Here is a 112,902-nt window from a genome sequence, read left to right on the forward strand (position 1 = left end):
CGCCCGGCAAACCCCCCCCCACCCCCCGCCGGGCCCCCCACCAACCGCCCCCCCCCCGCCCCGGCGCGTGTCCTTTTGGCCGCCCCCGCCGACTTCCTGCTCCGGCGCTCTGGCACTTCAGCGTCCGGGGATCCCGCGCTCCGACCTCCGGGCCGTCGGAGCGCCGACCGCGCCGACCGCGCCGACCGCGCCGTCGCTCTGCCGGCCCGGCCGCCGAGCGCTCAGTCGACCTCGGCCACCGCGTCGGAGAACTGGGCCTGGTAGAGCCGGGCGTACGCGCCGTCGGCGGCGATCAGGTCGTCGTGCGAGCCCTGCTCCACGATGGAGCCGTTCTCCATCACCAGGATCACGTCCGCGTCGCGGATGGTGGAGAGCCGGTGGGCGATCACGAAGCTGGTCCGGCCGGTGCGCAGTCGGGCCATCGCGCGCTGGATGAGCACCTCGGTACGGGTGTCGACCGAGCTGGTGGCCTCGTCCAGGACCAGGATGCTCGGCTGCGCGAGGAAGGCCCGGGCGATGGTGATCAGCTGCTTCTCGCCCGCGCTGACGCCGGTGCCCTCGTCGTCGATGACGGTGTCGTAGCCGTCCGGCAGGGTCCGTACGAACCGGTCGACGTGCGCGGCCTTGGCCGCGTCGATGACCTGCTCGCGGGTGGCACCCCGGGCCCCGTACGCGATGTTGTCGGCGATCGAGCCGCCGAACAGCCAGGTGTCCTGGAGCACCATGCCGATCCCGGCCCGCAGCTCCTCGCGGGACATCGCGGCGATGTCCACCCCGTCCAGCGTGATGGTGCCGGAGCTGACCTCGTAGAACCGCATCAGCAGGTTGACCAGCGTGGTCTTGCCGGCGCCGGTCGGGCCGACGATGGCGACGGTGTGGCCGGGCTCGACCTTGAGCGAGAGATCCTCGATGAGCGGCCGCTCCGGGTCGTAGCGGAAGGCCACGTCCTCGAAGGCGACCCGCCCGCGCAGCTCGGCCGGGCGCTCGGGCATGGCCGGCTCGGCGCTCTGCTCCGGGGCGTCCAGCAGCTCGAAGACCCGTTCGGCCGAGGCGACGCCGGACTGCACCAGGTTGGCCATGCTGGCGACCTGGGTCAGCGGCTGGCTGAACTGGCGCGAGTACTGGATGAAGGCCTGCACGTCGCCGATGGTCAGGGCGCCACTGGCCACCCGCAGGCCGCCGACCACGGCGACCAGGACGTAGTTCAGGTTGCCGATCAGCATCATCGCGGGCTGGATGATCCCGGAGATGAACTGGGCCCGGAAGCTGGACTCGTACAGGGCCTCGTTCTGCTCCCGGAACGCCTCGGCGGACTCCTTCTGGCGGCCGAACACCTTCACCAGCGCATGGCCGGTGTACATCTCCTCGATGTGGGCGTTGAGCTGCCCGGTGGTCTTCCACTGCCGGACGAACTCGGGCTGGGCCCGCTTGCCGACCTTGGTCGCCACCACCACCGAGGCCGGCACCGAGATCAGCGCGATCATGGCCAGCAGCGGCGAGATCCAGAACATCATGCCCAGCACGCCGAAGACGGTGAGCACCGAGTTCACCACCTGGCCCATGGTCTGCTGCATGGACTGGCCGACGTTGTCGATGTCGTTGGTGACCCGGCTGAGCACCTCGCCGCGCGGCTGCTTGTCGAAGTAGCTCAGCGGCAGCCGGGCGAGCTTGGCCTCGACGTCCTGGCGCAGCCGGTAGCCGGCGCGCTGGACGGCGCGGGCCGTGAGCCGGCCCTGCAGGACGCCGAAGACGGCGGAGGCGATGTAGATCGCCAGCACCCAGAGCAGCACCGTGCCGATGGCGCCGAAGTCCATGACCTGACCGGGGGTGAAGTCGACCGTGGCGAGCACGTCGGCGATGCCGCCCTTGTCCTGCGCGCGCAGGCCTTCGAGCACCTGGGCCTTGCTCATCCCGGCCGGGCTCTGCCCTCCGACCACCCCGGCGAAGATCAGGTCGGTGGCCTCGCCGAGCACCTTGGGCCCGACCACCGCGCAGCCGATGCTCAGCACGCCGAGGGCGAGAACGCCGCTGAGGGCGGCCCGCTCGGGACGCAGCAGTTTCAGCAGCCGCTTGCCGGAGCCCTTGAAGTCCATCGACTTCTCGGTGCCCTGGCCGCCCATGAACCGGCCGGGGCCGGCCGGGCCGCGCCGGGCGGCGGCGGCCTGTGAGTCGCTGACCCCGGGCTGCGCCTCGGGTGCGGCCGGGCTCTTGTTCTCCGCGGTGGTCACGCCGCCTCCTGCTCGGTGAGCTGGGAGAGCACGATCTCCCGGTACGTCGGGTTGTCGGCCATCAGCTCGTGGTGCGTGCCGCTGCCGACCACGGCGCCCTCGTCGAGCACGATGATCCGGTCGGCGTCCCGGATGGTGCTGACCCGCTGGGCGACGATCAGCACCGTCGAGTCGGCGGTCTCCCGGGCGAGGGCCTTGCGGAGCCTGGCGTCGGTGGCGTAGTCGAGCGCCGAGAACGAGTCGTCGAAGAGGTAGACGCCGGGCTTGCGGACCAGTGCCCGGGCGATCGCCAGGCGCTGGCGCTGGCCGCCGGAGACGTTGCCGCCGCCCTGGGCGATCGGGGCGTCCAGCCCGCCGTCGAGGCGTTCGACGAAGTCCTTGGCCTGCGCCACCTCCAGTGCGTGCCAGAGCTCCTCGTCGGTGGCGTCGGGCCGGCCGTAGCGCAGGTTGCTGGCGACGGTGCCGGTGAAGAGGTACGGCTTCTGCGGGACGAGGCCGACGGTCTCGGCGATCAGCTCGGGTGCCAGGTCCCGCACGTCGGTGCCGTCCAGCAGCACCCGGCCGCCGGTGGCGTCGATCAGCCGGGGGACGAGGCCCAGCAGGGTGGACTTGCCGGCGCCGGTGGAGCCGATCACGGCGGTGGTCTCGCCGGGGCGGGCCACCACGTCGATGCCGCGCAGGACCGGCACCTCGGCGCCGGGGTAGCGGAACTCCACGTCGCGCAGCTCCAGGTGGCCCCGGCGCAGCAGCTCGGTGACGGGGGCGGACGGCGGGACGACGCTGGAGTCGGTGGCCAGCACCTCCTGGATCCGCTCGGCGCAGACCTCGGCGCGCGGCACCATCATGAACATGAAGGTGGCCATCATGACGCTCATCAGGATCTGCATCAGGTAGGTCAGGAAGGCCGTCAGCGCGCCGATCTGCATCCCGCCGCTGTCGATCCGATGGGCTCCGAACCACATCACCGCGACGCTGGAGACGTTGACCACCAGCATCACGCTGGGGAACATCAGGGCCATCATCCGGCCGACCCGCAGCGAGACGTCCGTCAGCTGCCGGTTGGCGTCGGCGAAGCGCTCCTGCTCGTGGCCGTCCTTGACGAAGGCGCGGATCACCCGGATGCCGGTGATCTGCTCGCGCAGCACCCGGTTGACGGTGTCGATCCGCTTCTGCATGGTCCGGAACTGCGGCCGGAGCCGGCGGACCATCAGGACCACCACGGTGCCCAGCACCGGCACCACGGCCAGCAGCAGGGCGGAGAGCGGCACGTCCTGGTTGAGCGCCATGGCGATGCCGCCGACGCACATGATGGGCGCCGCGACCATCAGGGTGAAGCCCATCAGCGCGAGCATCTGGACCTGCTGGACGTCATTGGTGGTGCGGGTGATCAGCGACGGCGCGCCGAACTGGCCGAGTTCACGGGCGGAGAAGCTCTGCACCCGGTCGAAGACGGCCGCCCGGACGTCCCGGCCCATCGCCATCGCGGTGCGCGCACCGTAGTAGACCGCGGCGATCGAGCACAGCGCCTGGACCACGGTGACCGCGATCATCACCCCGCCGAGTTGCAGGATGTAGCCCGTGTCGCCCTTCACCACGCCGTCGTCGATGATGTCGGCATTGAGGGTGGGCAGGTACAGCGCCGCGATGGTAGACACCAGCTGGAGCAGGACCAGCAGAGAGATCGGTCGGGAGTAGGGCCGTAGGTAGGCCCTGAGGAGTCTGATCAGCACGGGCAACACTCTCATGCTCGACAGCGGGGTTGGCACCCCAATATTCAGGCCTGCCGAGCCTCCTGTCCGGGTTTAACCGCGCTCGATGCCGAGAGTTGTTCCGCCTTTTGCACTTGCGGCTCACCGGCGTGCCAGCTGCCGCCACCCTCTTACGGAACGGCTGGTTTGCGCCTAGGCTGCTGATTGCGCCCTTGTTACTCGTCGGTTAACAAGGGGCTCGGCGGCCGCCCCCACGGCCACCGCCTCCCCCGCCCAGGCCACCCGCCCCCGGAGGTCTCGTTGAGTTCCGCGCAGTCCCTGATCGACTCCTCCGCCGGCGTCGCCCTCGTCGAAGGGCGTCCTGCCTCGGTGGCACACCTGTTCCTGGACCGCGTCGCGGCCACCCCCGACGGCGAGGCGTACCGCTTCCCGGCGCCGGTGGACGAGCACGCGGCGGACGGCGCGCCGGGCGCCGAGCAGTGGCGTTCGCTCACCTGGGCGCAGACGGCCGTCCGGGTCAAGGCGGTCGCCGCCGGTCTGCTGTCACTCGGCATCCGGGCCGAGGACCCAGTCGCCCTGTCCGCGTCCACCCGGCTGGAGTGGATCATCGCGGACCTCGGCAACATGTGCGCCGGCGCGGCCACCACCACCGTCTACCCGAGCACCAACGCGGACGAGACGGCGTTCATCCTCTCGAACTCCGCCTCCAAGGCGCTGTTCGCCGAGAACGCCGGCCAGCTCGCCAAGGCCGTCTCCCAGCTGGACAAGCTGCCCGAGCTGAAGACCGTCATCCTCTTCGACGCCCCCGCCGAGCAGCCCGAGGCGAAGGGCCTGAACGTGCTCACCCTCGCCGAGCTGGAGCAGCGCGGCACCGAGTACCTGGCGCAGCACCCGGACGCGATCGAGAAGGCCGTCGCGGCCATCGACCGCGAGCAGCTCGCCACCCTGATCTACACCTCCGGCACCACCGGCCGCCCCAAGGGTGTGCGCCTGGTGCACGACTGCTGGGCGTACGAGGGCCGCGCGCAGGAGGCCAGCGGGCTGCTGCGCGCCGAGGACATCCAGTTCATGTGGCTGCCGCTGTCGCACGTGTTCGGCAAGACGCTGATCTCCGGCCAGATCGCCACCGGCCACGTGATGGCCGTCGACGGCCGGGTCGACCGGATCATCCACAACCTGCCGGCCATCCGCCCGACCCTGATGGCCTCCGCGCCGCGGATCTTCGAGAAGGTCTACAACGGCATCGCCGGCAAGGCGAGGGCCGAGGGCGGCGCCAAGTACAAGATCTTCCTCTGGGCCGCCAAGGTCGCCCGCGACTATGCCCGGATCACCCAGGCCAACCGGATCGCCACCGGCCGCGACAGCGCGCCGCTGGCCCTGAGCCTCCAGCACGCGCTGGCCGACAAGCTGGTGTACGCCAAGATCCGCGCCGCGTTCGGCGGCCGGCTGCGCGGCTCGGTCTCCGGCAGCGCCGCCCTGGCGCCCGAGATCGGCTACTTCTTCGCCGGCGCCGGTGTGCCGATCCTGGAAGGCTACGGCCTCACCGAGACCAGCGCCGGCTCCACCGTCAACCGCGCCGAGGACTACCGGATCGGTACCGTCGGCCTGCCACTGCCCGGCACCGAGGTCCGGATCGCCGAGGACGGCGAGATCCTGCTGCGCGGCCCGGGCATCATGCGCGGCTACCACAACCTGCCGGAGCAGACCGCCGAGGTGCTGGAGGCGGACGGCTGGTTCCACACCGGCGACATCGGCGAGCTCGCCGAGGGCGGCTACCTGCGGATCACCGACCGCAAGAAGGACATGTTCAAGACCTCCGGCGGCAAGTACGTCGCGCCGAGCGAGGTCGAGGGCAAGTTCAAGGCGGTCTGCCCGTTCGTCAGCAACATCCTGGTGATCGGCAACGGCCGTAACTTCTGCACCGCGCTGATCGGCCTGGACGAGGCGGCGATCATGCCCTGGGCGGCCTCACACGACCTGGCCGGCAAGAGTTACGCCGAGGTGGTCGCCTCGCCGCAGGTGCGCGAGCTGATCGAGGGCTTCGTGCAGCGGCTCAACGGCGATCTGCAGCGCTGGCAGACGATCAAGAAGTTCACCCTGCTCCCACGCGACCTGGACATCGAGCACGGCGAGCTGACCCCGAGCCTGAAGATCAAGCGCCCGGTCGTCGAGCGGACGTACGCGGACGCCGTCGCCGAGATGTACGCGGGCACCGTCGAGGCCTGAGGCCCCGGTCCGGTACGGCCCACCCGGGCCGTACCGGACAATGGACGTATGCCCTCCGCACTTCCCGACGGCGAACCCGTGCCGTCCGACGGTTCCCTGCCCGCCCACGCCCTCGCCGGGCTGGGCGAGCGGCCCTTCGGGTTCTACGTCCACGTGCCGTACTGCGCGACCCGCTGCGGTTACTGCGACTTCAACACCTACACCGCCACCGAGCTGCGCTCCTCCGGTGTGGTCGCCTCGCAGGAGACGTACGCCGACAACCTCGTCGCGGAGATCCGCCACGCCCGCGGCGTGCTGGGCACGGCCGAGCTGCCCGTGCAGACGGTCTTCCTCGGCGGCGGCACGCCGACCCTGCTGCCGGCCCGCGACCTGGTCAAGATGCTCGCGGCGATCCGCGAGGAGTTCGGCCTCGCGCCCGGCGCCGAGGTCACCACCGAGGCCAACCCCGAGTCGGTCGACCCGGCGTACCTCGCCGAGCTGCGCGAGGGGGGCTTCAACCGGATCTCCTTCGGCATGCAGAGCGCCCGCCCGCACGTGCTGCAGCTGCTCGACCGCCACCACACCCCCGGCCGCCCGGAGGCCTGCGTCGCCGAGGCCCGCGCGGCCGGCTTCGAGCACGTCAACCTGGACCTGATCTACGGCACCCCCGGCGAGTCCGACGACGACTGGCGGGCCTCACTGGACGCCGCCATCGGCGCCGGGCCCGACCACGTCTCCGCGTACTCGCTGATCGTCGAGGACGGCACCAAGCTCGCCGCCCGGGTCAAGCGCGGCGAACTGCCGATGATCGACGACGACGTGCACGCCGACCGCTACCTGATAGCCGAGGAGGCGCTCAGCAAGGCCGGCTTCACCTGGTACGAGGTCTCCAACTGGGCGACGGACGAGGCCGGGCGCTGCCGCCACAACGAGCTGTACTGGACCGGCGCCGACTGGTGGGGGGCCGGCCCCGGCGCCCACAGCCACGTCGGCGGCGTCCGCTGGTGGAACGCCAAGCACCCCGCCGCCTACGCCCAGGCCCTCGCCGAGGGCCGCACCCCCGCCCAGGGCCGCGAGATCCTCCCCGAGGAGGACCGCAGGGTGGAGCGCATCCTGCTGGAGCTGCGCCTGGTCGACGGCTGCCCGCTCGACCTGCTCGCCCCCGCCGGCCGCCGCGCCGCCGACCGCGCCCTGGCCGACGGCCTGCTCGACCCGGCCGCGTACGCCGCCGGCCGCGCCGTCCTCACGCTCCAGGGGCGGCTGCTGGCGGACGCCGTGGTGCGTGACCTGGTGGACTGATCTTCCTGAGGGAGCGTGTGATGACCGCCGTGGATGACCGGGTGATAGGGATCCGGTGGATGTGCTCGGGCTGACCCTGGACACCGCGGAGTTCCAGACCTACGCCTGAGCGGACCTCAGTCGGTGACCGTCACGAAGTCGATCAGTTCCTCGACCCGGCCGAGCAGGGCCGGGTCGAGGTCGCGGTAGGAGTTCACCGAGGCGAGGATGCGCCGCCAGGCGGCGGGGGTGTCCACCGGCCAGCCCAGGCGGCGGCAGACGCCCTCCTTCCAGGACTCGCCGCGCGGCACCTGCGGCCAGGCCGCGATGCCCACGGCGGTCGGCTTCACGGCCTCCCAGACGTCGATGTACGGGTGCCCGACGACCAGGACGCTCTCGCCCGTCACCCGCGCGGCGATCCGGTGCTCCTTGGTGCCGGGCAGCAGGTGGTCCACCAGGACGCCCAGGCGCCGGCCCGGGCCGGGCGCGAACTCGGCGACGATCGCGGGCAGGTCGTCGATGCCCTCCAGGTACTCCACCACCACGCCCTCGATCCGCAGGTCCTCGCCCCAGACCCGCTCGACCAGCTCCGCGTCGTGCCGCCCCTCCACGTAGATCCGCGACTCCCGGGCCACCCGCGCGCGGGCGCCGGGCACGGCCACCGAGCCGGAGGCCGTCCGCCCCGGAGCCCGGTCGGGCGCGGGCGCGGCGGGCCGCACCAGGGTGACCACCCGGCCCTCCAGCAGGAAGCCGCGCGGGGTCAGCGGGAAGACCCGGTGCTTGCCGAAGCGGTCCTCCAAGGTGACGGTGAAGCCCTCCGCCGTCCGCTCGCAGCGCACCACCGCTCCGCAGAAGCCGGTCACGGCCTCCTCCACCACCAGGTCCCGCTCGGCGGATACCTCGGGCGCGGGCTGCTGCCGCTTCCACGGCGGGGTCAGGTCGGGTCCGTACTGCCTGCTGTGCATGGACAAGCACTATAGGCAGTCACCCGGCTGAGCCCGCGTCACCGGCCCGGGTGCGGGCCTGCGCCGGGGCCCGGCCCGCTTCACGGCGCTGTTCCCGCGCTCACAGCCCCGGCGCGCCCCAGACCGGGAACCAGCGGGAGAGGTCCGACTCCAGCCGCAGGTCGTTGCCGAGCAGCGCGTTCACCTGGAGCTCCAGGGGGCTGTTGCGCCGCTCCCCGCCGCCCGGCATCGGGGCGAACGGGTAGAAGGTGCCGCGCTTGTACAGGTAGACCAGCGCCAGCGACTGCCCACCGTCGTTGCGGAAGGCGATCAGGGAGCACAGCAGCTGCGGCCCGAAGCCGTTGGCCTCCAGCTCGCTGTTGACCGCGTGCAGGTCGTTGACCAGGTCCGGCAGCTCCTCGGGGGTGTGCCGGGCCAGCAGCCAGGAGTAGCCGTAGTCGTCCCGGCTGGCCTCCACCGGGGTGCCGCCGCGCTCGGTGTCGGCGTCCAGCAGCGCCCGGACCTGCCGCTCCACCTCGCCGAACGCACCGCCCTCGACGGCCGCGAAGCACACCGACCCCAGCCCGGTGGGGCGGAAGCCGGCGGCGGCCTCCAGGGTGAGCGCGGCGGAGGGGACGCCGAAGAGCTGGTCCAGGTCCGGTCGCACGGGCTTGGTACGGCCGAACAGGGCGTCCAGGAATCCCACGGTGATCCTCCATCGGTCGCTGTGTCGCTGTGCAGGTGTGCGGGTGTGCAGCTGAGTTGCCGCGGCGCGCCGGCGTGGTGTCGCCGGTCGCGGACGGACGGGCCCGCCCCGGACGAGGGCGCAGCGGCCGAGCTCAGCGGTTGAGCTCGGCGGAGATCTTGGCCAGCTGGTCCAGCCGCGTCTGCAGCGACGGGTGCGTGGAGAGCAGCTGGGAGGCGACGTCCCGGGGGCTGAGCGCCGGGGCGAAGTAGAACGCGTTATAGGCCTGCGCCTGGCGCAGGTCCTTCGTCGGAATGGCGGCGATCTGGCCGCTGACCTTGGTCAGCGCGGAGGCCAGGGCGCTGGGCCGGCCGGTGAGCTGGGCGGCCGCCCGGTCGGCGGCCAGCTCGCGGTAGCGCGAGAGCAGCCGGGTGAGCAGGAAGCTGATCGCGTAGACCACCATCGAGACCAGGGGGATGATCAGCATCGCGATCGCCGCGTTGGAGTCGTTGCTGCTGCGGTTGCCGCCCATCATCCCGCCGTACAGCGCGATCCGGGTCATCGCGCCGGCGAGTACGCCGAGGAACCCGGCCACCGTCATCACCGCGACGTCGCGGTGGGCGACGTGCGAGAGCTCGTGGGCGAGGACGCCCTCCAGCTCCTCCGGCTCCAGCCGGCGCAGCAGCCCGGTGGTGACGCAGACCACGGCCTTCTCCGGCTTGCGGCCGGTGGCGAAGGCGTTGGGCATGTCGTTGTTCGCCACCGCGACCCGGGGCTTGGGCATGTCGGCCAACGCGCAGATCCGGTCGATGGTGCCGTGCAGCTGCGGGTACTGCTCGGGGGTCACCTCGTGGGCGCCCATCGCCCGCTCGGTGATCTTGTCGCTGAACCAGAACTGCGCGATGAACAGCCCGCCGGAGATCAGCACGATCAGCGGCCAGGCGCCGCGCAGCAGGGCGATCAGCAGCCCGGTGAAGCCCACGTAGAGCAGGCCGATCACGAACATGGTCACGACCATCCGGCTGGTCAGTCCGCGGTCGGGTGCGAAGCGGGTGTGCTGGCCTGAGGTGGACATCGCTGCTCCTCCGAATCGCCGTTCGCTTTCGATGCTGCCACCCGGACGGGCTGCGGGCATCACCCCGCACGCGCCGGGCCCCGTGGGTGTCGGGTGGGCGCCATGCGTGCAGGATCACCACGGCGGGCCGTTCCTGCGGTCGGACCCGGGCCTTACACTGGCAGGTACGGTTCTGGCACTCGACCGTCAAGAGTGCCAAGGTCCGGGCCATAAGAGTCATATCGGACAACGTGCGAAGACGGAGGTGCGTGCCATGTCTGACGACCGCAAGTCCGACGCTCGCCAGATCGACACCCGGCACCTCGACGTCCGTCCGCTCGACGACCGCAAGCTCGCGGTGCTGCGCGCCATCGTGCAGGACTACGTGGGCACCGAGGAGCCGGTCGGTTCCAAGGCGCTGGTCGAGCGGCACAGTCTGGGTGTCTCCCCGGCCACCGTGCGCAACGACATGGCGGCGCTGGAGGAGGACGGCTACATCCACCAGCCGCACACCAGCGCGGGGCGCATCCCCACCGACAAGGGCTACCGGCTGTTCGTCGACCGGCTGGCCGAGGTGAAGCCGATGAGCGCGCCCGAGCGGCGCGCGATCCGGCACTTCCTCGACGGCGCGGTGGACCTGGACGACGTGGTCGCGCGTACCGTACGGCTGCTCGCGCAGCTCACCCGGCAGGTCGCCGTCGTCCAGTATCCCTCGCTCTCCCGTTCGACCGTCCGGCACATCGAGCTGGTGGCGCTCGCCCCGGCGAAGGTGATGCTGGTGCTGATCACCAACACCGGCCGGGTCGAGCAGCGGATGGTCGACTGCCCGGGTGCGGTCGGCGAGACGGTCCTCGCGGACCTGCGCGCCAAGGTCAACGTCCGGGCCGGCGGCCAGCGCCTGCCGGATGTCCCCGACCTGCTGGAGGACCTGCCCGCGGCGTTCGAGCCGGCCGACCGGCCGACCGTCACCACCGTGCTGGTGACCCTCTTCGAGGCCCTCGCCGAGCAGAACGAGGAGCGGATCATGCTGGCCGGCACGGCCAACCTGACCCGCTTCGGCCACGACTTCCCGTTCACCATCCAGCCGGTGCTGGAGGCGCTGGAGGAGCAGGTCATCCTGCTCCGCCTCCTGGGTGAGACCGCCGACGCCGGGATGACGGTCCGGATCGGCCGGGAGAACGCGTACGAAGGGCTCAATTCCACCTCGGTCGTCTCGGTCGGCTACGGTTCGGGCGACGAGAGTGTGGCGAAGCTGGGTGTGATCGGTCCTACCCGGATGGACTACCCGGGCACAATGGGGGCGGTGCGGGCGGTGGCACGGTACGTGGGCCAGATCCTGGCCGAGTCATAGCAGCAGCACCATCGGGACTCCGATGGTGACAACCAGTCGCAGCACTTCTAGAGGCGGAACAAGCGGAGCATTTGGTGGCCACGGACTACTACGCGGTACTCGGCGTCCGACGGGATGCGGGGCAGGACGAGATCAAGAAGGCGTTCCGGCGCCTCGCACGCGAACTGCACCCGGACGTCAACCCGGACCCGAAGACGCAGGAGCGGTTCAAGGAGATCAACGCCGCCTACGAGGTGCTCTCCGACCCCTCCAAGCGGCAGGTCTACGACCTCGGAGGTGACCCGCTCTCCCCGAACGGCGGTGGCGGCGGCGCCGGCGGCTTCGGCGCGGGCGCGGCCGGCTTCGGCTTCTCCGACATCATGGACGCCTTCTTCGGCGCGGCCTCCGGCCAGCGCGGGCCGCGCTCGCGCACCCGCCGCGGCCAGGACGCCATGATCCGTCTGGAGATCACCCTGGAGGAGGCCGCCTTCGGCACCACCAAGGAACTCCAGGTCGACACCGCCGTCACCTGCACCACCTGCTCGGGTGAGGGCGCCGCTCCCGGCACCTCCGCGCAGACCTGTGACATGTGCCGCGGCAAGGGCGAGGTCTCCCAGGTCACCAGGTCCTTCCTGGGCCAGGTCATGACCTCCCGCCCCTGCCCGCAGTGCCAGGGCTTCGGCACCGTCGTGCCGACCCCGTGCCCCGAGTGCGCCGGCGACGGCCGGGTCCGCGCCCGCCGCACCCTCACGGTCAAGATCCCGGCCGGTGTGGACAACGGCACCCGGATCCAGCTGGCCGGCGAGGGCGAGGTCGGCCCCGGCGGCGGCCCGGCCGGCGACCTGTACGTCGAGATCGCCGAGACGGCGCACCCGACGTTCCAGCGCCGCGGGGACGACCTGCACTGCACCGTCACCATCCCGATGACCGCGGCCTCGCTCGGCACCCAGGTGCCGCTGCAGACGCTGGACGGGCTGGAGGAGGTCGACATCCGGCCCGGCACCCAGTCCGGCCAGTCCATCCCGCTGCACGGCCGGGGCATCACCCACCTGCGCGGCGGCGGCCGAGGCGACTTGATAGTGCACGTCGAGGTGCAGACGCCGACCAAGCTCGACCCGGAGCAGGAGGACCTGCTGCGCCGCCTCGCGGTGCTGCGCGGCGAGGAGCGGCCCTCGGGCCAGTTCGCGCCGGGCCAGCAGGGGCTGTTCTCCCGGCTGAAGGACGCCTTCAACGGCCGCTGATACCGGCGGCCGGGTGCTGGGGTCGCTGATGCCGGCGGCCGCCGAGCGGCCGGGCGGCTCGTGATCGTGCAGACGATCACGAGCCGCACCCGTCCCACCACCCGCCGCTCCCGCCCGCACCTGCGCCCGTTCGCTCCTGCGCCACCCGCCGTGCCCGTCCGGCCCGCTGTGCCCGTGCCACCCGCTCCACCACCGCCTGGGGAACCCGCCATGACCGCACCCGTGTTCGTCGTCGAGACCGCGCAGCTGGCCGGCGCCGCCCCGGGCTCGGTGCTGCGGCTGGACGGCCCCGAGGGCAGGCACGCCGCCGCCGTGAAGCGGCTGGAGCCCGGCGAGGCGGTCACCCTCGCGGACGGCCTCGGTCTCGGCGTGGACGGCTCGGTGGCCGCCGTGCACGGCAAGGACGCGATCGACGTCACGGTGGCCGCCGTACGTCACGAGCCCGAACCCGCCCCCCGGATCGTCGTCGTCCAGGCGCTGCCCAAGGGCGACCGGGGTGAGCTCGCGGTCGAGACCATGACCGAGGTCGGCGTGGACGTCATCGTCCCCTGGGCCGCCTCCCGCTGCATCACCCAGTGGAAGGGCGAACGCGGCGCCAAGGCGCTCGCCAAGTGGCGCTCCACCGCCCGCGAGGCGGGCAAGCAGTCCCGTCGGCTGCGCTTCCCCGAGGTCCGCGACCCGATGACGACCAGGCAGCTGGCCCCGCTGCTGGCCGCCGCCGCCTTCGCCGCCGTGCTGCACGAGGAGGGCGCCGAGCCGCTCGCCACCGCCGAGCTGCCGGGGCAGGGCGACATCGTGCTGATCGTCGGCCCCGAGGGCGGGGTCTCCCCGGAGGAGCTGGCCGCCTTCGCCGAGGCCGGCGCCCGGCCGCACCGCCTCGGCTCCTCGGTACTGCGCACCTCGACGGCGGGGGTGGCCGCCGGCGCGCTGCTGCTGGGCCGTACCGGCCGCTGGGCCTGAGCCGGGCAGGCAGCCCGCCCGTAGCCCGCGAGGATGCGCTGTGCCCGGAATTGCCTTCGCACGGTGTGTGCGCGTGCATAGTCTGGCCGGGTGACCGAACTCCAGAACACCGCAGCCGACGCCTACCTGCGCCATCCCCACCTGCACGGCGAGCTGATCACCTTCGCCGCCGAGAACGACATCTGGCTGGCTCCGCTGGACGGCGGACGCGCCTGGCGGCTGACCGCCGATCAAGTACCGGTCGCCCACCCGCGGTTCTCCCCGGACGGGCGGTCCATCGCGTTCACCTCGACCCGGGACGGCGCACCCGAGGTCCATGTGGCGCCCGCAGACGGGGGCCCGCCCCGGCGGCTGACGTACTGGGGGAGCGCGTACACCAGGCTGCGCGGCTGGACGGCCGACGGCCGCCCGATCGCCACCACCGCCGCCGGCCAGGCCACCCTGCGCCGCACCTGGGCCTTCGCCGTGCCGCTCGACGGCGGCGAGCCCACCCGGCTGCCGTACGGCCCGATCGGGGGCCTCGCCCTGGAGCCGGGCGCCGATGGCGAGGGGCCGGGCCGCACGCTGCTGCTCTCCGCCTTCAGCCGGGAGCCCGCGCACTGGAAGCGTTACCGGGGCGGCACGGCCGGCCGGCTGTGGATCGGCGCGCAGGAGTTCACCCGGCTGCACAGCGAGCTGGACGGCCGCGGCAACATCGAATCCCCGCTCTGGGTGGGCGACAGGATCGCCTTCCTCTCCGACCACGAGGGCGTCGGCCGACTGTACTCCAGCCTCCCCGACGGCACCGACCTGCGCGGGCACGGCACCGGTGACGGCGGCTTCTACGCCCGCAACGCCGGCACCGACGGCACCCGGGTGGTCTGGCACAGCGGCGGCGACCTGTGGATCCTGGACGACCTGGACGGCGCCGAACCGCGCCGCCTGGACATCAGGCTGGCCGGCCCGGGCGCCGGCCGCCGCCCGCGCCCGGTCAGCGCCGCGCACTGGCTGGAGACGGCCTCCCCCGACCGCACCGGCCGCGCCAGCGCCGTGGTCGTGCGCGGCTCCGTGCACTGGCTGACGCACCGCGAGGGCCCGGCCCGGGTGCTGGACGAGACCCCGGGCGTGCGGGCCAGGCTGGCCCGGATCGTGCCCGGCGAGGACGGCGCCCAGGGCGTGCTCTGGGCCACCGACGCCGAGGGCGACGACGCCCTGGAGTACGCCCCCGCGGTGCTCGGCGCCGAGCGCCGCAGGCTGGCCGCCGGTCAGCTCGGCCGGGTGCTTGACCTCGTGGTCTCGCCGGACGGCAAGCACGCCGCCGCCGCCTCGCACGACGGCCGGGTGCTGCTGGTGACCCTCGCCGACGGCGCCGTCCACGAGCTCACCCGCAGCGTCGACGGCGACGTCAGCGGTCTGGTCTTCAGCCCCGACTCCACCTGGCTGGCGTGGTCCCAGCCGGCGCTGGGGCCCTTCCCGCTGCGCCAGATCATGCTGGCCAACCTCGCCACCCGTACCGTGGGCGAGGCCACCCCGCAGCGCTTCATCGACACCTCGCCCGCCTTCACCTCGGACGGCAGGCATCTGGTCTTCCTCTCGGTGCGCAACTTCGACCCGGTCTACGACGCCCACGTCTTCGACCTGTCGTTCCCCAACGGCTGCCGCCCGTACCTGATCACGCTGGCCGCCGACACCCCCTCGCCGTTCGGCCCGCAGCGGGCCGGGCGCCCCTACGGCGAGGAGGACGACGAGACCAGGGGCCGGAAGGCGGACGCCGAGGAGAGCGCCGACACCCCGCCCGTCACCCGGGTCGACCTGGACGGCATCGCCGACCGGATCATCCCCTTCCCGGTGGAGGGCGGGCGCTTCGGCAGCCTGCGCGCCGCCAAGGACGGTGTGCTCTGGACGAGGCTGCCGCTGCTGGGCGAGCTCGGCGACGACGCGGCCTCGCTGGAGGACGAGCGCCCGCGCCCGACGCTGGAGCGCTTCGACTTCAAGAAGCTGCGCGCCGAGGAGCTGGTCTCGGGCCTGGACGCCTACAAGGTCAGCGGCGACGGCACCCGGCTGGCCGTCCTGGACGAGGGGCAGCTGCGGATCCTGCCCGCCGACCACAAGGCCGCCGGTGAGGACGACGAGACGGACGTCGACCTGGCCAGGCTGCGGGTCACCGTCGACCCGGCGGCCGAGTGGCGCCAGATGTTCGACGAGAACGGCCGTCTGGCCAGGGACAACTTCTGGCGCGCCGACCTGGGCGGCCTGGACTGGACGGCCACCCTGGCCCGGTACCGCCCGCTGGTGGAGCGCCTCGGCTCGCACGACGACCTGGTGGACCTGCTCTGGGAGATCCAGGGCGAGCTGGGCACCTCGCACGCGTACGTCATGGCGCACGGCCCGGGCGGCGAGCCGGCCCGCCGGCAGGGCCTGCTCGGTGCCGATCTGGTCAAGGACGGGGAGCACTGGCGGATCGGGCGGATCCTGCCCGGCGAGTCCTCCGACCCCAGGGCGCGCTCCCCGCTGGCCGCGCCCGGCGCCGCCGTCCGCCCGGGCGACGCGATCATCGCCGTCAACGGCCGCCCGGTGGATCCGGTCACCGGCCCGGCGCCGCTGCTGGCCGGCACCGCGGGCCAGCCGGTCGAGCTGACGGTGGCCGGCAAGGACGGCACCGGCCAGCGTCACCCGGTGATCGTCCCGCTGGCCGACGAGGAGCCGCTGCGCTACCACGACTGGGTGAGCGGCCGCCGGGCCGCCGTCCGCGAGCTGTCCGGCGGGCGGCTGGGCTACCTGCACGTCCCCGACATGGTCAGCGCGGGCTGGGCGCAGCTGCACCGCGACCTGCGGGTGGAGATGGCCAGGGAGGGCGTGATCGTCGACCTGCGGGAGAACCGCGGCGGCCACACCTCGCAGCTGGTGATCGAGAAGCTCAACCGCAGGCTGATCGGCTGGGACATCATGCGGGACGGGGTCACCCCGGTGCCGTACCCGATGGACGCGCCGCGGGGGCCGGTGGTGGCGCTGGCCGACGAGTTCTCCGGCTCGGACGGCGACATCGTCAACGCCGCGATCCAGGCGCTGGGGATCGGCCCGGTGGTCGGCGCCCGTACCTGGGGCGGGGTGATCGGCATCGACAGCCGGTACAGCCTGGTCGACGGCACGGGTGTCACCCAGCCCAAGTACGCCTCCTGGCTGGAGGGCTACGGCTGGGGCCTGGAGAACCACGGCGTCGACCCGGACGTCGAGGTGCTGATCGCCCCGCACGACTGGGCGGCCGGCCGGGACACCCAGCTGGCGGAGGGCGTGCGGCTCGCCCTGGAGGCGCTGGAGCGGAACCCGGCGAAGACCCCGCCGGCGCTGCCCGGCCGGTAGCGCGCGGAGCCCCGGACGGGGCCGGCCAAAGCGGGAAGCCGGAGTGGGGAGTCGGGCGGGCCGACTTCCCACTCCGGGGCCTGGGTAGGATGCGGGGCTGCTCATGATCAACCGCGCACGGGGGAAGTACATGTCACAGGGTCACCCGCAGGGTTCCTACGGCCAGGCGCCGCCCGGCTACGGGCAGCAGCAGCCGAACCCGTACGGGCAGCAGCCGTACGGCGGCCCGCAGTACGCGCAGCCGTACCCGCCGCAGGCACAGCAGCCGTACCCGCACCCGTACCCGCCGCAGCCGTACCCGGCGCAGGCGCAGCCGTACGCAGCGCAGCCGCACCCGCGTCAGCCCTACCCGCAGACCGGCTCCCCGCTGCCGCCGCGCAAGCCGCAGGAGGCGGGTGACCTGCGGCGGATGACCGGCGCGGTGGTGGACTCCGCGATCGCGGTGGTGGCCGCCTTCGCCGCCGCGAAGCACTCGCCGCAGGCGTACTTCACGACGCTCTTCGGCGTGCTGGTCGGCGTCTCCTTCCTGAACCACGTGGTGCTGGCCCGCATCGCGGGCTGCAGCCTGGGCAAGTTCCTGATGGCCACCCGGGTGATCCGGTTCAAGGACGTCACCCGCCCGCACACCTGGCGGCTGACCAAGCGCTGGCTGCTCGGCTGGGTGATCCTGCCGGTCGGCCTGCTGCTCGACGACGACGTCGAGCCGGAGGAGGCCTGCGGCGTGCGGATCGTGCGGCGCAAGGACCTGAACGACTGGAAGCAGCTGACCGGGCGGCTCGGCTAGCATGCGGCCGTAGTCCCCACCGATTTCGCGAGGAGACCCCGATGGCCGGCGAGCCGCAGCCCGACTGCCTGTTCTGCAAGATCGTGGCAGGTGAGATCCCGGCGACCGTGGTCCGGGAGAACGACCGCACCATCGCCTTCCGCGACATCAACCCGCAGGCGCCCACGCACATCCTGGTGATCCCCAGGGCGCACTACCCGAACGCCGCCGCGCTGGCCGCCGCCGATCCGGAGCTGACCGCCGAACTGCTGGTGGAGGCCGGGGAGGTGGCCGCCGACGAGAAGATCGCGGAGTCCGGTTACCGGCTGATCTTCAACACCGGCGCGGGCGCCGGCCAGACCGTCTTCCACGCCCACGTCCACGTGCTCGGCGGCACGCCGCTGCGCGAGGGCCTGGTCTGACCTCGTGTCACAGCGCGAACTCGTCGTCCTCGGCACCGCCAGCCAGGTTCCCACCCGGCACCGCAACCACAACGGGTACCTGCTCAGGTGGGACGGCGAGGGCCTGCTCTTCGACCCCGGCGAGGGCACCCAGCGGCAGATGCTGCACGCCGGGGTCTCCGCCACCCAGATCACCCGGATCGGCATCACCCACTTCCACGGCGACCACTGCCTCGGGCTCGCGGGCGTGATCCAGCGGATCAACCTGGACCGCGTCCCGCACCCGGTGGACGTCTACTTCCCGGCCTCCGGCGAGGTCTTCTTCCAGCGGCTGCGGCACGCCACGGCCTTCCACGAGACGGCCGTGCTGCGCCCGCACCCGATCGAGGAGCCGGGCCCGCTGCCCGGCGCCGCCGGCCGCTTCACGCTGGAGGCGCTGCGCCTGTCGCACCCGGTGGAGTCGTTCGGCTACCGGCTCACCGAGCCGGACGGCCGCCGGCTGGTGCCCGAGCGCCTCGCGGCGCTCGGCATCGCGGGCCCGGCGGTCGGCCGCCTCCAGCACCAGGGCGTCATCGAGGTGGACGGCCGCAGCATCACCCTGGAGGAGGTCAGCGAACCCCGCCCGGGCCAGCGGTTCGCCTTCGTGATGGACACCCGGCTCTGCGAGGGCGTCGGGCGCCTCGCCGAGGGCGCGGACATGCTGGTCATCGAGGCGACCTTCGTGGACGCGGACGCCCACCTGGCGCAGGAGCACGGCCACCTCACCGCGGGCCAGGCCGCCCGGGTCGCCGCGGAGGCGGGTGTGCGGACCCTCGTCCTGACCCACTTCTCGCAGCGCTACCCGGATCTCGGCCAGCACCTGGCGGAGGCCCGTAAGCACTTCGACGGCGAGGTCGTCGTCGCCGAGGACCTGGTACGGGTGCCCGTGCCGCCCCGCCGTTGAGCGGGCGGCCGGGCGGGCGCGGTGGAAAACCGGTCGCGCCGGCCCGCGTTCTGGCCCAGCATCGGTCTGGTGCGCGACCCGACCGGTTTGCGGCCGGGCCGCACCGCCACGGCGATCACGTGCGCGGCGTACCCTGGTGACCCCGGAAGGACCCGAGCGGCACCACGAGACCACGGATGGGATGAGGCAGGCCCAGCGCCGACCTATGAGCGACACATCGCATACCCGTACCAATGGACAGTCGCGTCGTGAGACGCCCGGCAGCGACCGGACGGCCAGCGCCCGGATCGTCATCCCCGAGAAGCACCCGATGGTCACCCTGCTCGGCACCGCGGACTCGCTGCTGCGGGTGATCGAGGACGGCTTCCCCGCCGCGGACATCCACGTCCGCGGCAACGAGGTGACAGCCACCGGCGAGCGCACCGAGGTCGCCCTCGTCCAGCAGCTGTTCAACGAGATGATGCTGGTGCTGCGCACCGGCCAACCCCTGACGGAGGACGCCGTGGAGCGCTCCATCGCCATGCTCAGGAGCGCCGCGGACAACCCGGACGCCCCCGCGCCGTCCGAGGTCTTCACCGCGAACATCCTCTCCAACCGGGGCCGCACCATCCGCCCCAAGACCCTCAACCAGCAGCGCTACGTCGAGGCGATCGACAAGCACACCGTCGTCTTCGGCCTCGGCCCCGCCGGCACCGGCAAGACCTACCTCGCGATGGCCAAGGCCGTCCAGGCCCTCCAGGCCAAGGAGGTCAACCGGATCATCCTCACCCGTCCGGCCGTCGAGGCCGGCGAGCGGCTGGGCTTCCTGCCCGGCACGCTCTACGAGAAGATCGACCCGTACCTGCGCCCGCTCTACGACGCGCTGCACGACATGATGGACCCGGACTCCATCCCCAGGCTGATGGCCGCCGGCACCATCGAGGTCGCGCCGCTCGCCTACATGCGCGGACGCACCCTCAACGACGCCTTCATCATCCTGGACGAGGCCCAGAACACCTCGCCCGAGCAGATGAAGATGTTCCTCACCCGGCTGGGCTTCAACTCCCGGGTCGTCGTCACCGGCGACACCAGCCAGATCGACCTCCCGGGCGGCACCCGCAGCGGCCTCAAGGTCGTCCAGGAGATCCTGATGGACGTGCCCGACATCCACTTCTCCGTGCTCACCAGCACCGACGTGGTCCGCCACAAGCTGGTCGGCCGGATCGTGGACGCGTACGAGCGCTGGGACGCCCAGCAGGAGGCCGCGGAGAACACCCCGCCGGCCCGCAAGCCCGCGCAGCGCCGTACGGTCAAGTCGCCGTCCGCCCGCGCACCCCGCCAGTCCCATCGCACCGAAAGCTGAGTACCAAGCCCTCCATGTCGATCGACATCGCCAACGAGTCCGGTTGGGACGCCGACGAGGAGTCCATCCTCGACATCGCCCGCTACGCCCTCGACAAGATGCGGATCCACCCGCAGTCCGAGCTGTCCGTGATCCTGGTGGACAGCGCGGCCATGGAGGAGCTGCACATCCAGTGGATGGACCTCCCGGGTCCCACGGACGTGATGTCCTTCCCGATGGACGAGCTGCGCCCCGGCAAGGAGGGCGAGGAGCTGCCGCAGGGCCTGCTCGGTGACATCGTGCTCTGCCCCGAGGTCGCCCAGCAGCAGGGCCTGGCGGCGCCGTCGAAGCACTCCATGGACGAGGAGCTCCAGCTGCTCACCGTCCACGGGGTGCTGCACGTGCTCGGCTACGACCACGAGGAGCCGGAGGAGGAGCGGGCCATGTTCGCCCTCCAGAAGCGGATCCTGGACGACTGGCGGGCCGGCCGCGGTCTGGGCGGGATCTCCCCGGCCCCCACCACCCACTGAGCGCGGGGCCCGATCCGCTGTGAGTGGTGAAAGTACGAGCTTCATCCTCGGAGCCGTCCTGCTGGTCGTTCTCGGCTGGCTGGCGGCGTGCGCCGAGGCGGGCATCTCGCGGGTCTCCCGGTTCCGCGCGGAGGAGGCCGTGCGGGCCGGGCGGCGCGGCGCCGACCGGCTGCTGACGCTGGCCTCCGACCCGATCCGCTACCTCAACCTGGCGACCCTGATCAGGGTCGCCAGCGAGATGGCGGCGGCCGTCCTGATCACCGTGGTCTGCGTACGCAACGTCGAGCCGACCTGGCAGGCGGTGCTGCTGGCGTTCGGTGTGATGGTGCTGGTCTCCTACGTCGCCGTCGGCGTCTCGCCGCGCACGATCGGCCGCCAGCACCCGCTGACCACCGTCACCACGGCCTCGTTCGTGCTGCTGCCGCTGGCCCGCATCCTGGGCCCGATCCCGCGGCTGCTGATCCTGCTCGGCAACGCGCTGACCCCGGGCAAGGGCTACCGGGAGGGCCCGTTCGCCTCCGAGGCGGAGCTGCGGGCGCTGGTCGACCTGGCCGAGAAGGACGACCTGATCGAGGACGAGGAGCGCCGGATGGTGCACTCGGTCTTCGAGCTGGGCGACACCATCGTGCGCGAGGTGATGGTGCCGCGCACCGACCTGGTGATGATCGAGCGGCACAAGACCGTCCGCCAGGCGCTCACCCTGGCGCTGCGCTCCGGCTTCTCGCGCATCCCGGTGGTCGGCGACAACGAGGACGACGTGGTCGGCATCGTCTACCTCAAGGACCTCGTCCGCCGTACCCACATCAACCGGGACTCCGAGTCCGAGCAGGTCGGCTCGGTGATGCGCCCGGCGGTGTTCGTGCCGGACAGCAAGCCCGCCGGCGACCTGCTGCGCGAGATGCAGCAGATGCGCTCGCACGTGGCGATCGTGATCGACGAGTACGGCGGCACGGCCGGGCTGGTCACCATCGAGGACATCCTGGAGGAGATCGTCGGTGAGATCACCGACGAGTACGACCGGGAGATCGCCCCGGTCGAGGACCTCGGGAACGGCTCCTACCGGATCACCGCCCGGCTGCTGGTGGAGGACCTCGGCGAGCTCTTCGGCATCAAGCTGGAGGACGAGGACGTCGAGACCGTCGGCGGCCTGCTCGCCAAACACCTGGGCCGGGTGCCGATCCCCGGCTCCGCCTGCGAGATCCCGGTGCCGGACGACGGCTCCAGCGACCTGAGCGCGATCCTGCTGACCGCCGAGAGCTCGGCGGGGCGGCGCAACCGGATCGGCAGCGTGGTCGCCGCCCCCGTCCGCGCGGCCGAGCCGCAGGACGGCGAGCAGGGCGACTGAAGGCGGCCGCGGCCCCCGGAGTGGACCCGCCGAGCGGGCCCGCGGCGGGGGCCGCGGGGATGCCCCGGAAGGCCTAGCAGGAATTGCCCGGCCGTCGCGGGCGTCACCACGATGACGTCATGACACATCAGTTGCGCGCGGAGTACGGCCCCCGGGGTCGCGCCGGCGGGGTCAAGACCTGGCACATCACACGGACCGAAGGCGCACCGGAGGCCATGTGCGGCCGCGCGATCGATCCGGACGCGCAGGCCCGGCCGGAGGAGGACTGGGGCAAGACCGAGCGGCCCGCCTGCCAGCAGTGCGGCTCGCTCTACCTGCACGAGGCGCCCTTCCTGCCGGGCAACCACAGCTAGCCGGGCCCCGGGGCCGCGCCCTGCGCGCCGCCCGCCCGCCGTGCACGCGTCGGTAGGAGTCAGTAGCGTTGATGACGGCACGGGCGGTCCGTCCGTGCGGGGGTTCCGTTGCCTTGACCTGCGTGGTGGAGGTCGCCATGAAGCTCCAAGACGAACTGCCCGTCGACCACCGGCTCGCCACGGTGTACCGGATCGGCGCGGGGCTGGGCGGTGTGTTCCTGCTGGTCTTCGGGATTCTCGGGCTGGCGGGCCACTCCGGGTTCCTGTCCACCTCCGGGGACCACGTCGTCGGGCTGTCCACCAACGGCGCGCTGAGCGTGCTGTCGGTGGTGATGGGCGTGGTCCTGATGGGCGGGGCCGTGATCGGCGGCAACTTCGCCTCGAATCTCAACATGATCGTGGGCGTGCTGTTCGTGCTGTCCGGGTTCTACGGCCTGGCGGTGCTCGGCCGCCCGGACGCCAACATCCTCAACTTCCGGATGTCCAACATCCTGTTCGCCTTCATCTTCGGGTTCGTGGTGCTCACCTTCGGCATGTACGGCCGGGTGAGCAGTCATCTGCCACTGGACAACCCGTACTGGCAGAAGCGCCACCGTGAGCAGCCCGAGATGCCCTCCGGCCCGCCGGTCTTCGTCAAGGTGCTGAAGCCCGGGCCGCCCAACCCGATCGGGCACTGAGCCCGTGGCCCGAGGCCGGCCCCGGGGAGCCTGGGGACCGGCCTCGACGAGGTGTCGGCCCGGCCGGCCGCCGCGCGGGACGAACGCGGCGGCCGGCCCGGCCGTGCACGTCCGGGGCGTCCCCGTCCGATGGGTGGGCGGCGTCCGTCCCGCTGCCGGACACGCCGACCTCCGGCGATCACTGCCGCCTATGCTCAGCGGCATGAGTGACCTCACCGAGCTTGACGCCGAAGACAAGAAGATCATCACCCTGGCCCGCTCCGCCCGCGCCCGCAACGGCGTGGCGGAGGGCGCGGCGGTGCGCGACGAGACCGGCCGCACCTACGTCGCCGGGACGGTGGCGCTGGAGTCGCTGAAGCTCAGCGCGCTCCAGACGGCCGTGGCGATGGCCGTGGCCAGCGGGGCCCGCAGCCTGGAGGCGGCGGCCGTCGTCACCGAGGCCGAGCGGCCCGCCGAGGCGGATCTCGCGGCCGTACGGGACCTGGGCGGCGCCGGGACGCCGGTGCTGCTGGCCGGTCCGGACGGGGCGCTGCGGGTGGCGGCCGAGGCGCGCTGAGGCCTTCGGTGCCGACCGCGGCCACGCTGGGCCGGGCCCGGGGCGATGGGGCGCCCATGCCCATCTGACTGGCGGATAATCTCACTGGGAGAGCTCGGGAGAGCTCATGACCGGGGGGAGCCGGGACACATGGGGCCGTGGGCGTTCTTCGCAGGGCTGCTGCTGACCGTGATGGGCATGGGCAAGTGGCAGGAGAGCGGATCGCCGTTCTGGCTGGCCGGCTCGATCGCCCTGTTCCTGGTCGTGATGATCAGTGGTCTGGCCTCGCTCGGCGGCGCCAAGAAGGGGTGACCGGGCGACCATGTCCGTGGGCGCTCGGGTGATCAGGGAGAATGGTCCCCATGAGCGTTACTTCCCCCTCCCAGGCCGAGACCTTCCGATCCGGCTTCGCGTGCTTCGTCGGCCGCCCCAACGCGGGCAAGTCGACCCTGACCAACGCCCTGGTGGGGACGAAGGTCGCGATCACCTCCGACCGCCCCCAGACCACCCGGCACACCGTCCGCGGCATCGTGCACCGCCCGGACGCCCAGCTCGTGCTGGTGGACACCCCGGGCCTGCACAAGCCCCGCACGCTGCTGGGCGAGCGGCTCAACGACCTGGTCCGCAGCACCTGGGCCGAGGTCGACGTGATCGGCTTCTGCCTCCCGGCGGACCAGAAGCTCGGCCCCGGCGACAAGTTCATCGCCAAGGAACTCGCCGAGATCAAGAAGACGCCGAAGGTGGCCATCGTCACCAAGACCGACCTGGTCGACTCCAAGGCGCTCGCGGCCCAGCTGATCGCCATCCACCAGCTCGGCCAGGAGCTCGGCATCGAGTGGGCCGAGATCGTCCCGGTCTCCGCGGTCGGCGACAAGCAGGTCGACCTGCTGGCCGACCTGCTCGCCCCGCTGCTCCCGGCCGGTCCGCCGCTGTACCCGGACGGCGACCTCACCGACGAGCCCGAGCAGATCATGGTCGCCGAGCTGATCCGCGAGGCCGCCCTGGAGGGCGTCCGGGACGAGCTGCCGCACTCGCTGGCCGTCGTGGTCGAGGAGATGATCCCGCGCGAGGGGCGCCCGGCGGACCGCCCGCTGCTGGACATCCACGCCAACGTGTACATCGAGCGGCAGAGCCAGAAGGCCATCGTGATCGGGGCCAAGGGCGCCCGGCTGAAGCACGTCGGCACCACGGCCCGCAAGCACATCGAGGCGCTGCTCGGCACCCCGGTCTTCCTTGACCTGCACGTCAAGGTCGCCAAGGACTGGCAGCGTGACCCCAAGCAGCTGCGCAAGCTCGGCTTCTGACGGCGCGTCATCGGACTGGCGTGAGAGCGGCCCCGCCCGGCACCGCCGGGCGGGGCCGCTCTCACGCTCCGCCGAGGGTCCGCCCGTCCCCCGGAGGGCGGGGCGGGGAGTCAGGCGCCTTCGCGCAGGACCAGCGAGACCAGTTCGCGCTGGGATTCCGTCAGCTTGGGATCGGCGCAGTACACCGTCCGGCCGTCGACGGTGATCTCGTAGTGGTAGCCGTCGGGCACGCCGTAGGAGGGCGCGCGCAGGGCGCCCGCGACCGCCTCGCGGGCCAGGGCGTGGACGTGCGGGGCGTCCGTACGGTCGGCGGTGTCCAGCTCCGCGCGGTGCATGAGGCCCGCGAGGCCGCCGGTCCGGATCACCTGGATGCGCATGGTGCCCATCGTGCTACGCAGGGGTGGGATTTGCCCACGTTTTCCAAGACCTTGACCTTCGGCGCGTCGCCGGGCACCGGCCGGCGGGTCCGCCCCGGCCGGTGCCCGGCCCGGCTCAGCCGACGCTGACACCGACGGTGGCCCAGGAGGCCGTCACGGTGTTCGCCACCGTCTCGTCCGGGAAGCGGGAGCGCGCCGCGGCCACCGTGGCGCGGGCGAAAGTGGTGAAGTCGGCGGTCGCGGGCAACCGCCCATGGGTCAGGGTGTCGTACCAGATCTGGCCGGCCCGCTCCCAGGCGTGGCCGCCGAGGGCGGTGGCCAGCAGGTAGAAGGCGTGGTTGGGGATGCCCGAGTTGATGTGCACCCCGCCCGCGTCCTGCTCGGTCCGCACGTAGTCGCGCAGGTGCGCGGGCTGCGGGTCCTTGCCCAGCCGCGGGTCGTCGTACGCGGTGCCCGGGGCCCGCATCGAGCGCAGGGCCACGCCGTGCACGCCGGGGGCGAGCAGGCCGGCGCCGATCAGCCAGTCCGCCTGCTCGCAGTCCTGGCGCAGCGCGTACTGCTTGACGAGTGAGCCGAAGACGTCGGACAGCGACTCGTTGAGGGCGCCGGACTGCCCGTGGTACTCCAGGCCGGCGGTGAACTGGGTGACGCCGTGGGAGAGTTCGTGGCCTATGACGTCCAGGCAGCCGGTGAAGTCGCCGAAGATCACGCCGTCCCCGTCGCCGAAGACCATCCGGGAGCCGTCCCAGAAGGCGTTGTCGTAGCTGTGTCCGTAGTGGACGGTGGCGTCCAGTCGGAGCCCGGCGTCGTCGATCGAGCGGCGGCCGTAGGCCTCGGCGAACAGGGCGAAGGTCGAGCCGAGGCCGTCGTAGGCCTGGTTGACGGATCGGTCGGACACCGGGACGGCGCCCTCGCGGCGGACGGTACGGCCGGGGAGTGTCTCGGTGTGCCGGGCGTCGCGGATGACCCGTTCCAGCGGGGCGGCCCCGAGAACGGCCGGGGCGGCCGGGTCGGCGGGGCCGGCCGTCGCGGTGCTGCGGCGGGCGTCACGGTGTGCGGCGTCGAGGGCGAGGGAGCGGACGGCGGGCTCGTGTCCGTCGTCCGCGAGCTTGTCGAGGATGAACGGGGGGATGATCGCGCAGTGTGGGGCAGCGACAGTCATGTCGCCAAGAGTGACGCATCAATGACAAATTGTCACCGGGTGGTGTTGTCTCAATGGGTGGAATGCTGGCCCGGCTCACTTCGGGGTCGCGCGGAGCTGGGTTACTGTTGAGCCCATCATGCGTTATGGACTGCTTCTTCTTAGCTGCCGCGGCGAGGGCCTGTAGACCACACAGAGGCCGGCTCCCTTGCCGCGGGGATCTGTGCTGTGCGCGTATGAACGCCAGTCGCGGCAGTAGTCGGCCGTCGGGTGTCCACTCACCCCGACCAGCCCGCACCTCACACGGAAGCCGAGAGTCATCACCATGACCGAGCAGAGCTCCATCGCGCGCGCGTTCGTCGACCGCCCGACCCCGATCACCGCAGCCGGCGTGCGCCAGCAGCCGTCCGGGATGCCGTTCCAGCGGTACGTGCCGTTCGGCACCGTCGACCTGCCGGACCGCACCTGGCCGAACAAGGTGATCACGCAGGCTCCGCGCTGGCTCTCCACCGACCTGCGGGACGGCAACCAGGCGCTGATCGACCCGATGTCGCCGGCCCGCAAGCGCAAGATGTTCGACCTGCTGGTGCGGATGGGCTACAAGGAGATCGAGGTCGGCTTCCCGTCCTCCGGAGCCACCGACTTCGAGTTCGTCCGCTCGCTGATCAACGAGGGCGCGATCCCCGAGGACGTCACCATCTCGGTGCTGACCCAGGCCCGCGAGGACCTGATCGAGCGCACCGTGGAGTCCCTGAAGGGCGCGCCGCGCGCCACCGTCCACCTGTACAACGCGACCTCGCCGCTGTTCCGCCGGGTGGTCTTCAAGGGCAGCAAGGACGACATCAAGGGCATCGCCGTGGACGGCACCCGCCTGGTGATGGAGTACGCCGAGAAGATCCTGGGCGAGGAGACGGTCTTCGGCTACGAGTACTCGCCGGAGATCTTCATCGACACCGAGCTGGACTTCGCACTGGAGGTCTGCGAGGCGGTGATGGACGTCTGGCAGCCCGGTGAGGGCCGCGAGATCATCCTGAACCTCCCGACCACGGTGGAGCGTTCCACCCCCAACGTCTACGCCGACAAGATCGAGTGGATGTCGCGGAACCTGTCGCGCCGCGAGTTCGTCGCGCTGTCCACCCACCCGCACAACGACCGCGGCACCGGCGTCGCATCCGCCGAGCTGGCCATCATGGCCGGCGCGGACCGCGTCGAGGGCTGCCTGTTCGGCCAGGGTGAGCGCACCGGCAACCTGGACCTGGTCAACGTCGGGATGAACCTGTTCTCGCAGGGCGTCGACCCGATGATCGACTTCTCCGACATCGACGAGATCCGCCGCACCGCCGAGTACTGCAACCAGATGGCCGTCCCCGAGCGCCACCCCTACGCCGGCGACCTGGTCTACACCTCCTTCTCCGGCTCGCACCAGGACGCCATCAAGAAGGGCTTCGACGCCCTGGAGGCCGACGCGCGGGCCGCCGGCGTGCCGGTCGGCGAGCACACCTGGGGCGTCCCCTACCTGCCGATCGACCCCAAGGACGTCGGCCGCAGCTACGAGGCGGTCATCCGGGTCAACAGCCAGTCCGGCAAGGGCGGCATCGCGTACGTCCTGAAGAACGACCACAAGCTGGACCTGCCGCGCCGGATGCAGATCGAGTTCTCCAGGATCATCCAGGCCAAGACCGACACCGAGGGCGGCGAGGTCACCCCCGCCGACATCTGGGCGGTCTTCCGGGACGAGTACCTGCCGACCCCGGCCAACCCGTGGGGCCGGATCTCGCTGCGCGGCTCGCAGAGCCTGACCACCGAGGACGGCCGGGACGTGCTGACCACCGCCGCCGTGGTGGACGGCGTCGAGGCCGACCTGACCGGCACCGGCAACGGCCCGGTCTCCGCCTTCGGCAACGCGCTGGCCGGCATCGGCGTGGACATCCGGGTGCTGGACTACGCCGAGCACGCGCTGAGCGAGGGTGGCGACGCACTGGCCGCCGCGTACGTGGAGTGCGCGGTGGACGGCAAGGTGCTGTGGGGTGTCGGCATCGACGGCAACACCGTGCTGGCCTCGCTGAAGGCGATGATCAGCGCCGTCAACCGGTCGCAGCGCGGGTAGTTCGTACGGGTGCTCTTTGCGTGACCGCCGGCGGGCCGTCCTTCGGGGCGGCCCGCCGCTGCCGGTCCGGGGCGGCCGCGGCGGACCGGCCCCACCGGTGTGTCCTGCGCCACACTTTTTAGCGCCGGAACGCGTTCGGGGTGCTGACACGTGCCGGTAACCGTGGCAACATCGACCCACCGGAAATCCGGGGTCGGTGGGACGGCCTGCGGAGTCCGGCCGCGTGACCTGCCCATTGCCGTGCAGGCCGCCTGCCATGTCTGGGGAGTGGCGCCGTGACAGGGTTGTGGGGTGTCCGCCCGCGCTGGCGGACCGATGTTCTCGGTGAGTTCTTCTGCCCCGGCTGCGGCGGGGACCGCAACTACCGCCGGCAGCACGGCCGGCGGTGGCTGCGGCTGCTCGGTACCCCGGTGCTGCCGCTCGGACCGGTGATCGGCAGCGTGCAGTGCACCTCCTGCCACGGCCGGTGCGGCGTGCAGAGCCTGGAACAGCCCACCTGCGTCCGCCTCACCGGCATGCTGCGCGACGCCCAGTACACCGTGGCGCTCGCCCTGCTGGCGGCGGGCGGCACCGGCAGCCGCGCGGCCCGCGAGGCAGCCTGCACCGTCGTCCGGGAGGCCGGCTTCGAGGACTGCGGCGAGGCCCAGGTGCTCGCCGCACTGGCCGCGCTCTCCGGGCTCGGCAGCGAACTCCACGACGCCCACGGCATGGCCGGCGGCCTGGCCATCGAACTGCACGCCGCACTGGAGCCGCTGGCCCCGCACCTGGCGCTCCAGGGCCGCGAGCGACTGCTGCTCCAGGGCGCCTGGATCGCGCTCGCCGACGGGCGCTACCTCCCGCACGAGCGCGAGGCGCTGGCCGCGGTCGGCCGCTGCCTGGGCCTGGCCGACGCCCAGGTCGGCGCGCTGCTGGAAGCAGCCACCCGCAGCACCCCGCGCTGAAGGTACCGGACGTACCGGATGTTCCGAAGGCGCGGAAGGTACTGAAGGCGCCCCGGCGCCGGCGCACCACCCCGACAGCCCCCACAGGTCGGGCCCGACTCCCCCCACGGGCCCGCCGTGCCCCGCACCGAGGGTGATCCCCCCACGGACCCCGGTGCGGGCCGCACGGCTGTCCGCGCGCTGCGCGACAATGGTGGGATGTCCACACCTCTGCACTCTCCTGCCGCCTCCGGGCGCTCCGGTCCGGTGTCGACGCTCCTCCCTCCGGCGCTCCTGCGTCGCTTGTCGTTCGTCACTTTCGACACCGGCGCGCCCTACGGCGGGGGTGCCGCCTTCGGGTGTGGGGCTGCCGCCTGCGGGCGTTGCGAGTGGGCGGTCGCGGCATGAGCCTGTTCCGGGATGACGGGGTGGTCCTGCGGGCGCAGAAGCTCGGTGAGGCGGACCGGATCATCACCCTGCTCACCCGCCAGCACGGCAAGGTGCGTGCGGTGGCCCGCGGGGTGCGCAAGACCAAGTCGAAGTTCGGCGCCCGGCTGGAGCCGTTCTCGCACGTGGACGTGCAGTTCTTCAGCCGCAACAGCGAGCTGATCGGCCGCGGGCTGCCGCTCTGCACCCAGGTGGAGACCATCGCGCCGTACGGCGGTTCGATCGTCACCGACTACGGCCGCTACACCGCAGGCACGGCCATGCTGGAGACGGCGGAACGATTCGCCGAGAACGAGGGCGAACCCGCGGTGCAGCAGTACCTGCTGCTGGTCGGCGGCCTGCGCACGCTCGCCGCCGGGACGCACGAGTCGCACCTGGTGCTGGACGCCTTCCTGCTGCGCTCGCTCGCGGTCAACGGGTACGGCGCGAGCTTCACCGACTGCGCCAAGTGCGGACTGGAGGGCCCCAACCGGTTCTTCTCCCTCCAGGCCGGCGGCGTGCTGTGCGCGGACTGCCGGGTGCCCGGATGTGCCGTACCCTCCCCTGAGACACTGGTACTGCTCGGCGCGCTGCTGTCAGGGGACTGGCAGACGGCGGACGCCTGCGAACCGCGGTACTGGCGGGAGGGCAGCGGTCTGGTCGCGGCCTATCTGCAGTGGCACCTGGAGCGGGGAATCCGCTCGATGAGATACGTGGAGAAGTGAGCATGGCAGCGCGACGGCTCTTCGGCGGCGGCGACAGCAGCTGGGGGTCCCCCCGGCCGAAGGCTGGGGGCGAGTACCTCCCCCCGACCCCGCACCCCAGTGGTGCCCGGCCGCCGAAGATCCCCGGCGAGCTGGTACCGAACCACGTCGCCATCGTCATGGACGGCAACGGCCGCTGGGCCAAGGAGCGCGGGCTGCCGCGCACCGAGGGCCACAAGGTCGGCGAGAGCGTGGTGCTGGACGTCCTGCGGGGCGCCATCGAGCTGGGCGTGAAGAACATCTCGCTCTACGCCTTCTCCACCGAGAACTGGAAGCGCTCCCCGGACGAGGTGAAGTTCCTGATGAACTTCAACCGGGACGTCATCCACCGCCGCCGCGACGAGATGGACGCGATGGGCGTGCGGGTGCGCTGGGCGGGCCGGATGCCCAAGCTCTGGAAGAGCGTCGTCCAGGAGCTCCAGGTCGCCGAGGAGCAGACCAAGGACAACGACGCCGTCACGCTCTACATGTGCGTCAACTACGGCGGCCGGGCCGAGATCGCGGACGCGGCCGCGGCGATCGCCGCCGATGTCGCGGCGGGCCGGCTGGACCCGAAGAAGGTCAACGAGAAGACCCTCGCCAAGTACATGTACCACCCGGACATGCCGGACGTGGACCTCTTCCTGCGCCCCAGCGGCGAGCAGCGCACCTCCAACTTCCTGCTCTGGCAGTCCGCCTACGCCGAGTTCGTGTTCCAGGACGTGCTGTGGCCCGACTTCGACCGCCGCGACCTGTGGCGCGCCTGCGAGCAGTACGCGCGGCGCGACCGCCGCTTCGGCGGGGCGATCCCCAACGAGGTGGCCGCCCCCGACCTCGCCACCGAGGTACCGCCGCAGCGCTGAGCCCGGTGAGAAGCGCGAAGGGCCCGTGGGAGTACTCCCACGGGCCCTTCGCGCTTGTCTGCGTCAGAGCTTCTTGGCGCACTCGGCGCAGGTGCCGAAGATCTCCAGGGTGTGCGCGATGTCGCTGAAGCCGTGCTCGGCGGCGACGGCGTTGGCCCAGCGTTCGACGGCGGGGCCCTCGACCTCCACGGTGGCGCCGCAGTGCCGGCAGACCAGGTGGTGGTGGTGGCCGCTGCTGCAACGGCGGTAGACGGCTTCGCCGTCGGCGGTGCGCAGGACGTCGACCTCGCCGGCGTCCGCGAGGGACTGCAGGGTGCGGTAGACGGTGGTCAGGCCGACCGAGTCACCTCGGTGCTTGAGCATGTCGTGCAGCTCCTGCGCGCTGCGGAAGTCCTCGATCTCGTCCAGGGCCGCCGATACGGCGGCTCGCTGGCGGGTGGAGCGGGCGCGCGGCGACGGGCCTGCGGTGGTCACCGTGGGTCCTCCTGGGGTGGTGGGCGTCTCGCACCTCATTGTGCCAGCCCCGCCCTCCCCGCCGGGCCGCTCTCGGCAGGGGCGCTCTGCGCGGGCAGTTGGACGTCGCAGACCTTGGGGCCGGCGTCCGCCCCGGCCCGGTGGCGGCGCCTGGCCAGCGGCGCGGCGATGGCACTGAACAGTGCGAAGACGGCGATGGCGAGCAGCACGATGGCCGGGCCCGAGGGCACGTCCACCTGGTACGAGCCGGTGACGCCGGCCAGCGAGACGACCACGCCGAGCGCGATGGCGCCGGCCTGGGTGGCGGCGAAGGAGCGGGTGAGCTGCTGGGCGGCCACCACCGGGACCACCATCAGGGCGCTGACCAGCAGCAGTCCGACCACCCGCATCGCGACCGTCACGGTGACGGCGGCCATCACCGCGAGCAGCAGGTTGAGCACGCGTACCGGCAGGCCGGTGACCTTGGCGAACTCCTCGTCCTGGCAGATCGCGAAGAGCTGGCGTCGAAGGCCCACGGTGACGGCGATGACGACGGCGCCGAGGATCGCGATGGTGGCCAGGTCGCCGGGGGAGACGGTGAGGATGGAGCCCCAGAGGTAGCTCTCCAGGCTGCCGGAGCCGGCCTGGGCGGACTTCGAGACCAGCAGCTTGCCGCAGGCCATGCCGCCGTAGAAGAGCATCGCCAGCGCGATGTCACCGCGCTGGTTGCCGCGCGAGCGGACCAGCTCCATCACGACGGCGCCCAGCACGCAGACCAGCACGGCCATCCAGACCGGGCTGGTCTGGAACAGGAAGCCGAGGCCGACGCCGGTCATCGCGACGTGGCCCATGCCGTCGCCCATCAGCGCCTGGCGCCGCTGCACCAGGTAGATGCCGACGGCGGGCGCGGTGATGCCGACCAGTACGGCGGCGAGCAGGGCCCGCTGCATGAAGTCGTAGGAGAGCATCTCGGTCATGCCAGCAGTCCAGGGGTCGTCAGGTGGGGGTCCGCGTGCGGGTGGACGTGGTCGTGGCCGGGCAGCGCGTGCAGACCGGTGTTGGGCACCGGCGGGCCGTCGTGGGCGACGCAGCCGTCGCGCAGCACCACGGCCCGGTCGATCAGCGGCTCCAGCGGGCCGAGTTCGTGGAGCACCAGCAGGACGGCGGTGCCGCGCTCGACCTCGGCGCGCAGGGTGTCGGCGAGCACCTGCTGGCTGTCGGCGTCCACACCGGCCATCGGCTCGTCCATGATCAGCAGGTCGGGGGCGCCGACCAGGGCGCGGGCGATCAGCACCCGCTGCTGCTGGCCGCCGGAGAGGTCGGCCACGCCGTCGCCCGCCCGGTCGAGCATGCCGACGGCCGCCAGCGCCCGGTCCACGGCCTCGCGGTCGCGGCGGCGGAAGGGCAGCAGGCGGTGCTGCGGCAGCCGGCCGGTGGAGACCACCTCGCGGACGGTCGCGGGCACGCCGCCCGCGGCGGTGGTGCGCTGCGGGACGTAGCCGATCCGGTGCCAGGCCCGGAACCTGGCGAACGGGGTGCCGAACAGCTCCAGGGTGCCGCGCTCCAGCGGGACGGCGCCGACCACGGTCTTGACGGTGGTGGACTTGCCGGAGCCGTTGGCCCCGAGCAGGGCGACCACCTCGCCGGGGCGCACCAGGAGGTCGACGCCGCGCAGGACGGGCCGCCCGCCGAGCGAGGCGACGGCCGCGCGCAGCCGGACGGCGGCGGGCTCGGACGCCGACGCCGGCTCGGGCGTGGGTGAGCTCGCGGGCGCGATCGCGGCCCCGGCGGCGGGTGTCGATGCGGGAGCGGAGTCCGTGAGGGCGGCGGCCCCGGGGGAGGTGGAGGTCATGAGGGTGGCGTCCTGTCAGCTGGTGGTGCCGAGTGCGGCCCGCAGGTTGGCGAGGTTCTGCCTCATGACGCTGAGGTAGTCGTCCTTGGCGGTGTCCTTGACGCCCTCCAGCGGGTCGAGGACGGCCGTCCTGAGGCCGAGGTCCTTGGCCACCGTCTCGGCGAGCTTGGGGCTGACCAGGGTCTCGAAGAAGATCGTGGTGGCGCCGTTCTCCTTCGCCGCCCGCTGCACCTCGGCGAGCCGGGCCGGGGTGGGCTCGGCCTCGGGGTCGACGCCGTTGATCGCGACCTGCTTGAGGCCGTAGTGGTCGGCGAGGTAGCCGAAGGCGGCGTGGCTGGTGACGAAGGTCTTGCTGCGGGTGTCCTTCAGGCCGGCCTGGAACTCCTGGTCCAGCTCGGCGAGCCGCTGGACCAGCGCGTCCGTGTTGCGCCGGTAGTCCGAGGCGTGCGCGGGGTCGGCCTCGGCGAACTCGGCGCCGACGCTCTTGGCGACCGCCGCGTAGCGGGTCGGGTCGAGCCAGATGTGCGGGTCGCCGCCCTGGTGCTCCTCGCCGGCGTGGCCCTCGGCGCCCTCGGTGCCCTCGTCGAGGTGGTGGTCCACCAGCGGGGTCACCGCGGCGGCGTCGACCAGGTGCGCGGTGTCCCCGACGGCCTTGTCGACGGTGGGCTGGAGGCCCTTGAGGTAGATCGCCACATCGGCCTGCTTGACCCTGGCGACCTGCTTGGCCTTGAGCTCCAGGTCGTGCGGCTCGACGCCGGGCGCGGTGAGGTCGGTGACCTTGACGTGCTCCCCGCCGATCTGCGTGGCGAGGAACTCCATGGGATAGAACGAGGCGACGACGTCCAGCTTGCCGTCCGTGCCCTTGGCGCTGCTGCTGCCACCGCAGGCGGACAGGGCGAGCGCGGCGGTGAGGGCGGTGGCGGTCAGGGCTATGGAGGTGTGCAGGGATCGTCGGATCATCATGACAACCATTCTCATCTTAAGTGGAAATGATTGTCAACTCACCCGATTGGATCAACGACGCCCGAGCAACCCGGGACGGATACCGATTTGAACCGGGTACCCGTTTGGCCGGTAACCTGAGGTATTCGGGTACGCGCAACCAGCCGTGCCCTGACCGTGCCGTCGTACTGAAGAGAGCACTGTGGCCGCCGACAAGATCGACACGATCGTCAGCCTGAGCAAGCGCCGTGGCTTCGTCTACCCCTGCAGCGAGATCTACGGTGGCACGCGTGCCGCCTGGGACTACGGGCCGCTGGGTGTCGAGCTCAAGGAGAACATCAAGCGCCAGTGGTGGCGTGCGATGGTCACAGCGCGGGAGGACGTTGTCGGTCTCGACTCGTCGGTCATCCTGGCCCGCGAGGTCTGGGAGGCCTCCGGCCACGTCGCCACCTTCAACGACCCGCTGACCGAGTGCACCCACTGCCACAAGCGGCACCGGGCCGACCACCTGGAGGAGAAGTACGAGGCCAAGCACGGCCACCTTCCCCCCAACGGCCTGGCCGACATCAACTGCCCCGACTGCGGCACCAAGGGCTCCTTCACCGAGCCCAAGGAGTTCTCGGGCATGCTGAAGACCCACCTCGGTGTCACCGAGGAGGCCGGCGGCCTGGCGTACCTGCGCCCCGAGACCGCCCAGGGCATCTTCACCAACTTCAAGGCCGTCCAGCAGACCTCGCGCAAGAAGCCGCCGTTCGGCATCGCCCAGACCGGCAAGAGCTTCCGCAACGAGATCACGCCCGGCAACTTCATCTTCCGCACCCGCGAGTTCGAGCAGATGGAGATGGAGTTCTTCGTCAAGCCGGACGAGGACGAGAAGTGGCACGAGTACTGGCTCGAGCAGCGCTGGAACTGGTACGTGGACCTCGGCCTGCGCACCGAGAACATGCGCTTCTTCGAGCACCCGAAGGAGAAGCTCTCCCACTACGCCAAGCGCACGGTGGACATCGAGTACCGCTTCAACTTCGGCGGCACCGAGTTCTCGGAGCTGGAGGGCATCGCCAACCGCACCGACTACGACCTCAAGGTGCACAGCGAGCACTCCGGCCAGGACCTGAAGTACTTCGACCAGGAGTCCGGCGAGCGGTACTTCCCGTACGTCATCGAGCCGGCAGCGGGCCTCAACCGCGCCATGCTGGCCTTCCTGCTCGACGCGTACTTCGAGGACGAGGCGCCCAACGCCAAGGGCGTCATGGAGAAGCGCGTCGGCATGCGCCTCGACCCGCGCCTGGCGCCGGTCAAGGTCGCGGTGCTGCCGCTGTCGCGCAACGCCGACCTCTCGCCCAAGGCCCGCGGCCTCGCCGCCGACCTGCGCACCGCGTGGAACGTCGAGTTCGACGACGCCGGCGCGATCGGCAAGCGCTACCGCCGCCAGGACGAGATCGGTACGCCGTTCTGCGTCACCGTCGACTTCGACACCCTTGAGGACAACGCCGTCACGATCCGCGACCGCGACACCATGGCGCAGGAGCGGGTCTCGCTCGACCAGGTGAAGTCCTACCTGGCCGCCCGCCTGATCGGCTGCTGACCCGGCAGACACCCCGAAGGCCCCCGGACACCGCAGCGGCGGAGTCCGGGGGCCTTCGCGTGCGTGCGGGGCGGGCGGCTCAGCGCCGGGCGCGGCGGGCGCGCGGCGCGTCGACGGCGGTGGGCAGGCCGGCCGAGCGCAGCGCGGCGGTGGCGCTGCGGCAGCGGCCCGGGTCGCCCGCGGCCAGGGCGGCCAGCAGGGCCGCGTACCGGTCCGGACGGGTGGTGAGCGCGCCCGCGAGGGCGGCCAGGTCGGCGGGCGCCCGCATGCCCACCAGCTCCCGCAGGAACACCGGCGCGAGCTGCTCCTCCAGCGCGAGCGCGAGCGCCGCCAGGTCCGGCACGGCCCGGGCCGCGGCCTGGCGCAGCAGGGTGCGGGCGTCCGCCGCGCGGCCGGCGGTGACCAGCAGCGCGGCGAGGGCGGCCAGGTCGGCGGGCGGGGCGGAGCCCCACTCCCAGAGCAGGGTGACGCCGTCGGCGCTCTGGCCGGAGGCGTCCAGGGCGGCCAGCAGGGCGGGCAGGCCGGCGGCGGGGTAGCCCCAGAGCGCGTGGAAGAGGCCCGCGGCCTCCTCGGCCAGGCCGCTCCGGCGCAGCTCCGCGAGGGTCGCCGCGGCCTGGGCGGGGGCGCCGTGCGCGGTGGCGCGGGCCAGGTAGCCGCCGGCGCCGGCCGGGCCGACGGTGCGCAGCAGGGCGGCGAGGCGGGCCACATCGGGCGGGGCGAGGGTGACGGCGGCCTGGGCGGTGACGGCGGCGGACTCCTGGGTGGAGCCGCGCGCGTGCAGGAGGGTGATCCGCTCGGCCAGGCCGACGAGTTCGGCCTGGGCGCGGGGCGGCGGTGGGGGCGGGGCGACCGGGCGTTCCGCCTGCGGTGGCGGGGCGGGTGCCGGCGCCGGGGTGGGTGGGGCCGCCGCGGGTGCGGCGTGCTGGGCCGGTGCGGAGGCGGGCCGGACGCCGCCGAAGCGGGCACCCCGGGCGGGTGGCACGGGCGCCGCGGCCGGCGGGGGAGCGGGCGGGGCGGGGGCCGCCGGGGCCTGCTGGTACGCGCCGCCGAACCGGGCTCCGGTCGGCCGTGCGGGGGTGGCGGCCGGCGGCGGCGCGGGTGCGCTCTCGCGCAGCCGGTCCTCCACGGTGAGCAGGTGCTCGCTCAGCTCCAGGCAGCGGGCGCCCAGCCGGGCGCGCAGCATCCTGGCCTGCTCCAGCTGCCGCAGCAGCTCCCGGTCGGGTGGGTCGGTGGCCTGGACGGCCCCGGTCAGCCGCCGCTCGCGCGCCGTCGCGTACTGGCGGGCGCGCAGCAGCTCGTCGAGTTCCGTCCGCAGGGCCCGGGCATCCTGCTCCGCCATCGTCCGACCGGATTCCTCGTGCACCGACATCCGTCGCCCGACCCCTCCGCCGTGCCCCTGGTCCCTGCCCCCCGATCCCGGCCGCCGATCCCTGGCCACCGGCCATCCTGCCGGGGCCGTACGGCAGTGGTGTTACGGACGTGCGTCCGGCGGTTTTCCGGCTCTGCCGCCCGGGGCGCGTCGGGAGCGCACGGGTGCGCGGCGTACGCCGGGCGCACGGAGCGCGCTGCTCACGCCGGTTCGGGCGTCGGCCGGCGTACCGTATCGAGCTCGGGAGCGGGCTCGGCCGCCGGTTCGGCCACCGGGGCGATCGAGCAGCGCAGGCCGCGGAAGGTGGACGAGCCCATCTCGGCGTTCTCGTCCTCGTTGCTGGTCAGCACGTTCACGTTGCTCTCCCGCCACCCGCCGTCGGGCCCGCGCTCGGGATACCACCAGGCGGCCGGCGCGACCACCACGTCCGGCGCGACCTTGTCGGTGATGCGCACCCGCAGCCGGATCCGCCCCACCGAGGTCGAGACGGCGGCCCAGTCCCCATCGGCCAGCCCCTCCCGGGCGGCGGCCTGCGGGTGCATCTCCAGCCGGGGTTCGGGCTCCTTGGCGCGCAGCGAGGGCAGGTCGCGGAACTCGGAGTTGAAGAAGAACGGCGAGTGCGCGGAGGTCAGCAGGTACGGGCCGTCCGCCGGGCTGCCCACCGGCGGGCCGGGCACGGGCAGCGGCGGGTAGCCGAAGGCCCGCAGCGCGTCGCAGCGCAGGCCCAGCTTGCCGCTGCGGGTGCCGAAGCCCCGCTCGCGGTACTTGTGGTAGCGCAGCTCGGTGGCCCGGTAGTGCACCTCGGCGAGCTGCTTCCAGCTCATGCCGATGGGGGAGAGCCGTTCGTCCAGCGAGTCCTCGGGGCTCGCCGAGAAGTCGGCGGCCAGGCCCAGCCGGCGGGCGAGTTCGGTGAGGATCCACTCGTCCGAGCGGCTGTCGCCGACCTGGGCGAAGGCCCGGCGGGCGGCGATGTAGTGGGCGTGCTCGACGATCTGGTCGCGTTCCAGCCAGCCGCCCACCGGTAGCACCACGTCGGCCATGGCGGCCGTCGGGGTGAGCTTGAGGTCGACCACGGCGAGGAAGTCCAGGCGCTGGAGGGCGCGGTGGATGCGGTCCGAGTCGGCGTAGTTGAGCAGCAGGTTGCTGCCGTGCACCAGCATCGTGGTGACGGGGTGCGGGGCGGCGGGGTCGAGCACGGCGTCCCAGACCGAGCCCGGGTGGGCCCAGCCGGACATCGACAGGATCCGGTGCCGATCGCCGCCCAGGCGCTTGGCGGCCTGCTCGGGTGCCAGCAGCTCGGCCCGGGGGAAGGCACGCCGGCCCTCGATGCCGGGCGGGTCCCAGAGCACGTCGCCGCCGGGGCGGTCGATGTTGCCGCAGATCGCGGAGAGCAGGATCACCGCCCGGCAGGTGTGGAAGGAGTCCCGGTGCTGCTGCGGCCCGGTGCCCAGCTCGATCGCGGCGCTCGGCGCGGCGGCGTACGCCAGCGCGGCGGCCCTGACCTGCGCGGCGGGCACGCCGGTGAGGTGCTCGACGGCCTCCGGGGTGTACTCGGAGACATGGGCGGCCAGATCCTCGAAGCCGACGGTGTACTGCTCGACGAACTCCTTGTCCCAGGCGCCGGCCTCGATCACCACCTGGATCATCGCGAGCGCCAGGGCCGCGTCCCCGCCTGGCCTGACCTGGAGGAAGTGCTCGGCGCGGCCCGCCAGTTGGGTGCGCCGGGGGTCGACCACGATCATCCGGGTGCCGCCGCGGACGGCGGAGAGCAGCCGGGTGCCGATCACCCCGTCCCCGTGCGTCATCGACTTGTTGGAGCCCCAGAGCAGCACCACGTCGGGGCGGCCCTCGTAGTCGCAGAAGGTGAAGCCGCCCTGGGTCAGGATGCCCGCCATCACCCGCGGGTAGAAGCAGACGTGCGCCGGCCCCAGGACGTTCGGGGTGCCGAAGCTGTTGGCGAAGCGGAACAGCCACTCCTGGTAGTTGTGGTCGGTGCCCTGGGCGACCACCAGCGCCTCGGGGCCGTACTCGATCCGGGCCCGGTCCAGCGCGGCGGCGATCCGGTCGAGGGCCTCCTCCCAGCCGATCGGGGTGAACTCGCCGCTGCCGCGCGGGCCGGTGCGCAGCAACGGCGTGGTCAGCCGGTCGGGGTGGTTGAGCTGCTCGGTGGAGGCCCGGCCCTTGGCGCAGAGGAAGCCGTAGTTGTTGGGGTTGTCCGGGTCGCCCTCGACGGAGGTGATCCGGCCCTGGTCGACGGTGACGATGGCGCCGCAGCCGCCGTGGCACATCCGGCAGACGGTCCGGTGGCGGCCGTCCTCGGCGAGGACCCGGACGAGCGGGAGCCGGCTGCGGTGCGGACTGGGGGTGCTCATCTGGGAAGCCTCCGGGGCTGCGCGGTCAAGGCGGCGGGCCGTGCGGGCGGTCGGGCGGGTCAGGTACGGCTGCGCGGGCGGCGGCCGTTCAGCTCGGCGTGTGCCTGGACGAGCTCGCGGTGGGTCTCCTCGGGGACGTTGCGGATCGCCTCCCGCAGGGTCAGCCCGGAGACCCTGGGCAGCCGGGGCCGCAGCCAGTCGCAGATCTCCTCGGGGTGGTGCTTGGTGCCCTCGCGCAGGGCCCAGCCGATGGCCTTGCGGACGAAGAACCGGGAGTCGGTCAGCAGCGGGTCCGCCAGGTCGCAGAAGTCCTTGAAGTAGTAGGGGAACTCCTCGACCTGGCGCAGCGCCAGCAGGTAGGAGAGGATGCCGCCGCGGCGTACCCACTGGTCCTCCTGCCGGCTCCAGCGCAGGAAGTCCTCGGCGGTCTGCGGGTGGCGCAGCAGCATGCCGCCGGCCACCTTGGGGGCGATCAGGTCGACGTGGGCCCAGGTGGCGCACTCCCGCAGCAGCTGTTCCAGCAGGGCGGTGTCCTCGGGCAGCAGCTGGTCGACGTAGCCCTCCAGGACCAGGGCAGCGCAGGAGCGGGACTCGTGCACGGGCGGGTCCCACAGCTCCTCGGCGAGTTCGAGCAGGGTGTCGCGGTCCAGCCCGGGGTAGCGGCGGACGAAGGTCTTCACCACCGCCCGCATCCCGGGCAGCGGGACCCCGATGTGCTCCAGCGGGCTCTTGAGGTACGCCTTCTCGCCCTCGGCCCGGCCGGGTACCGCGCTGTCCTCCAGCGACGACCTGAGCTGGTCGGCGAGTACGGGGGCGGGCGGGGTCGCCTCGGCGGACGGGCGGCGGGGGGTGCGGGTCACGTCGGGGAACTCCGGTCGGTACGGGCCCGGGGGGGGGGGGGGGGGGCCGGGCGGCCGGGCGCGGGCGGGGCGGCGGGGGGGGGGGGGGGGGGGGGGGGGGGGGGGGGGGGGGGGGGGGGGGGGGGGGGCGCCGGGGGGGGGGGGCGGGGGGGGCGGGGCCGGGCGGGGGGGGGGGGCGCGCGCGCCCCCGGCCGGCCGGGCGGATCTGGTGCGGTGGAACGGTGGAATGTGTAGCGGGTGGGACGGTGGGACGAGCCAGGATGGGCTGACTGTACGTCAGCTCTGCTGGTGGTAGGGGAACTCCAGCTCCGCGGCCCACAGGTACTCGGAGGCCGGGCGGCCGCTGCGGCCCTCGGTGTAGCGGAACACGTCCTGCCAGATCGCGCTCACCTTGTCGTTGCGGTAGGCGACGCTCGGGCCCAGCTGGTCGTACCAGCGGACGATCTCCAGGAAGAACGGCCCGGTGGAGTCCTCGCCGAAGTAGACGACGGCGCGGTCGCCGGTGGTCAGCTTCTCGTCCCGCAGGGTCGGCCAGTCCCGGCTCATCAGGTCGTGGAACTGCTCCACGGCGTCCGGGCGGACCAGGTAGTGGGCGATCCCGGTGAAGGCGTCCTCCTCCGGCAGGTCGGGCTCGTCCTTGAAGTAGCCCATCCGGTGGACGATCGGGTAGTCGACCGGCGGGCGGCCCTCCCGGGCCTCGGTCAGCGCGGCCATCTCCTGCCAGATCGCGTTCACCTCGGGGGTGTTGAACGCCCGGCTGACGGCGTTCTCGTCGACCCAGGTGACGATCTCGAAGAAGACCGGGCCGTGCTCGCTCTCGCTGTGGTAGACCGTCGCGGGCTCCTCGGTGACCAGGCCGTGGGCCCGCAGGGTGGGCCAGTGCCGGGCGATGACGTCACGGGCCTGCTCGGCGCAGCCGGGCTTGACCATGTAGGTCGCCATCATGTGTGTGGACAGCACGAGGGGGGACGGGGACATGTGTGGCTCCTTGGTGCTCGGTGGACAACGGGTGTTCAGCGGGTCCGTCAGGCGGTCTCGACGGAGGGCTCCGTGACGGAGGACTTGCGGCCGGGGGGCCGGGTGGGTGTGCGGGGCCCGGGGGCGGCCGCGGCCGGCGCGCTCTCGCGGACCAGCACGAACGCCGCCACCCAGCCGAGGGCCAGCAGCCCGACCGGCAGCAGCAGGCCGGTGTGCATGGCCTTGACGAAGGCGTCCGCGAAGGCCTGCTGCACCTGGGCGGCCTGGCCCGGGTCGGCGCCGGCGCCGGCCGGCGGACCACCGCTGCCGATCTTCAGCGCGCCCTCGGTGAAGGGCGCGAAGGCCTCCCGGAAGCCCGCCCTGGCCTGCTCGGGCAGTGCCAGCGCCTGCTGGTCCACCCAGTGCCGCAGCCCGGCGGAGAGCCGGAACGAGAGCACCGCGCCGACCGCCGCGCTGGCCAGCAGCCCGCCGACCTCCTGGGCGGTGTTCACCAGCCCGGAGGCGACCCCGGCCTGCGGTGGCGGCACCTGGCGCATCCCGATGCTGAACAGCGGGGAGAAGACCAGACCCATGCCGAGGCCCGCCAGCGCGAACGGCCCGATCAGCTGCCAGGTGCCGGTGTCCGTCCCGGTGATCAGGACGAACAGGCCCAGGCCCGCGGTGAAGCAGGCCAGTCCGGTCAGGATCACGGCCCGTCCGGAGCCGCCGTCGGCGAGCTTGCCGCCGACCCCGGCGACCAGGGCGGAGACCAGCGGCATCGCGGCGATGGTGAAGCCTGCCCGCAGCGGGGTCATCCCCAGCACGGTCTGCAGGTAGAGCGAGATCGGCAGGAAGGCGCCGAGCATCGCGAAGCCCATGATCGCGGCGATGGTGTTGGCGGCGGCGAAGTTGCGCAGCCGCAGCAGGTCGAAGGGGAGCAGCGGGCCCGAACGCTGGTGCCTGCGCTGGTCGAAGGTGAAGTAGGCGAGCAGCGCCACCCCGAGGGTCACCGAGCCCCAGGCCCAGCCGTTCCAGTCCAGCCGCTCGCCCTCGATCAGCCCGAAGGCGAGCGCGGTGAGGCCGAGGATCAGCAGGGCGGTCGGGGCCAGTGCGAGCGGCTGGCGTTTGCCGGGCCGGTAGTCGTGCACGTGACGGATCACCAGGTAGGCGGTGGCGATGCCGATCGGCACGTTGAGGTAGAAGATCCAGCGCCAGTCCAGGTAGCTGACCAGGACGCCGCCCAGGGTCGGGCCGGTGAGCACGGCCAGGCCCGAGAGCGCGCCGGTGAAGCCGAAGGCCGCGCCCCACTTGGAGGGCGGGAAGACCATGGTGACGATCGGCAGCAGCTGGGGGGCCAGCATCGCGCCGCTGACACCCTGGACGGCGCGGGCCGCGATCAGCACGCCCGCGTTCGGCGCGATGCCGCAGACGCAGGAGGCGAGGACGAAGCCCGCGAGGCCGAAGAGGTAGACGCGGCGGGGGCCGAAGAGGTCTCCCAGGCGGCCGGCGACGATCAGCAGGGTGGCGTAGCCGAGGATGTAGGCGCTGAAGACCCACAGGCCCTCGTCCAGCGAGGCGTGCACGCCGGACATCACATGAGGCAGCGCGATATTGACGATCGTCATGTCGAGCAGCGTCATGAAGAAGCCCAGACTGAGGACTCCCAGAATCAGCCAGGGACTTTTGTCCTGGCCCTTCGAGGCAGGCATGGAGGCTCTTTTCTTGAATGGCCGGAAGCGGGTGTTTCGGCGGTTCGGGCCGGTCTTCTTCTTTTGCGGCTTCCGCGGCCGGCGGGGGCGCTCACGGGGTGCGCCGAAGCAGTACGGCGTTGGCGTCGAGTTTCAGCACGTCGGTGTGCAGCTGGAACGGCAGCAGCGGCCCGGCGGTGAACTCGCCCGCCGGGAAGTGCCGGGCGATCGCGGGTTCGTCGACCGCCTTGAAGGGGAAGCTCTCCTGCCTGCTGCCGCGCAGGTAGAGCAGGCCGCCGGGGCGCAGCAGCCGGGTGGCCTCGGCCACGTAGCGGTCGCGGTCCTCGGGGCCCAGGTGGTGGAAGCAGCCCCGGTCGACCAGCAGGTCGAACTCCTCGTCGGGCAGTTCGAGCCGGCGGACGTCGCCGGTCAGCAGCGTGATCTCCAGGCCCTCGGCCTCGGCCCGGGCCTTGGCCAGCTGGATGGCCTCGGGGCTGATGTCCACGCCGGTGGCGCGGTAGCCGGCCCGGGCCAGCGCGACGGTGTCCCAGCCGCTGCCGCAACCGAGGTCCAGTGCGGCGGCGCCCTCGGCCACCGGCGCGGAGGCGAGGAAGCCGACGAGGTCGGGGGAGGGGGCGCTGAGCTCCCAGTACTGGTGGTGGTCGCCGACCCGGTAGGCGCGGTCCCAGTCGAAGGTGGTGGTGATGGCGGTCATGGCCGCTGGATCCTTCCGGTGGTTGGCCGGTTGACGTCGTGCGGGTGGTGCCGCCCGCCCGGGGGCGTACGCCGGGCCAGGTGGCGGCCGGGCGTCAGCTGGTCGGCCGTCGCGTACCAGCCGAGTACCTCCGGGTGTCCGGGGGTCAGCACGGGGGAGCCCCGGTACAGCTCGTACCTGGGCCAGTTGGCGCGCGGCGAGGCCCCGGCGGCGGGCTGCACCCGGCGGTGGCGCACGCCGTACGGGCGCGCGCAGGCGCCGTCCGGGCGCTGCGCCGCGCCGGGCCTGGGCAGGCAGTCGCGCCAGAGCAGCGGCCGCTCGCCCATCAGCGAGATGACCCGGATCCCCAGGCTGTCCCTGCGCGCGTCGAGCAGGGACAGCCCGGCGAGCCGCTCCGGGGGGACGGAGAGGCAGGCGTCGAACCGGCGCCGGTTGGGCGCGGTCGACTCCGGGTCGTCATAGTGGATTTCCACGCCGGTGGTCCGCTCGTCGGAAATCCCACGGTTGAACAGGAATGCGGTGAGTCGCAGCCAGGTGCTCTCCCGCGGAGTTCCGTTGCAGGGGTGCCGGAGGCTGATGACCAGAAGCGGTTCGGTGAGCACCAGGGCCCATTCGGATGATTCTTGGGAAGGCGCATACTTAGTGTGCGGCTGCTTCACGCCTGTGACGTTATCAACGGGCCACCTGGCGCGTTTGACTGTCCTGGACATGTTCGCGCCGGAGTTGGCCGGCGGCCCGGGCGACGCTGCGGGCGAGCTCGTCCACCCGGGTGCCCAGCTCCGGGTCCTTGGGGACACCGTCCAGCAGGGCGGTGCGGGCACCGGGGACGGCCACCTGCTCCGGGACCATCCAGGCCCGGTACCAGCGGGCCACCAGCCGCAGGTGGTTGAGCGCGTTGCTGTTGCTGCGCCCGCCGAGCGCGACGATCGCGCCGAACACCCGGCCCTCGGTGTGCTCGAAGTCCAGCAGGTCGAGGGCGTTCTTCAGGGCGCCGCCGATGGTGCCGTGGTACTCCGGGCCGGCCAGGATGATGCCGTCGGCGGCCCGGAACTCCTCGCGCAGCATCCGGACGTCCGGGAAGTGCGGCCAGGGCTCGCTCTTGTCCCCGTTGCAGAAGGGCAGTTGGAGCTCGCGCAGGTCCAGCAGGGAGGTCCGGTGGCCGTCCTCGTCGAGCACCGCCAGGGCTCGGCGCAGCAGTGTCTGGCTGGTGGAGCCGGGCCGCATGCTGCCGCCCAGGCCCAGGATCCGGGGCCGGGCGGTGCTCAACTCTCCTCGCAGATGGCGTCGGCGGGGCAGCAGTCCATGGCCTCGTACACGGCGTCCTCGTCCGCGTCGCTCTCGGGCTGCTGAGCGACGTAGGTGTAGCCCGCCTCGTCGTTGCGGGTGAAGAACTCGGGGGCGATGCACCGGCAGGTGTCGCAGTCGGTGCACTCGGCGTTGACGAAGAAGCGGCCGGGCGCGTTCTCCGGCAGCCGTGCCGGGACGGGGAAGCCGGAGGTCACGGCGTCTCCCCGGGAGCGGGCCGGCCGGCGTGCACGAGTTCGAGCACCCGCTCGGTGTCGGTGCGCAGCAGATGGCCGTAGGTGTGCCCGAGTTCGTCCTCGGGCGCGTACGCGAGCAGCTCGATCGCGTCGAAGCCGGCCAGGTAGTCCAGCAGCCGGCCGACCTGGTCGGGGGTGTCGACGCTGAGCCCGAGGTGGGACATCAGCGAGCACTTGCGCTCCGGCTCCAGCTCCGCCCACCGGCCGTAGCTGCGGCAGGTGAAGAACTCGACCTCGGTGCCCCGCTCGGTGTGCAGGTTGATCCAGTGCCCGGGGGTGCCGTGCACCCGGGGCGCGATGTGCGACGGGCCGGTGCTGACCCGGCTGACGCCCGGGCTCTCGCGCACCGCCTCCAGCCAGGCCTCGAACTCCTCCTCGGCGCGGTAGTCGCCGAGGTAGGCGGCGACGTGGTGCAGGCCGGTCAGCCGCAGGGTGCGCGGGTCCAGCGGCTGGCCGAAGAAGGCGGTCAGTGCCTGCTCGACCGAGATGGCGGCCAACTCATCGGCCCAGTCGACGAGTTCCTTGAGGTAGGGGGCCCGCTGGGCGCCGGTGGGCAGCACTTCGGCGGCGGGGAACAGCAGCGTGGACGGCATGGCGGCTCAACTCCTGCTGGTGAGGTAGTCGGTGATCAGGCTCTCCAGGTCCTGGTGGCCCGTGTAGGGCTTCAGCAGCTCCTGGTAGAGCTCGGGGCGGCGGCCGTGCAGGCAGAAGTAGAGGCTGTTGCGGAAGGAGAGGTCGACCTCCCGCAGTTCGCGGATCCGCTCCAGGTCGAGCTGGGCGAGCAGGACGCCCTCCTCCTCGTCCAGCGAGCCGAGCAGCTGCTCGGGCGCGGCGACGGTGCTGTGCCCGGCGACCGCGATGGAGACCTGGCGGCCGGCCCGCTCGCCGGAGACCTCGCCGACCGCGCTGGCCAGCAGGGTGTAGCAGACGTTGAAGGAGGAGTTGGCCTGCAGGCAGGGCCGGGTGATCTGGATGTTGCCGCGCAGCGCCGCACCGGGGACGGCGATGATCTCGGCGCCGCGCATGGCCAGTGTCCGCGGCACCTCGGGGATCCAGAAGTCGGAGCAGACGCAGATCCCCAGCCGGCCGAACGGCGTGTCCAGCACGACGAGTTCGTCGCTGGGCGAGACGGTGACCATCTCGGCGGCGAAGCGGTGGGTCTTGCGGGCCTTGGCGGCGATCCGGCCCTGGTCGTCCAGCAGGACCGAGGTGTTGTAGTAGCGGTCCTCCTCGCGCTCGATCACCGTGCCGCACAGGATGTAGCAGCCCTTGGCGCGGGCCACCTCGGCCAGCTGGTCGATCACCGGGCCCGGCACCGGCTGGTCGATGACGCCCTTGAGATGGGCGCGGCCGGGGAAGTAGAACGGCGGGCCGAGGAAGAACTCCGGCAGGATGATCAGTTCCACGTCCTGGACGGTGTCGAGCAGCGCCAGGGTGCGGGCCAGGTTCACCGCGGGGTCGAGGTCCCACAGGGTCTGCAGCAGCGCTACCCGGGGGGTGTTGGTGGGTTTCATGCGGGGGCTCCGTCCGGGGTCGGGGCGTCCGTCCAGTCGGGCAGCGGACGGCCGGGCCGGGTGGCCGCGGTCAGCGCCAGGCCCAGCGGGGAACGGCGGAAGTCGGCGGGGAACGGCGCGGCGGCGCGCATCCGGCGCAGCTCGTACAGGTCCAGGTCGGCGGTGATCAGGCACTCCTCGCGCTCGGCCTCGGCCAGCACCGGTTGCTGCTTGCGGAAGTCGCGGGAGTAGGCGCCGATCGCGAGCGGGCTGCGCAGGACGGCGCTACGGCCCATGTAGGTGAGTCCGGCGAGGGTGTTCTCGCCGGTGGCGCTGGCGAACAGCACGTAGGCGCAGTTCTCGGCGGCCCGGGCGAGCAGCATCTGGCGCACCGGCTCGGCGAACGGGCGCAGCAGCAGCGACGGCGCGATGATCACTTCGACCCCGTCGGCGAAGAGTCCGCGCAGCACCTCGGGGAACTGCACGTCGTAGCCGACCGCGAAGCCGAGCCGGCCGAGCGGGGTGGGGAAGACCCGGGCGTCGGTGACGCCGGTCAGGAAGTGCGCCTCCAGGTCGTAGACCATGGTGCGCCGGGCGGTGCCGGTCAGCCGGCCGGTGTCGTCCAGCAGCACGGCGGCGCTGTGCACCTCGTCCCCGGCGCGCTCCAGCACCCCGGCGGCGATCCAGATGCCCAGTTCGCGGGCCAGGTCCGCGAGCCACTCGGTGAGCGGGCCGGGGACGGGTTCGGCGATCTCGTGGCTCTTGGGCAGGTTGAGCGCGGTGGCGAACACCTCGGGCAGGACGACGAGCCGGCACCCCTCGTCGGCCGCGGCCCGGACCAGCTTCTCGGCGCGGGCCAGGTTCTCCGGCCGGCGGTTGGTCGCCACCGACAGCTGGACGAGGCCGACCCGGTACCTGCGGAGGTCAGCGTTGGGCATGGCGCGGTCCTTCCGGTGAGGGGCGTGGGGGGGGGGGCCCCCCCCCCCCCCCCCCCCGCGCGGCCGGGGGGGGGGGGCGGCCGCGGGGCGGGGGGGGCGGGGGGGGGGGGGGGGCCCCCCCCCCCCGGGGCGCGGGCGCCCCCGGGGGGGGGGGGGGGGGGGGGGGGGGGGGGGGGGGGGTGGGGGGGGGGGGGGGGGGGGGCCCCCCCCCCCCCCCCCCCCACGCCCGTTCGATCGGGTTCGGGCAGCCGTCAGTCGAAGATCCGGTCGTAGATGCCGGGCTCGCCCACGGAGTAGCCGGTGTCGCGGTCCCGGGAGGAGATCACCAGGTTGATGCCCTCCTTGGAGACGCTCCAGTGGTTCAGGCCGAGCTCGTCCAGCAGCGCCCGCATCTCGTCGCTGCTGTAGGAGGCGCGCAGCGAGCGCATGAAGGCGTTGGAGTCGCCGCCCGCGTACTGGAGCACGAAGGAGACCATGCCCTCGTCGGCGTCCCGGGCCAGGTCGTACAGCAGCACGTTGCCGCCCGGCCGGCAGATCCGGGCCAGCTCGGGCAGGATGCGCTCCGGCTTGTCCCAGCGGTTGATCGCGCAGAAGCTGAACACCACGTCGAAGCTGTCGTCCTCGTAGGGCAGCCGGGTGTAGCGCGCCCAGTCGCAGGAGAAGTCGCCGCCGTAGGAGACCAGGTTGGCGAAGATGGTGTTCTCCCGGGCCACCTCCAGGAAGGCGTCGTTGGTGTCCAGCCCGGTGAAGACGGAGTCGGGGTGCTGGGCGGCCAGGCGCAGCGAGAGCAGCCCGCTGGCGCAGCCGATCTCCAGCACATCCTTCTCGGGCCCGCAGTCCGGCCCGATCAGCTTCATCATGTGCTGCATCGGGATGATCATGGAGGTGCGGACGCTGCGGTCGTAGGCCCGGCACTCGTCGGTGTCCTCGAACGGGTCACCCTGCGGGACCCGCTCGGCGAGGTCGAAGATCCGGCCCCGGCGGGCGCGGCGGGGCGTGGTGGGCCCGGTGGTCGTGGTCTCAGAACTGGACAAGGGGGAGCCCCTTCCGGCCGTCGGTGCGGTCGATCTGCCACTTGAGGATCTCGGTGCTCGCCGAGGTCGGCTGCGGGAGCCGGTGGTTGGCGTCCGAGTAGAACGTCTTGGAGATGTTGTCGATGTAGTACCAGCCCTTCGGGTACGTCACCTGGATCGCGTCGGCGTCGATCTCCAGCAGCCCCTTGGCGACCAGGTCGTCCATCTTGTCCTTGAAGTACTCGTACGGGTCGACGCCGTGGCGCAGCTTGTACTCGGCGCGCTTGACCCGCAGCAGCTTCAGCCCCAGCACCAGGCTGCGGCAGCGCTGCTCGTGCTCGTCGGTGTAGGCACCCATGACCACCGGCAGCCGGCCCGAGTCGCAGGTGGCGATGTAGTTCTCGATGTCCGGCTCGTTGAGGTACATGTGGTTGTTCAGGTACCCGTACGCCCCGGAGCCGATCGCCACCATGTCGCCGCAGCGGCCCCAGATCTGGGACAGGTGGTCGGTCAGGTAGAAGGTGTCCGTCTCCAGCCCGAGGTACGGCTTGCTGCCGTCCTTGAGCACCGGGTACGTCTTGACGCCGGCCGCCGCCCACTCGGGGCGCATCGGCTCGATGAAGTCGTTGTAGGTCAGCGCCAGGTAGCCCGCGTCCATCAGCGTGGTGTGCAGGTACTGGTACATCTCGTCGGCCTCGCGGGTGCTGGGGCACGGCGGGGTCGCGCCGCTCTGCAGCGCGAAGAACACCTCCGAGCCCGGCATCACGGCGTAGTTGTAGACCGAGAAGGACGTCACCGGCAGGTCCATCAGGGTGCGGATGTCCTGCTCCCACAGGTCGTGGGTCTGCCCGGGGATGCCGATCATGTAGTCGATGCAGAGGTTCTCCATGCCGCTGCGGTCGATCAGCTCGATGGTCTTGGTGGCGGACTCGCCGGTGTGCGCGCGGGCCCGGCCCAGGTAGCGCAGCAGCGGGTCGTGGAAGGTCTGCACGCCCAGGCTCATCCGGTTGACGCCGTGCTTGAGCAGCGCGTCCAGCTTGTACTGGTCGACGTCGACCGGGGTGCTCTCGATGGTCATCGAGCAGTCCGGGCTGAAGTTGAGCCGCTGCTTCATGAAGCCGAGCAGGTCGTCGAGTTCCTCGGCGCGCAGCGTGGTCGGGGTGCCGCCGCCGAAGTAGCCGGAGGTGAAGACGGTGTCCTTCACGTGCGGCAGCTTGGAGTAGAGGTCGATCTCCGCCTTGAGCGCGTGGATGTAGCGCTGCACCAGGGTGTTGCGGGTGCTGAACTTGTTGTACGGGCAGCTGGTGCAGACCTGGTTGCAGAACGGGATGTGCACGTAGAACGAGCTGGTCTTGGGGAACTTCTCACGCTTGGCGTAGATCTGCTCCGCCGTCAGCGGCTGGACGTCGCAGGGGTACCAGCGGACGAACTCGATGTCCCGCTCGGGGTACTCCCGCCAGTAGCTGGGGGTGTCGAGGAAGTTCCTGGTGATCGACTCCTGGGTCATGGTGCCTCTCCGGTCGCCGTTCGATGGGGGGTGGTGCCGGTCGGTTCGGATGCCGCTTCGGACTCCCGCCGGTGCTCGACGGTCAGTGCCATCGGGCCCTCGGCGGTGACCGGCCAGTGGGCCAGGCCGCCCGCGTCGAGCCGCTCCCGCAGCTCGGCGCTGGTCCATGCGCCGTTCAGCGAGTGCAGGTAGGTGCGCAGCCGGTAGCCGCCCTCGGGTGAGTCGTCGGCGGCCATCTCGCGCAGGGTGTATTCGAGGATGAACGGGTCCGGGTCCCGGCGCAGGTCGTTGACCAGCAGCCGGCCCCCGGGCGCCAGTGCGCGGGCCGACTCGCGCAGCAGTGGCAGCGGGTCGCCGTCGCCGCCGAGCAGGTGCACGCCGTAGACCAGCGCGTACCGCCCCAGCAGGGCGGCCGGCAGCGGCTGCCCGGGCGCCCAGTACTCCACCTCGGCCGCAGTGCCCAGGCGGCCGCGGGCCAGCTCCACCGCGCCCGGGTCGGTGCACAGCAGCCGCAGCTCCAGCGGCCGGCGGGCCAGCAGCCCGGTGGCGAAGCCGCCGTAGCCGGGCCCGACCTCCAGCACCGGGCCCTCGCCGCACTCCTCGGCCAGCCGGTCGAGGAACTCCTCCTTGTACTGGTTGCGGGCGGCCAGGTACCCGTCGTACGCCAGGCGCTGCGCCGCGGTGTCGAGCGGGTGCGCGGCGGGCACCCGGGTGGCCGGCAGCAGCCCGGTGGTCACCGGATCACACCTCCCTCAGCACGGCGAACAGCTCCCGCTCGGTCTCGGCGATCCCGCGCAGGGTGGCCCGAAGCTCGCCGCCGAGCCGCTCGCGCAGCGGGTCCAGCCCGGTCGCGGCCGCCGCCCTCAGCTTGGGCAGCCGGCTGCCGAGAACTCCGGCCCGGGCGAGCGCCGGGCCGCTGCCGTCCAGCAGCTGCTGCTCGCGCTCGCGGTAGGTGTCGGCGAGTTCGGTGAACGCCGGGGTCCAGGCCGGCAGCAGCAGCGCGACCAGCTGCTCCCAGCGTTCGGCGCTGTCGGCGCACAGCAGGGCCGCGTCGGCCAGCCGGTGGTCGCCGGTGAGCTCGGCGGCCTCGGACAGGAAGGCCTGGAAGAGGTTGCGGAAGGCGTTGCCGCCCGTCCCCGCGAGCTCGAAGTCGACGAAGGAGCCGGCCAGTTCGTCGACGGCCTCGGTGGCCTTGGCGTGCTGGAGCAGGTGGTCCAGGCCCGCGCCGTAGGACTCCAGACCGCGCAGCCCGAAGGTGGGCACCGGCGGTTGCAGCATCGCCCGGCAGGAGTACCGCACGCCCTGGCGGATGTCCTCCTCGCCGGGGTGGCGGGCCTTGGTCCAGTCGGCCTTGAGCAGCGCGTGCCGGGGCGGGAACGGCTGGTGGGCGGAGGCCCGGGCGGTGGCCAGCTCGGCGGTGGTGATGGTCTGGGGCCGGGCGGGGCGGTCGGAGATCGTCACCGTGCCGGCCTCGGCGTCGTGCTCCAGCACCACGATGGCGTGTGCGCCGAAGTGCCGGGTGGCCTGGAAGTACGGCAGGTGGAAGAGGTCCGCGTAGATCACGGCCGGCCGTCCGGCGGCCAGTTCCGCCAGCAGCTCCTGCCAGGCGTGGTCCGGGTCGTCCGTCACCGCGACGTCCAGGTCCAGCCCGACGCCGGCCGCCATCCGGCGGGTGAACTCCGGGAACGGGCCGTTGCGCCCGCCGGTGAAGCCGCGCCCGCCGGGCGTCGGCGGCAGGTGCATGAAGCTGATCCCGCCGGCCAGGCCGAACAGCATCGCCTCGCTGACGGGGGTGCCGTGCGCCGCGAGCTGCTTGCGCAGCGAGGCGGTCTCGCAGTGCTCGCCGCCGAACCGCCCGTCCGGGCGGGGCTGCGGCGGGGTGCTCCCGGCCGGGCCGGTGGGGCTGCTCGTCATGCGGGTCCTCCCGGGGTGGCGGGGCGGTTGGCCCAGGCGGCCCAGCCGAGGGCCTCACCCGCCTCCCGCTGCGCCTGGTCACTCTCGGCGGCGAGCTCGGCGAGCACCGAGCTGGTGTAGGGGTTGTCGTCGGCGGGCGGGTAGTCCAGCGCGGTGCCGACCAGCACGTTGCTGATCGCCGCGTGCACCAGGTCCGGCGGGAGCCCGCGGCCGGCGAGTTCGGCGGCCAGCGAGGCGCAGGCGCGCAGCGCGGCCTTGGTCGCCGCCCGGTTGGCCGGGCCGACCACCTCCTCCTTGCCGAGCACCACCTCGCCGAGGTCGGCGGCCAGCGTGCGCAGCAGCCCGATCCGCCGGGCCGAGGCGGTCACCAGGACGGTGCGCAGGCCCAGCGCCACCGCGGTGAACTGGCAGACCGGCTTCAGCCCGACCACCTCGGCGGGCACCGGCGGCAGGTCCGAGGTCGGCACGCTGGTGGCCAGGTTCACGAACAGCGGCTGCCGGCCCAGGTGCTGCGCCGTGGTGGCCAGCGTGGTCAGCGCCTTGCCGGTCTCCTGCGGCGGTACGCAGAGCAGTACGGTGTCGGCGGCGATCAGCAGCTCCTCGCTGCTCACCTCGGGCAGCACCAGTTCGCTGGCGATCCGGCGCGCCACCCCGGGGTCGCTGTCGTGCAGCACCACCGGGAAGCGCGCGCCGATCCGGTCGGCGAGCACCGCGCCGAGCCGGCCCAGACCCACCACGGCGACCGTGCCGGGGTCGGGGTTGCCGGGTATCGCGGGGCCGCCGCCCCCGCCGAGCCCGGTGCCGTCGGCCGTCATGAGACCGCCTCCAGGTCCTCGATGGTCAGGCTGCCGGGCTTGAGCATCCGGTCCATCGCGCGGCGGACCTGGGCCCGGTCGATCGGCGCGACCGAGGCCGGTACGCCGAACTCGGCCTCGACCCGCGCGGTGACGGCGGCGCAGAGCACGGCCGGGTCGGCGCCGTCGGCCTCCACCCGGATCTCCAGGCCCGGCCCGGACACCCCGGCGGCCCAGTACAGCCCGGCGCCCGGGGTGGCCAGCACCGTCTGCTCCAGCGCCAGCTTGTTGATCCGCCGCCCGCCGACGGTCAGCTGCTCGCTGACCCGCCCGTGGTGGCGGACCGTACGGCGGGGGCTGCCGCACGAGCAGCTCTCCGTGCCGATGGTGACGAAGTCCCCGCTGCGGTAGCGCAGCAGCGGCGTCGCCCGGCCGCTGAGGGCGGTGATGACCAGCTCGCCCGCGGTGCCGTCCGGCACCGGCTCGGTGGTCGCGGGATCGATCACCTCGAACAGGTGCCGGTCCTCGGTCAGGTGCAGGCCGCCGTGCGCGCAGACCAGGGCGAGCGAGTTGGTCTCGGTCGAGCCGTACGCGTTGGACAGCCGGACGCCCCACAGGTTCGCGATCTTCTCCAGCTTGGCCTGGGAGCAGGTCTCGCCGACGTACAGGAAGGTCTTGAGGCCGATCTCGGCGGGGTCGCGGCCGGTCTCCTTGAGCATGTCGTACAGCCGCAGGGCCCGGCTGGGGGTGCAGACCAGTCCGGTGGGCCGGACCGTCCACATCATCTCGACCATGCGCTCGAACGGGCAGACCAGGCTGAGCGTGCCGACCGGCACGACCGCGGCCCCGCCCTGCTCCAGCGCCCGGTCCAGGTCGTAGGAGGCGAAGGCCAGTTCGTACGGGATGGCGATGAAGACCAGGTCGCCGGGGCCGAAGAGGTGGCCCACCGACTGCTCGACCGCGACGTTGCCGCGGATCCAGTCCTCGTAGGTGATCATCGAGGAGGTCGGGCTGCCGGTCGTCCCGGTGGACTCCCCGTAGCGGATCAGCTCCTCGCGGCCGACGGCGAGCAGTCCGAAGGGGTACGCGGCGCGCAGGTCCCGCTTGGTGGTGAAGGGCAGTTCGCGCAGCTCCTCGGCACTGGCCGGCCGCAGGTCCCCGTACTCCTTGGCCCAGTTCTCCCGGTAGTACGGCGAGTTGGCGAACGCGTGTGCCAGCTGGCGTCCCAGTAGCTCGAACTGGAATCCGGGGACCTCGGCGCGGCTCAGCCGTTCGAAGGCGGCCAGGTCGGCGAGGGCGGCGGCGCGGATCTCGGCGTACCGCCGGTGCGGGGGGTGGTCGTCGGTGCTCGTCACCGGGCATCCTCTCCAAAGGTGAGCTGGGTCTTGATCCGGGTGCGGTCGTCGGACTCGAAGGCGGCGGCGGCCTCCTCGGCCGGCCAGGTGTGGGTGACCAGCAGGCCGGCCTGCTCGCGGTGGCCGCTCAGGAAGGCCTGGGCCTGGGCGAAGCTGCCCGTGCCGCCGATCGAGCCGGTCAGGGTGAGGCCCTTGGCCACCAGCAGGTCGGTGCGCACCGAGGCCGTCTGGCGCAGCCCGAAGCAGAGCACCCGGCCCAGTGGCAGGGCCACAGTCAGTGCGGTGTCCAGCCCGGCGGCGCCGCTGGAGCAGTCGACCACCAGGGCGTACCGGGCGGCGGCGGTGAGCGCCGCGTAGCCGCCGGCCGCACGCGCCGCGGCGGGCGGCTGCGGCAGTTCGGTGTACACCCGGGCGCTGGGGAACAGCTTGCCGACGGCCGCCGCCTTGGCCGGGTCCGGCTCCAGCAGGTCGAGCTCGGTGGCCTGGTACGAGCCGGTGAGCAGCAGGTACGAGGCCAGGCCCAGGGCGCCGGCGCCGACCACCAGGGTGCGGTCCCCGGCGGCGGGGCGGACCCGGCGCAGGCCGTGCTCGGCGACGGCGAAGAACTCCGAGAGCGCCAGCAGCCCCGGGCCGAGGTCGTGGGTGTCGGGGTACAGGTAGCGCCGGTCCACCACCCGCAGCCGGGTGGAGAAGCCGTCGACGGTGAGGCCGAACTTCTCGATCCGGCCGCAGACGTTGCGGTCCTGGTCGCAGCGCGGGCAGTCGCCGCACCAGCGGGAGCAGTCGCCGGTGACCCAGCGGCCGAGCAGCGCCGTACCGCGCCGGCCGGTGTCCACCACCCGCCCGGCCCACTCGTGGCCGAAGCGCAGCGGGTAGCTGCTCGGGCCGCCGTAACTGCCCTGATAGAGGGCCTGGTCGCTGCCGCACAGGGTGACCCGGTCGACCTCGACCAGCACCTCGTCCGGGCCCAGGGCCGCGCCCGGCCGCTCGGCGGGCGTGATCCGCAGGGCGCCGGGGCCGTCCAGGCGCAGGTCCACCCCGAGGTCGCTCATCGGGCCTCCCCGGCGGTGCGCGGGCGCGGCATGGTCAGCGAGAGGGGTACGGGCGCGGGCCTGGGAGGTGGCAGGTGGGCCATCAGCTCGGCCTCGATCCGCTCGGCCTCGGAGCGGGCCATCTTGATCCGCTCGCGCAGGCTGATCGAGGTCAGGCCCCACCACAGGTACCAGTTGTCGTTGGCGAGCACCCGCTCCTGGATCTCGTCCAGCATCGAGTCGTCGTCGATGACGGCGCGTGAGACGTAGTACTTGGGCACGATGAAGCGCTCCGCTCCGGTGATCATTCCCTCGGCGAGGGCGGTGGCGTGCAGCGAGGTGCCCCGGCAGACCCGCAGGCCCAGCGTCCAGAAGGCGTGCACCTCGGGGTGGTCGCCGGGGGGGACGAGCTCGGACATCACGTCGAAGGTCTCCCGCACGGAGTCCCGGTCGTCGCCCGGGCTGCCGATGAACAGGCAGTGCTCGACCCGGATGCCGGCCTGCTCGAACATCTTGTGCGACTCGATGATCTGCCGCTGGCGGAAGTTCTTCTTCAGCCCGCGCAGGATCCGGTCGCAGGCCGAGTCGGTGCCGAACTCCACGTAGTAGCAGCCGGTGCGCACCATCAGGTCGACCAGCTCGGGCGTGACGTTGCCCGGGTTGACCATGCAGGACCAGGGCATCTCGATGCCCCGCCGGACGAACTCCCGCAGGACCTCCAGCGAGTAGTTCAGCGGCAGGTTGAACACCCCGTCGACGATCTCCAGGACCTCCAGGCCCTCGTCCCGCAGCCGTTCCACCTCGTCGGCGACCCGGGAAACCTCGTCGAACTTCACCCCGGTGCCGTCCACCAGGAAGTTGCTGCAGAAGACGCACTCCAGGACGCAGCCCTTCTTGGTCTGGATGGTCGCCGGGACCTTGAGGCTGCGGTCGTGCGTCTCGTAGGAGTAGCTGAAGTACCGCTGGTCGTAGAGCGCCGGGTCGGGGCGGGCGGCCTTGCGGTAGTCGATCTTGAAGACCGGGTCCCTGCGATGGAAGGTGCCGTCCCCCCGCAGGTAGATGACCCCGGGCACGCCCTCCGGCTCCTCGCCCCTGGCCAGGTGCTCCAGCAGCGGGTTCATCGACTCCTCGGCGAAGCCGGTGATCCCGTAGTCCGCCTGGACGAAGTCCATCAGGTCGTCCGGCACGGTGGAGAAGCCGGGGCCGCCCAGCAGGACCGTCACGCCCGGCAGTTCGGAGCGCGACCAGTCCGCGACCTCGCGGGCCAGCGGGGTGTAGATGACCGGCTCCAGCATGCTCTGCGAGTCCACGTTGCGGATCGAGATGCCGACCACCTGCGGGCGGAAGTCCGCCACCGCGGCGCGGACCACGTCCTCGTCCTCCTCCTCCCACATCAGGTCCAGCGTCCGCACGTCGTGGCCGGCCGCCCGGGCCTGGGTGGCGATGGTGACCATGCCGATCGGCAGCACCGGCCGGAAGGACTTCAGCTTGTTGACGGAGATGAACAGCACCTTCACGGCCGCCCCCCGTCCAGCTTCGCCATCAGCGCGACCAGCTGCCGCAGCTGCTCCTCGCTCTGGTGCCAGTGCACGACCAGCCGCAGCAGGCCCAGCCGGCGGGCCACCGAGGCGATCAGCCCGTGCCGCTCCAGGCCGTCCACCAGCCCGGCGGGATCGGGATGGCGGACCGTCACCACGGTGAGCTCCGGCTGCGGGGCCACCGTGAAGCCGGCCTCGGTCAGCAGCCGCACCAGCAGGGCCCGCCGCTCCCACAGGCCGGCCACCGTCGCCAGGTAGCCGTCCCGGCCCTGGGCGCGCAGCGCGGCCCAGGTGGCGAGCAGCGCGCCGCCGGGGCGGGTGCCGAGCAGCCCGTGGTGGTCATGGGTGCCGCGGTAGTGCGAGGCGACCCGCAGCGCGTCCAGGTCGGAGCCGTCGCGGAACAGCACCTGCCCGGAGGGGATCGGCGCGCCGCCGTACTTGTGCGGGTCCAGCGTCACCGAGGTGACCCCGGGGACGTCCAGGCCGATCGGCGGCAGCCGATCGCCGAGCCGGCGGGCGAACGGCACCAGGAAGCCGCCGGTCGCGGCGTCCACGTGCACCGGTACGCCCAGTGCGGCGGCGTGCGCGGCGATCACCGGGACGTCGTCCACGGCGCCGGACTCCGAGCTGCCGGCGGTGGCCACCACCAGGGCCGTCCGCTCGTCCACCAGCGGCAGCAGCCGGTCCACGTCGGCCCGCAGCCGGTCGTCGGCGGGGGTGCGGACGATCTCCACCGGCAGGATCGAGGCGATCTTGTCGAAGGAGAAGTGCGCGCTGTCGCCGAGCACCACCCTGGCCGGTACGTCCGCCCCGAAGCGCCGCCGGTGGCGGCCGAGGGCGGCCAGCACGGCCAGCAGGTTGGCCTCGGTGCCGCCGGAGGTGGCGACCCCCGCCGTCCGGGCCGGGTCGGCGGCGCCCATCAGGTCGGCCAGCATGCCCGTCACGGCGGCCTCGGCCCGCGCCAGGGACGGGAAGATCCGGTTGTCGCCGAGGTTGCTCTCCTGGTACGCGGCGAAGACCTGCCGGGCGACGGGCAGCGGCGTCGAGCAGATCGAGTTGAAGACGGTGCCGTCCCGGTAGCCGTGGTCCTCGGCGCAGAGCTCGGCCAGCTCGGCCAGCACCCGCTCCTCGCCCGCGCCGTGGGCGGGGAGCAGCGGTCCGCGCTCAGGCCCCGGTGGGGACGCGGTGCGGGATGTCGAAGAACTGGGCAGCGTTGCCATGTGCGAGAGTCCTCACGATCTGCTCGGGGACACCGTGGAGTCGGAGCCGGTGCACCGTCCTGGACAGACCCAGCGGGTCCGCCGAACCGAAGTGCAGGCCGGTGTTGAGCATCAGCCGGTCGGGCCCGAAGCGGTCCAGTACCCGCAGCACCTCGCGGTGCGTCAGCTTCTCCCTGACCTGGAACAGCGCGTCCTGGCGGGGTGCCACCGCCAGCCCCAGGCCGCCGAGGTCGCGCAGCGGGCCGTGGCCGGCCAGCAGCTCGATCCGCTGCTCGTCCAGGTCCATCAGGGCGATCGAGGCCGGGTCGATGCCGGCCCGCTCGACCGCTCCGGCCAGCGGTGCCAGCATCGCCCGGAAGCCCTCGAACGCGGGCGGCGACTCGACCATCACCGGCAGCTCCCGGGCCGCCGCCAGCTTCAACTGGCGTTCCAGCACCTCGATCTCGTCCGGGCCGCCGCCGCGCAGCGAGAGCTCGCCGAGCGCCCGGACCGCGGGGTGCGAGAGGTGCTCCTCCAGCGCCTCGATCCCGGCGAGCGCCCCCGGCAGCCCGGCCAGGTCGGCGGCGTGCACGGACAGCGCCACGAACAGCTCCACCCCGTACGCCGCCGCGCGGGCGGTCTCCACCACGGCGAGCCGCTCGAAGCGGGCCGCGAAGGAGGCACCGCTGGCGCGCGGTTCGAGCGAGGCGGAGCAGGGTGCGAGGGCGGTGAGCACCCCGCTGACGGCCATCAGTTCGTAGTCGTCGGCGTTGCGCAGATCGCTGTGGACGTGGTGGTCGAAGAGCGGGACCAGCCCGGGGCCGTGCAGCGCGCGCGGCGCGACCGGCGGTGGCGGCGGAGGCGGGCCGGGGGCCGGCCGTGCGGCTGCCATGGCGCTCAGCCCCGCGGGCCGGTGCCGGCCTCGATGGCCGCGGTGAGCACCTCGTGGCTGCGGCGCAGCGCGTAGCGGTGGTTGTCCGAGTGGTTGTAGAGCTCCACGCTGACGTACCCGTCGTAGCCGCCGCGCTCCAGCACCGTGAAGAAGCCCGCGAAGTCGATGTCGCCGTCGCCCGGGATCTCGTGGTGGTGCACCCGGCCCTTGATGTCCTCGACCTGGATGATCCTGGTGTGCGGCAGGTTGCGCTCCACCGAGGCGAGGTAGTCCTCCTCCACCACCCGGCAGTGGCCGAGATCCTGGGCCAGCGCGAAGCGGTCGCTGGCGAGGGCGTCGGCGAGCCGGGCGACCCCGTCGTTGGTCTCCAGGAAGAACTCCGGCTCCGGCTCCATCGCCAGTACGGCGCTGCCGGGGCCGGCCAGCACCTGCTCGATCCCCTCGGTCAGCCACTGCTCGGCCTGCCCGGCGGGGACCTCGGCCTTGCGCTTGCCGGTCGCGAAGTTGACCAGCGGCACGCCCAGCTCGTCGGCGATCCGCACGGCGCGCAGCACCAGGTCCACGCGCCGGGCCCGGCCCTCCGCGCTCGGGTGGATCAGCGAGGGCTCGAAGCGCTCCTCGCCCAGCAGGTTGTCGGCGCCGGCGGCCAGGCAGCAGGCCTCGATGCCGGCCCGCTCCAGCGCCTTGCGGATCGGCGCGGCCTCGGCCGGGCCGAACTCGAACGGGTCGAGGTGGGAGGGGTGCAGGGAGAGCTCGATCGCCTGGTAGCCGGCGTCCGCGACCTCCGCGATCGCCCGTTCGAGCGGGATGTTGCGCAGGCCGTTGGCGTTGTAGCTGAGCGGGAACACGGGCGAGTCCTTCCGTCGGGGGGTTCGGGCGGGCGTCACTTGCTCGCGATCGCGTGCACGTGGAAGTCGTGCCAGGTGCGCAGTTCGATCTGCTGGAAGCCGGCGGCGCGGAGCATCTCCTCCATGTCCCCGAGGGTGAAGCGCAGATGCACCTCCTCCGGCCCGGCCCCGTCGGGCTGCCGGGCGTACCAGGCCTCGATCTCGCGGTTGCGCGCCCGGTCGGCGGTCTTGCGGTAGTCGGCCAGCGCGACCTTGCCGCCGGGGCGCAGCACCCGGTGCATCTCCGCGATCGCGGCGCCGGCGTCCTGGGCCAGTTCGTGCAGCACGTAGGTGGAGAGCACCAGGTCGACGGAGGAGTCGGCGACGGGCAGCGGCACCACCGGGCCGACGGTGTGGCTGAGCCGGTCCGCGACGCCTTCCTTGGCGGCGCGGGCGGTCAGGACGTCCAGCAGTTCGGCGCTGCCGTCCACGCAGTGCACCGAGCCCTGCGGCCCGACGGCGCGGGCGGCGGGTACGGCCGCGTAGCCGGTGCCGGCGCCCACGTCCAGCACCTGCTGGCCGGGGGCGGCGCCGGCGTCGCGCAGCAGCTCCTGGACCTCGCCGAGCGCCCAGCGCAGCGGTCCGTCGAGCCGGTAGATGGTCTCGGCGATCTCGGGGGATTGTGCGGTGGTCATGGGAGAACTCCCGTGTTCGGCGAAGGGATCAAGGTCACTGGGGGCCGGCCGCGGGCTCTCGGCCGCCGGTGTCGAGCCGTGCGCTCCTGGCCGCGGGCTCTCGGCCGCCGGGGCCGTCGCGGGCGTCCGGCGGCGCCGGCTCAGGACTCGGCGAGGGCGCTCTTGAGCAGCGGCTCGGGCACGGGGGTCTCGTAGTCGCCGTCCACCAGGTGGACCCGGCCGACTTCGGGCACCAGTACGAACCGCACCGCGCTGCCCGCCCGGCGCTTGTTGTCGCTGAGGATCACCTCGATGATCCGCTCGGGCGAGAACTCCTCCGGCACGGCGACCGGCGCGCCCATCAGTCTTCCGAGCACGTGCTCCTGACGCTCCAGCACCTCCGGCGCGGTGACGCCGAGCCGGATGCCGACCTTGGCCGCCGCGCACATCCCGATGCCGACGGCCTCGCCGTGCAGCAGCGACCCTTGGGCGAGGAACTCCACCGCGTGGCCCACGGTGTGGCCGTACTCCAGGATGATCCCGGCCTTGCGCTCGCTCGGGTCCAGCGCGAGGATGCGCAGCTTGCTGCGGATCATCTCGTGGCAGACCCCGAGCAGGTCGTCCTGGACGGCGCCGACCCCGTCGGCCAGCAGCTGCTCCATCCGGTCGAACCAGGCGACGTCGTTGACCAGGCCGTTCTTCAGCGCCTCCACCAGCGCGCTGCGGTGCTGGCGCTCCGGCTCGCGCCGCAGCATCGCGACGTCCGCCCAGACGAACAGTGGCGCGTGGTAGACGCCGAACTGGTTCTTGCCCAGCGCGCCGTTGATGGCCTGCTTGTTGCTGAGCGCGCCGTCGGTGAGGTTGAGCATGGTGGTGGGTATCTCGACGAAGCGCAGGCCCCGGTAGACCAGCCCCGCGGCCAGCCCGGCCAGGTTGCTGATCATGCCGCCGCCGAGCGCGCCGACGATCGAGTCCTTGGTGGCGCCCGCCGCCACCAGCCGCTCGCACAGGGCGGTCAGCTGGGGCCAGCTCTTGACGCTCTCGCCCTCGGCCACCGTGATCAGGTTGACCGAGATGCCGGCCCTGGTGAGCTGCGAGACCAGCTTGCGGCCGAACAGCTCGTGCAGGGATTCACTGGTGACGAGGTAGAACTCGTCGAAGTCGTGCCGGCCCAGGTACTCGGGCAGCCGGCCGCCGATGTTCTCGCCCAGGTGGAAGGGGCAGCCGGCGGCGGTGCCGTTGGTCAGTTCGATGATGCTTCCGTCGGACACGTCGGTCCTTTCGCACGAGGGTGTCGGGGGCTGCGCGCGGTCCGGTTCAGCGGTGGGCGAGGTAGCCGTCGAGGTCGAGCACGCCGTTGCCGCTGACGCAGGCGACGATGACCTCCTCGCGGCCGCTCTCCCTGGCCTGCACCGCGCGCTGCACCGCGGCGCGCAGGGCGTGGCAGGACTCGGGGGCGATCAGCATCCCCTCGGTGCTCAGCACCAGCCGGCCGGTCTCGAAGGCGTCCGCCTCCTGGTACGCCACGGCGTCCAGCAGCCCCTCGCCGCGCAGTACGCCGATGATCGGCGATCCGCTGTGCTGGCGCAGCCCGCCGACGTGGGTCTCCGGCAGTTCGTAGTCCCGGCCCAGGGTGTACGACTTGGTGAGCGGGGTGATGCCCTCCGGGTCGGCGTGGTCGTAGCGCAGGGTGCCCTCGGTGAGCCGGGGCGCGCTGGCGGACTCCGCGCCGAGCAGCAGCAGTTCCTCGCCGCGCTCGGCCTTCTCCGCCAGGTACGGGCCCATGAAGCCGCCCAGGTTGCTGCCGCCGCCGACGCAGGCCACCAGGGTGTCCGGGCGCTCGCCGAGGGCGGCCAGCTGGGCCTTGGTCTCCTGCCCGATGACGGTCTGCTGGATCAGGACGTGCGGCAGGTTGCTGCCGGAGATGTAGCGGGTGTCCGGGTGCTGCGCGGCGTGGCAGATCGCCTCGCCGATCGCGGTGCCGAGCGAGCCCAGCAGGTGCCTGCCGTCGCGCAGCAGCGCCTTGCCGACCGGCGTACGGTCGCTCGGCGAGGAGTACACCTCGCCGCCGAGCATCTCGATCAGCGCCTTGCGCCCGGGCTTCTGACGGGCCGACACGCCGGCCCAGTAGATGACGGCCTTCAGGCCGAACCGCCGGGCCGCCCAGGCCACCGCGTGGCCCCACTGGCCGGCGCCGGTCTCGGTGACCAGGGTGTCCACACCCTGCTCGGCCGCGAAGTAGGCCTGCGCGACGGCCGAGTTGAGCTTGAAGCTGCCGGTGGGCAGCACATCCTCGCGCTTGAGGTAGATCCGGGCCGGGGTCTCCAGGTAGCGCTCCAGGGCCCTGGCCCGCAGCAGCGGGGTGGGGCGCCCGATCGCGGCGAGCTCCTCGCGGACCCGCTCGGGGATCGCCAGGAACGGCTCGCTCGCGCTGTCCTGGGCGCGGACGGCGTCCAGTCGGATGCGCTGCTGGAGCGCGATCCGCGGGCCCCAGGCGTCCTGGTCGCCGGTGTCCTCGGGCTCGACGGGCGCCGGGACGGGTGCCGGGAGGCTGGGGACGAGGTTGAACCAGTGCGAGGGCACGGTGTGGGGGTCCGTCCCGGCCGGTACCGGCACGGGAGTCCACTGCGCGGAACGGGTCAACGTGCTTCCCTCTCGTCAGCCGGATGGGGAGCTGCGCCGGGCTCTCCCCGGCCGGTGGGCCGCGGTGCGGCGCCGCGTGCACAAGCATTGGCGGGCGTATGGTCGGGTGAGAAGCGCGCAGAGCGTTGTTGACCGGACCGGTCAAGCTCTCGGCCGATCGGCTCGTCATCTCTTGACCGAAACGGTCGGGAAGTGGCCGGGTCGTTCTCGCCCGCGGTCGGCAGCTCCTCGGGGGTGACCGCCGGATCGCTCAGTCGTTCCCCCTGGGGGTGTGGGTGAGGCCCCGTACACAGCACCGCAGGAGATCCCAGCACCATGAGCACCACCGGCAAGGCCCAGAAGACCGACCACCGCACGCTCGACGCCCCGCTCTACAGCGCGAAGGCCGTCCCGCAGGAGGTGGTGGTCCCCGAGTTGGAATTCCTGGCCGTGGACGGGGTCGGCGACCCCCGGCAGAGCCCCGAGTTCGGACCGGCCATCGCGGCGCTGTACGCCGCGTCGTACGCCCTGAAGTTCGCGGTCCGCGCCGACACCGGGCTCGACTACTCGGTGATGCCGCTGGAGGGGCTCTGGCGCAGCAACGACCCGGCCTTCGACGCCTTCTCGGCGGACTCCTACGGCCCCGGCGCCCGGGCCGGCTGGGAGTGGACCCTGCTGATCCGCCAGCCGGTGCCGTACTCGCCGGAGCAGCTCGCCGCCGCGGTGGACAAGGCGGCGGCCAAGGCCGGCCCCGAGGCGGCCGGCCGGCTGCGCGAGGAGCGCTTCGCCGAGGGGCGCAGCGTCCAGGTGCTGCACAAGGGCCCGTACGAGACCGAGCCGCACACCGTGAAGCTGCTGCACGACTACCTGGTCACCGAGCGGCTGGCCGAGAGCGGCCGCCACCACGAGGTGTACCTCTCCGACCCGACCCGGACGGCCCCTGAGCGGCGGCGCACCATCCTGCGCCAGCCGGTGGTGTGACGGCGCACTGATCCACCACCGTGCGACGGACCGGTGATCGCGCTGCGCCGGCGCGTTACCGGCTCGTCGTCCTCGCCGGGTGGCGCTCTGGACAGGGCTCTGTGACGTTCCTACCATCGACGGGTGGGCAGGGGGCCCACTACGAGGCATTCCCGAAGTCACCCGCAGGCGGTGGCACCGGAGTTCACGGTCTGGCGGCGTACCGTGGGGAGCAGCTGCGCCGGGTCCGTGGAGGTGCGTCGATCCGAGGGCACCAGGGTTCCCGGTCCATCGGGGTGGGTGCCCGATCGCTGTTGGACCCAAGGGATCGGAGGGCTTCGGCCTGCCATGAAGATCGACACCCTCAGCAGCCACGACGAGCGCCTTCGCCGCGCGATCCCGCACATCGTCGCGCAGGTCAGGGACGGGGAGGCCGCGGTCTCGCTGGAGGACCTCGCGATGGCGACCAACACCTCGCCCGACTACCTGCGCCGGGTCTTCCGCCACCAGGTCGGGGAGCCGATCCACCGCTACGTCCGCCGGCTGCGGCTCTCGCTGGCCGCCTACCGGCTGGTCTACGGCGACCGCCCGATCATCGACATCGCGGTCAACGCCGGCTACAACTCGCACGCCGCCTTCACCCGGGCGTTCCGGTCGGCTTACGGGGTCTGCCCGACCGACCTGCGCACCAGCCCGCAGACCGCCTGCTGGCCGACGGCGGGGCCGGCCGGGACGGACATCAGACCGGCGGCCATCCCGCAGCGAAGAGTGGCGTTCTACCAGCACCTGGGGCCGATCGACAGCGCCAACACCGCCTGGGACCGGCTGCGCGGCTGGCTCACCACCCAGGGGCACTGTCCGGCCCGCTCCAAGGCCCTCGGCGTCTCCTACGACGACCCGGACTTCTTCATGGGCGCCCGGACCAGGCACGACATCTGCGTCCCGGTACCGGACCGCTTCGACCCGGCCGAGAAGGCCGGTATGGGCGTCCAGGTGGTGCCCGCCTCCAGCGGTCTGGCGATGCGGCACACCGGACCGCCCGAGCTGATCCCGTTCACCTACATGCATCTGGCGGTGAGCGCCGCGGCCAAGGGGATGCAGCGCACCGAGCGGCCGCCGCTGCCGTACTACCTGGAATTCGCCTCCTTCCCCTCGGCGCACCCCGAGCGGCAGGTCGCGATCGACGTCTACCTGATGCCGCACCGCCCGGCGTGACGTCAGGCCCGGTGCGACGTCACACCGGGCGTGACCTCAGGCCCGAGGGTACGGCGAGCGGGTGTCCGGGCGCCGCGGTGGTCCGGAGGCCGTCCCGGTGTTACGGCCGTCCCGGCCTCACCCGGACGGCCGTACCCGCCCCGGAATCCCGGCGGTTCACCCGGACAGCCGCGCCCGCGCCTCCATCAGCGCGAAGCCCAAGAGGTTGAGCCCCCGCCAGCGCCCGGGCAGCAGCGCGTCCGTACTGTCCGCCGCCAGCCCGATGCCCCAGACCCGGTCCAGCGGACTGGCCTCCACCAGCACCCGGTGCGCGGTGCCCAGCAGGTACGACAGCAGCGCCGGGTCCTGCCCGAACTTGGCCACGTTGCCCTCCACCACCAGCTCGAAGCACTCCGCCTCCCACTGCTCGGTGTCGAAGCCCTGCACCTCGCGCCCGAGTGCCTTGGCCTCGGCGGGCGTACGGGCGTGCAGGATCCTCGGCAGGATCTGCTCGTCCCCGAACATCCGGGCCTTGCCGGCCATCATCCAGTGCTCGGCGGAGGCGTACTCCTGCCCGTCGACGGTGAACCGGGCCGGCCACCACTGGCTCAGTGCCCCGGCCCCGATCCGCCCGTCGTGCTCAGGCCGGTGACCCCAGAACATCAGGTACTTGGGCCGGGCGCCGCCGGCCACCAGCGCGGTGAGTTCCGCCCGGCTGCGCGTCTCTGCGGGGGTCATGGGCTGGGTCGTCGTCATGGGCCCATCCTGGCACCCGACGCCTGCCGCCCGCCGCCGGATTTCACCCCGGGGCCCGTTTCCGCCGGCGCCGCAGGCTCCGGGCGCCGCGGTGACCGGGGGCAGGAGCACCCGAGCGCCCGCCACCCGGACCGCGAACGGGGGGACCGCAGGCCTGCTGCGCCTCGCCTGCCCGTGCCGGGCGGTGGACACCGGTTGTCGCCGCGACCGTCGTCCACTCCCGGGCCCGCCTCAGCCGACCGTGCGCGGCAGCCGGGTGCTCAGGGCGAGGATGGTGAAGGAGCCCAGCAGCTGGAGGCCGAGGGTCACGGCGAGGGCGTGCGCCATGCCGAGGGTGGGGGAGAGCGACAGGTAGAGGGTGCCGAGCGTGGCCACACCCAACGCCAGGCTGGACTGCTGACCCGTCGCCAGCACACCGCTGCCGACGCCCGCCCGCTCCGGCGGCACCTGGGAGAGCACCACGCGGAACAGCGGGGTGCCGATCAGGCCCTGCCCGATTCCGGCCAGCGCGACCCCCGGGGCCATCCGCAGCGGCGAGAAGTGCGCCCAGTCGGCCAGCACGGTGGCGATCAGCGTGGCCAGGCCCAGGGCCTGGACGACGGCGCCGGCGCTGAGCACCCGGCTCCCGAACCTCCCGATTAGGCGCGGCCCGGAGAGCGAGGCGAAGAAGTAGCCGACGGCCATCGGCACCAGCGCCCACCCGGCCGCCACCGGCCCCAGTCGCAGCCCCTGCTGGAGGGCCACCGCGATCACGAACATGAACCCGCCGAAGCCGGCGAAGTACGGCAGCGCGATGCCGAGCCCGCGCCGCATCTCGGGAATCCGCAGCAGCGACGGCGGCACCAGCGGCGCCCCGCCGGAGCGCTCCGCCCGGCGCTCGGCCCGGACGAAGGCGACGGCGAGGAAGGGGAAGGCGGCGAGCAGCAGCCACGTCCAGAGCGGCCAGCCGACGGCCCGGCCCTCCATCAGCGGGACGAGCAGTGCCAGCAGGGTGGCGGTCAGCAGTACGGTGCCGAGGATGTCCACCCGGGCCGGCTGCGGTGAGCGGCTCTCCGGTACGTACCGGAGCGCCAGGACGAGGGTGAGCAGGGCGAACGGGACGTTCAGCAGGAAGACCGAGCGCCAGCCGGTGCCGAACAGGTCGGCGGCGACCAGCATGCCGCCCAGCACCTGGCCGACCACCACCGAGATCCCGCCGACCGCGCCGTAGACGCTCAGCGCCCTGGCCCGGCGGGCGCCGGTGGTCGCGGCGGTGATGGTGCCGAGCACCTGGGGGATCAGCAGCGCGGCCGAGGCGCCCTGCGCGGCCCGGGCGGCGACCAGGCTCCAGGCGCCGGGGGCCAGCCCGCAGGCGAGAGAGGTGAGAGCGAAGGCCACCGCGCCGGCGACGAACAGCCGGCGGCGCCCGAAGATGTCCCCCAGCCGGCCGCCGAGCACCAGCAGGACGGCGAAGGCGATGCCGTAGCCGGCGGCGACCAGCTCCAGCACGGCGGGGCCGGCGGCGAGGTCGTGATCGATCGTCGGCAGCGCGACGTTGACGATGAAGAAGTCCAGCATCGGCAGGAACGCACCGAGCAGCACGGTGACGAGGCCGGCCGTCCCGAGGACGGTGTCGGCCGCTCTGGCGGTGGCTGGGGTGGTGGTCGGTGCGGCGGCGGTCCTGGGCGGTAGGGGAGCGGCGGTGGCCTTGACGGCTTCGAGATGCTGGGTCACGGACTCTACGATGGTCCGCCGCTCACCCTGGTACCAGAGTGTCGTTATCCAGGTATAAGAACTACCTGGCAGCCTCATCGGCCAGCCTGTTCAACCAGGACTCCTCGGCCCGTTCGGCCAGCCGACCCAGGCGCTGGTACCGGCAAGGCCCGCGCGTGCCCTTGTGCGTGAGCTGTTCCACCGGGGTGGCGCGGAGTTCGTCAGAGGTGGTCATTGCTCTCCTCCGGGTGGGTGCGGCCGGGACGTTCCGCCCGCCGTTGTTGGGTTGCCGGCCCCCGCTTTGTCGCAGGTGGGAGTCTGAGGAGGCCGGGTGAGTTCGTCCTCGGTGCGTCGGCCGGGCCGGCGCAAGAGGCGGACGAGCGCCGGGCCGGTGGCGGTCACGCAGCTGCAGAAGACCAGGAGGAACACCAGGCTCAGCACTGAGGGCTGGCCGCCGCGCAGTGGGTAGACGGCTGCCGCCGCCAACCCCACGCTGAACCCGAAGGCGAGGACGGCGCCGCCGAGTGCGGACGCCGTTGCCCGCCGCCCACGACGGCTCACCGGGCCGAGCCTCGGCGGATGACCGCCGCGAGCGCCTCGATGGCGTCGGGGCGAGCAGCACCGAGGTCGACGAGGACGACGCCGGTCGTGTTCGCCGACCGCCAGTCCACGGCGACGGAGGGCAGGCGGACCTGCGCCCGGTCGAGTGCGTCCGTCAGGTCGTCCAAAGCCGCAGCGGCTCGGCTGCGGTCCTCCGCCGTGAGGCGCCGAAGTGGCGAGACCATGTGGTTCACGCACCTTCCCAGGGCAGCAGCCGGGACACCAGGACGCGGCACCGCCGGGTGCCGATCTCGACCACGGCAGTACCGTCCGCACTGGACACCAGCCGCGCGCGCAGCCGCGCCTCCCGCCCGTCGCCGTTGACCGCGGGTGGCCACATACCGACGCCGACGACAGTCCCCGCCAGATAGGAAGCGGGAGCGCCCGGCCCTCGTGGTTCGGGTTCCAGCCTTGCTGCTTCGTGCATGGTGTCGCTGTACCTCCGTCAGGCAGGTCGGTGGCGCCGCCCGTTGAGCCGACTTTGCATGTTGTGTGGAAAGCGTGGCGGTGAGTGCGCACCTGTCCATCAGGGGCGGTGGTTGGGCAGAAGAATCGGTGTCCGCTTTGCTCCACCTGGCAGTCGTGCCACCAGACGGCTCACCACCGATCTGTCGTCCGGCGGACAACCTGATCGTGCCCTGTCGCACGGGGGTTCCGCGACGCTGAGAAGGTGTCGCTCCGACGTCTCCACAAGACGTCATTTCGGTGTCGTAGCAAGGGGATTCGGCCTATATTGTCTCCATGGCGACGCCCAACGAGACTTTCAAGGCCGTACGAATCAGCCTTCGCCTGAGCCAGGACGAGTTCGCGAAGAGGCTGCGACAGGTCGGTACGGAGCGGGGCGAGCCGAACGATGCCAGCAAGCGCCTTGTGCAGCGCTGGGAGTCCGGAGAAGTGCGCTCTCCTCGTCCGGTGTACGTTCGAGCCCTTGAGGCTGTCACGCGCCTATCTGCTGACCGCCTTGGCTTTGAGTCATCCCACCTGCCAACAGGAGTCAGCATGGACGGCACAGGAGGTCATGACCTGACCAGGGACGCTTTGGGCGTACTGGTGAAGGGCACACCCGCGCCGACAGGTGAGGACTTCTCGGGGGTATGGCTCAGCCACTACGAGTTCTACAGCAGCAGTCGAGAGGGCACGTTCACCGGCCTGCACCACGTCGTGCTGACCCAGCACGGCAACCGGATCACCGGCAGGTCCCTCCCCGGGGCGTCGTCCAACCCCGACTCTCCCCTGTCGTTCGACCTCACGGCCGACCGGAATGTCGTGACCGGTTCATGGGTGGAGCAGACAGCGTCGGACGGCTACTACCAGGGCGCTCGCTATCACGGTGCGATTCAGCTACTGGTCGACCCCACGGGCCGCCGGATGGCGGGAAAGTGGGTGGGGTTCGGCAAGGAGTTCGACGTGAACACCGGCCCCTGGGAGCTGCGGCTCCTGGACCGGTCCACTGCGGCGGACGTGCTGACCAGGTTCAGTGAGCCACCCCAGGGTCAGTACCCCGAGTGACCTGAGATCCAGCTAGGCCGCGAGCGAGCTCGTGGGAGGCGCCGTAACCGGACACGCCGTCTTTCATGGACCCGACCGCCGTGCCCGCGCACCCTGGTGCTGGAGTGCCCGGATCCAGGTATCAGTGGTACCTGGCAACTGCCTGCCGCCTGCCGCATGCTGGGCCCATGAGCATGAGCAGTATCGCCTCCGCCGACGTCCGCCGCCGTGACCTCGCCGCGTTCCTGCGCAGCCGGCGTGAGCGGATCTCGCCCGAGCAGGTCGGGCTACCGGTCACCGGGCGGCGGCGGACACCGGGGCTCCGCCGCGAGGAGGTCGCGCAGCTCGCCGCCGTCGGGGTCACCTGGTACACGTGGCTGGAGCAGAGCCGCGACATCCAGGTCTCCACCCAGGTGTTGGACGCGGTGGCGCGGGCCCTGCTGCTCGACCCGAGTGAGCGGGCCCATCTCTTCGTCCTCGCCGGGGCCGAGGATCCGTCACCCGTACTGGAGTGCCCCACCGTGACGCCGGGCGTGCGGGTGATGCTGGACCAGATGTCCCCGATGCCCGCCGCGGCGATCAACAGCCGGTACGACATCCTGGCCCACAACCGCGCGTACACCCACCTGGTCGGCGACCTGGACGCGCTGGCGCCGGAGAACCGCAACCTGATGTGGCTGGCGTTCACGCCCTCGCGCTTTCGCGACACGCTGGTGGACGTCGAGGTGGCACGCGAGGGGATGGTGGCCAGGTTCCGCGCGGCGATGGCCGACCGGGGTGCCGAACCGGCCTGGAAGTCGCTGCTGACGAGGCTCCGCCAGGCCTCGCCGGACTTCGAGGCGGCCTGGGAGCGGCACGAGGTGTCGCGGATCGCCAACGGCGTCAAGCACTTCCTCGTCCCCGAGGCCGGTCTGCTGCACTTCGACTACACCAGCTTCTGGCTCGGGCCCGGGGCCGGTGGCCGCGTCGTCGTGTACACCCCGCGGGACGAGGAGACGCGCGAGCGGCTGGCGTTCCTGGACAGGTTCGCCGGTCGGCCGGCCGACCGGCCCTGACCGGGCCGCGAGGGTCAGGCAGAGCGCCGCCAGCGGCAGTTCGGCGCAGAACGCCATCACCAGCGCGGCGGCCAGCTCGGGCCCCGGCTCGGACATCCGTACGTCCAGCACCGCATCCGCGCAGAGCAGCAGCGCGGCGGCGCCCGCCGCCCAGCGGGTGAGCCCGGGCCGGCGGCGCAGCAGCACGTCGGTGCCGGCCAGCGCCGCGAACTCCAGCGAGTCCAGCAGCACCCAGCCGGTCGCGTGGCAGGCGATCAGTACGGCCAGCCACGGCAGCAGCGCCAGCGCGGCGAGGCCGGGCAGCCGTTCGACGCTCAGCAGGCGGTCGGGCAGGACCACGGCGACGGCGCTCACGCCGAACCGCCGTTCACCGACGCCCGCGCCCGGTGCAGCCGCATCCGCTCGCACGGGCCGCCGTCGTACCGGGCCCGTACGGCGGCGAACTCGCCCTCCGCCCAGGCCAGCCAGAACGCCCCCTGGACGGTGACCACCGGCGCGCTCCGGCGCCCCCGGCGCAGCCCGCCACGGGCGAACTCCACCGTCGGCAGCGTGCCGTCGAGCGGCAGCCGGCCCCAGGCCAGCCCGAGCGGGCGGCCGCCGCCGGTGCCCCGCCGGGCGCCGCAGAGCAGTGCGGGGGAGAGCCGGGAGAGGACCACGACGTCCAGCAACTCGCCGTCCTCGTACACCTCCAGCGCCGGCCTGACCTGGCGCCGGCCGGTGCCGCGCACGGACCACGGGCCTGTGGGGGCGGCCGGAGTGAGGTCGTCCACGTCGATTCCCGTGCCGGTGTCAGCACCGGTCTCAGCGCTGGTGGGGGCTGCCTTCGTCATGTCCTCAAGCCTCCCGGCCCGGGCGGCGGATGTCGGTAACGCGACCCTCCGAACCGGGGGTGTAGCCAGCTACACCCCCGCCCGGCAGCCTCCTTCATGGCCCGGTGTGATCATCGGGCCGTAGGCTGCTGCGCATGCCCTCCACCATGCTGCGCCGCGCGCTCGCCAGGAGCGCCGAGCGACCCCCGTGGTCGAGGCAGGTCTGGCGCGACACCCTGTTCCTCTCCTCGGCGGTGCCACTGGCAGCTCCCGTCTGGCTGGCCGTCACCATCCCCACACTGCTGGGGCCGGTGGTACTCCTGGCACTGCTGCTCACGCTCGCGCTGACGGCGGCCCAGCGCGGCCGATTCCGTGCCCTGCGCGGGGTGGAGATACCCCAGGCGCCCCGGGGCGGCGGCCCGCGCGGGCAGCTGCGCTCCCCCTCGCTCTGGCGCCAGCTCGGCTACCACCTGCTGGTCACGCCGCTGCTGGCGTTCGGGTCGCTCGCTCTCCTCTACTGCTGGGGCGGCGCCCTGGTGGCCTCGACGGTGTACGGCTGGGCCTGGCTGATGCCGCGTACCAGCCCGGTCCGCGGCGGTGTCGGCTGGAGCGTGACGGACGGCTGGGTCACCGTGGCAGGTGTCCTGCTGCTGCTCGCCCTGCCCTGGGCGGGCGCCTGGCTGGCCCGGCTGGACGAGCGGCTGGCCCGTACCCTGCTCGGCCCCACCCGGGCGGAGGCGTTGGCGCGCCGGGTGGAGGACCTCGCGGAGAGCCGCGCCGAGGTAGTGGACGCCGCCGACGCCGAGCGGCGCCGGATCGAGCGCGACCTGCACGACGGCGCCCAGCAGCGGCTGACCTCGCTGGCGATGAACCTGGGCCTGGCCCGGCGCACCCTGAAGGACGTCCCGCCCGAGGCGATGAAGGTGATCGTCGAGGCGCACGAGGAGGCGCAGGCCGCCATCACCGAGCTGCGGGACCTCGTCCGCGGCCTGCACCCGGTGGTGCTGGCCGACCGCGGCCTGGACGCCGCGCTCTCCGGGATCGCCGCCCGCGCCCCGGTGCCGGTCCGGCTGGAGGTGGAGCTGCCCCGCCGGCTCTCCCCGACCATCGAGGCCGTCGCCTACTTCACCGTCTCCGAGGCGCTCACCAACGTCGCCAAGCACGCCCGCGCCTCCCGGGTCGACCTGCGGGTACGGGCGCTGGACGGCCGGCTGCGCATCGTGATCACCGACGACGGCGTCGGCGGCGCCGACCCCGCCGGTGGCACCGGACTGACGGGGCTGCGCAAGCGCGCCGCCTCGGTGGACGGCACCCTCGCCGTCCACAGCCCCCTCGGGGGCCCCACCACCATCACCGTGGAGTTGCCGTGCGAGCTGTGATCGCCGAGGACTCGGTCCTGCTGAGGGTCGGGCTGGTCAAGGTCCTGGAGGCGGTGGGCTTCGAGGTGGCCGCCGCCGTGGGCGACGCCGAGGAGCTGCTCGCCGCCGTCGAGGAACACCGCCCGCAGGTGGTGGTGGCGGACGTGCGGATGCCGCCCGGCTACACCGACGAGGGCGTCCGGGCCGCGTTGATGATCCGCCACCAGTGGCCCGAGGTCGCCGTGCTGCTGCTCTCCCAGTTCGTCGAGGAGCGGTACGCCGCCGACCTGCTGGCCAGCAACACCAGCGGCGTCGGCTACCTGCTCAAGCAGCGGGTGGCCAATGTGGACGACTTCCTGGACGCGCTCCAGCGGGTCGCCGAGGGCGGTACCGCGCTGGATCCCGAGGTGGTCGCCCAGCTCCTGGTGCGCCGCCACCGCGATCCGCTGGAGAAGCTGACACCGCGCGAGCGCGACGTGCTCGGGCTGATGGCCGAGGGCCGTTCCAACGCCGCGATCGCCGCCGCCCTGGTGGTCAGCGACAGCGCGGTCGCCAAGCACATCAACTCGATCTTCACCAAGCTCGACCTGCCGCCGGCCGACGACAGTCACCGCCGGGTGCTCGCGGTGCTGCGCTTCCTGGAGGTGGGCTAGCCCGTGGCAGACAGGGTCTGGCGGCTGCTCGGCGTGGTGGTCCTGCTCTCGGGGATGCTGAGCGGCGCGGCGGGTGCCTGGGCGAAGATCGCGCACCAGCGCACGGTCAGGGAGCACACCTACCCCGAGCGGATCGGCTACCTCGCGGTGGACGGCGGCAGCGCCGACGTGCGGATCAAGGCCGGCGCACCGGACCGCGTGGTGGTGCGGACGACCGTGGACTGGGCGGTGAGGATGCCCGTGGTGGACCAGACCCTGGCCGACGGCGCGCTCAAGGTCACCGTCCGCTGCTCCGCGCTGCTCGGTGTCAACGTGCTCGGGTGCGGGGTCCAGCTGGAGATCGAGGTCCCGGCGGACGTCTCGGTCGGCGCCAGGGTCACCAGCGGGAGTCTCCAGGTGCGCAGCCTCTCCGGCGCCGTACGGGTGGAGAGCACCAGCGGTGAGCTGAAGCTGGACGGTGTCAGCGGCTCGGTGGCCGCCACCACCGCCTCCGGGCCGGTGGTGGCGGTGAACCTCGGCTCCGCCCTGGTGCAGACCCAGGCGGAATCCGGCCCCGTGCGGATCAGCTTCATCCGGCCGCCCCAGTCGGTGACGGTGTCCACCAGCTCCGGGCCGGTGGACATCACCGTTCCCACCGGCTCGCACTACCGGGTGACGGGGCGCTCGGACACCGACACGCGTACGGTCGCGCCGGGGCTGCCGGACAACAACTCGACGAACGGCATCGACGTCACCACCACCTCGGGCCCGGTGCGCATCGGCACACCGTCGGGGAGGTAGGCCGTCGGGGAGGCACACCGTCGCGGAGGCAGGCCATCGGGCCCGTAGCCCGTCGCGGAGGCAGGCCGTCGGGGAAGTAGGCCGAGTGGGGGAGAATGAAGAGTCCCGCCCCCCTCACCCCGAGGACCCGCCCGCATGACCGCCACGCCCGACACCGCCGCGCCCGACACCGCCGCGCCCGGTACCGCCCCGGCCACCTCCGAGTTCGCGCCGCTGACCATCGGCCCGATGCAGGTGTGGCCGCCCGTCGTGCTGGCGCCGATGGCGGGCATCACCAACGCCCCGTTCCGCACCCTGTGCCGGGAGCAGAGCGGCGGCAAGGGCCTGTACGTCTCCGAGATGATCACCACCCGGGCCCTGGTCGAGCGCAACGCCAAGACCATGCAGCTGATCCACTTCGACCCGAGCGAGAAGCCCCGCTCGATCCAGCTCTACGGGGTGGACCCGGCCACCGTCGGCAAGGCCGCCCGCATGATCGCGGACGAGAACCTCGCCGACCACATCGACCTCAACTTCGGCTGCCCCGTCCCCAAGGTCACCCGCAAGGGCGGCGGCTCGGCGCTGCCGTACAAGCGCAACCTGCTGCGCGAGATCCTGCGTGAGGCGGTCGCGGGCGCCGGCGCGCTGCCGGTCACCATGAAGATGCGCAAGGGCATCAACGACGACCACCTCACCTACCTGGACGCCGGCCGGATCGGCGCGGAGGAGGGCGTGGCCGCGATCGCCCTGCACGGGCGCACCGCCGCCCAGCACTACGGCGGCACCGCCGACTGGTCGGCGATCGCGCGGCTGCGCGAGTCCGTCCCGGCGCACATCCCGGTGCTGGGCAACGGGGACATCTGGTCGGCGGACGACGCGCTGCGGATGATGCGCGAGACCGGCTGCGACGGCGTGGTGGTCGGGCGCGGCTGCCTGGGCCGGCCCTGGCTGTTCAAGGACCTGGTCTCGGTCTTCGAGGGCGTGAGCGACTACGCCCGGCCGTCCTTCGCGGACGTGGCCCGCGCGATGCTGCGCCACGCCGAGCTGTTGGGCGAGTGGATGGGCGACGAGCAGCGCGGCGTGGTGGACTTCCGCAAGCACGTCGCCTGGTACACCAAGGGCTTCTCGGTCGGCTCCGAGCTGCGGGTACGGCTGGCGAACTCCAGCTCGCTGGCCGAGCTGGGCGAGACGCTGGCGCTGGTGGAGCCGACCCAGCTGTGGCCGGCCGGCGCCGACGGACCGCGCGGGCGGACCAGTGGCAACAACCGGGTGGTCCTCCCCGAGGGGTGGTTGGACGATCCGTACGACTGCGTCCTGCCGAGCGCGGACGCCGAACTGGACACCTCTGGCGGATGATCTGGACGATCCGGCGAAGTGGCCCCGCGAGGGGCTGATGCCGGACCGGCTGAGCCCTCTTGGACAACCTGGCCAAGAGGGCTCCTTCTTGGCCCAATCCGGTGACACAGCGCACGTCTGCATGGACACAGTGCGACTATCGGCCGACCGTGGCTACGTACGACTGGTGAGATGGGTCCGTGACTCTTGCCACACGCGGTTGCCGCTGACGCCAGGTCAGGTGCGGTTTTGGCCACCTTGTACGGGCGACGCTTCCCGAAGGGGGTGTGTGGAGGATGGGGCGGTCGGGGTGCAGGAAATCAAGCCGGGGCAACACGATGGGGTGCTCGTCGCTACCCTCTGTCCGCTTAGTGTGATCTTCGTGTTTCCATGCATTCAAGAGTCGAACGCTCGCTAGCGTCATCCGGACGATTTCACCAACAGAGGTGAACGCCCTGACGGGCATTAGATCTGTTGGGTTACCGCAGGGTACGAGCCCCGTACGGCCTATTGGCGGCGCAAAAGTGCCTTCGAAATGGGTATGTTCTCCGGCGTCAGGGCCACCGTGTGCGAGGAGACCGACCCGTGCCGTCCCAGCAGAAGTTTGTTTACTCCTTCACCGAAGGAAACAAGGACCTCAAGGATCTTCTTGGCGGCAAGGGCGCCAACCTCGCCGAGATGACCAACCTTGGCCTCCCGGTCCCCCCGGGGTTCACCCTCACCACGGAGGCCTGCAAGGTCTTCCTGGAGACCGGCAGCGAGCCCGCCTCGCTCCACGAGGAGGTCAGCGCCCACCTCGACGCCCTTGAGCGCGAGATGGGCAAGAAGCTCGGCCAGGCCGACAACCCGCTCCTGGTGTCCGTACGTTCCGGCGCCAAGTTCTCCATGCCCGGCATGATGGACACCGTCCTGAACATCGGCCTCTCCGACGAGTCGGTACTCGGCCTGGTGGCCCAGTCCGGCAACGAGCGGTTCGCCTGGGACTCCTACCGCCGCCTGGTCCAGATGTTCGGCAAGACCGTGCTGGGCGTCGACGGCGAGCTGTTCGAGGAGGCCCTGGACGAGGCCAAGCAGGCCAAGGGCACCACCAACGACCTGGACCTGGATGCTTCCGACCTCCAGGAACTGGTCGAGGTGTTCAAGGCCATCGTGCTGCGCGAGACCGGCCGGGCGTTCCCGCAGGAGCCGCGCGAGCAGATGGACCTCGCCATCCACGCCGTCTTCCACTCCTGGAACGGCGACCGCGCCCGGCTGTACCGCCGCCAGGAGCGCATCCCGAACGACCTGGGCACGGCGGTCAACGTCTGCTCCATGGTCTTCGGCAACCTCGGCGAGGACTCCGGCACCGGCGTCGCCTTCACCCGTGACCCCTCCACGGGCGCCGTCGGCGTGTACGGCGACTACCTCTCCAACGCCCAGGGCGAGGACGTGGTCGCGGGCATCCGCAACACCCTGCCGCTCAGCGAGCTGGAGAAGCTCGACAAGAAGTCGTACGACGAGCTCATGGCGATCATGCACAAGCTCGAACTGCACTACCGCGACCTGTGCGACATCGAGTTCACCATCGAGCGCGGCAAGCTCTGGATGCTCCAGACCCGGATCGGCAAGCGCACCGCCGCCGCCGCCTTCCGGATCGCCGTCCAGCTGGTCGACCAGGGCCTGATCGACCTCGACGAGGCGCTGTACCGCGTCAACGGCGCTCAGCTCGCCCAGCTGATGTTCCCGCGCTTCGCCCCCGACGCCACCTCCAAGCGCGTCGCCTGGGGCCTCGCCGCCTCGCCCGGCGCGGCGGTCGGGAAGGTGGTCTTCGACTCCTACACCGCCGTCAAGTGGTCGCGCTCCGGTGAGAAGGTCATCCTGGTCCGCCGGGAGACCAACCCGGACGACCTGGACGGCATGATCGCCGCCGAGGGCATCCTCACCTCGCGCGGCGGCAAGACCTCGCACGCGGCCGTGGTCGCCCGCGGCATGGGCAAGACCTGTGTCTGCGGCGCGGAGGAGCTGGAGGTCGACACCAAGCGCCGCCGCTTCACCACCGCCGACGGGCAGGTCGTGGAGGAGGGCGACGTCGTCTCCATCGACGGCGCGACCGGCAAGGTGTACCTCGGCGAGGTACCCGTGCTGCCCTCCCCGGTGGTCGAGTACTTCGAGGGCACCCTGCACGCCGGCGCCGACGTCCAGGGCGGCCTGGTCCAGGCCGTCCACCGGCTGATGTCGCACGCCGACGTGCGCCGCCGCCTCGCCGTCCGCGCCAACGCCGACAACGCCGAGGACGGCGGGCGCGCCCGCCGCTACGGCGCCCAGGGCATCGGCCTGTGCCGCACCGAGCACATGTTCCTCGGTGAGGAGCGCCGCAAGGAGGTCGAGCACCTGATCCTGGCGGACAACGACAAGGACCGTGAGTCCGCGCTCGGCACCCTGCTGCCGCTACAGAAGGGCGACTTCCTGGAGCTCTTCCAGGCGATGGACGGGCTGCCCGTCACCGTCCGGCTGCTCGACCCGCCGCTGCACGAGTTCCTGCCCGACATCACCGAGCTGTCGGTGCGCGTCGCCCTCGCCGAGGCCCGCAAGGACCCGAACGAGAACGACCTGCGGCTGCTCCAGGCCGTGCACAAGCTGCACGAGCAGAACCCGATGCTGGGCCTGCGCGGTGTGCGTCTCGGCCTGGTCATCCCCGGCCTGTTCGGCATGCAGGTCCGGGCGATCGCCGAGGCGGCCGCCGAGCGCAAGCTGGCCGGCGGCGACCCGCGCCCGGAGGTGATGATCCCGCTCGTGGGCACCGTCCAGGAGCTGGAGATCGTCCGGGACGAGTGCGAGCGGGTGCTCGCCGAGGTCTCCTCCTCCACCGGTGTCCAGCTGGACATCAAGCTCGGCACCATGATCGAGCTGCCGCGCGCCGCCATCACGGCCGGCCAGATCGCCGAGGCCGCCGAGTTCTTCTCCTTCGGGACGAACGACCTCACCCAGACGGTCTGGGGCTTCTCCCGCGACGACGTGGAGGCCTCGTTCTTCACCGCGTACCTGGAGAAGGGCATCTTCGGTGTCTCCCCGTTCGAGACCATCGACCGGGACGGCGTCGGCGCGCTGGTCAAGCAGGCCGTCGTAGCCGGCCGGGCCACCCGCCCGGACCTCAAGCTCGGCGTCTGCGGCGAGCACGGCGGCGACCCGGACTCGGTGCACTTCTTCCACGAGGCGGGGCTGGACTACGTCTCCTGCTCCCCCTTCCGGATCCCGGTGGCGCGCCTGGAGGCAGGCCGCGCCGCCCTTGAGACGGCGGGCAGCGACTCGCGCTGACCGCGGCCCCTCCCGGCCAGGCATCGGCCGGGAGGGCCCGCACCCGGCGCGGTCCCCATCGCTGACCGCACACCCCCTCCCCAGGGGAGGGGCGTACACCGGAGCTCGGCGCAGGAGAACCGGCGTACGTAACGCGGCCGGGGCACGACGGACAACGGCGTCCGTCCGCCCCGGCCGCGTGCTGTTGCGCCAAGCGGGTGATCCCGCGCGCCCCGGGCAGCCGCGGCCGGCACCCGGCGGGGCAAGCTGGAGCGCATGACCGGCCGAAACCGCCTGATCACCACGGCGATCCTGCTCTTCGTCGCCATCGTCGCCGCGGCCGTCTACGCCCTCAACGGCAAGGACCGTGCGCCCACCGACCACCCGCCCACCGGCGGCGCGCCCACCACCGCGGCGCCCACCGCAGGCGCGACCGGTGCCCGCGCGCCCTCCGCAGGCGCGTCCTCCGCAGGCTCGACCTCCGCCCGCGCGTCCTCGGCCCGCCCGTGGGTCCCCACCGACTCCGTGCTGGCCGACGTCTGCCAGAGCCGGCTCCCCGGCCAGGCCCGCGACACTCTCACCCTGATCGCGGCCGGCGGTCCCTTCCCGTACCGCTCGGACGGCGTCGTCTTCGGGAACCGCGAGGGCCGCCTGCCAGGCCGCCGCACCGGCTACTACCACGAGTACACCGTCCTCACCCCGGGCTCCGCCGACCGCGGCACCCGTCGGATCGTCACGGGCGCCGTCGGCGAGGAGTACTGGACGGGCGACCACTACGCGACCTTCCAGGAGATCGACCCCCGCTGCTGACCCTGCCGCCGCCCAGCAGCCACGCCCTCCGCCCGCGCGTCCCCCACCCCGCTCGCCGGCCGTTCACGCCCCGGAGTGGGAAGTCGGCCGGGCCGGCTTCTCACTCTGAGAAGATGGTCGCGATGACGACACCCACCACACCCACAGCCGGTGATCCCGCGCTCGACTCCCTGCACGGCCTCTCCGTCGGGGACGCGCTCGGCGCCCAGTTCTTCGTCCCCGGGGCCTTCGCCCACCTCGCCAACGGCACCACTCCACCCGGCCCCTGGCCGTGGACGGACGACACCGAGATGGCCTGCTCGGTGTACGCGGCCCACACCGAGCGCGGCCGCATCGACTCCTTCGACCTGACCCACGCCTTCGCCCGGCGGCACGACTTCGACCGCGGCTACGGCCCGGCCGCCAACCGGATGCTGCGGCTCGTCCGGGAGGGCGGGGACGCCGCGCGGCTCGCCGCCGAACTGTTCGACGGCCAGGGCTCGTACGGGAACGGCGCCGCGATGCGGGTCGCCCCGCTCGGCGCGGCGTTCGCCGCCGACCCGGAGGCGGTGATCGAGCCGGCCGCCGCCACCGCGGTGATCACCCACACCCACCCGCAGGCCGTCGACGGCGCGATCGCGGTGGCGGCGGCCGCCGCCTACGCGGTCCGGGCCAGGACCGAACCCACCACACCTGAGCGGCTTCTGAAGGAGGTTCACCGGCTGACCCCGCTCGGCGCCGTCCGCGACGGCATCGCCGAGGCCATGGCGCTGCTGGGCGAGCGGGACCTCCGGGTGGCCGCCCGGGTGCTCGGCAATGGCAGCCGGGTCAGCGCCGCCGACACCGTGCCGTACGCGCTCTGGTGTGCCGCCCGGCGGCTGGCCGACTACCCGGCCGCGATCTGGGAGGCGATCGGCGCGGGCGGCGACGTCGACACCGTGGCGGCGATCGCCGGCGGCGTCGTCGCGGCGCACACCGGCGCGGCTGGCATCCCGGCGCCCTGGCTGGCCGCCCGTGAACCGCTGCCCTCCTGGGCGACCCCGGAGCCAGCGAGCGTCGCCGACGGCTCTCCCGCCCACCTGCCGATCCGGCTGCCGCGCCCGCATCCCGTGCCGGACGTGGTCTGGACGGACGAGCAGTGGCAGCGCCTCCGCCGCGGGCTGGGGCCGGCGGACCACGACGACCGCTGGGCCTCCTACACCCGCGAAGGCGTCCTCCACCTGCACCGGGCCGGGACGGGCCACGGGATCTGGGAGATCACGGTGGCGCCCGTGCGCGGGGGAGGCTGGCGCCCCGTCTCCGTGCGCGTCGAGGCGGACCCGGTCCGCTACCGGGCGGCCTCCGACCTCCAGCAGCTCACCGTGCTGCTGGCGCTGGGCCACGACGGCCAGCGGCGCGCCGGCCGCTGAGCCACCGCTCCCGCCTGCCCGCCCGGCCTGCCTGCCCGCCGGTCCGGCGCGCTCCTGCCGGGCCGGGCGCTCGATCCGCTGCCGTGAACACCGGTCCCGCGGTGTTCACGGCAGCCGTCAGGCGTGGATCAGCTGCCCGTTGCCGCCGCCGTGTCTAAGGCACTCCTGGTTGATCGCCCGGTCCGGGGCGCTGGGCGAGGTGGCGGCGGCGATCCGCAGCTCGATGATGTCCCGGACGGCGGGCCACTCCTCGTCCAGGATCGAGTAGAACGCGGTGCTGCGCACGACCCCGTCCAGACCGCGCGAGTGGGCCCGGCGCACGCCCTCGCAGGTCGCGCCGAGCCGCTCGATCGCGGTGCACGAGCGCAGGTTGCGGGCGTCGGCGCGCAGCGAGATCCGCTGGACGCCCCAGTGCTCGAAGGCGTACCGCAGCATCAGCAGCTTGGCCTCGGTGTTGATGCCGGTGCCCTGGGCGCGCGGGGAGAGCCAGGTGTTGCCGATCTCGGCGGCGTCCGGCACGGCGGTGGCCGGGTCACCGAACGGCACGCCGGGGGCCGGCGGCCAGACCAGCGGGCCCTGCCAGTAGTCCAGCTCCAGGAAGCGGGTGGACCCCACCACCCGCCCGTCGGCGAGGTTCACCGTCGCGAACGGCAGCGAGCGGCCCGCCGCCTGGTCGGCGAGGGCGCGGGCGACGTACTCGCGGGCCGCTTCCAGGCCGTGCGGGACGGGGGTGAAGGCGTAGGTCGTACGGTCCTCGGCGCCGGCCTCGGCCAGGGCCTGGGCGTGGTGCGCGGCGAGGGGCTCCAGCCGCACGGCGCGGCCGGTGAGGATGACAGGTACGGGCACGGAACCTTCGGTCCTTCGGCAGTCGTAGGGGCCCGTACGCCGGGGTACGGCGGGCGGGACGGCGGGACGTTCGCCCCGGCTCCGGGGGCACCGCCGGTCTGCGCGTACGCCGGAGGTCCGGTCGGTACGGCGGGGGCGGCGGCCCGGAGGCGGGCAGCGCGGTGCCGGAACCGGCGCGGGTCTACGTGCCGGTCAGGCGGGATGAGCGAGGGGACAGTGTGCGTCCGCGATATGGCCGAGGAGGAAACGAGAGCGCGAAGGGAAGCAGGCGGCCAGGTGAAGGCAAGATGCGTCGTGGGTGGCTGGCCGAGCAGCGGTCCGGGTCGTGATCGACGGCGTTACGGACGACGTGACGACGACGCGACGATGCGAGGCAGCGAGAGGACGATACCCGCAAGAAGGCGGTGCGTCACTTCGCGGCACGCGAATGGGGGCGAGCGTGTCCCGGGCCGAGGTCCGGCCGGGCGCCGGGCGGGCCGGAAGTCTGCCCGGCGCGCGGCCTCCCGGGGCGAATGAGGGGCCGTGACCAGGGGCTTTGCCGCGGGGTGCGATGATTCTCGGGCGGAGCGGCCGGCCGGGCGGGGCGGGGCGGGCTTCCCGGGGGGAAGAACACCCGCAGCGGGAATGTCAGCGGCGCCCGACACGCTGGACTGAGCGAGAGGCCCGTGCGCGGAGCAGTCCGCGGGTGGGCCTGCCGGTCCGGGAGCGGTGAACGCCCTCGGACGGGGCCGGACGAGGCAGACGACGACGAGTAACGAACGGGGTTGGGTTCGCGGTGCGTGATCCCCAGGCGCTGTACGAGCTGGATCAGCAGGGCGTGGCCGCCGTGGCCGCCGCGAACGCGGCCTTGGGCGACACCGGCGCCGGTCTCGTGCTGCTCCACCACTTCGAGGGCTTCATGGACGCGGGCGAGGCCGGCGGCCAGGTGGTGACGCACCTGCTGGAGCAGGGGTCGCCGCAGGTCGTGGCCCGCTTCGACCACGACCGCCTGGTGGACTACCGGGCCCGCCGGCCCGCGATGGTCTTCGACCGCGAGCGCTGGACGTCCTACGCCCCGCCGGAGATCCTGCTCCAGCTGGCGCACGACGCGGCCGGCTCGCCGTTCCTGCTGCTCAGCGGGCCCGAGCCGGACGTGGAGTGGGAGCGTTTCGCGGCCGCCGTACGTGAGCTGTGCGAGCGCTTCGAGGTGCGGCTGGCGCTCGACTTCCACGGCATCCCGATGGGGGTGCCGCACACCCGCCCGGTCGGCCTGACACCGCACGGCAACCGGCTGGACCTGGCCGCCGGGTACCCGCAGTGGTTCGAGCAGGCGCAGGTGCCCGGCAGCGCGCAGGCGCTGCTGGAGTACCGGCTCGCCGAGGCCGGCCACGACGTCCTGGGCTTCGCCGTCCATGTGCCGCACTACGTGGCGCGGGCGACGTACCCGGCCGCGGCCGTGCTGATCCTGGAGGCCGTCCAGTCGGCGACGGGGCTGCTGCTGCCGGGCAAGGCCCTGCGCGAGCGGGTCGGCGAGGTGTACGCGGACATCGAGGAGCAGCTGGCCCAGGGGGACGGCGAGCTACGCTCGGCGATCCGGGGGATGGAGGGCCAGTACGACGCGATGGCCGGGGCGGAGAGCCGCGAGAGCCTGCTCGCCGAGGCGGTCGACCTGCCCTCGGCGGACGAGCTGGGGCGGCGCTTCGAGCAGTTCCTGGCGGAGCACGAGCGCGGCCCGGAGTAGTCCGGGCGTACCTGCGGCCCCGGGCGCGGCGTAGGCGCACAGCAGGCGGGCAGCGCCCGGCGGACGGCGGCGGCTGCCCTGGGCGCGGGCACCGGACGCCCTGAGGCCGGCGGATCGGGAGTGATCGGTGCGGTCCGTTCGTTGGGGATCCCGAGGTGCCCGGGGGAGCGGGCGTCGCGTCGAGTACGGGCTGACTCCATCCCGGGGGGAACTGTGCAGGTCAAGAGGGGTTCGACGGTGGGTGCCACGGCCGCGGTGGCGCTGGCTCTCGCACTGGCGGGCTGTTCGGGCGGGGCGGCCTCGCCCGGGCCCGGGCCGGTCACGTCGTCCGCGACGCCGCCCCCGCCCAGCGGCCCGTACGCGGCGCTCGGCGACTCGTACACCGCGGGGCTGAAGATCGCGCCCCAGGTCGGGGAGCCGCGGGGCTGTGCGCGCTCGGGGGCGAACTACCCCTCGCTGGTGGCGAAGGAGCTGGGCCTGGCGGAGGCCGACTTCCGGGACGTCAGTTGCAGTGCGGCCCGGACGGTCGATCTGACGGGCGCCCAGAAGACGGACGGCGGGCAGAACCCGCCGCAGCTGGACGCGCTGTCCGAGGCGACCCGGCTGGTGACGCTCGGGATCGGCGGCAACGACGCGGGCTTCATGGAGGTCATCGGCGAGTGCGCCCGGGACAACCTGGTGAAGGCCGTGGTCGGCGCGGTGACCGAGCGGGCACCGGGGGGCGCGCCGTGCCGGGACCACTACATGTCGGGCGGCTCCGACCAGTTGCGGGGCCGGATGGACGCGGCGGGCGAGCGGCTGGGCGGGCTGCTCCGGGAGATCCGGCGGCGCGCCCCGCAGGCCCGGGTCTACCTGGTCGGGTACCCGTCCCTGCTTCCGGCCGACCCGGCGGCGTGCGCCCCGGTGCTGGGCAAGGTCGTCACGGCGGGCGATCTGGGCTTCCTGACCGAGAAGGAGCGCGAGCTCAACGCGATGCTCAAGCGTCAGGCGGAGGCGGCCGGCGCGGGGTTCGTGGACACCGCCGCACCGTCCGCCGGCCATGACATGTGCGCGGACGAGGCGTCCCGCTGGATCGAGCCGCCGTTCCCGGCTCCGGGGCTGGCTCCGGTACACCCGAACGCCAGGGGCCAGCAGGGTGTCGCGGCGGCCGTGCTGAAGGCCGTCCGGGGGTAGGTCCCGGCTTCGGCCCGCCGACCCACCCGCCGACCCACCCGCCGCCGAGCCCGGGCGCGGCGGTCCATCCGTCGGCGCAGCGCCCGCGCACCCGGCGCGCACCATGCGATCCGCGCCTGTTCACGCGCCCGCCACGCGCGGCAGCCCCCCGCTGTCGGACCGGCGGCGTACCGTGACTGCCAATGGATGACACCGCGTACCGAACCGCCACCCCGTACGATCCCGCCGACGAAGCCCGCTGGGTGCCGGAGCCGGACAAGCGCCCCGGCCGGACGGCCTTCCAGCGTGACCGCGCCCGCGTGCTGCACTCCGCCGCGCTGCGCCGGCTGGCCGGGACGACACAGGTGGTGGCGCCGATGCGCAGCGACTTCCCGCGGACCCGGCTGACGCACTCGCTGGAGTGCGCCCAGGTCGGCCGGGAGCTCGGCGCGGCGCTCGGCTGCGACCCGGACCTGGTCGAGGCGGGCTGTCTGGCGCACGACATCGGCCACCCGCCGTTCGGCCACACCGGCGAGGAGGCACTCGACCAGGCCGCCGAGGCCTGCGGCGGCTTCGAGGGCAACGCGCAGTCCCTGCGGATCCTCACCCGCCTGGAGCCCAAGCGCTTCGCGCCCGCCGAGGAGGCCGGCACCCGGCTCGCTCCCTGGCCCGGCCGCAGCGTCGGCCTGAATCTGACCCGCGCCGCACTGGACGCGGCCACCAAGTACCCGTGGGCGCGCGGCGCCCACCCGAGCGACCCGGGCTCCACCAAGTACGGCGTCTACGCCGACGACCTGCCGGTCTTCCGCTGGCTGCGGGCCGGCGCCCCGCCCGAGCGCAAGTGCTTCGAGGCGACGGTCATGGACTGGTCGGACGACGTCGCCTACTCCACCCACGACGTCGAGGACGGCCTCCAGGCCGGCCACATCGACCCGGCGGCCCTGCGCTCCACGGTGGAGCGGGCCGAGCTGTTCAAGGTCGCCGGGCGGTACGCCCCCGACGCCGACCCCGAGGAGCTCGCCGAGGCGCTCGACCGCCTGCACCGCCAGCCCTGGTGGCCGCGCACCTACGACGGCTCGGCGCGCGCCAGGGCCGGGCTGAAGGACCTCACCAGCCAGCTGATCGGCCGCTTCTGCCTGGCTGCCGAGCAGGCCACCCGGGCCCGCTACGGCCCCGGCCCGCTGACCAGGTACGCGGCCGAGCTGGTCGTCCCGCGCGAGGTCCGGCTGGAGTGCGCCGTCCTCAAGGCGGTCGCCGTCCGGTACGTGATGCAGCGCGACGAGCAGGCCCAGCTCCGCTCCCGCCAGCGGATCGTGATCGCCGAGCTGGCGTACGTCCTCACCCAGCGGGCGCCGGACGGGCTGGACCAGGTCTTCGCGGCCCGGTACCAGGAGGCCGAGGACGACCGCGCCGCGCTGCGGGCCGTGATCGACCAGATCGCCACCCTCACCGACGCCTCGGCGCTCGCCCTGCACTCCCGCCTGGTCGGGGCGGCCTGGAAGTGACCCGCCGCGGTTCGAGGGCGGGGACGTAGACTTCCGGGATGGCCGGGCGGATCAGGGATGAAGATGTACAGGCGGTGCGCAGCGCGCTGCCCATCGACGTGGTGGTCGGCGACTACGTCCAGCTGACCAATGGCGGCGGTGGCCAGTACAAGGGCGTCTGCCCGTTCCACGACGAGAAGTCGGCGTCCTTCTACGTCAGCCCGAGCAAGGGTGTCTTCCACTGCTTCGGCTGCCAGGAGAGCGGCGACACCATCGCCTTCCTGATGAAGATCGAGCACTTCACCTTCGCCGAGGCCGTCGAACGGATGGCCGCCCAGGCCAACATCACCCTGCGCTACGAGGAGGGCGGCTACACCCCCCGCCACCAGCAGGGCGAGCGGACCCGCCTGGTCGAGGCACACAAGGTGGCGGCCGCGTTCTTCCAGGAGCAGCTGAACTCGCCCGAGGCGGAGATCGGCCGCTCCTTCCTGGCCGAGCGCGGCTTCGACGCCGAGGCCGCGCAGCGCTTCGGGGTGGGCTACGCGCCGGCCGGCTGGGAGCACCTGGTGCGCTACCTGCGCGGCAAGGGCTTCAGCGACAAGGAGATCCTGCTCGGCGGCCTGGCCTCGCAGGGCCAGCGCGGCGGGCTGATCGACCGCTTCCGGGGCCGGCTGGTCTGGCCGATCCGGGACACCGCGGGCGAGGTGATCGGCTTCGGCGCCCGCCGGCTGCGCGAGGACGACAACGGGCCGAAGTACCTCAACACGCCCGAGACCCCGATCTACAAGAAGTCCAACGTCCTGTACGGCATCGACCTCGCCAAGAAGGAGATCGCCAAGTCCGGGCGGGCGGTGGTGGTCGAGGGCTACACCGATGTGATGGCCTGCCATCTCGCCGGCGTCACCACGGCGGTGGCCACCTGCGGCACCGCGTTCGCCGAGGACCACATCAAGATCATCCGCCGGCTGCTGATGGACACCTCCCAGTACCGCGGTGAGACGGTCTTCACCTTCGACGGCGACGCCGCCGGGCAGAAGGCCGCCCTGCGCGCCTTCGAGGACGACCAGAAGTTCGCCGCCCGCACCTCCATCGCCATCACCCCCGGCGGCATGGACCCGTGCGAACTGCGGCTGGCCAAGGGCGACGAGGCGGTCCGCGAACTGATCGACAACCCCGTCCCGCTCTTCGAGTTCGCGCTGACCTCCGCCGTCGCCCGGCACCGCGTCGACACGGCCGAGGGCCGGGCCGCGGCCCTCCAGGAGGCCGCGCCGATCGTCGCAAAGATCAAGGACCGCTCGATCCAGCACGAGTACGCCGTCCAACTCGCCGGCATGCTGGGCATCCTGGACGAGCAGTTCGTGGTCCGCAGGGTCTCCCAGATCGCCCGCTGGGAGCGCGAGCGGCCGCAGAACCCGCGCGCCGGCAACCAGCAGCTGCGCCGCCCCGACGACCGGCAGCCGGTGCAACCGGCCCGGCCCGCCTATCTGTTGAACCCGCGCGACCCGGCCCAGTTCGTCGAGCGCGAGCTGCTGAAGCTTGCCCTCCAGTTCCCGGCGCTGGTCAGCCCGGCCTTCGACAACTACGGCGAGGACGAGTTCCCCACCCCGCCGTACACCGCCGTCCGCCGTGCCATCGGCCAGGCCGGCGGCGCCGCGTACGGGGCGACGCTGCCCGACTTCACCAGCACCGTACGCGAGGCGGCCCCCGACGACCAGGTGCGGGCGCTGGTCACCGAGCTGACCGTCGAGCCGGTGCGCACGCGGCGGGCGGCGGATGCCATCTACGCGGGGGAGTTCCTGGTCAAGCTGCGCCTCCAGGCGGTGGACCGGCGGGTCGCCGAGGTGCGCGCCCAGCTCCAGCGCCTCGGCAACCGGGCCGGGCAGGAGGAACTGCACGCCGTGCAGACCGAGCTCTGGCAGCTCCAGCAGTACGGCCAGCAGCTGCGCAGCCGCGGCGCCGCCGCGCTGTAGCCGGCCCGCCCGCCTCCCGGGCGCGCCGGACTCGGCGGATCCAGCGGACCTGCCGGAGCTGAGAAAGTGCGCGCACGAGTCTCGGCCTCGGGCTGTGGTGTGCGCCACACTGGTTGGCGTCCCACCACTCTCCGTACAGGCGCGGGTCCGCCAGGGTCGCGCACGGCCCCGAGGGATGCCCGTGGAGCTTGCCGCGACCGCCCGCCCGACGCCGAGCCCGAAGCGCACCACCCCGGCCGACCGGACCACCGACGACCTCGCTCCGGCCGAGCACCACCGCGACGACCGGGTGCCACAGCAGGGCGGTCTCCCCGACGGACACCCGGACAGCCCGGACGGCCCGGACAGCCGGGAGCCGGCCGCGGAATCCGGCGAGGCCGAGGAGCCCGACGCGCTCGAAGCGCCCGACGTCCCCGACATCCCCGACACCACCGACGAGCCCGACGGGCACGAGGCGGCCCCGCCCGCCCGCTCCCTGGACGCCGCCGCCGGCCCCGCCGCCGACCTGTTCCGCCAGTACCTGCGCGAGATCGGCCGCATCCGCCTGCTCACCGCCGCCGAGGAGGTCGAGCTCGCCCACCAGATCGAGGCCGGCCTGTTCGCCGAGGAGCGGCTGCACCGTACGCCGGCCCCCGGCGACCGCCTCGCCGACGAGCTGGACCATCTGGTGGTACTCGGCCGGATCGCCAAACGCCGGCTGATCGAGGCGAACCTGCGGCTGGTGGTCTCGGTGGCCAAACGCTACGTCGGGCGCGGCCTGACCATGCTGGACCTCGTCCAGGAGGGCAATGTCGGCCTGATCCGGGCGGTCGAGAAGTTCGACTACGCCCGCGGCTACAAGTTCTCCACCTACGCCACCTGGTGGATCAGGCAGGCGATGAGCCGGGCCCTGGCCGACCAGGCCCGGACCATCCGGGTGCCGGTGCACGTCGTCGAGCTGATCAACCGGGTGGCCCGGGTCCAGCGGGCCCTGGTCCAGGAGCGCGGCCTGGAACCGGGCCCGGCCGACATCGCCGTCGTCCTGGAACTCTCCGAGGCGAGGGTGCGCGAGGTGCTGCGGCTGGCCCAGGAGCCGATCTCGCTGCACACCCCGATCGGCGAGGAGGAGGACGTCGCGCTCGGTGACCTGATCGAGGACGCCGACGCCGCCGAACCCGCCGAGACCGCGGCCTTCCTCCTGCTGCGCCAGCACCTGGACGCCGTGCTGGCCACGCTCGGCGAGCGCGAGCGCCAGGTGGTGCAACTGCGCTACGGCCTGGACGACGGCCGCCCGCGCACCCTGGAGGAGATCGGCCACATCTTCGGCGTGACCCGCGAGCGCATCCGCCAGATCGAGTCCAAGACCCTCGGCAAGCTCCGCTCCCACGCGTTCGCCGACCAGCTCCGCGGCTACCTGCACTAGCGCCAGCCCTGCCCCGCCGCGGGCCGCCGCGCCCCGGGGTCGGGGCACCTCCTCGCCGGAAGGCCGGCGGAGCCGCACGCTCATCCGATGCGGATCGTCGGATAGGCCATTCGCGCAGGTCCTAGTGGTGGAAGGCCGTCATGGCCGGGATTCCGAGCTCCTGCAACCGCTGCGGCTGGCTGAGCAGCTCGGGCAGCAGGCGGTTGAGGTCGGCGAGCAGCAGCTCGGCCAGGTCGAGGGAGAAGCCGTTGCGGCAGACGATCCGCAGCACCGAGAGATCCTCGCGGTTCTCGGGGAACGAGTACGCCGGGACCTGCCAGCCGCGTTCGCGCAGCCGCCGCGAGACGTCGAAGACGTCGAACGGCTCGTTCTCCTTGGTGGTGAAGGCGAAGACCGGCAGCTCGTCGCCGCGCGTCAGCAGCCGGAAGTGGCCCAGCCCTTCGATGCTGTCCGCCAGGAACCTCGCGACGTTGCGGCAGGACTGCTGGACGGCCCGGAACCCGTCCCGCCCCAGTCGCAGGAAGCGCCGCTCCAGCTCCGCGGTCTGCGGGGTACTCGTCCTTGTCGAATGTTCTTGTCGAGGCACTCGGTCATCAGCCGGGTCGCCTGGTCCTCCATCGAGGTGGTGACGAAGGTGGCCAGGTTGAGCTTGGCGTTGCCGTCCCGCATCAGCTCGTCGTGGATCAGCCGGTAGGCGGTCTCGGCCGCGACCGGGCCGTCGGCCAGCCGGTGCAGCGGGGGCGCGAGCTCCATCGGCCCCAGCGGATCGGCCTCGGCGAGGAAAGGACTTACTGCCAGCCGGTGGTCGTCGCCGACTCCCTTGTGCAGCGCCATGATGGGGGTCGCTCTTCGGGTCGGTGGCGGAATCACCTCCCACGCTGCCACCGAACCCGGACTGACGCATCTTCACACGCATCCGCACATCCGCCCGCCCGGAGCGGTCAGGACGCGGTCTCCGGGTGGATCTGCTCACGGGCCGCCTTGTACTGCTGCCGCACGGCCGAGCCGACCGGCAGGTCCTGCTCCTGGTCCGGGGTGACGGTGACGGCCTCCGGCAACTCCCAGTGCGGTGGCTCGGGCGTGCCGGCCAGCGCCCAGGCGGCCTGCCGGGCCGCGCCGCGCGCCGCGTGGTCCCCGCCCGGCGGCGGCACCACCACGGGGACGCCGAACAGCTGCGGGGCGATCTGCCGGACGGCCGGCAGCCGCCCGGCCGCCCCGAGCAGGAACACCCGCCGGACCTCGACGCCCTGGGCGCGCAGCACGTCCAGCGCGTCGGCGATGTTGCAGAGCATGCCCTCGACGGCCGCGCGGGCCAGGTGCTGGGGCGTCATCGACTCGGCCCGAAGGCCCGTCAGGGTGCCTGCCGCGTGCGGCAGGGACGGTGTCCGCTCGCCGTCCAGGTACGGCAGCAGCACCAGCCCGTAGGCGCCGGGGGAGGACTGCAGCGCCAGCTCGCTGAGCCCGGCCAGATCCCGTCCGAGCAGCGCGGCCGTGGAGCGCAGCACCTGGGCGGCGTTCAGCGTGCCGACCATCGGCAGGTGGCGGCCGGTCGCGTCGGCGAAGGAGGAGACGGTGCCGGTGGCGTCCACCACGGCCCGGTCGTGCACCGCGAAGATGGTGCCGTTCCCGCCGATCGAGACCACCGCGTCGCCGGGCCCGAGGCCAAGGCCCAGGGCGGCCGCCATGTTGTCGCCGGTGCCGGCCGAGATCAGCAGGCCTTCAGGGGTGTGCCCGGCCGGCTCGGCCGGGCCGAGCACCTCCGGCAGCCGCAGCTCGTGGCCGAGCGCGAGCTTGACCAGGTCCTGCCGGTACTCCCCGGTGATCGGCGACCAGTAGCCGGTGCCCGAGGCGTCGCCCCGGTCGGTGGTGCGCCGCTGCGGGTGGCCCAGCAGTTGCCACACCAGCCAGTCGTGCGGCAGCAGCACCTCGGCGACCCGGCGGGCGTTGGCCGGCTCGAACTCGGCCAGCCAGCGGAGCTTGGCGATGGTGTACGAGGCGGCCGGTACGGCCCCGATGGCCTGGGTCCAGGGGGCGGGGCCGCCCAGCGCGTCCACCAGCGCGGCGGCGGCGCCGGAGGAGCGCGGGTCGGTCCACAGGATCGCGGGGCGGACCAGTACACCGCCGGCGTCCAGGCCGATCATGCCGTGCTGCTGCGCGCAGACGCCGATGGCCCGGACGCTCTCCAGCAGGCCGCCGGCGGCGGCCTCGCCCAGCGAGTGCAGCCAGGCCTGCGGGTCGGCCTCGGTGACTCTCGCGGTGGCGTCGAGCTGGGGGTGCGGGGCCTTGCCGGAGCGCAGTACGGCGCCCGTCTCGGCGTCGCACGCGACGATCCTGGTGCGGTTGGTGGAGCTGTCTATCCCCGCGACGATGGCCATGTCGAGATCATGCCTCAGCGGACGGCCGGGCGCGGCCGGGCAGCGCAAGTGTTGCCCAGTCGGTACCCCTCGGACGGGCTCCGGTGCCGGTCCGGGCGCCGGTGGTGCCAGGGGGCGGGCTGCCGGCCGTCGAACCGGTCTTGCTGCTGGTCCTGTTGCTGCTGGTCCTGCTGCTGGTCATGGCGTACCGGTCCTGGCGTACTGGTTCTGGTCGGGTACGGCGCGGGGTCACGGGCGGAAGGTACCCCAGCTGTCGTCCGCGCTCTGCTGGCGGCTGAAGTAGGGCACCCGCTCGGTCACCGAGTTGGGCAGCCGGTCACCGACCTTGTCCGCGACGGCGCCCGCCGCCTTGCCCGCGACCGCACCGGCCTGCTGCTTGGCCTTGCCGGCCGCGCTCTGCACCTTGGGGCTCTGGGCTACCTGCCGGGTCGCCTTGGCGATCTGCTCGTAGCGTTGCCGGCCCGCTCGCGCCCCCAGGACGTACCCGGCCGCGACCCCCACGATCAACGTCAGCTTCCACATGCTCGACTTCCACCCTTCTCGCGGCCTATGCCGCATTGCCCTACCCGTCGTACGGGGCGGCGAACCGTCCGTGCCCCCAGCATCCCCGGGTGGCGCGCCGGTCGCGCGCCGGGCGCGCCGGGCGGGCCGCGCAGGTCGGCCGGGGAAAGCGATTGGCGGACCACCCCCCTGAGTGCGCTAATGTATGTCCCGCAGCGAGCGCCGAGGGCCCGGGGAGTACCGGGGTCCGGAGCACAAGCCGATCCCCCATAGCTCAATTGGCAGAGCAGCCGACTGTTAATCGGCAGGTTATTGGTTCGAGTCCAATTGGGGGAGCTCAGGAAGACGGGTCCGCAGGGCCCGGCCACCTGGCCCGCAGTACTGCTTGTACGCGTGATCCCGCATAGCTCAATTGGCAGAGCAGCCGGCTGTTAACCGGCAGGTTTTTGGTTCGAGTCCAAATGCGGGAGCTTCACCGGCTCATCCCCGGTGACTGCTCAGAGCGAAGGCCCCCCGGTCAACCGGGGGGCCTTCGTGTTTGCCCGCCGCCGTGCCGCCCGTGACCTGCCGCCGGGCGTCGGGCGTCGGTCAGCTCGTGATCGCCCGGTGGTAGAGCTCGGTGACCCGGTCGTCGAAGGTGATGCTGTACGAGGTCTGGGGCGTGTCCCCGCCCTCCTGGTAGCCGCCGATCACGCCGACCACCACGCCGTCGGCGGTGACCCACGGGCTGCCGCTGGTGCCGTTGGTGTAGCCGCCGCAGTCGAAGCGCTCCTGGGTGGGGCTCTGCGAACTGGTCCGGCCGGAGCAGGTGATGGGCTCCTGACCGTCGTTGGGGTAGCCCGTCACGGCGACGTCCAGGCCGAAGCCCTGCCCGGTGCCGAGCTCGTTGCCACCGACCACCTCCTCGACCTCCTGGCCGTCCAGCTGCCCCACCGTGACGAACGCCACGTCGTACTCCGGGTCCTCGGTGCTCGTCCAGCGCGGGTCCACCGTGATCTTCTGCACCCGCCAGCTGCCGTGCGGGGCCTCGCCGTTGCGGTACCCGGGGGTGAACACCAGGCCGTCCACCAGGCCCAGGCGCCTGGTCTGCACGCAGTGCGCGGCGGTCACCAGCAGATTGCCCTGCGGGCTGTTCACCACGCTCGCCGTGCAGGCCCGCAGGCCCTGCGGGCCGTGCAGGGCGAGGGTGCCGATCCGGTCGCCGGCCGGATCCGGCTGCGCGGTACGGGCGGCGGGGCCCGTGGCGCTCTGGCCGCAGGCGGCCGCGAGCAGCACGGCGGCGGCCGGCAGTATCGCCGCCACCCAGCCCGCGCGCCGGGCGGGGGTGCGACGAGCGCGGGGGGAGCGGGTCGGGCCGGGGGCCATCGCCACCGCCTCTCGTCCTGGTCTCGGGCCTTCGCGCGCCGATGCGCGCCGGGCTTACCAGAGGAAGATCTACCAGGCCGGGACGAGAGGACGCCACCGCCACGGCCATCCGGCCCCCGGAGCCTCGCTCCGAGGCGCCCCGGACGGGTGCCTGACCGGCTCACGTGCCGTCATCCACCGCCGTCGCGGCAGCGCGGCCCACCGAGGCGGGGCGTGACCGGAGGCGGGCCAGAGCGGGGAGCGGGGTAGGGATCGGAGTGGGGGATCAGAGCGGGGAATCGGAACGGGAATCGGAGCGGGAGCCGGAGAGCGCGGCCGGACTCGTGCGGCCAGGTTCGGGGTGCCGGCGCAGCCCGGCCACCGGGGCTCGGCCGGACGGGTAACGAACGGCCCGGGCGTACCCATGTGCGCCCCCGGCGCGCACCACGACTGATCGACCGGCTATGCTGCCCGGGACGGCCTTTCGGGGCCGTCTGCTGCTGCCGCGACCGGATCCGGTCGGGTACGGCGAACCGGGGCGGTAGCTCAGCCGGTTAGAGCAGGGGACTCATAATCCCTTGGTCGTGGGTTCGAGTCCCACCCGCCCCACACTGCGACGTGACCCGCCGTCCGATGAAGTGCCCTCGAAGTACCCTGCTGACCTGCGAGAACGCCCAGGCCTCTCGGCCAAACTGTAGTGCAGGGGCAGTTCCCGGCCCGAAGTGCCACGCCGAGTTTCACCCGAATGGGCACATCCCGGGAGCAGCAGCGGCGATGGCTGCCGCGCGGATCCGGCGCCGGCCGCCCCGCCTCGCCGAACGGCCTTGCCCCCTCGACGCGTTGACGCTCCGCAAGCCGTGGCCGAGTCGTTCCGCGCGGCCGGGCCGCCGTACGTCTGCGGCAGTCGGCCCGAGCGGCTTCCGTATCCTGGCCGGATGTTCTCACCTGCCGCGTTGCCCACCCCGCTGGTCGTTCTGACCGACCCGGAGCTGGCGCGGGCCGGGGTCGAGCTCCGGCTGAAGCGGGACGACCTGCTGCACCCGAGCGTGCCCGGCAACAAGTGGCGCAAGCTGGTGCCCAACCTGGAATGGGCGCTGGCCCAGGGGCACACCCGGCTGCTGACCTTCGGCGGGGCGTACTCCACCCATCTGCGGGCGGTGGCGGCGGCGGCCCGGGAGCTGGGGCTGGCCAGCGTCGGGCTGGTGCGCGGGGAGGAGTTGGCGGGGGCACCGCGCAACTGGTCGCTGCGGGCCGCCGAGGAGGCTGGGATGGAGCTGGCCTTCCTCTCCCGCTCGCAGTACCGCGAGTACGCCGGACGCCCGGGCGAGCCGGCGGTCGCCGACCGGCTGCGGCAGCGCTGGGGGCACTGCCTGGTGCTGCCCGAGGGCGGCTCCAACGCGCTGGCCACGATGGGCGCGGCCGAGATCCCCGCGGAGATCCCCGATCTGGGGGAGCGTGACCTGATCTGCTGCCCGGTCGGCACCGGCGCCACCCTGGCCGGGATCGCGGCCGGACTCCCGCCGGGCGCCCGGGCGCTGGGCGTGGCGGTGCTGCGCGGCGGCGAGGACTACCTGGAGGGCGAGGTGGCCGGGCTGCACCGGGCCGCCTACGGCCGGGAGTTCGCCAACTGGCGGATCGAGCACGGGCACCACGGCGGCGGCTACGGCAAGGTGCCGGCGGAGCTGGAGGCCTTCGCCACCGGCTTCGAGCAGCGGCACGGCATCGCGCTGGAGCGGCGCTACGTCGCCAAGACCCTGGCCGCCGTGCACGCCCTGGCCGCCGACGGGGCACTGGAGCCGGGAACCCGGGTCACGGTGGTCGTCACCGGCCTGCCGGACCCGCGGTAGCCACGTCCGGGCCGCCCGCACGCCCGGTGCAGCGGTCGCCCGGTCAGCGGTCGGGCGCTTCGGTGGTCGGCCGCTTCCGTGGACGGGGGTTCAGCCGAAGGTGAGGTTGGCGCAGGGGTCGGTGTCGGCGGCGCGGGTGTTGTCCGTGATGCCGGAGGGGATGCCCGAGGGAGTGGCCGCGCCGGAGGGCCCGGCGGATCCGGCCGGCCCCTGGGCCCGGCGCTCCGAGCGGGAGGCGCTGGTGGCGTCGGCCGCCGGCCCGGGCTGGTAGTCGTGGCCGAGGGTGATGACCACCCCGTCGGTGTCCGCGTCGGCGAGCAGCCGGGCGCCGGGGAAGAGCGGGGCGAGCTGCTGGGCGGCGGCCTCGGCCTCCGGGGCGTACGCGATCTCGGTGGTGAGCCGGCTGCCGCCCATCGGGCCGAGGGAGACGTTCTGGTAGCCCCCGGCCTTGAGGGCCGCGGAGGCACTGCTTGCCAGCCCGGAGGTCCTGGTGCCGTTGACGAGGACGATGGGGGTGGCGGCGAGTTCGGGGCCGGGGGTGGCCGGCGCCGTGGCCGAGGGTGCCGGGGAGGCGGTGGGCGTCGAGCCGTCTGGGAGCCGGGCGCTCTGGCCGTCCAGCGTCCGGTCCTCCCGCAGCAGCCGCCAGAGGGTGTCCACATCGGGGTGGACCAGCGCCACCCGCTCGCCGGAGAAGCGCCAGGGCGTGGTGACGAAGGTGACGTCCGCGAGCTTGATGTTCTGCATCGACTGGGCGAAATCGACCAGCTTCATCGCGCTGCCCAGGCCCTCGTCCACCGTCAGTGACCTGGTGGCGGCGTCGGCCAGCGGGAGCAGCGTGGTGAGCGAGAAGCCCTGGCTCTGGATCTTCTTGATCATGGAGGAGAGGAAGGCCTGCTGACGCTTCATCCGACCGATGTCGGAGTTGTCGCCAAAGCCGTAGCGCGCCCGGAGGTAGTCCACGGCGGGCTGTCCGGAGAGCTTCTGCGGGCCCTTCTTGAGGTGGATGTTGTGCGAGTCGACGTCGTTGGGTACGCAGGCGTCCACGCCGTTGACGGCCTCGGTCATCGCGGCGACACCCTTGAAGTCGACCACGATGGTGTGGTCGATCCGCAGGCCGGTCATGGCCTCGACGGTGTTCTGGGTGCAGGCGGGGTTGCCCTTGGGGAACGCGCCGACGGTGAACGCCTCGTTGAACATCTGGGTCGCCCTGGGCGCCGTCCACTGGCCGTTGGGCAGCTTGCAGGACGGGATGGTGACCAGGGCGTCGCGGGGTATCGAGACGCCGACGGCGTGCCGGTGGTCGGCGTAGATGTGCAGGACTATCGCGGTGTCGGAGTGCCCGACGCCGATGTCGCCGCCGCCCAGGTCGTCGTTGCCGTCGTTCCGGGTGTCCGAGCCGAGCAGCAGGACGTTGACCGGCAGCGAGGCGCCTGGGGTGACGGGTACCGGCGCGGGTGGGCGGCTGGTGGCCACACCGTCCGAGCCGAAGGTGGTGATGTTGCTGTCGAGCCGGTGGTAGAACCAGGCGCCGGCGCCGGCGGTGGACAGCACCAGCGTGGCGGCGACGGCGATGGCGGTCCGTATCAGCCGGCGCCTTCCGGGCGTGCGGCTGCGCCGGCCGTCCGCCCGGCCGTTCGTGGCATCGCTCATCGCGCGTGTGCTCCCCGCCCCTGTGCTGCTCGTGCGTCGCCGGTTCGGCCGGCGGTGCGTCTCACACCTATGACGCTTCGGCAGAACGTTCGGTTACACGCCGATGCCACCGGAATCCGGTGTGATACCCATCACTGTCCGGACATCTCGGCGCACCGGGAGGCGGCCCGGCCGGCTGTCCGGCGCGCGGTGTGCGCACCGGCGAGCCGGGCGGCTCACTCGCCGGGGGTGTCCCCGGTGCCCGGTCCGGCCCCCTCCAGCATCCGGCGAAGCAGGTCACGCAGGGTGGCGCGCTCCTCCTCGGCGAGTGCGGCGAGCGGCTCCCGGGCGAAGTTCAGCGACTCGCGCAGCTCCTCCGAGGCGGCGGCGCCGGCCTCGGTGGCGGCGACCAGCTTGACCCTGCGGTCCTGCCGGTCGGCCTCTCTGGTGACGAAGCCGCGGGACTCCAGGCGGTCCACGATGCCGGTGATGTTGGACGGCTCGCAGCTGAGCGTCTGGGCGATGTGCCGCATCGGCATCGGACCCCGGCGCAGCAGCGCGAGCACCTTGGCCTGGGCGCCGGTGAGGGAGCGGGCGGCCGCGGCCTCCTCGTACTCGCGGTGGAAGAGCGCGACCAGGCTCGCCATGAGGTCGACGACCTCACGGGTGATCGCGTCGGCCGGGGGCGGGGCGATGATGGTCGGCTCGGTGTCCATGCTCGCCAGTCTACCTGGACAGTTGACAACATGAACCTTTCACGTCCATGGTTGCTTCATTCGGTCAACCTTTTAGGTTGACCGGCAGTAGTGCGGGGGAGATCACCCGGATCCCAAGGAGCAGATCGATGGCAGAGCAGGCAGTGCCCACCGTGGCCCGTGAATGGCACCTCGCGGCCCGCCCCCAGGGCTGGCCGACCCCGGCGGACTTCGTGCTGGTCGAGGCGCCCGTCCGCCGGCCGGGCCCGGGCGAGATCCTGGTCCGCAACGCGTTCCTCTCGGTCGACCCGTATATGCGTGGCCGGATGAACGACGTGAAGTCCTACGTCCCGCCGTTCGCGCTCGGCAAGGCGATGGACGGCGGCGCCGTCGGCTATGTGGTGGCCTCGCAGGCGGACGGCTTCGAGGTGGGCGACGCCGTGCTGCACGGGCTCGGCTGGCGAGAGTACGCCACCCTGGACGCCGAGCACGCGGTCAAGGTGGACGCGGCCGCGGCCCCGCTCTCCTACTACCTCGGGGTGCTCGGCATGCCCGGCCTGACCGCCTACGCCGGCCTGCTGGAGGTGGCGGGCCTGAAGAAGGGTGACGCCGTCTTCGTCTCCGGCGCAGCCGGCGCGGTCGGTTCGCTGGTCGGCCAGATCGCCAGGCTCAAGGGCGCGTCCCGGGTGATCGGCTCGGCCGGCTCGGCGGAGAAGGTCGCCAAGCTGGTCGACGACTACGGCTTCGACGCGGCCTTCAACTACAAGGACGGCCCCGTCCGCGAGCAGCTCGCCGAGGCCGCGCCCGAGGGCATCGACGTCTACTTCGACAACGTCGGCGGCGACCACCTGGAGGCCGCGATCGGCGCGCTCAAGGTGCACGGCCGGGCCACCCTGTGCGGGGCGATCGCCCAGTACAACGACACCACCGCCCCGGCGGGCCCGCGCAACCTCGCGCTGGCGATCGGCAAGCGGCTGCGCCTTCAGGGCATGCTGGTCGGCGACCACGCGGCGCTCCAGCCGCAGTTCACCGCGGAGGTGGCCGGCTGGCTGCGGGACGGCAGCCTGCACTACGACGAGACGGTCGTGGACGGCATCGAGCGCACCGGTGAGGCCTTCATCGAGCTGCTGCGCGGCGGCAACACCGGCAAGATGGTCGTCCGCCTGGACGCCTGAGCGCGGACGCGATCACGCCAACGGGGTGCCGCCCCGCCCGGACCCGGCGTCCGCGCGGGGCGGCACCCGTTCCCGTCCGCCCCCGACGAAGCTCCGCATACTGACCAGTGGCCCGGGTCGCGGGGTCTGCCGAATCGTCAGCCCCGCCGCCCGCCCGGCTCCGGGGGGTGGAGCGGTTTGCGTACGGGCGCTGGTCGCGGGGCGCACTACCGCATTCCGGCCGGAGCCGAAAGAGTGTCACCCCGCTTGGCCGGCAGCGCGGTACGGTGGTCCCGCCCGGTCATGGGGCCGTTCGGGGGAGAGATCCGACAAGGGGGTGGACCTCCTTGAGGATTGGACTAGCATTGAGCGAAAGCCTGTCCGTTTTGCTCAAATTAGTGGCTTAATGTCGACTAACTTGGGTAACTGTGGATCAACTGCAGGCACGAGGCAGCTGGGGAAGGCGACCCTCGTCCACAGCCTGGAGGTCCCGGTGACGACACGTGGAGTCCTGTACGTCCACTCAGCGCCCCGCGCGCTGTGCCCGCACGTCGAGTGGGCGGTCGCGGGTGTGCTCGGTGTGCGGGTGAGCCTGGACTGGATCCGCCAGCCCGCGGCACCCGGCCACTGGCGCACCGAGTTCTCCTGGCAGGGGGAGCCCGGTACCGCCTCCAAACTCGCCTCCGCACTGCGCGGCTGGCAGTTGATGCGCTACGAGGTCACCAGTGAGCCCTGTGCCACGGCCGAGGGCGAGCGCTACAGCAGTACGCCCAGCCTCGGCATCTTCCACGCCGTGACGGGCATCCACGGCGACATCCTGATCCCCGAGGACCGCCTGCGGGCCGTCCTGCTGCGCTCGCGCAACGAGGGCACCGACCTGGAGGCCGAGATCTCCCGGCTGCTCGGCAAGCCGTGGGACGACGAACTCGAACCCTTCCGCTACGCGGGCGAGGGCGCACCGGTGCGCTGGCTGCACCAGGTGGTCTGAGCCCCGCCCGGTCCGGGAGCAGCGGTCCGGGAGCAGCGGTCCGGGAGCAGCGGGGCCGGACCGTGGGGTGGACGACGACAGCGGGGCCCGCCGCCCGGTGGGCGACGGACCCCGCTGCCACGGCCGTCAGACGGTGCGGAAGGCCAGCACCACGTTGTGGCCGCCGAAGCCGAACGAGTTGTTCAGCGCGGCGATCCGGCCCTCGGGCAGCTTGCGCGGCTCGTCGCGGACGATGTCCGCGTCCACCTCGTCGTCCAGGTCCTGCACGTTGATGGTCGGCGGGGCCAGCCGGTGGTACAGCGCCTGCACGGTGGCGACGGTCTCGATACCGCCGGCGCCGCCCAGCAGGTGGCCGGTCATCGACTTGGTGGCGGAGATCGCGATGTGGTCCAGGTCGTCACCGAGCTCGCGGCGCAGGGCCTTCAGCTCGGCGGTGTCACCCTGAGGGGTCGAGGTGGCGTGCGCGTTGACGTGCACGATCTCGGCCTTGTCCAGCTCGTTCTGCTCGAAGAGCTGAGCGATGGCGCGGGCCACACCCGCACCGGTCGGCTCGGGCTGGGCGATGTGGTGGGCGTCCGAGGACAGGCCCTGGCCGATCGCCTCGCAGTAGACGCGCGCACCGCGGGCGGCGGCGTGCTCGGCGGACTCCAGCACCACCACGCCGGCGCCCTCGCCCAGCACGAAGCCGTCCCGGCCCTTGTCGTACGGGCGGGAGGCGCGCTCGGGCTCGTCGTTGTTCTTGGACATCGCCATCATGTTGGCGAAGGCCACGATCGGCAGCGGGTGGATCGCCGCCTCCGTGCCGCCGGCCACCACGACGTCGGCGCGGCCGGTGCGGATCATCTCGATCGCGTAGCCGATCGCCTCGGCGCCGGAGGCACAGGCGGAGACGGGGGTGTGCACACCCGCGCGAGCACCGACCTCCAGGCCGACGTTGGCCGCCGGGGAGTTGGGCATCAGCATCGGGACGGTGTGCGGGGAGACCTTGCGGACGCCCTTCTCCTTCAGTACGTCGTACTGGTCGAGCAGGGTGGTGACGCCGCCGATGCCGGAGGCGATCACGGCGCCCAGGCGCTCGGGGGCGAGCTTGGAGGACTCGTCGGTGGCCGGGGTCTCGTAGCCGGCGTCGGCCCAGGCCTCGCGGGCCGCGATCAGCGCGAACTGCGCCGAGCGGTCCAGCTTGCGGGCCAGCGGGCGGGGCAGGACGTCGGCCGGGTCCACAGCGGTCCGTGCGGCGATCCGCACGGGCAGGTCGGCGGCCCACTCCTCGGTCAGGGCGTTCACCCCGGAGCGGCCGGCGAGCAGGCCCTCCCAGGTGGAGGCGGCGTCGCCGCCCAGCGGCGTGAAGGCGCCGATACCCGTGACGACCACGGTGCGGTTTTCAGCGGTCACTGGTTCTTCTTCTCTCACGTGTGCGGGGTTCGGCGGCGCCGGGAAGTGGTGCCCGGCCGGGGCGCCCCGAGTGGGCGCGCCCCGGCCGGTGTGCCGGGTCAGACGGGCTGACCGAGGCTCAGGCGTTGGCGAGGATGTAGTCCACCGCGTCGCCGACGGTCTTCAGGTTCTTGACCTCGTCGTCCGGGATCTTCACCTCGAAGCGCTCCTCGGCGGCGACGACGACCTCGACCATGGAGAGCGAGTCGACGTCGAGGTCGTCGGTGAAGGACTTGTCGAGCTCGACGTCCTCGGCCGGGATGCCGGCGATCTCGTTGACGATCTCAGCGAGACCTTCCAGGACCTCGTCCTTGGTAGCCATAGTGGCTGCTCCTCTTCGGTGTTGAATGCGACTGCCCGGCGGGCGGCCGCAGGTTTGTGGGTGGCGGGGGTTTTACGCCTAGGGGAGCGTAACGACTGCCGCCGCGTACACCAGACCCGCCCCGAACCCGATGATCAGGGCCAGGTCCCCGCTGCGGGCCTCTCCGCTCTCCAGCATGCGTTCCATCGCCAGCGGGATGGAGGCCGCGGAGGTGTTGCCGGTCTCCGCGATGTCGCGGGCGACGGGCACAGAGGCGGGCAGCTTGAGGGCCTTGATCATGGCGTCGGTGATGCGCATGTTGGCCTGGTGCGGGATGAACGCGCCGAGCTGGTCGGCGGTGATCCCGGCGGCGTCCAGGGCCTGCTGGGCGACCTTGGCCATCTCCCAGACGGCCCAGCGGAAGACCGCCTGGCCCTCCATCCGCAGCGCCGGCCACTTCTGCTCGCCCGGGCACCCGTTGACGGCGTCCGGCTTGGCGAAGGCGGTGTCCCAGGCCTCGGTCTGCGAGATGACGTCCTTCTGCGAGCCGTCCGAGCCCCAGATGACCTTGCCGATCCCGGGGGTGTCCGACGGGCCGACGATCGCGGCGCCCGCGCCGTCACCGAAGATGAAGGCGGTGGAGCGGTCCGAGGTGTCCGTCAGGTCGCTGAGCCGCTCGACGCCGATCACCAGGACGTACTCGGCGCTGCCACCACGGACCATGCCGTCCGCCAGGCCCAGGCCGTAGCCGAAGCCGGCGCAGGCGGCCGAGATGTCGAAGGCGGGGGCGGTACCGCAGCCGAGCCGCTGGGCGATCTCGGTGGCGATGGCCGGGGTCTGCTTCAGGTGCGAGACGGTCGCGACGATCACGCCGCCGATCCGGTCGGGGTCGATGCCGGCCTGCGCGATGGCCTTGCCGGCGGCCTGCACCGACATCTCGGCGACGCTCTCCTCCGGGCCGGCCCAGCGCCGCTCGGCGATCCCGCTGCGGGTGCGGATCCACTCGTCCGAGGACTCGATCCAGTTGAGCACCTCGGAGTTCGGGATCACCCGTACCGGGCGGTACCCGCCCACACCGTGGATCCGCGAGTACGTCGCGCCGGTGGCTGGTCGGATCTGAGGGGTGCTCATGCGTTCTGCTCCTGACCGCCGTGCTCCGCGACCAGCCCGCGTGCCTTCTCCAGGTCGGCGGGGGTCTTGAGGGCCAGCGTCGCGACACCCTTGACGTTGCGCTTGACCAGGTTGGTGAGGGTACCGGCCGGGGACAGCTCGATCACGGCGGTGGCGCCCAGCTGCTGGATCGTCTCCATGCAGAGATCCCAGCGGACGGGGTTGGAGACCTGCGAGACCAGGCGGTCCAGCACCTCGGCGCCGGACTGCACGACCTCGCCGTCCCGGTTGGAGACGTACGCGACCGACGGGTCGGCCGTCGTCAGGGTCGGGGCGAGCTTGGCCAGTCGCTCGACGCCCGGGGCCATGTGCTCGGTGTGGAACGCGCCGGCCACCTTGAGCGGGATCAGCCGGGCACCGGCCGGCGGGTCGGCCTTGAGGGCCTCCAGCTGCTCCAGCGTGCCGGCCGCCACGATCTGGCCGCCACCGTTGTTGTTGGCCGCGGTCAGGCCGTGCTCGGCGAGCTTCGCCGCGACGACCTCCGGGTCACCGCCGAGGACGGCGGCCATGCCGGTCGCGGTGGCGGCGGCCGCTCCGGCCATCGCCAGGCTGCGCTCACGGACGAAGACCAGGGCGTCGTCGGCGCTGAGCACGCCCGACGCGGCGGCGGCGGTGATCTCACCGACGCTGTGACCCGCGACGGCACCCGCGACGGCGGGGAGCCCTTCCGGGAGCAGCGCCCCGGCGGTCACCAACCCGGCGGCCACCAGCAGTGGCTGCGCGACGGCGGTGTCCTTGATCTCCTCCTCGGAGGCCTCGGTGCCGTAGTGCACCAGGTCCAGCCCGACGACCTCGGACCAGGCTCGCAGGCGGTCGGCAACGCCGTCCACCTCCAACCAGGGGCTGAGGAAACCGGGGGTCTGGGCACCCTGTCCAGGGGCGACGATTACGAGCACGGTTCAACCCTCTCTCGCCAGGCGCCCGTGGGCGGGTAGGCGACGGTAACGAAGAAAAGCACGCCGGATTGTGGGTTCCCTACAGGAAGGCTCAGCTGGGTTCTCCGGCCGTTCCGAGTCGGCCCAGCGCCAGTGCGATGCGCAGGGTGAAGGCCGAACGTACGTCGGACGGAGCATAGCCCGTGACGTCAGTCACACGACGGAGCCGGTAGCGCACCGTGTTCGGGTGGACGAAGAGCATTCTGGCCGCACCCTCCAAGGACGACGCCTGCTCCAGGTAGACGCTCAGCGTCTCCAGGAGGGCCGAACCCGCCTCGTCCAGCGGTGTGTAGATCTCCTCCACCAGCTGACGGCGGGCCGCCTGGTCCCCGGCGAGGGCGCGTTCGGGCAGCAGGTCGTCCGCGAGGACGGGGCGCGGGGCGTCCGGCCAGGCGGCGCAGGCGCGCAGCCCGGCCGCGGCGGCGTGCGCGGAGCGGGTGGCGGACAGCAGGTCTCCGACGGTCGGGCCGACCACCACCGGGCCGGGCGCGAACTGGCCGATCAGCGCGCGGGCCGCGTGCACCGGCTCCTTGTCACCACCGACCACCACCACCAGGCGCTTGCCCAGGACACCGGTCAGCACGTGCAGCTTGGCGTACCTGGCGGCGCGCCGGATCGCCTCCACCACCAGTTCGCTGTCGCCGTCCGGGGCGCTGCCCATCACCACCCGTACCTGGCTGGGCTGGCCCCAGCCGAGTGCGGCCGCGCGGGAGAGCACACCCTCGTCCGCGTCACCGGAGAGCAGCGAGTTGACGACCAGTGCCTCCAGGCGGGCGTCCCAGGCGCCGCGCGCCTCCGCGGCCTGGGCGTACACCTGGGCGGTGGCGAAGGCGATCTCCCGGGCGTAGACCAGTACGGACTCGCGCATGTCGGCCTCGTCGCCGGGGGCGGCCACCTCCTCGATGGCCTCCTCCATCACCTCGATGGTGGTGCGGATCAGCTCGACCGTCTGACGAAGCGTGATGGCCCGGGTCAGCTCGCGCGGCGCGGTGCCGAAGACATCGGTGGAGATCGCCTGCGGGGCGTCCGGGCGGCGGTACCACTCGGTGAACGCGGCGATACCGGCCTGGGCGACCAGACCGATCCAGGAGCGGTGCTCCGGCGGCATCCGCCGGTACCAGCCCAGCTGGTCGTCCATCCGCGCGATGGCGGCGGTGGCCAGTTTGCCGGCCGACTTCTCCAGCCGTTTGAGCGTCGCGGCCCGGCGCTCGGCCCGTTCGGTGGCGAGCTTGCGCTCCTGCGCCGTCAACCGGGGCACGCCCCGGCCGCCGGTCCGCGTGGCCCGCACGGCTCTCGGGGGCTTGGCGGCACCGGCCTCCGCGGCGGGCTGGTCGGCGGCGGTCTCGTCGTTCTTGGCGTTCGCTGAGGCGGCTGGCACAGGACAAGACTGCCTCACCGGAGTGACTGCTCGTGCACACCCCCCGCCGATCCGCCCCGGTGGCACGGGTCACACCGGTACCGTGGGCCACGTGACCGACGCCCTCACCCGCCCCCGCTCCGACCTGCGCCGCACCGCCGAACGCCACCTCTCGATCCCTGCCGAGGGCGTCGAGACCAGGCACGCGTTCTCCTTCTCCGGGCACTACGACCCGAAGAACACCCACTTCGGCGCGCTGCTGGCGTGCAATGAGGAACTCCTCGCCCCCGGCGCCGGATTCGAGGAGCACCGGCACCGCGACACCGAGATCCTCACCTGGGTCCTGGAGGGCGCGCTGGCGCATCGCGACGGCGACGGGCACAGCGGCGTCGTGCGGCCGGGCATGGTCCAGCACCTGAGTGCGGGCTCCGGGGTCACCCACACCGAGCGCAACGTCGGCGGGGCGGACGGCCCGGTCCGCTTCGTGCAGATGTGGCTCCAGCCGGACGTCTTCGGCGCGCCCCCGGTGTACGGGCTGCGCCGGGTGGAGCCGGCGGAGGGCGGGCTGACGCTGCTCGCCTCGGGGCTGGAGCGGGACGCCGGCTCACCCGCGCTGCGGTTGCGGCGCAGCGACGCGGCGCTCTGGCTGGTCACGGCCGGCCCGTGGCAGCCACTGCCCGAGCTGCCGGCCGCCCCCTACCGGTACGCCCACCTCGCCGGTGGCGGGCTGGGCTTTCGTACCGTCCGGGGGCCGCAGGGCGGCGGACGCTCGATGGCGCCCGGCGACAGCGTCCGGATCAGCGGCGACGCCTTCGCCGACCCGACGGCGGGCGAGCAGGGCGCGGAGCTGCTGCTCTGGGAGATGCACTCGCCGCTCTCGTACGGGTGAGGGGTGGCGGGGGCGCCGGGGGCGCGACGGCGGCTGTGCGCTGACGGGTGACGGGCGACGGCCGGCAGTTGACCGCTGACGGATGACCGATGACCGATGACCACTGACGGACGACGGGTGTCGGGTGTCGGCTGACCGGTGTCAGGCGACGGATGACCGCTGACGGCCGGCAGCTGACCGATGACCGATGACCGCTGGCGGATGACAGCTGACAGATGACCGCGAATGTCCGCTGCTCCCCGGCTGCCCCGCCGTCAGCCCGCCAGCTCGGCGAGCACCGCGTCGGTGAACTCCGGCCAGTGCTCGGCCGCCCAGGGGCCGAAGTCGCGGTCGGTCAGCGCGACGCAGGCCGCGCCGGCCGCCGGATCGACCCAGAGGAAGGTGCCGGACTGGCCGAAGTGGCCGAAGGTCCCGGGCGAGCTGGTGGTGCCCGTCCAGTGCGGCGACTTCTCGCCGCGGATCTCGAAGCCCAGACCCCAGTCGTTGGGCTTGCGGTGCCCGAAGCCGGGCAGCACTCCGCTCAGCCCCGGGTACGCGACCTCCCGGGTGGCCCGCCGCACGGTGGACGGGTCCAGCAGGCGCGGTGCCTGCAACTCGGCCGCGAAGCGGCACAGGTCCGCGACGGTGGAGACGCCGCCCGCGCCCGCCGGCGAGCGGTGCGCCACGTCCAGGTGGGTCGCGCTCATCCCCAGCGGCTCGAACACGGCCTCCGCCGCGTACTGCGCGAACGGGATGCCGGAAGCCTTGGTGAGGGTGTCCGCCAGCACGTCGAAGCCGGCGTTGGAGTAGAGCCGGCGGGTGCCCGGCGCGGCCATCGTCCGGTGCTCGTCGAAGGCGAGGCCCGAGGTGTGCGCCAGCAGGTGCCGTACGGTCGAGCCCTCCGGCCCGGCCGGGTCGTCCAGCTCGAAGACGCCCTCCTCGACCGCCACCAGCACCGCGTAGGCGCTCAGCGGCTTGGTCACCGACGCGAGCGGGAACTGCCGCTCCTGCGGGCCGTGCTCGCCCAGCAGCGCGCCGTCCGCGCCGCGCACCACGGCGGTCGCCGCGTGGGGCACCGGCCAGTTCTCGATCATCCGCAAGCTCTGCATGGGCCCGACTCTAACCACTGCTCGTGATCCGCCCGCGTGGGAGGCTTGCTTGGAGTGCGCTCTAACTCACTAGCGTCGTGGTCATCGCCGAATCACCGGGGGGTTCTCACCGTGGCAACGCTCGCACCACTCGACCTGGACCTGGACAGGCTCACCTGCGCCGAGGCCTTCGGCCGGGCCCGCGCCAACGCGGACCGCACCCCCCGGCACACCATCAGCGAGGTCGCCGCCGCCAGCGGACTCAGCGCGCACACGCTGCGCTGGTACGAGCGGATCGGCCTGCTGGACCCGGTCGACCGGACCTACTCCGGGCAGCGCCGCTACAGCGACGCCGACCTCAGCAGGCTCGCCTTCCTGGGCCGGTTGCGGCTGACCGGAATGTCGGTGGCCGACATGCTCCGCTACGTGGAGCTGGTCCGGTCCGGCGAGCACACCTACGACGACCGGCGCGAGCTGCTGGTCGCCCACCGCGAGGAGGTCAGGCAGCGGATCGCCGATCTGCACGCCACCCTCGCCGTCCTCGACCTCAAGATCGAGATGTACTCCCGTCCCACGGCAGTGAAGGAACAGAGCGCATGACTCTCCCCACCACCACGCTCGGCAGCAACGGCCCCACGGTCGGCGTCCAGGGTCTCGGCTGCATGGGAATGAGCGAGTTCTACGGCCCCACCGACACCGGCGAGTCCCTCGCCACCCTGGACGCCGCCCTCGACCTGGGCGTCACCCTGTTCGACACCGCCGACGCCTACGGCGCAGGGCGCAACGAGGAACTGGTCGGCGGGTTCGTCCGCGCCAACCGCGAGCGCGTGGTGCTCGCCACCAAGTTCGCCCTGGAGCGCCGGGCCGACGACCCCGCCTACCGGGGCGTGCGCAACGACCCGGCGTACATCCGCTCCGCCGTCGAGGCCTCGCTGCGCCGCCTCGGCGTGGACGTCATCGACGTCTACTACATGCACCGCCGCGACCCGCAGGTGCCGCTCGCCGAGTCGGTCGGTGCGATGGCCGAGCTGGTGCGGGCCGGCAAGGTGCGCCACCTCGGCCTCTCCGAGGTCACCGGGGACGAGCTGCGCGAGGCGTACGCCGTGCACCCGATCGCGGCCCTGCAGTCCGAGTGGTCCATCTTCTCGCGGGACGTCGAGCGGACGGCCGTGCCCGCCGCGGCCGAGCTCGGCGTCGCCTTCGTGCCGTACTCGCCGCTCGGGCGCGGCTTCCTGACCGGCGCGTTCACCGCCGCCGAGCAGCTGACCGAGGGTGACTACCGCCGCCACCACCCGCAGTTCAGCGGCCCGAACGCGGACGCGAACGCGCAGTTGGTCGCGCCGATCATGAAGATAGCCGCCGGGCGCGGGGCCAGCGCCGCCCAGGTCGCCCTGGCCTGGGTGCACCAGCGCGCCGAGGTGCACGGCCTGACGGTCGTTCCGATCCCGGGCACCCGCAAGCGCAGCCGGCTGGCGGAGAACACCGCGGCCGTCGGCCTCACCCTGACCGCCGAGGAGCTCGCCGAGCTGGAGCCGATCGCGGGCCGGGTCACCGGCACCCGCTACGCCGACATGACCTTCACCTCGGCCGGCCGCGAGTAGCAGCCCGCCGTACGCCTGCCCCGGGCCGTACGCGGGCACCCGGTGTGACGCCGGCTGTGGGCCGTAGGGCGCGGAACGGGTAGGGCACGGAGTGGCAAGTCGGCCCGGCCGACTTCCCACTCCAATGGCCCGCCTCAGACCTCGCGTCCCAGCCAGGAGGCGAGCTGGGCGTACGGGCCGGCGTCCGCCGGGGCCGGGCGGACCCGGCCGAACGGGACCGCTCCGCCGCGGGGCTCGGCGGGCAGCACGAACCTGGCGATCCCCAGAGCGGCGTGCGCCACCGACTCGTCCAACGGCATGTCGCTGCCGAGCGCCTGGGCGAGGTCCCAGGTATGGGTGGTCACCTCCATCACGTAGCCGCCGACCGCCGCCCGGCCGGGGACCTCGCCCCAGGGCGCCACCGCCGGCCGGTCCAGCCGGGCGTCGTCCGCCCAGGCCGCCTCCACCCGGGCCCGGGCCCGGCCCAGTACGGCCGGCCACTCGCCGTCCTCGATCTCGCCGGTCTGCGCGGCCACGTCCTGGGCGAAGCCGCCCTCGCCGATGTAGGCGAGGCGGTGGACGCCGCCCACGGTGTGGCCCAGCAGCGCCCTCAGGTCGTACTCGCTGCACGGGGTGGGGCGGTCGAGCACCTCGGGGGTCACCTCGGCTACCAGTTTCTGCAGCTGGCCGAGCGCGAGCAGGTACAGCGGGCGGGGGTCCTGGGTCATGTCCATGGCGGTAACTCCGTATCTGGCAAGGGCCGTTGAAGGGCCGTGAGGGGCGTCGAAGGGTCGTCGCGCGGGTGTTGCTCCGAGACCCACTCTCCCGGCCAAACCTGACATCTGCCGTCAGGTTTGCTGTCATCCTTGATCCATGAAGGCCGACCGGCTGCTCTCGATCCTGCTGCTGCTCCAGACCCGGGGGCAGGTGCCCGCCTCCGAGCTGGCCGAACGACTGGAGGTGTCCGTCCGCACCATCTACCGCGACGTCGAGGCGCTCTCGACGGCCGGCGTGCCGGTCTACGCCGAGCGCGGCCGGCACGGCGGCATCAACCTGCTGCCCGGCTACCGCACCGACGTCACCGGGCTGACCGGCGACGAGGCCCGCGCCCTGTCCGTCCTCTCCGCCCAGGGCGCGCACAGCGCCCTCGGCCTGGACGGCGCGCTCGGTTCGGCGCTGCGCAAGGTGATGGCCGCGCTGCCCGCCGTGCACCGCCCGGCCGCCGAGCAGACCAGCGAGCGCATCCTGGTCGAGCCGGCCCGCTGGATGCGCGGCGGCGAGCCGGCCGCCGTCGACCTGGGGGAGCTCCAGCGCGCGGTCTTCACGGACCGCCGACTGCACCTGAGCTACCGTCACAGCGGCACCGACGGCCCGGCCGAGTACACCGTCGACCCGTACGGGCTGGTGAGCAAGGCGGGGGTCTGGTACCTGGTCGCGGATCTGCTCGGCGAGCCGAGGCTGTTCCGCGCGGACCGGGTGCTCGGCGCGCGAACGGCGCCGGAGGAGGTCCGCCGGCGCGCCGGCCTCGGCCTGCGCGAGGTGTGGGCGGTGCTGCGCGAGCGGGTCGAGCGGCTGCCGGTGGAGGTGCCGGTCCGGGTCCGGGTCCGGCGGGCCCGGCTGGACATGTTCCTGCGGATCCACGGCGGTCTGCTCACGGCCCGCCCGCCGGCCGGCCCGGCGGGGGAGTGGACGGAGCTGGAGCTGTGCTTCCGGGTGGTGCAGGCCGCCCGCGCCCTGCTGGCCTTCGGCGTCGACGTGGAGGTGCTCTCCCCGCCGGCGGCCCGCCGGGAGCTGGCCCAGGCCGCCGCCGAGACCCTGCGCCTGTACGCGCCGCAGGTGCCGGAGCGCGAACCGGAGCAGCAGCACGAATCGGAGCCGCAGCAGGAGGAGGAACCGGGCCAGGAGCCGGCCCCGGGCGGCGGGCCTCGGGCTAGCGGGCGTCCGGCGAGGGGTGGCTGACGCTGCCGTAGCGTCCCAGCGCGATGGAGCTGAAGTTGTGCAGGCTCTCCGTGCCCGGGGCGAAGTACCCGTTGTGCCCGACGGCGCCGGCCGAGGAGATCCCCTCGGCGCCGAAGTCGCCGGCGGTCGGGTCGGCGCCGTGGCCGAGCCCGCCGACCTCCAGGTACGGCACGTTGCCGATCCAGTCGCTCGGGTTGCGGGTCGCCCAGACCTGGACGCCCGCGCCCAGCTCGGAGGCGCTCTGTACGCCCATGCCCGGGCTGCCGAAGACCACCACGTCGGTGATGCCCTCGGACCCGGTCGCCGCGCCGGCCGGGCGGGCGATGTCCGGTGCGGTGGTGCCGCAGACCACCGAGCCGTAGGAGTGGCAGAACAGCGCGGGCGGCGCGACCGGGGAGGTGGTCTCCTTCAGCCCGCCCAGCAGTCGCTCCAGCCGGGGCGCGGCGGCGTCCGCGAGCCGGGCGGTGACGGCGTCGGGCCCGAGGCCCGAGGGGGTGACGTAGCCCGTCCAGGCGACCACTGCGGTACGCGTCCCGGGGGCCTGGTGCTGCTCCTCGGCGAGCAGGGCACGGGCCATCCCGGCGGGCGAGCGCAGCGGCTCGACGGCCTGGTCGAAGTGGCCGAGGTCGGCGTCCGAGCCGGGGACGAGGACGGAGATCCGCTCGGCGCTGGCGAGGTCGCCGTAGACCTCGCTGATCAGGCCGCGTCCGCGCGGGTCGAAGGCGAGGATCTGGCGGCCCGGGGCAAGCAGGTGTTCGCAGTCGTTGGCGCGGGAGACGGCCAGTGCGCGGGCGCCGGAGTCCAGGTGGTGGTCGGCGGCGCGGGCACGGGCGCGGTCACGCTCGGCGGTGATGGCGACCCGGTTGGCGCGGTAGCGCACCTCCGGCGGGGCGCCGTCGAAGTTGCCGACCACCAGCGGGTACTCGTGGATCAGGTGGTCCAGCTCGTCGGACGTGAGCGAGGCGAAGAAGGCGGCGACGGTGGCGGCGTCGGCGGTGGCCGGGTCGGGCAGGGCGCGGCCGAAGGCGTGGTCCTGGACCCAGGCGGCGCTGCCGGCCGGTGGCGTGGAGATGGCGAGCTGCTCGGTCGAGGCGGCGGCCTGGGCGGCGGCGGCGCCGGCGTC

General features: G+C 72.9%; 102 protein-coding genes, 3 tRNA genes and 1 pseudogene (1 of these 106 running past the window's edge). 48 read left to right on the top strand and 58 right to left on the bottom strand.

Going from position 1 to position 112,902, the window contains the following annotated elements:
• Positions 1-221: 221 nt before the first annotated feature.
• Positions 222-2,228, bottom strand: a complete 2,007-nt coding sequence (locus ACIBH3_RS03085; RefSeq protein ID WP_396310091.1) for an ABC transporter ATP-binding protein — start codon at positions 2,226-2,228, stop codon at positions 222-224.
• On the bottom strand, positions 2,225-3,958 hold the full coding sequence (locus ACIBH3_RS03090; protein ID WP_396310092.1) for an ABC transporter ATP-binding protein: 1,734 nt from the start codon (positions 3,956-3,958) through the stop codon (positions 2,225-2,227). Before ACIBH3_RS03090 ends, ACIBH3_RS03085 begins: the two co-directional genes overlap by 4 nt.
• Positions 3,959-4,237: 279 nt before the next feature.
• On the opposite strand from ACIBH3_RS03090, the gene ACIBH3_RS03095 reads away from it, so the two are divergent.
• Together ACIBH3_RS03095 and hemW are read left to right on the top strand one after the other, a co-directional pair.
• Entirely contained in the window at positions 4,238-6,163 is a 1,926-nt protein-coding gene (locus ACIBH3_RS03095) for an AMP-dependent synthetase/ligase (protein ID WP_396310093.1), read from the top strand.
• Positions 6,164-6,211: 48 nt separating this feature from the next.
• Positions 6,212-7,441 (top strand): radical SAM family heme chaperone HemW, encoded by a 1,230-nt coding sequence (hemW, locus tag ACIBH3_RS03100; protein ID WP_396310094.1) that lies wholly within the window; start codon positions 6,212-6,214, stop codon positions 7,439-7,441.
• A gap of 116 nt (positions 7,442-7,557) precedes the next feature.
• On the opposite strand, the gene ACIBH3_RS03105 is transcribed toward hemW, so the two are convergent.
• The 3 genes from ACIBH3_RS03105 to htpX form a co-directional block, all read right to left on the bottom strand.
• Positions 7,558-8,385 carry a DUF3097 domain-containing protein gene (locus ACIBH3_RS03105; protein WP_396310095.1) on the bottom strand — a complete coding sequence of 276 codons (828 nt, stop codon included), beginning with the start codon at positions 8,383-8,385 and terminating at the stop codon, positions 7,558-7,560.
• 100 nt (positions 8,386-8,485) lie between these two features.
• Entirely contained in the window at positions 8,486-9,070 is a 585-nt protein-coding gene (locus ACIBH3_RS03110) for a hypothetical protein (RefSeq protein ID WP_396310096.1), read from the bottom strand.
• 133 nt (positions 9,071-9,203) lie between these two features.
• Complete coding sequence (gene htpX, locus ACIBH3_RS03115) at positions 9,204-10,124, bottom strand: zinc metalloprotease HtpX (protein ID WP_396310097.1); 921 nt, start codon at positions 10,122-10,124, stop codon at positions 9,204-9,206.
• A 253-nt stretch (positions 10,125-10,377) separates the two neighbouring features.
• Here htpX and hrcA point away from each other — a divergent pair, with 253 nt between their 5' ends.
• From hrcA to era, 15 genes are all read left to right on the top strand, one after another.
• Positions 10,378-11,454, top strand: coding sequence for a heat-inducible transcriptional repressor HrcA (gene hrcA / locus ACIBH3_RS03120; protein WP_396310098.1), 1,077 nt, complete (start codon positions 10,378-10,380; stop codon positions 11,452-11,454).
• A 74-nt stretch (positions 11,455-11,528) separates the two neighbouring features.
• Entirely contained in the window at positions 11,529-12,674 is a 1,146-nt protein-coding gene (gene dnaJ / locus ACIBH3_RS03125; RefSeq protein ID WP_396310099.1) for a molecular chaperone DnaJ, read from the top strand.
• 210 nt (positions 12,675-12,884) lie between these two features.
• Positions 12,885-13,634 carry a 16S rRNA (uracil(1498)-N(3))-methyltransferase gene (locus ACIBH3_RS03130; RefSeq protein WP_396310100.1) on the top strand — a complete coding sequence of 250 codons (750 nt, stop codon included), beginning with the start codon at positions 12,885-12,887 and terminating at the stop codon, positions 13,632-13,634.
• 90 nt (positions 13,635-13,724) lie between these two features.
• Positions 13,725-16,973 (top strand): PDZ domain-containing protein, encoded by a 3,249-nt coding sequence (locus ACIBH3_RS03135; protein WP_396310101.1) that lies wholly within the window; start codon positions 13,725-13,727, stop codon positions 16,971-16,973.
• A 103-nt stretch (positions 16,974-17,076) separates the two neighbouring features.
• The gene (locus tag ACIBH3_RS03140) at positions 17,077-17,757 is read left to right on the top strand and encodes an RDD family protein (RefSeq protein WP_396310102.1); all 681 of its coding nucleotides are present in this window, start codon (positions 17,077-17,079) and stop codon (positions 17,755-17,757) included.
• Positions 17,758-17,798: 41 nt separating this feature from the next.
• Positions 17,799-18,158 (top strand): histidine triad nucleotide-binding protein, encoded by a 360-nt coding sequence (locus tag ACIBH3_RS03145; protein ID WP_396310103.1) that lies wholly within the window; start codon positions 17,799-17,801, stop codon positions 18,156-18,158.
• 4 nt (positions 18,159-18,162) lie between these two features.
• Positions 18,163-19,080: a ribonuclease Z gene (locus tag ACIBH3_RS03150; protein WP_396310104.1), complete on the top strand. Its 918-nt coding sequence runs from the start codon at positions 18,163-18,165 to the stop codon at positions 19,078-19,080.
• 205 nt (positions 19,081-19,285) lie between these two features.
• On the top strand, positions 19,286-20,422 hold the full coding sequence (locus tag ACIBH3_RS03155) for a PhoH family protein (protein WP_396310105.1): 1,137 nt from the start codon (positions 19,286-19,288) through the stop codon (positions 20,420-20,422).
• 14 nt (positions 20,423-20,436) lie between these two features.
• A complete protein-coding gene (ybeY, locus tag ACIBH3_RS03160; protein WP_396310106.1) occupies positions 20,437-20,931 on the top strand; it encodes an rRNA maturation RNase YbeY in 495 nt (164 codons plus the stop codon).
• 19 nt (positions 20,932-20,950) lie between these two features.
• The gene (locus tag ACIBH3_RS03165) at positions 20,951-22,276 is read left to right on the top strand and encodes a hemolysin family protein (protein ID WP_396310107.1); all 1,326 of its coding nucleotides are present in this window, start codon (positions 20,951-20,953) and stop codon (positions 22,274-22,276) included.
• 119 nt (positions 22,277-22,395) lie between these two features.
• Positions 22,396-22,629: a hypothetical protein gene (locus ACIBH3_RS03170; RefSeq protein WP_396310108.1), complete on the top strand. Its 234-nt coding sequence runs from the start codon at positions 22,396-22,398 to the stop codon at positions 22,627-22,629.
• A 137-nt stretch (positions 22,630-22,766) separates the two neighbouring features.
• On the top strand, positions 22,767-23,306 hold the full coding sequence (locus ACIBH3_RS03175; protein WP_396310109.1) for a DUF4383 domain-containing protein: 540 nt from the start codon (positions 22,767-22,769) through the stop codon (positions 23,304-23,306).
• 202 nt (positions 23,307-23,508) lie between these two features.
• A complete protein-coding gene (locus tag ACIBH3_RS03180; protein WP_396310110.1) occupies positions 23,509-23,862 on the top strand; it encodes a cytidine deaminase in 354 nt (117 codons plus the stop codon).
• A 129-nt stretch (positions 23,863-23,991) separates the two neighbouring features.
• Positions 23,992-24,153, top strand: a complete 162-nt coding sequence (locus ACIBH3_RS03185) for a hypothetical protein (protein ID WP_396310111.1) — start codon at positions 23,992-23,994, stop codon at positions 24,151-24,153.
• Between the two features lie 41 nt (positions 24,154-24,194).
• Entirely contained in the window at positions 24,195-25,145 is a 951-nt protein-coding gene (gene era, locus ACIBH3_RS03190; RefSeq protein WP_396310112.1) for a GTPase Era, read from the top strand.
• 110 nt (positions 25,146-25,255) lie between these two features.
• Here era and ACIBH3_RS03195 read toward each other — a convergent pair whose 3' ends face one another.
• Complete coding sequence (locus ACIBH3_RS03195; RefSeq protein WP_396310113.1) at positions 25,256-25,522, bottom strand: protealysin inhibitor emfourin; 267 nt, start codon at positions 25,520-25,522, stop codon at positions 25,256-25,258.
• Positions 25,523-25,637: 115 nt separating this feature from the next.
• Complete coding sequence (locus ACIBH3_RS03200; protein ID WP_396310114.1) at positions 25,638-26,684, bottom strand: M4 family metallopeptidase; 1,047 nt, start codon at positions 26,682-26,684, stop codon at positions 25,638-25,640.
• Positions 26,685-26,988: 304 nt separating this feature from the next.
• Here ACIBH3_RS03200 and leuA point away from each other — a divergent pair, with 304 nt between their 5' ends.
• The 4 genes from leuA to ACIBH3_RS03220 all read left to right on the top strand — a co-directional run bounded on the left by leuA (position 26,989) and on the right by ACIBH3_RS03220 (position 31,722).
• Positions 26,989-28,770, top strand: a complete 1,782-nt coding sequence (gene leuA, locus ACIBH3_RS03205; protein ID WP_396310115.1) for a 2-isopropylmalate synthase — start codon at positions 26,989-26,991, stop codon at positions 28,768-28,770.
• Between the two features lie 275 nt (positions 28,771-29,045).
• Positions 29,046-29,711, top strand: coding sequence for a TerB family tellurite resistance protein (locus ACIBH3_RS03210; protein ID WP_396310116.1), 666 nt, complete (start codon positions 29,046-29,048; stop codon positions 29,709-29,711).
• Between the two features lie 383 nt (positions 29,712-30,094).
• Positions 30,095-30,841 (top strand): DNA repair protein RecO, encoded by a 747-nt coding sequence (recO, locus tag ACIBH3_RS03215; RefSeq protein ID WP_396310117.1) that lies wholly within the window; start codon positions 30,095-30,097, stop codon positions 30,839-30,841.
• A 2-nt stretch (positions 30,842-30,843) separates the two neighbouring features.
• Complete coding sequence (locus ACIBH3_RS03220; RefSeq protein ID WP_396310118.1) at positions 30,844-31,722, top strand: isoprenyl transferase; 879 nt, start codon at positions 30,844-30,846, stop codon at positions 31,720-31,722.
• Positions 31,723-31,785: 63 nt separating this feature from the next.
• Here ACIBH3_RS03220 and ACIBH3_RS03225 read toward each other — a convergent pair whose 3' ends face one another.
• Genes ACIBH3_RS03225 through ACIBH3_RS03240 form a run of 4 tightly spaced genes read right to left on the bottom strand, consistent with a single transcriptional unit; the run spans position 31,786 to position 34,990 of the window.
• Positions 31,786-32,196, bottom strand: a complete 411-nt coding sequence (locus tag ACIBH3_RS03225; protein WP_396310119.1) for a Fur family transcriptional regulator — start codon at positions 32,194-32,196, stop codon at positions 31,786-31,788.
• Between the two features lie 35 nt (positions 32,197-32,231).
• On the bottom strand, positions 32,232-33,152 hold the full coding sequence (locus tag ACIBH3_RS03230) for a metal ABC transporter permease (protein ID WP_396310120.1): 921 nt from the start codon (positions 33,150-33,152) through the stop codon (positions 32,232-32,234).
• A complete protein-coding gene (locus ACIBH3_RS03235; RefSeq protein ID WP_396310121.1) occupies positions 33,149-34,027 on the bottom strand; it encodes a metal ABC transporter ATP-binding protein in 879 nt (292 codons plus the stop codon). Before ACIBH3_RS03235 ends, ACIBH3_RS03230 begins: the two co-directional genes overlap by 4 nt.
• A gap of 15 nt (positions 34,028-34,042) precedes the next feature.
• Complete coding sequence (locus tag ACIBH3_RS03240; RefSeq protein WP_396310122.1) at positions 34,043-34,990, bottom strand: metal ABC transporter substrate-binding protein; 948 nt, start codon at positions 34,988-34,990, stop codon at positions 34,043-34,045.
• 181 nt (positions 34,991-35,171) lie between these two features.
• Between ACIBH3_RS03240 and ACIBH3_RS03245 the strand changes: the two genes are divergently transcribed.
• The gene (locus ACIBH3_RS03245) at positions 35,172-36,554 is read left to right on the top strand and encodes a glycine--tRNA ligase (protein WP_396310123.1); all 1,383 of its coding nucleotides are present in this window, start codon (positions 35,172-35,174) and stop codon (positions 36,552-36,554) included.
• Between the two features lie 79 nt (positions 36,555-36,633).
• On the opposite strand, the gene ACIBH3_RS03250 is transcribed toward ACIBH3_RS03245, so the two are convergent.
• The 26 genes from ACIBH3_RS03250 to ACIBH3_RS03375 form a co-directional block, all read right to left on the bottom strand.
• Positions 36,634-37,893, bottom strand: a complete 1,260-nt coding sequence (locus tag ACIBH3_RS03250) for a hypothetical protein (protein WP_396310124.1) — start codon at positions 37,891-37,893, stop codon at positions 36,634-36,636.
• 230 nt (positions 37,894-38,123) lie between these two features.
• A complete protein-coding gene (locus tag ACIBH3_RS03255) occupies positions 38,124-40,295 on the bottom strand; it encodes a molybdopterin-dependent oxidoreductase (RefSeq protein WP_396310125.1) in 2,172 nt (723 codons plus the stop codon).
• 59 nt (positions 40,296-40,354) lie between these two features.
• The gene (locus tag ACIBH3_RS03260) at positions 40,355-41,155 is read right to left on the bottom strand and encodes a DNA alkylation repair protein (protein ID WP_396310126.1); all 801 of its coding nucleotides are present in this window, start codon (positions 41,153-41,155) and stop codon (positions 40,355-40,357) included.
• Positions 41,156-41,431: 276 nt separating this feature from the next.
• Positions 41,432-42,133 (bottom strand): hypothetical protein, encoded by a 702-nt coding sequence (locus tag ACIBH3_RS03265; RefSeq protein WP_396310127.1) that lies wholly within the window; start codon positions 42,131-42,133, stop codon positions 41,432-41,434.
• Between the two features lie 47 nt (positions 42,134-42,180).
• Positions 42,181-43,821, bottom strand: a complete 1,641-nt coding sequence (locus ACIBH3_RS03270; protein WP_396310128.1) for an MFS transporter — start codon at positions 43,819-43,821, stop codon at positions 42,181-42,183.
• Positions 43,822-43,912: 91 nt separating this feature from the next.
• A complete protein-coding gene (locus ACIBH3_RS03275; RefSeq protein ID WP_396310129.1) occupies positions 43,913-44,515 on the bottom strand; it encodes a class I SAM-dependent methyltransferase in 603 nt (200 codons plus the stop codon).
• Complete coding sequence (locus ACIBH3_RS03280; RefSeq protein WP_396310130.1) at positions 44,512-45,117, bottom strand: hypothetical protein; 606 nt, start codon at positions 45,115-45,117, stop codon at positions 44,512-44,514. Before ACIBH3_RS03280 ends, ACIBH3_RS03275 begins: the two co-directional genes overlap by 4 nt.
• A 70-nt stretch (positions 45,118-45,187) precedes the next feature.
• A complete protein-coding gene (locus ACIBH3_RS03285) occupies positions 45,188-45,781 on the bottom strand; it encodes an NADPH-dependent FMN reductase (RefSeq protein WP_396310131.1) in 594 nt (197 codons plus the stop codon).
• Entirely contained in the window at positions 45,778-46,017 is a 240-nt protein-coding gene (locus ACIBH3_RS03290; RefSeq protein ID WP_396310132.1) for a ferredoxin, read from the bottom strand. Before ACIBH3_RS03290 ends, ACIBH3_RS03285 begins: the two co-directional genes overlap by 4 nt.
• Positions 46,014-46,649, bottom strand: a complete 636-nt coding sequence (locus ACIBH3_RS03295; protein WP_396310133.1) for a hypothetical protein — start codon at positions 46,647-46,649, stop codon at positions 46,014-46,016. The genes ACIBH3_RS03290 and ACIBH3_RS03295 overlap by 4 nt, the downstream gene beginning before the upstream one ends.
• 6 nt (positions 46,650-46,655) lie before the next feature.
• Positions 46,656-47,570 carry a carbon-nitrogen hydrolase family protein gene (locus ACIBH3_RS03300; RefSeq protein ID WP_396310134.1) on the bottom strand — a complete coding sequence of 305 codons (915 nt, stop codon included), beginning with the start codon at positions 47,568-47,570 and terminating at the stop codon, positions 46,656-46,658.
• Complete coding sequence (locus ACIBH3_RS03305; protein WP_396310135.1) at positions 47,567-48,487, bottom strand: carbon-nitrogen hydrolase family protein; 921 nt, start codon at positions 48,485-48,487, stop codon at positions 47,567-47,569. The genes ACIBH3_RS03300 and ACIBH3_RS03305 overlap by 4 nt, the downstream gene beginning before the upstream one ends.
• Positions 48,488-48,738: 251 nt before the next feature.
• Positions 48,739-49,521: a class I SAM-dependent methyltransferase gene (locus ACIBH3_RS03310; RefSeq protein WP_396310136.1), complete on the bottom strand. Its 783-nt coding sequence runs from the start codon at positions 49,519-49,521 to the stop codon at positions 48,739-48,741.
• Positions 49,508-51,007: a coproporphyrinogen-III oxidase family protein gene (locus ACIBH3_RS03315; protein WP_396310137.1), complete on the bottom strand. Its 1,500-nt coding sequence runs from the start codon at positions 51,005-51,007 to the stop codon at positions 49,508-49,510. The genes ACIBH3_RS03310 and ACIBH3_RS03315 overlap by 14 nt, the downstream gene beginning before the upstream one ends.
• A complete protein-coding gene (locus ACIBH3_RS03320; protein WP_396310138.1) occupies positions 51,004-51,744 on the bottom strand; it encodes a class I SAM-dependent methyltransferase in 741 nt (246 codons plus the stop codon). The genes ACIBH3_RS03315 and ACIBH3_RS03320 overlap by 4 nt, the downstream gene beginning before the upstream one ends.
• A gap of 4 nt (positions 51,745-51,748) precedes the next feature.
• Complete coding sequence (locus tag ACIBH3_RS03325) at positions 51,749-52,921, bottom strand: BtrH N-terminal domain-containing protein (RefSeq protein WP_396310139.1); 1,173 nt, start codon at positions 52,919-52,921, stop codon at positions 51,749-51,751.
• Complete coding sequence (locus ACIBH3_RS03330; RefSeq protein WP_396310140.1) at positions 52,918-53,736, bottom strand: NAD(P)-binding domain-containing protein; 819 nt, start codon at positions 53,734-53,736, stop codon at positions 52,918-52,920. Before ACIBH3_RS03330 ends, ACIBH3_RS03325 begins: the two co-directional genes overlap by 4 nt.
• Positions 53,733-55,070, bottom strand: coding sequence for a phenylacetate--CoA ligase family protein (locus ACIBH3_RS03335; protein WP_396310141.1), 1,338 nt, complete (start codon positions 55,068-55,070; stop codon positions 53,733-53,735). Before ACIBH3_RS03335 ends, ACIBH3_RS03330 begins: the two co-directional genes overlap by 4 nt.
• Positions 55,067-56,122, bottom strand: coding sequence for a zinc-binding dehydrogenase (locus tag ACIBH3_RS03340; RefSeq protein WP_396310142.1), 1,056 nt, complete (start codon positions 56,120-56,122; stop codon positions 55,067-55,069). Before ACIBH3_RS03340 ends, ACIBH3_RS03335 begins: the two co-directional genes overlap by 4 nt.
• Entirely contained in the window at positions 56,119-57,618 is a 1,500-nt protein-coding gene (locus ACIBH3_RS03345; RefSeq protein ID WP_396310143.1) for a B12-binding domain-containing radical SAM protein, read from the bottom strand. The genes ACIBH3_RS03340 and ACIBH3_RS03345 overlap by 4 nt, the downstream gene beginning before the upstream one ends.
• Positions 57,615-58,859, bottom strand: a complete 1,245-nt coding sequence (gene mfnA, locus ACIBH3_RS03350; RefSeq protein ID WP_396310144.1) for a tyrosine decarboxylase MfnA — start codon at positions 58,857-58,859, stop codon at positions 57,615-57,617. The genes ACIBH3_RS03345 and mfnA overlap by 4 nt, the downstream gene beginning before the upstream one ends.
• A complete protein-coding gene (locus tag ACIBH3_RS03355) occupies positions 58,804-59,730 on the bottom strand; it encodes a deoxyribonuclease (RefSeq protein WP_396310145.1) in 927 nt (308 codons plus the stop codon). Before ACIBH3_RS03355 ends, mfnA begins: the two co-directional genes overlap by 56 nt.
• A 5-nt stretch (positions 59,731-59,735) precedes the next feature.
• The gene (locus ACIBH3_RS03360; protein WP_396310146.1) at positions 59,736-60,578 is read right to left on the bottom strand and encodes a sugar phosphate isomerase/epimerase family protein; all 843 of its coding nucleotides are present in this window, start codon (positions 60,576-60,578) and stop codon (positions 59,736-59,738) included.
• A gap of 35 nt (positions 60,579-60,613) precedes the next feature.
• On the bottom strand, positions 60,614-61,252 hold the full coding sequence (locus ACIBH3_RS03365) for a class I SAM-dependent methyltransferase (RefSeq protein ID WP_396310147.1): 639 nt from the start codon (positions 61,250-61,252) through the stop codon (positions 60,614-60,616).
• Positions 61,253-61,392: 140 nt separating this feature from the next.
• Entirely contained in the window at positions 61,393-62,502 is a 1,110-nt protein-coding gene (locus ACIBH3_RS03370) for a 2-deoxy-scyllo-inosose synthase (protein ID WP_396310148.1), read from the bottom strand.
• A 46-nt stretch (positions 62,503-62,548) separates the two neighbouring features.
• Positions 62,549-63,874, bottom strand: coding sequence for a TrpB-like pyridoxal phosphate-dependent enzyme (locus ACIBH3_RS03375; RefSeq protein ID WP_396310149.1), 1,326 nt, complete (start codon positions 63,872-63,874; stop codon positions 62,549-62,551).
• Positions 63,875-64,189: 315 nt separating this feature from the next.
• On the opposite strand from ACIBH3_RS03375, the gene ACIBH3_RS03380 reads away from it, so the two are divergent.
• Complete coding sequence (locus tag ACIBH3_RS03380; RefSeq protein WP_396310150.1) at positions 64,190-64,834, top strand: GyrI-like domain-containing protein; 645 nt, start codon at positions 64,190-64,192, stop codon at positions 64,832-64,834.
• Positions 64,835-65,161: 327 nt separating this feature from the next.
• The gene (locus tag ACIBH3_RS03385; protein ID WP_396310151.1) at positions 65,162-66,028 is read left to right on the top strand and encodes a GyrI-like domain-containing protein; all 867 of its coding nucleotides are present in this window, start codon (positions 65,162-65,164) and stop codon (positions 66,026-66,028) included.
• 156 nt (positions 66,029-66,184) lie between these two features.
• Here ACIBH3_RS03385 and ACIBH3_RS03390 read toward each other — a convergent pair whose 3' ends face one another.
• The 5 genes from ACIBH3_RS03390 to ACIBH3_RS03410 all read right to left on the bottom strand — a co-directional run bounded on the left by ACIBH3_RS03390 (position 66,185) and on the right by ACIBH3_RS03410 (position 69,482).
• On the bottom strand, positions 66,185-66,763 hold the full coding sequence (locus ACIBH3_RS03390) for an NADAR family protein (RefSeq protein WP_396310152.1): 579 nt from the start codon (positions 66,761-66,763) through the stop codon (positions 66,185-66,187).
• A 231-nt stretch (positions 66,764-66,994) separates the two neighbouring features.
• On the bottom strand, positions 66,995-68,554 hold the full coding sequence (locus ACIBH3_RS03395) for an MFS transporter (RefSeq protein WP_396310153.1): 1,560 nt from the start codon (positions 68,552-68,554) through the stop codon (positions 66,995-66,997).
• A complete protein-coding gene (locus tag ACIBH3_RS03400) occupies positions 68,538-68,690 on the bottom strand; it encodes a hypothetical protein (protein ID WP_396310154.1) in 153 nt (50 codons plus the stop codon). The genes ACIBH3_RS03395 and ACIBH3_RS03400 overlap by 17 nt, the downstream gene beginning before the upstream one ends.
• A gap of 322 nt (positions 68,691-69,012) precedes the next feature.
• A complete protein-coding gene (locus ACIBH3_RS03405) occupies positions 69,013-69,240 on the bottom strand; it encodes a hypothetical protein (protein ID WP_396310155.1) in 228 nt (75 codons plus the stop codon).
• Between the two features lie 5 nt (positions 69,241-69,245).
• Entirely contained in the window at positions 69,246-69,482 is a 237-nt protein-coding gene (locus ACIBH3_RS03410; protein ID WP_396310156.1) for a hypothetical protein, read from the bottom strand.
• Positions 69,483-69,796: 314 nt separating this feature from the next.
• Here ACIBH3_RS03410 and ACIBH3_RS03415 point away from each other — a divergent pair, with 314 nt between their 5' ends.
• The gene (locus ACIBH3_RS03415; RefSeq protein ID WP_396310157.1) at positions 69,797-70,564 is read left to right on the top strand and encodes a helix-turn-helix domain-containing protein; all 768 of its coding nucleotides are present in this window, start codon (positions 69,797-69,799) and stop codon (positions 70,562-70,564) included.
• Positions 70,565-70,731: 167 nt separating this feature from the next.
• Complete coding sequence (locus tag ACIBH3_RS03420; protein WP_396310158.1) at positions 70,732-71,598, top strand: helix-turn-helix transcriptional regulator; 867 nt, start codon at positions 70,732-70,734, stop codon at positions 71,596-71,598.
• Positions 71,599-71,948: 350 nt separating this feature from the next.
• Here the strand turns inward: ACIBH3_RS03420 and ACIBH3_RS03425 are convergent, their stop codons facing one another.
• On the bottom strand, positions 71,949-72,428 hold the full coding sequence (locus ACIBH3_RS03425) for a hypothetical protein (RefSeq protein WP_396310159.1): 480 nt from the start codon (positions 72,426-72,428) through the stop codon (positions 71,949-71,951).
• 134 nt (positions 72,429-72,562) lie between these two features.
• Between ACIBH3_RS03425 and ACIBH3_RS03430 the strand changes: the two genes are divergently transcribed.
• The 7 genes from ACIBH3_RS03430 to ACIBH3_RS03460 all read left to right on the top strand — a co-directional run bounded on the left by ACIBH3_RS03430 (position 72,563) and on the right by ACIBH3_RS03460 (position 81,983).
• On the top strand, positions 72,563-73,786 hold the full coding sequence (locus tag ACIBH3_RS03430; RefSeq protein WP_396310160.1) for a histidine kinase: 1,224 nt from the start codon (positions 72,563-72,565) through the stop codon (positions 73,784-73,786).
• A complete protein-coding gene (locus ACIBH3_RS03435) occupies positions 73,774-74,418 on the top strand; it encodes a response regulator transcription factor (RefSeq protein ID WP_396310161.1) in 645 nt (214 codons plus the stop codon). Before ACIBH3_RS03430 ends, ACIBH3_RS03435 begins: the two co-directional genes overlap by 13 nt.
• Before the next feature lie 3 nt (positions 74,419-74,421).
• Complete coding sequence (locus tag ACIBH3_RS03440; protein WP_396310162.1) at positions 74,422-75,198, top strand: DUF4097 family beta strand repeat-containing protein; 777 nt, start codon at positions 74,422-74,424, stop codon at positions 75,196-75,198.
• 135 nt (positions 75,199-75,333) lie between these two features.
• Entirely contained in the window at positions 75,334-76,533 is a 1,200-nt protein-coding gene (gene dusB / locus ACIBH3_RS03445) for a tRNA dihydrouridine synthase DusB (RefSeq protein WP_396310163.1), read from the top strand.
• Positions 76,534-77,097: 564 nt separating this feature from the next.
• Positions 77,098-79,806: a pyruvate, phosphate dikinase gene (gene ppdK / locus ACIBH3_RS03450; RefSeq protein ID WP_396310164.1), complete on the top strand. Its 2,709-nt coding sequence runs from the start codon at positions 77,098-77,100 to the stop codon at positions 79,804-79,806.
• Positions 79,807-80,061: 255 nt separating this feature from the next.
• Positions 80,062-80,595 (top strand): ribonuclease domain-containing protein, encoded by a 534-nt coding sequence (locus tag ACIBH3_RS03455; RefSeq protein WP_396310165.1) that lies wholly within the window; start codon positions 80,062-80,064, stop codon positions 80,593-80,595.
• Between the two features lie 122 nt (positions 80,596-80,717).
• Entirely contained in the window at positions 80,718-81,983 is a 1,266-nt protein-coding gene (locus tag ACIBH3_RS03460) for an ADP-ribosylglycohydrolase family protein (protein ID WP_396310166.1), read from the top strand.
• Between the two features lie 117 nt (positions 81,984-82,100).
• Here ACIBH3_RS03460 and ACIBH3_RS03465 read toward each other — a convergent pair whose 3' ends face one another.
• On the bottom strand, positions 82,101-82,829 hold the full coding sequence (locus ACIBH3_RS03465; protein WP_396310167.1) for a GNAT family N-acetyltransferase: 729 nt from the start codon (positions 82,827-82,829) through the stop codon (positions 82,101-82,103).
• A 775-nt stretch (positions 82,830-83,604) separates the two neighbouring features.
• On the opposite strand from ACIBH3_RS03465, the gene ACIBH3_RS03470 reads away from it, so the two are divergent.
• The 5 genes from ACIBH3_RS03470 (at position 83,605) to ACIBH3_RS03490 (ending at position 90,557) form a co-directional block, all read left to right on the top strand.
• Positions 83,605-84,549 carry a PAC2 family protein gene (locus ACIBH3_RS03470; protein ID WP_396310168.1) on the top strand — a complete coding sequence of 315 codons (945 nt, stop codon included), beginning with the start codon at positions 83,605-83,607 and terminating at the stop codon, positions 84,547-84,549.
• Positions 84,550-84,786: 237 nt separating this feature from the next.
• Positions 84,787-85,722 carry an SGNH/GDSL hydrolase family protein gene (locus ACIBH3_RS03475; RefSeq protein WP_396310169.1) on the top strand — a complete coding sequence of 312 codons (936 nt, stop codon included), beginning with the start codon at positions 84,787-84,789 and terminating at the stop codon, positions 85,720-85,722.
• A gap of 182 nt (positions 85,723-85,904) precedes the next feature.
• Positions 85,905-87,206 (top strand): deoxyguanosinetriphosphate triphosphohydrolase, encoded by a 1,302-nt coding sequence (locus tag ACIBH3_RS03480; protein WP_396310170.1) that lies wholly within the window; start codon positions 85,905-85,907, stop codon positions 87,204-87,206.
• Between the two features lie 38 nt (positions 87,207-87,244).
• Complete coding sequence (gene dnaG, locus ACIBH3_RS03485; RefSeq protein ID WP_396310171.1) at positions 87,245-89,155, top strand: DNA primase; 1,911 nt, start codon at positions 87,245-87,247, stop codon at positions 89,153-89,155.
• A gap of 175 nt (positions 89,156-89,330) precedes the next feature.
• Positions 89,331-90,557, top strand: coding sequence for an RNA polymerase sigma factor (locus ACIBH3_RS03490; protein WP_396310172.1), 1,227 nt, complete (start codon positions 89,331-89,333; stop codon positions 90,555-90,557).
• 121 nt (positions 90,558-90,678) lie between these two features.
• Here ACIBH3_RS03490 and ACIBH3_RS03495 read toward each other — a convergent pair.
• From ACIBH3_RS03495 to ACIBH3_RS03505, 3 genes and pseudogenes are all read right to left on the bottom strand, one after another.
• A pseudogene (locus ACIBH3_RS03495) lies at positions 90,679-91,391 on the bottom strand (hypothetical protein).
• Between the two features lie 107 nt (positions 91,392-91,498).
• Entirely contained in the window at positions 91,499-92,932 is a 1,434-nt protein-coding gene (locus ACIBH3_RS03500; RefSeq protein WP_396310173.1) for an FGGY family carbohydrate kinase, read from the bottom strand.
• A gap of 228 nt (positions 92,933-93,160) precedes the next feature.
• On the bottom strand, positions 93,161-93,454 hold the full coding sequence (locus ACIBH3_RS03505) for a hypothetical protein (RefSeq protein ID WP_396310174.1): 294 nt from the start codon (positions 93,452-93,454) through the stop codon (positions 93,161-93,163).
• Positions 93,455-93,696: 242 nt separating this feature from the next.
• Between ACIBH3_RS03505 and ACIBH3_RS03510 the strand changes: the two genes are divergently transcribed.
• Together ACIBH3_RS03510 and ACIBH3_RS03515 are read left to right on the top strand one after the other, a co-directional pair.
• Positions 93,697-93,769 (top strand) — tRNA-Asn (locus tag ACIBH3_RS03510).
• A 61-nt stretch (positions 93,770-93,830) separates the two neighbouring features.
• Positions 93,831-93,903, top strand: a tRNA-Asn gene (locus ACIBH3_RS03515).
• 118 nt (positions 93,904-94,021) lie between these two features.
• Here the strand turns inward: ACIBH3_RS03515 and ACIBH3_RS03520 are convergent.
• Complete coding sequence (locus tag ACIBH3_RS03520) at positions 94,022-94,798, bottom strand: trypsin-like serine peptidase (protein WP_396310350.1); 777 nt, start codon at positions 94,796-94,798, stop codon at positions 94,022-94,024.
• 514 nt (positions 94,799-95,312) lie between these two features.
• Between ACIBH3_RS03520 and ACIBH3_RS03525 the strand changes: the two genes are divergently transcribed.
• Positions 95,313-95,386 (top strand) — tRNA-Ile (locus ACIBH3_RS03525).
• Between the two features lie 326 nt (positions 95,387-95,712).
• Positions 95,713-96,624, top strand: coding sequence for a 1-aminocyclopropane-1-carboxylate deaminase/D-cysteine desulfhydrase (locus ACIBH3_RS03530; protein WP_396310175.1), 912 nt, complete (start codon positions 95,713-95,715; stop codon positions 96,622-96,624).
• Positions 96,625-96,714: 90 nt separating this feature from the next.
• Here ACIBH3_RS03530 and ACIBH3_RS03535 read toward each other — a convergent pair whose 3' ends face one another.
• Together ACIBH3_RS03535 and ACIBH3_RS03540 are read right to left on the bottom strand one after the other, a co-directional pair.
• Positions 96,715-98,274 carry an LCP family protein gene (locus ACIBH3_RS03535; protein WP_396310176.1) on the bottom strand — a complete coding sequence of 520 codons (1,560 nt, stop codon included), beginning with the start codon at positions 98,272-98,274 and terminating at the stop codon, positions 96,715-96,717.
• A 215-nt stretch (positions 98,275-98,489) separates the two neighbouring features.
• The gene (locus ACIBH3_RS03540; RefSeq protein WP_396310177.1) at positions 98,490-98,969 is read right to left on the bottom strand and encodes a MarR family winged helix-turn-helix transcriptional regulator; all 480 of its coding nucleotides are present in this window, start codon (positions 98,967-98,969) and stop codon (positions 98,490-98,492) included.
• Between the two features lie 128 nt (positions 98,970-99,097).
• Between ACIBH3_RS03540 and ACIBH3_RS03545 the strand changes: the two genes are divergently transcribed.
• Both ACIBH3_RS03545 and ACIBH3_RS03550 read left to right on the top strand, forming a co-directional pair.
• Complete coding sequence (locus tag ACIBH3_RS03545) at positions 99,098-100,123, top strand: NADP-dependent oxidoreductase (RefSeq protein ID WP_396310178.1); 1,026 nt, start codon at positions 99,098-99,100, stop codon at positions 100,121-100,123.
• Between the two features lie 472 nt (positions 100,124-100,595).
• Complete coding sequence (locus ACIBH3_RS03550; protein ID WP_396310179.1) at positions 100,596-101,090, top strand: DUF3145 domain-containing protein; 495 nt, start codon at positions 100,596-100,598, stop codon at positions 101,088-101,090.
• A gap of 126 nt (positions 101,091-101,216) precedes the next feature.
• On the opposite strand, the gene fabF is transcribed toward ACIBH3_RS03550, so the two are convergent.
• From fabF to ACIBH3_RS03575, 5 genes are all read right to left on the bottom strand, one after another.
• Positions 101,217-102,482, bottom strand: coding sequence for a beta-ketoacyl-ACP synthase II (gene fabF, locus ACIBH3_RS03555; protein ID WP_396310180.1), 1,266 nt, complete (start codon positions 102,480-102,482; stop codon positions 101,217-101,219).
• A 118-nt stretch (positions 102,483-102,600) separates the two neighbouring features.
• The gene (locus ACIBH3_RS03560; protein ID WP_371481726.1) at positions 102,601-102,843 is read right to left on the bottom strand and encodes an acyl carrier protein; all 243 of its coding nucleotides are present in this window, start codon (positions 102,841-102,843) and stop codon (positions 102,601-102,603) included.
• 78 nt (positions 102,844-102,921) lie between these two features.
• Complete coding sequence (locus ACIBH3_RS03565) at positions 102,922-103,953, bottom strand: beta-ketoacyl-ACP synthase III (protein ID WP_396310181.1); 1,032 nt, start codon at positions 103,951-103,953, stop codon at positions 102,922-102,924.
• Positions 103,950-104,888, bottom strand: a complete 939-nt coding sequence (locus ACIBH3_RS03570; protein ID WP_396310182.1) for an ACP S-malonyltransferase — start codon at positions 104,886-104,888, stop codon at positions 103,950-103,952. The genes ACIBH3_RS03565 and ACIBH3_RS03570 overlap by 4 nt, the downstream gene beginning before the upstream one ends.
• 91 nt (positions 104,889-104,979) lie before the next feature.
• Complete coding sequence (locus tag ACIBH3_RS03575) at positions 104,980-106,176, bottom strand: PucR family transcriptional regulator (RefSeq protein ID WP_396310351.1); 1,197 nt, start codon at positions 106,174-106,176, stop codon at positions 104,980-104,982.
• A 220-nt stretch (positions 106,177-106,396) separates the two neighbouring features.
• Here ACIBH3_RS03575 and ACIBH3_RS03580 point away from each other — a divergent pair, with 220 nt between their 5' ends.
• Complete coding sequence (locus tag ACIBH3_RS03580; RefSeq protein ID WP_396310183.1) at positions 106,397-107,173, top strand: pirin family protein; 777 nt, start codon at positions 106,397-106,399, stop codon at positions 107,171-107,173.
• Positions 107,174-107,427: 254 nt separating this feature from the next.
• Here ACIBH3_RS03580 and ACIBH3_RS03585 read toward each other — a convergent pair whose 3' ends face one another.
• Positions 107,428-108,261 (bottom strand): serine hydrolase domain-containing protein, encoded by an 834-nt coding sequence (locus ACIBH3_RS03585; RefSeq protein ID WP_396310184.1) that lies wholly within the window; start codon positions 108,259-108,261, stop codon positions 107,428-107,430.
• A 111-nt stretch (positions 108,262-108,372) separates the two neighbouring features.
• On the opposite strand from ACIBH3_RS03585, the gene ACIBH3_RS03590 reads away from it, so the two are divergent.
• Both ACIBH3_RS03590 and ACIBH3_RS03595 read left to right on the top strand, forming a co-directional pair.
• Entirely contained in the window at positions 108,373-108,840 is a 468-nt protein-coding gene (locus ACIBH3_RS03590; protein ID WP_396310185.1) for a MerR family transcriptional regulator, read from the top strand.
• Positions 108,837-109,841 (top strand): aldo/keto reductase, encoded by a 1,005-nt coding sequence (locus tag ACIBH3_RS03595; protein WP_396310186.1) that lies wholly within the window; start codon positions 108,837-108,839, stop codon positions 109,839-109,841. The genes ACIBH3_RS03590 and ACIBH3_RS03595 overlap by 4 nt, the downstream gene beginning before the upstream one ends.
• Before the next feature lie 134 nt (positions 109,842-109,975).
• Here the strand turns inward: ACIBH3_RS03595 and ACIBH3_RS03600 are convergent, their stop codons facing one another.
• Complete coding sequence (locus ACIBH3_RS03600; RefSeq protein WP_396310187.1) at positions 109,976-110,554, bottom strand: TIGR03086 family metal-binding protein; 579 nt, start codon at positions 110,552-110,554, stop codon at positions 109,976-109,978.
• A gap of 139 nt (positions 110,555-110,693) precedes the next feature.
• On the opposite strand from ACIBH3_RS03600, the gene ACIBH3_RS03605 reads away from it, so the two are divergent.
• Positions 110,694-111,779: a helix-turn-helix transcriptional regulator gene (locus tag ACIBH3_RS03605; RefSeq protein WP_396310188.1), complete on the top strand. Its 1,086-nt coding sequence runs from the start codon at positions 110,694-110,696 to the stop codon at positions 111,777-111,779.
• On the opposite strand, the gene ACIBH3_RS03610 is transcribed toward ACIBH3_RS03605, so the two are convergent.
• On the bottom strand, positions 111,751-112,902 hold the 3' portion of the coding sequence (locus tag ACIBH3_RS03610) for an alpha/beta hydrolase (protein WP_396310189.1). The gene runs 63 nt beyond the window's last position; the window shows 1,152 of its 1,215 coding nt (coding positions 64-1,215); the start codon falls outside the window, past its right edge; its stop codon occupies positions 111,751-111,753. The two genes, ACIBH3_RS03605 and ACIBH3_RS03610, sit on opposite strands and share 29 nt — an antisense overlap.

The sequence above is a fragment of the Kitasatospora sp. NPDC050543 genome (assembly GCF_044457565.1).
GTDB lineage: Bacteria > Actinomycetota > Actinomycetes > Streptomycetales > Streptomycetaceae > Kitasatospora.

Coding starts and splice junctions, on each gene's coding strand:
- ACIBH3_RS03230 (WP_396310120.1), bottom strand. CDS start 33,152: ATGACCGAGATGCTCTCCTACGACTTCATGCAGCGGGCCCTGCTCGCC.
- ACIBH3_RS03410 (WP_396310156.1), bottom strand. CDS start 69,482: ATGCACGAAGCAGCAAGGCTGGAACCCGAACCACGAGGGCCGGGCGCT.
- ACIBH3_RS03330 (WP_396310140.1), bottom strand. CDS start 53,736: ATGACGGCCGACGGCACCGGGCTCGGCGGGGGCGGCGGCCCCGCGATA.
- ACIBH3_RS03265 (WP_396310127.1), bottom strand. CDS start 42,133: ATGTCCCCGTCCCCCCTCGTGCTGTCCACACACATGATGGCGACCTAC.
- ACIBH3_RS03500 (WP_396310173.1), bottom strand. CDS start 92,932: ATGGCCATCGTCGCGGGGATAGACAGCTCCACCAACCGCACCAGGATC.
- ACIBH3_RS03425 (WP_396310159.1), bottom strand. CDS start 72,428: ATGACGAAGGCAGCCCCCACCAGCGCTGAGACCGGTGCTGACACCGGC.
- ACIBH3_RS03530 (WP_396310175.1), top strand. CDS start 95,713: ATGTTCTCACCTGCCGCGTTGCCCACCCCGCTGGTCGTTCTGACCGAC.
- ACIBH3_RS03565 (WP_396310181.1), bottom strand. CDS start 103,953: ATGAGCACCCCTCAGATCCGACCAGCCACCGGCGCGACGTACTCGCGG.
- ACIBH3_RS03305 (WP_396310135.1), bottom strand. CDS start 48,487: ATGCCCAACGCTGACCTCCGCAGGTACCGGGTCGGCCTCGTCCAGCTG.
- hrcA (WP_396310098.1), top strand. CDS start 10,378: ATGTCTGACGACCGCAAGTCCGACGCTCGCCAGATCGACACCCGGCAC.
- ACIBH3_RS03545 (WP_396310178.1), top strand. CDS start 99,098: ATGGCAGAGCAGGCAGTGCCCACCGTGGCCCGTGAATGGCACCTCGCG.
- mfnA (WP_396310144.1), bottom strand. CDS start 58,859: ATGGCAACGCTGCCCAGTTCTTCGACATCCCGCACCGCGTCCCCACCG.
- ACIBH3_RS03315 (WP_396310137.1), bottom strand. CDS start 51,007: ATGACCCAGGAGTCGATCACCAGGAACTTCCTCGACACCCCCAGCTAC.
- ACIBH3_RS03455 (WP_396310165.1), top strand. CDS start 80,062: ATGACCGGCCGAAACCGCCTGATCACCACGGCGATCCTGCTCTTCGTC.
- ybeY (WP_396310106.1), top strand. CDS start 20,437: ATGTCGATCGACATCGCCAACGAGTCCGGTTGGGACGCCGACGAGGAG.
- ACIBH3_RS03240 (WP_396310122.1), bottom strand. CDS start 34,990: ATGATGATCCGACGATCCCTGCACACCTCCATAGCCCTGACCGCCACC.
- ACIBH3_RS03505 (WP_396310174.1), bottom strand. CDS start 93,454: ATGTGGAAGCTGACGTTGATCGTGGGGGTCGCGGCCGGGTACGTCCTG.
- ACIBH3_RS03535 (WP_396310176.1), bottom strand. CDS start 98,274: ATGAGCGATGCCACGAACGGCCGGGCGGACGGCCGGCGCAGCCGCACG.
- ACIBH3_RS03175 (WP_396310109.1), top strand. CDS start 22,767: ATGAAGCTCCAAGACGAACTGCCCGTCGACCACCGGCTCGCCACGGTG.
- ACIBH3_RS03385 (WP_396310151.1), top strand. CDS start 65,162: ATGAAGATCGACACCCTCAGCAGCCACGACGAGCGCCTTCGCCGCGCG.
- ACIBH3_RS03395 (WP_396310153.1), bottom strand. CDS start 68,554: ATGAGGCTGCCAGGTAGTTCTTATACCTGGATAACGACACTCTGGTAC.
- ACIBH3_RS03430 (WP_396310160.1), top strand. CDS start 72,563: ATGCCCTCCACCATGCTGCGCCGCGCGCTCGCCAGGAGCGCCGAGCGA.
- era (WP_396310112.1), top strand. CDS start 24,195: ATGGTCCCCATGAGCGTTACTTCCCCCTCCCAGGCCGAGACCTTCCGA.
- ACIBH3_RS03540 (WP_396310177.1), bottom strand. CDS start 98,969: ATGGACACCGAGCCGACCATCATCGCCCCGCCCCCGGCCGACGCGATC.
- ACIBH3_RS03155 (WP_396310105.1), top strand. CDS start 19,286: ATGAGCGACACATCGCATACCCGTACCAATGGACAGTCGCGTCGTGAG.
- ACIBH3_RS03275 (WP_396310129.1), bottom strand. CDS start 44,515: ATGACCGCCATCACCACCACCTTCGACTGGGACCGCGCCTACCGGGTC.
- ACIBH3_RS03170 (WP_396310108.1), top strand. CDS start 22,396: ATGACACATCAGTTGCGCGCGGAGTACGGCCCCCGGGGTCGCGCCGGC.
- ACIBH3_RS03365 (WP_396310147.1), bottom strand. CDS start 61,252: ATGACCACCGCACAATCCCCCGAGATCGCCGAGACCATCTACCGGCTC.
- ACIBH3_RS03325 (WP_396310139.1), bottom strand. CDS start 52,921: ATGACGAGCAGCCCCACCGGCCCGGCCGGGAGCACCCCGCCGCAGCCC.
- ACIBH3_RS03420 (WP_396310158.1), top strand. CDS start 70,732: ATGAGCATGAGCAGTATCGCCTCCGCCGACGTCCGCCGCCGTGACCTC.
- ACIBH3_RS03600 (WP_396310187.1), bottom strand. CDS start 110,554: ATGGACATGACCCAGGACCCCCGCCCGCTGTACCTGCTCGCGCTCGGC.
- ACIBH3_RS03460 (WP_396310166.1), top strand. CDS start 80,718: ATGACGACACCCACCACACCCACAGCCGGTGATCCCGCGCTCGACTCC.
- ACIBH3_RS03200 (WP_396310114.1), bottom strand. CDS start 26,684: ATGACTGTCGCTGCCCCACACTGCGCGATCATCCCCCCGTTCATCCTC.
- hemW (WP_396310094.1), top strand. CDS start 6,212: ATGCCCTCCGCACTTCCCGACGGCGAACCCGTGCCGTCCGACGGTTCC.
- ACIBH3_RS03400 (WP_396310154.1), bottom strand. CDS start 68,690: ATGACCACCTCTGACGAACTCCGCGCCACCCCGGTGGAACAGCTCACG.
- ACIBH3_RS03405 (WP_396310155.1), bottom strand. CDS start 69,240: ATGGTCTCGCCACTTCGGCGCCTCACGGCGGAGGACCGCAGCCGAGCC.
- ACIBH3_RS03355 (WP_396310145.1), bottom strand. CDS start 59,730: ATGGCAGCCGCACGGCCGGCCCCCGGCCCGCCTCCGCCGCCACCGCCG.
- ACIBH3_RS03140 (WP_396310102.1), top strand. CDS start 17,077: ATGATCAACCGCGCACGGGGGAAGTACATGTCACAGGGTCACCCGCAG.
- htpX (WP_396310097.1), bottom strand. CDS start 10,124: ATGTCCACCTCAGGCCAGCACACCCGCTTCGCACCCGACCGCGGACTG.
- dnaG (WP_396310171.1), top strand. CDS start 87,245: ATGGCCGGGCGGATCAGGGATGAAGATGTACAGGCGGTGCGCAGCGCG.
- recO (WP_396310117.1), top strand. CDS start 30,095: ATGAGCCTGTTCCGGGATGACGGGGTGGTCCTGCGGGCGCAGAAGCTC.
- ACIBH3_RS03180 (WP_396310110.1), top strand. CDS start 23,509: ATGAGTGACCTCACCGAGCTTGACGCCGAAGACAAGAAGATCATCACC.
- ACIBH3_RS03255 (WP_396310125.1), bottom strand. CDS start 40,295: ATGAGCACCCCCAGTCCGCACCGCAGCCGGCTCCCGCTCGTCCGGGTC.
- ACIBH3_RS03415 (WP_396310157.1), top strand. CDS start 69,797: ATGGCGACGCCCAACGAGACTTTCAAGGCCGTACGAATCAGCCTTCGC.
- ACIBH3_RS03105 (WP_396310095.1), bottom strand. CDS start 8,385: ATGCACAGCAGGCAGTACGGACCCGACCTGACCCCGCCGTGGAAGCGG.
- ACIBH3_RS03595 (WP_396310186.1), top strand. CDS start 108,837: ATGACTCTCCCCACCACCACGCTCGGCAGCAACGGCCCCACGGTCGGC.
- ACIBH3_RS03605 (WP_396310188.1), top strand. CDS start 110,694: ATGAAGGCCGACCGGCTGCTCTCGATCCTGCTGCTGCTCCAGACCCGG.
- ACIBH3_RS03340 (WP_396310142.1), bottom strand. CDS start 56,122: ATGAGCGACCTCGGGGTGGACCTGCGCCTGGACGGCCCCGGCGCCCTG.
- ACIBH3_RS03185 (WP_396310111.1), top strand. CDS start 23,992: ATGGGGCCGTGGGCGTTCTTCGCAGGGCTGCTGCTGACCGTGATGGGC.
- ACIBH3_RS03480 (WP_396310170.1), top strand. CDS start 85,905: ATGGATGACACCGCGTACCGAACCGCCACCCCGTACGATCCCGCCGAC.
- ACIBH3_RS03300 (WP_396310134.1), bottom strand. CDS start 47,570: ATGAAACCCACCAACACCCCCCGGGTAGCGCTGCTGCAGACCCTGTGG.
- ACIBH3_RS03130 (WP_396310100.1), top strand. CDS start 12,885: ATGACCGCACCCGTGTTCGTCGTCGAGACCGCGCAGCTGGCCGGCGCC.
- ACIBH3_RS03270 (WP_396310128.1), bottom strand. CDS start 43,821: ATGCCTGCCTCGAAGGGCCAGGACAAAAGTCCCTGGCTGATTCTGGGA.
- dusB (WP_396310163.1), top strand. CDS start 75,334: ATGACCGCCACGCCCGACACCGCCGCGCCCGACACCGCCGCGCCCGGT.
- ACIBH3_RS03520 (WP_396310350.1), bottom strand. CDS start 94,798: ATGGCCCCCGGCCCGACCCGCTCCCCCCGCGCTCGTCGCACCCCCGCC.
- ACIBH3_RS03295 (WP_396310133.1), bottom strand. CDS start 46,649: ATGCCGTCCACGCTGCTGTTCCCCGCCGCCGAAGTGCTGCCCACCGGC.
- leuA (WP_396310115.1), top strand. CDS start 26,989: ATGACCGAGCAGAGCTCCATCGCGCGCGCGTTCGTCGACCGCCCGACC.
- ACIBH3_RS03195 (WP_396310113.1), bottom strand. CDS start 25,522: ATGCGCATCCAGGTGATCCGGACCGGCGGCCTCGCGGGCCTCATGCAC.
- ACIBH3_RS03220 (WP_396310118.1), top strand. CDS start 30,844: ATGGCAGCGCGACGGCTCTTCGGCGGCGGCGACAGCAGCTGGGGGTCC.
- ACIBH3_RS03585 (WP_396310184.1), bottom strand. CDS start 108,261: ATGCAGAGCTTGCGGATGATCGAGAACTGGCCGGTGCCCCACGCGGCG.
- ACIBH3_RS03145 (WP_396310103.1), top strand. CDS start 17,799: ATGGCCGGCGAGCCGCAGCCCGACTGCCTGTTCTGCAAGATCGTGGCA.
- ACIBH3_RS03560 (WP_371481726.1), bottom strand. CDS start 102,843: ATGGCTACCAAGGACGAGGTCCTGGAAGGTCTCGCTGAGATCGTCAAC.
- ACIBH3_RS03380 (WP_396310150.1), top strand. CDS start 64,190: ATGAGCACCACCGGCAAGGCCCAGAAGACCGACCACCGCACGCTCGAC.
- ACIBH3_RS03250 (WP_396310124.1), bottom strand. CDS start 37,893: ATGGCGGAGCAGGATGCCCGGGCCCTGCGGACGGAACTCGACGAGCTG.
- ACIBH3_RS03390 (WP_396310152.1), bottom strand. CDS start 66,763: ATGACGACGACCCAGCCCATGACCCCCGCAGAGACGCGCAGCCGGGCG.
- ACIBH3_RS03490 (WP_396310172.1), top strand. CDS start 89,331: ATGCCCGTGGAGCTTGCCGCGACCGCCCGCCCGACGCCGAGCCCGAAG.
- ACIBH3_RS03235 (WP_396310121.1), bottom strand. CDS start 34,027: ATGACCTCCACCTCCCCCGGGGCCGCCGCCCTCACGGACTCCGCTCCC.